The sequence below is a fragment of the Bradyrhizobium sp. USDA 4501 genome (assembly GCF_054062115.1).
The window spans coordinates 7,398,620-7,513,962 of the sequence record NZ_JBSSEX010000001.1; the positions used below are offsets into that span (position 1 = coordinate 7,398,620).

Genomic DNA, 115,343 nt, shown 5'->3' on the forward strand with positions numbered 1-115,343 from the left:
CGGAATGGGGCATCGAAAACGTGGTGCCGCGCCTGATCGGCATGTTCGCCATCGCGCTCTATGACAAGCAGACTGGCGATCTGACTCTTGTGCGCGACCGCCTTGGAATCAAGCCGCTTTACTGGAGCGTAATTGACGGGGTGCTGACCTTCGGCTCGGAATTGAAAGCGCTGCGCGCTGTTCCGGGCTGGGCGCCAGCCCTGGATCGCAACGCGATGGCTTCGTTCATGCGCCACAACTATATCCCGGCGCCTTTTACGATCTATAAGGATACCTACAAGCTTGAACCGGGCACCATGCTCAAGACCAAGCTTGGCGGCGAAGTTTCGACTGAGTGTTTCTGGAATCTCAGAGGCCTCGTTGAGACGTCGGTAGGCGGCAAATCGAAAATCGACGAGGGCGAGGCGATCAATCGCCTTGATGCTCTGCTGTCCGATGCGGTGAGGCGCCGGCTGGTTGCCGACGTGCCGATTGGTTCGCTGTTGTCGGGAGGGATAGACTCCTCGCTCGTGACTGCGCTGATGGCAGAGACCGCAGATCGAAAGATCAATACATTCTCGATCGGTTTTGCGGAGAAGGGATTTGACGAGGCGCCCTTTGCGCGCGAGGTCGCGCGCCACCTCGGAACTGACCACACCGAATTGTATGCTGATGCCTCGCATGCCTTGGATATGGTTGAGCATCTCCCGCAATGGTACGACGAACCGTTCGCCGACTCCTCTCAACTGCCGACCGCCTTGGTGTGCGAGCTGACGCGTCAGCATGTTAAGGTCGTGCTTTCGGGAGATGGTGGCGATGAATTGTTCGCGGGCTATTCCCGCTATGCCTACGCGCTGGATATGCGAAAGGTCGCCAGCCCCGCCCCAGGGGCTTTGCGCAATGTGCTGGCTCGAGGTCTCCGTGCTGTTCCGAGGCGTGCCTTGGATCAGATCGGCGAGGTGCTGCCGGGCCGCTGGCGGATAAACGGTCTTGGTTCGAAGGTTGAACGGTACGCCCCGGCCATTCTCGAGGGTGATCCCGACACGCTCTATCGCGGGATGCTGAGCCATTGGCACACACCGGACGATCTGGTGATCGGAGCTTCCGAGACCAAGGGGGTGCTTTGGGATACGCATCTCCCGACCAGCGTTCCGAATTTTCTCGACCGGATGATGCTTATCGACACTCTCACCTATCTGCCTGACGACATTCTGACGAAGGTCGATCGCGCCAGCATGGTCGTCGGCCTCGAAGCGCGGGTTCCGCTACTGGATCACCGGGTCGTGGAATTCTCCTGGACCCTTCCAAGGCATATGAAGTATCGCGATGGCGTTGCCAAATGGGCGTTGCGCGAGGTGCTCTATCGCCGTGTCCCGCGTGCACTGCTTGACCGTCCAAAGATGGGATTTGGCGTGCCGCTGGCGGAGTGGCTGAGGGGACCGCTGAGGGACTGGGCGGAAGAATTGTTGGCTGAGAAAAGATTGAAGGAGCAGGAATTGTTCACTCCCGCACCGATCCGAGAGCGATGGCAAGCGCATCTGGCTGGCGCGAACTGGGCCTATCCGCTGTGGAATGTCTTGATGGCGCAAGCGTGGCTGTCGGCTAATCCGGAGGTCTCGCTGTGATCGCGGCGCAGTCACTTCTTGGCTCGGTGTACGGACACCGCGAGCTCGTTGCTGAGCTCGTGAAGCGTGAGTTGCGTGATCGTCACACCGGACAGCTGCTGGGCGCGCTGTGGGCTTATGGTCATCCGCTGCTGCTCATGCTGATGTACTCGCTCCTGTTTGCCTACGTATTCCCGACCCGCGTCGGTAGCAGCGGCGGCCATCCCGATTTTGCCGTCAATGTCTTGATCGGAATAGTCTCGTGGCTGGCGTTTCAGGATTTGCTGGCGCGCTCCACCACGATATTGACCGCTCATGCAAGCCTCGTGAAGCAGATCATTTTTCCGGTCGTGGTATTGCCGATCAAGACTGCGATCGCTTCGGCGCTTCCATACTCAATCGCGCTTCTGTTCACGATCGGCTACGCTGCGGTCAGCGGAACCCTGACTTTCATGGTTCTGACCGTCCCGTTCCTGATTGCGATCCAACTCATTGCGATGACCGGCGTTGCTCTCATGCTATCGGCCCTCGGCATCTTCTTTCGCGATTTGCGCGACATCGTGACGATCTTCTGTGCGGTCAACCTGTTCGCACAGCCCATCTTGTTCAACCCGTATGTGACGCCGAGCTGGATGAATTGGGTTTTTCATTTCAATCCGTTCAGCTACCAGGTTTGGTGCTGGCAGGACGCGCTCTATTTCGGAGCCTTTCAACATCCGGCGGCTTGGATTGTTTTTCCCCCTTGGGGCGGTCTCCTGCCTGACAATCGGCTACGCGGCATTCTCTCGCCTGCAGCACGGCTTTGGTGACGCGCTATGACCGGATCCGAAATCGCCATCCGTGCGCGCGGGCTGCGAAAGGCGTACCGCGTCTATGAGCATGCAATCGATCCGCTGGTGGAAGTTATTCGCCGCGTTCCGCGCCACACCGAGCGCGTGGCCCTTCAGGCCGTCGATCTCGATCTCAAGCGTGGAGAGATCGTCGGAATTCTTGGGCGCAATGGGGCCGGAAAATCGACGCTGCTCAAGATCATCGCCGGAACACTCGAGCGCTCGTCGGGTGATTTGGACGTCAACGGCCGGATCACCGCCATCCTCGAACTGGGAACCGGCTTTCACCCGGACTACACCGGCCGAGAGAACATTTTCATGGGTGGGCTGTGCCTCGGCATGCCCAAAGCGGAAATCGAACGCAAGCTCGATTCGATCATCGAATTTAGCGAGTTGCGGGATGTCATCGACCAGCCATTCAAGACCTATTCGACCGGGATGCAGGCGCGTCTCACGTTCGCCACGGCGATCAGCGTCGAGCCTGATATCCTGATCGTTGACGAAGCTCTATCGGTTGGCGACGCGCGGTTTCAAATGAAGTGCTTCGGCTGGATCCAGCGGCTGAAGCAGAAGAACGCGACGATCTTGCTCGTGTCCCATGATACCAACACGATTACGACTTTCTGCGATCGCGCCCTGATTCTGGAAGGCGGACGAGTCTTCGCGGAAGGCGAGGCCGGGCCGATATCGGTGGTCTATCACAATCTGCTGTTTGGCAAATCGGAAGCGAGCACGGCGACCGCGGCCGAAGAGGCGTCGTCGCCGGGGCTGGAGAACGCGATCAGTCAAAGAACCGTCGAGAATGCCGACGATTCCGAGCTGCCGGCGGAGGAAATCGCGCCGAAGGTTCGATATGGATCGGGTGAGGGGCGTTTGCTCGATTGGGGGGTGTTCGATGAGCACGGACGGCGCGCAACGCTCCTTCAGAGTGGAAGCAACTATCGCTTTTCGATGCGGTTTCGGTGCGATGTGGACATTCCGGCACTGTCCTGTGGTTTTGCAATTAAGGACCGCAGGGGAACTGTCGTATGGGGGGCAACCAACCTCACCAGCCATGGCGTGGCGTGGCAAGCCCGTGCCGGTGATGTTCTGACGATAGCGTGCGATTGCACGATGTGGTTGGCTGCGGGCGACTTCTTTCTAACGCTCGGCGCGGCGCATCTCCACGATGGTGCAAAAATCGATTTCGTCGAGGATGCCATTCAATTCCGGGTTGTTGGCACAAAAGGGGCTTTCACGACAGCCTTGGTCAATCTGGAGAGTGAAATCGTGATCTCCTCTGAACAAGAGGATGTCGCCCGGGTAAGCGGAGCTGTCGGAGGATGTTGAAGCGAATAATGGCGCCGTTGCTGGGACCGCGCGCGAAGACCGAGAGCGCGGCCCCGGTGCAACCCGCTCCGGCCCCGGTCTACAGTTCTGATGCTGCGCGGCTGGCGGCGGAGATCGAGAGCCTTGCGCCGGACAAGGCTGTTCAGCTTCTTACGCTCTTGAAGCGTGGGCTGGAGTTTCAATCCTCCGAATTCGAACGCTATCTTTCGGCGGAGGCGCTGACGACAGCCATCTATCCGAAGTTCAAATTCTCCGAATTTGCTCGGATATTCCTCGAGGATGAAGCATTCCTTGCCTACTACATGAGGTTCATGGATGTAGGGAACTGGCATTCGCTTGATCGCAAATATGCGATGAACGAGTTGCTGAAGCTCGTGCTTCATCTCGAAGGCGATGCCGCCGAATGCGGCACGTACAGGGGCGCTACGGCCTACTTGCTGTGCCAGGCCTTCAGGAAGATACCGATGTCGATTCATCTCTTCGACAGTTTCGAGGGGTTGTCCGAGCCGGCTTCCGTCGATGGCACGTACTGGCGAAAGGGCTCTCTGACCGCGGCCGAAGATGAGTTGACGCAGAGCTTGCGAGAGTTCGACAACTATCGGATTTACAAGGGCTGGATTCCCACGCGATTTGCCGAAGCGGCCGACTGCAGGTTTCGCTTTGTGCACGTCGATGTCGATCTCTACCAGCCCACGCTCGACTCGCTTCAGTTCTTCTATCCTCGCATGGTTGCGGGTGGCATTATCCTGCTTGATGACCACGGGTTCAAATCATGCCCAGGTGCGAAACAAGCAGCTGACGAATTCTTCGAATCGAAGGCCGAGAATCTCGCGCTTTTGCCAACGGGGCAGGCCTTCACGATCAAGCAGTAGGATGGGGCTTAACTGCTTCGTACAATGGTGAGAAAGCTCTGACATGGCTGCGGAACGTTTGAAGTGGACCCCCGAACTGGTCAACCGGTTCTGGGACAATGTGGGGCAAACCCGGCTGACCGAACTCAGTTTCGCGAAGCTTGGCGGCCGTAGTGTCATTACGGCTATTGATCACATACTTCCAAAGCACGGACGCATTCTCGATTTCGGTGCCGGCGATGGCCACCTTCTTCGCTTCATGGCCCAGCGGGGCCTGACCGTGGCGGGATACGAGCCGTCGAAAGGACGCGCGGCAAATCTGCAGCGTGCACTGGAGAATTTCGATGGATTCCTGGGCGTCGTGGGCGAGGACTCGACGGAGACCTTTGATGTCGTAATCATGTCCGAGGTCATCGAGCATGTTCTGGACGAGGTCATGGACGTCACGCTCGATCGTCTGGCGCGCTTTGTGCGGCCCGGGGGCGTGTTGGTCATCACGACGCCCAACAACGAAGATCTCGATTTGGACATGGCGTACTGCCCGGTCAGCAATTTGCTGTTCCATCGCTGGCAGCACGTTCGCTCGCTCGATCAATCGTCACTGAAAGCGCTTCTCTCCCGGTTCGGCTTCGATGAGGTGGTGACGCATCAGGTGGGGTTCGACGACAACATCTTTGTCCCGAACGATGCCTTCTGGAGCGGAAAGCCGCTCGTTGATCCTCTGCCGGATTGGCTTGAGAACATGCGCCAGAACATGCCAACTCAGGCTGGGGCGGGGAATCGACTTCTGTACATTGGGCAGAAGGGGCGAGCGACCGACTATCAGGAGCAATTAACGGCCTTTCAGGCCCTTGCTGCGCAGGCGATGTCGAGCGCGTCGGCAAAGGCGTCGCCGCATCGCAGTGGAATCCTGATGATCATTGGTTCGTTGGGCCCGGGTGGCGCCGAACGGCAAATGGTCGCCTTGGTCGAACAGATCGTATCGAGAGGGATTGATTCAGTTACTGTGGCGCTCGTCCATCCGCCGGCGACGGAACGGGAGAATTTCTTCAGAGCCAGGCTGCAGAAGGCGGGCGTCAAAATCATCGACGGCTTCTCTGCCGCCAAATCTCCGACCGGATCCGGGAAGACGGCGGATCCCGATCCATTTGAAGTGTTGTCGCCGGAGCTCGCTGACGTAAGGGCCTACTACGACGTTCTCTCGGATGTAAATCCCGAGACGGTGTATCTCTGGATGGACGAAGTGTGCATCAAAGGAGGCATTGCAGCGACCGTACTGCAGATCCCCCGAACATTGCTCTGCTTTCGCAATATGCCATCCTACAATTTCCCTTACTATCACGGGTACCATCGTGATTGTTATCGGTTCTTGGCAGAGCAACCGAACCTGCAGATGCTAAATAACAGCCATGCTGGTGCGCGCGCGTATGCCGCGTGGCTGGAGCTCCCAGAGGGAGCGATCAAGGTCGTGCACAACGGAATTGACCTCGACAATGATGCTGCACCCAAGGTCCTGAGAAAACAATATCGAGCCGCGTTGGGCATCGATGAGAAGATGCTGATTGTTGGCGGTGTCTTCAGGATGATGACGGAGAAACGTCCGTTCCTCTGGCTCGATGTCGCTGCGATGATACGTGAGAAGATGCCGAATGTGCGCTTCCTGCTGGTGGGCAATGGCGCGCGGTTCGATGATGTTCGCGCTCGCGCCGAGCAGCTTGGGTTGACCGGCGCATTGATATTTGCCGATCTGGAACTGCGCCCGGCCGCGGCAATCGCAGCAATGGACCTGTTCTTTCTGGCGTCTCGTATCGAGGGTCTTCCAAACGTCATTCTCGAAGCTCAGGCCCTTGGGGTTCCCGTCGCTACGACCTCCGCTGGAGGCGCTCCCGAGGCTGTGCTGGATGGCAAGACGGGGCAGATATTCAAGCCCGATGCAACAGCGCGGGTTATGGCTGATACTATCGTTGACTTGCTAGGCAACTTGCGCTGGAGAGAAAAAGCTGCGCAACTGGCCCCGCGACAGGTCAAGACTTCTTTTAATATTGAGCTCATGGCCGACGGGATGCTGGCCGCCCGCGATGAAATTGCGGTCGGTTCGGCAGTTGATAGCGAGGTTGCTGAGGCGGGTCCGTCGGCTGATCCTGTTGTGGAGAAGGCAGATCGACCGCAACGACCTTGGGCGCTGCGGTGGTTTGCAGCCAAGCTCCCGTCCTGGATCTATCGATCGTGAGCGGGCGACCGGGCCGAAGGTAGCGCCGAACCCATCGTGCGTATTTAGCAGGATCGAGCAAACCCATGACCGCAAGATTTGAACGGGGGCCGGCCAGGCCATTTGTCTAGGGGGCGAAGAACGTGGGCAAGGAGGAACAAGCGACATCGAAGGGCAATGCTGCATGGCGGCCGCCGGCGCGGACCGTTTCTTCCATGTTTGCAATAGGTCCAAAATTCGTGGCGAGGGCATTCGCCGTGGCGGTCCGTCGCAATCTGCCGCACCGCACGATTGCATTTATTCGGCGGTACCGGCCGCGTCGACCTCCAACCGTCACGTTCAAAGATGCGTATTTGTTCGCCTGGTCGAAGATGGCTCGCTGTCGTCCCTTGTTGGCGCGCGATCCGGCAGAACTCAGCATGGTGGAGCGGGTCGAGCGTGGAATTCTCAAGCTCGTCCTGGCGATGCCTGATGGACGACATCGTCGCGCGCTCAGGCAGTTCGGTATCCAGCTGGAGAGGCAAGGTGTCTCGGCCGCGAGGAGATCGATTGCGCAGCAGCACGGTGTGACGATGATGATTGGCACGCTTGGCCCAGGCGGTGCAGAGCGCCAATTGGTGGTCACGGCGCGGGGGCTTCGCGAAGGCCGGAAGCCAAGCATCCGCGTGGCATGCGTCAATCTATCCTCCCCAGTCAGCAGGTTTTTTCTGCCGGAGCTTGAGTCCTGGGATATTGCAGCCAGCGTCATCGGCACTGAGGTGGACAGCAACCTCGAACCGGCGCGGCGGGCCATCGTCGATGCCTTGCCGCCGGAACTGCGGGACGACGTGGCCCTCTATGCCAAGACATTGGCGGCGCAGAACCCCGAGATTGCCCATCTGTGGCTCGACGAAGTCAACATCAAAGGGGGTATCGCGGCGGTGCTGACCGGCGTGCCAAAGATCATCATCTCGCAACGTAGTTTGCCGCCGATCAATTTCGTTTTTCATCAGCCATACATGCGTGAAAGCTACCGCTGGCTCGCGCGTCAGCCGGGTGTCAAGATGATCAACAACAGTGCGGCCGGCGCGAGGGCTTACGAGGCGTGGCTTGGATTGGCCAAGGACTCGATTGGCGTTGTCCGCAATGGTTATGCCTTTGATGAGTCCGAGCTGGCGGGGTACAAGGCGGATTGCGCCAAGCTCCGACAGCGCGTCGGGATTGAACCCGGCGCGCAGGTTGTGGGGACCGTGATGCGCTTCACCGAGGAAAAGTGCCCCATGCTGTGGCTGGAGATCGCAGCGCTCATCCGCCGGGAACTGCCTGATGTGCGTTTTCTGATCGTTGGAGATGGACCTTTGCGCGCGGTCATGGAGGCTCGCGCGGCTGCTGACGATTTGGCAGGAGCCGTGTTTTTCGCGGGCCATCTGAAGGAGTCGATGGCCGCTATTGCCAGCATGGACCTGATGCTTCTGACCTCCCGTGCGGAGGGGCTTCCGAACGTTTTGGTCGAAGCGCAGTTCCTGGGGGTGCCCGCCGTGACGACGCCCGCCGGCGGCGCGCCAGAGGCTGTCAATCACGGCAAGTCAGGGTGGGTTCTCCAAGGCTGGGACGCGGCATCGAGTGCTTGCCAAATCGTGCGCCTTTTGCGAGACGGCCACTGGCGAGAAGCCGCGGCGAAAGATGGTCCTGAGTTCGCGTTCAAGCGCTTCGGGGTTCAGCGTGCGATCGATGAAACGCTCGCGGTGTATGGTTAAACGGATTCCAGAGGACAATTTGATGGACCAGGTAGAAGAGAAGCGCTTCGAGTTCGGAAAGAATTGGCATGACTTCATTCAGAAGAATTTTGACGCGGAGAAGGTTCAGACTTCGAAGCGTCATATCCTTCAGTTCATGGGGCGTTCCGATCTCAATGGCCTGACGGTTATCGATATTGGCTGTGGCAGCGGGCTGCATTCGATTGCCATGCTGGATGCAGGCGCCGCCCGGGTGGACGGCTTCGACTATGATCCGGATTCGGTCCGGGCCAGCAAATTTGTCCAGTCGCAAGCTGGCAACCCTGCCAATTGGACCGCGGAGCAGGGGTCGGTTCTCGACGATGCCTACGTCGCCAAATTGCCGCTCTACGATCTGGTCTATTCGTGGGGTGTGCTGCATCACACGGGCGAGGTCTGGCATGCGATTCAAAATGCAGCCAGCCGAGTGAAGCCGGGAGGACTGTTCTACATCGCACTCTACTCGGCCGACGTGCAGAAAGACCCGACTCCGGAGTTCTGGCTTGATGTGAAGCGCCGATACGTTGCTTCCGGTTGGCTGCGGCGCAGGCTTATGGACGGTTGGTACGTCTGGCGTTTCGAGATGTACCGAGATCCGCGCAATTTGCCCGCGTTCCTGCGGCGGGTGCGGGAATACAAGAAAATGCGCGGCATGAACAAGTTTACCGACATCCGCGATTGGCTCGGCGGCTGGCCCATGGAGTTCGTCTACGACAAGGACGCCATCGATTTTGTCGAGAAGATGGGCTTCAAGCTCGAGAAGATCGCAACCGGCGAAGCAAATTCCGAATTCCTGTTTGTTCGGAATGCGTAGAGGAACGATGCTATGTGCCCTGCCGCATGGGATCGCGACAAGGCGTTCGCGGTCGCGGCGAGGATGTCATTGATTTTCAGACAATGAGCCCACTCCCGATCATATACGTGATCGGCTCCCTCGATGTCGGGGGAGCCGAGCGGCATCTGGCACAGATCATCCCGAGACTTGATCGCGGCCGATGGAAGCCGGTCGTTTGTTGCTTGACCGAAAGAGGCAAGCTCGCAGACGGTCTGGAGGCGGCCGGCTTCGAGGTGATAGCCCGTCCGGTCGCGCGGCGTTCCGGCGGCGCGTCTCGGATACGAAGCCTCGTGCGTCTCGCTGAGACGGTACTCTGGCTTTGCCGGGTCATGCGCCGATTTCGTCCGGCAATCGCTCATTTCTTTTTGCCTGGGGCATACATCCTGGGGGCTCCGGCGTCGATTCTGGCTCGCGTTCCCGTTCGGATCATGAGCCGACGAAGCCTCAATTACTATCAGCGCAACATTCGCTTTAGTCCTGCGATCGAAGGCTGGCTGCATCCCCATATGACGGCCATTCTCGGCAATTCAAACAGCGTGGTGCGCCAACTGCATGATGACGAAAACGTCCGGGCAGATCGGCTCGGCCTGATCTACAACGGCATCGATTTCGCAAAGTATCAAAAGTCTTCGATGGTGCGGCAGGGCGTGCGTGCCTCCCTCGAAATCGATCAAGACGCGCTTGTTTTCATTATGGTGGCAAACCTCATCCCTTACAAAGGACATCAGGATTTGCTCGTGGCCTTTTCGATGGCTTGCCCTCATTTGCCCGCCGGCTGGAGGCTCTTAGTGGTGGGGCGCGACGACGGAATCGGCGGGGCGCTGCGTGAGCAAGCGACGAATCTCAAAATAGCCGACAACGTGCTCTTTCTCGATTCAAGAAGCGACGTGCCTGATCTCCTGTGTGGCGCGGACATCGGTGTTCTGTCCTCGCACGAGGAGGGGTTCTCGAACGCGGTGCTCGAGAGCATGGCGGCCGGACTTCCGGTGATCGCAACCGACGTGGGAGGAAATCCCGAGGCGAATATCAACGGAGAAACCGGGTTCATCGTGCCGCCGCGTGATCCCAAAGCGATGAGCAAGGCAATACTTCTTCTCTCAGCGGACGGGGCATTGCGCGCCAGAATGGGCATGAAGGCGGCAGACCGGGCTAAAAAGACCTTCAGCCTGGATGCTTGTGTGTCGCGCTATGAGGATCTTTATCGCGGCTTGCTGGAGGGCAAGATTCCGAATGATATCCCGAGCATCCGGCTTTCGAAGTAATCTATCCCCACCGTTCACGCCAGGCTTCGAACATCAAGACGTCCCAGAGCGCGTATTGCCAGTTGCGCTTGCGCGACAGATGCTCGGTCCAGTGCCGGCGAATGAGCGCGACGTCGAAGAAATCCGTCTCCCGCAACCGCTTCTCGGAAAGCAGATTTTCCGCCCACTGCCGCAACGGCCCGCGCAGCCATTCGTCGAGTGGAACAGAAAAGCCCATCTTTGGACGCTCGACGAGATTTCTCGGGACGTGACGGTACAGAACCTGACGTAACAGCCATTTGCTGACGCCGCGCCGGATCTTGACGGAGTGCGGGAGCCGCCAGGCCATTTCGACAACGCGGTGATCGAGCAGCGGCACTCTCGCTTCAAGAGCGACCGCCATGCTCGCACGATCGACCTTCGTCAGGATATCGTCGGGAAGATAGGTCACCGAGTCGAGGAATTGCATTCGATCGAGCAAGTTCGGAAAGTCGGTCCGTACGGAATTGTCCCACAAGACCCCACGGGCTTCCGCCACGCCGGGCGCAATGCTATCCGGGTCCCAATGGCTGATCAGCTTTCTGTACAGCTCATCGGCATCGTTCAACCCGAGCACGTTCGCGAATTTATGGATCTTGTCGCCCGGCAGTCGTGGATAGCTGTGCTCCGGAAGGTAGTCGAAAATCGCGTTCCATCGCTCCGAGCTTACCGAAGTCAGGCCCGCTGCGAGTGCCTTTCGCGCGGGGGTCGGCACCAGCGAAAGCATCCTCCAGGAACGCCGGGTCAGCTGATATCGATTGTAGCCCGAGAAGAGTTCGTCGCCGCCATCGCCCGAAAGTGCGACGGTGACGTGCTTGCGTGTCATCGCCGAAACCAGGTAGGTCGGAATCTGTGACGAGTCAGCGAACGGCTCGTCGAAGATTTCGGAAAGCTTCGGTACGACCTCGAGCGCTTGCTGCGAGGTTGCGATGAGTTCGGTGTGCTCGGTTCCGAGATGCTTGGCGATCGCAGCGGCGTGAGGTGCCTCGTTAAAGGCCTTTTGCTCAAAGCCGATCGAGAACGTCTTTACCGGTCCGACGTTTGCGGCCTTCATCAACGCGACGACGGTCGATGAATCGATTCCGCCGGAAAGGAATGCGCCGAGCGGCACGTCCGCCATCGTTCGCTTGCGGATGGCATCGACAAGAAGCGTCTCGAGTTGTTCGACCAGCGACGCCTCGTCTCCGGAGAGCGGGTTGCTCAGGCCGTCGAGAGCCACCTGCCGGGCATCCCAGAACTTATCAATTTGTAGTTCGCGGCCGAATTCCAGGGTCAGAATAGTCCCCGGCTCGAGTTTGTAGACATCCCGATAGATGGTGTGCGGAGCCGGAATATAGTTGTGTCGCATGAACGAGGCGACCGCCGCCGGTTCGATCCGCGGCGTCCATCCCGGATGCCGGCGCAGCGCCTTGAGCTCCGAGCCGAACATGAACAGCCCGCCGATCTTGGCCCAATAGATCGGTTTGATGCCGAGTCGATCGCGAATGAGCTTCAGGGTTCGCTCTTGCCTGTCCCAGATCGCGATCGCAAACATGCCGATCAGTCGGTCAGCCGTGGCGCGGATTCCGTATCGCGCGAACGATTCGAGCAGGACCTCGGTGTCCGAGTGTCCGCGAAAACGGTGGCCGGTCGCTTCGATCTCGGCTCGGATTGGAAGGTGGCTGTAGACCTCGCCATTGTAGACCATCACGAAGCGGCCATCGGACGAGTGCATGGGCTGGTGTCCGGCGGGCGAAAGATCCACGATCGACAGGCGGCGGTGAACGAGGGCAACACCAGCTTCGGCATCGACCCATATGCCGTGGTCGTCGGGACCGCGATGTTCCAGGCTGACGTCCATGGCGTCGGCGATGGATTTAAGCTGGTCGACCGATGTCCGACTGCTGGGGTCCGCGAGAAATCCGGCGATTCCGCACATCGTGCCCTACCGGAAGGCTTGCAAATCGGTCAGCGGGCAGGGGCCGAGCCAGGGAGATTGCCCGTCCAGCAGAATTAGCTCATATCGCATCTAAACCACGACAATAAGACGGCATCCACGGTTGATGACCTGGCTCAGGCGCGAACCAATAGCCGCGAAGGTTATCCCGAGGGAACCGGATAAGGCAAAGTTGGCGACGCCGGTATTGGGTCGACGAAGCTCAGAGCCGACGCATTTTGGCCGTGTCGCAGGTGTCTCAAAGGACGCAAGAGGGGCCGAAGAGGTTAATACGCCTTCGTATTCTCTTTAGGTCGCCCTGGCAATAGCGCTCATTTTTTGCGGCAGAATCCTTGGTATCTTAAGGACTTTCGCTCTTGCGACGTCGGCTGTATGGCGGCTAAACAACCGGCCTCGATGGTACGCCTGAGCCGGAACTTCCTTTATGTCACATTTCCGAAAGATTGCAGTTATTGGGTTGGGCTATGTCGGCCTTCCCGTTGCGGTTGCCTTCGCCCGCAAAAGAATACCCGTCGTCGGTTTTGACGTGGACCGCAGCCGTGTTGCCGAGCTCAGCAAGGGATATGACCGTACGCGTGAAGTCGACGCCGAAGATCTTCGCCATCCGTCGCTGACGTTCTCCGTGGATTCGGTGGCGATCCGGGACTCGGATTTCTTCATCGTCACTGTGCCGACGCCAATCGACGATGCGCACCGGCCGGATCTGGGGGCAATGATTGCCGCATCGCGCACGGTCGGCGGTGCGCTCAAGAAGGGTGACATCGTCGTCTACGAATCGACGGTTTATCCGGGCGCGATCGAGGAGGAATGTATCCCCATCCTGGCCGAGGTCTCCCATTTGAAGCCGGGCGTGGACTTCACGGTCGGGTACTCTCCCGAGCGGATCAATCCCGGTGACAAACTGCACCGTTTCGAGACCATCATGAAGGTCGTCTCTGCTCAGGATCCGAAAACGCTCGACATCGTTGCTAATGTCTATGGGTCCGTCGTGACGGCCGGCATCCATCGCGCACCTTCCATCAAGGTGGCCGAGGCTGCCAAGGTCATCGAGAACACGCAGCGCGATCTGAACATCGCGTTCATGAACGAGCTATCGCTGATCTTTCAGGTGCTGAATATCGACACTGGCGACGTTTTGGCGGCCGCGGGCACAAAATGGAATTTTCTGCCGTTTCAGCCCGGCCTCGTTGGCGGCCACTGCATCGGCGTCGACCCCTACTACCTGACTTTTCGTGCCGAGCGAGCGGGCTACCATCCGGAGGTGATTCTGGCCGGTCGCCGGATCAATGACGGCATGGGTCAGCGCATTGCGCGTGAATGTGTTCGAATGCTGCTTCGCGGGAAGGGCAAGGGGGGCAAAAGCACCGTTACGGTACTTGGCCTGACCTTCAAGGAAAATGTCCCGGATACGCGCAACTCCCGTGTGGTCGACATCATTCGTGAGCTTGAGACATTTGGTATTCACGTTCAGGTGCACGATCCTCTCGCGAATGCGGAGGATGCAAGCCATGAATATGGGCTGACGCTGACTGATCTCGATGACCTGCGCCCGGCGGATGCGGTTATCCTGGCCGTCGCGCATGATAGCTATCTCGCCGGTGGCTGGCCGCTCTTTCAGCGCCTATTGGATGGCGGCACGGGCCTCATTCTGGATGTCAAAGCGAAGCTCGACCGTAGCGTAGCTCCCGCCGGCATCGAGCTCTGGCGGCTATAGAACAATGGCTGAGAAAGCGATGTCGCACGATACACCACTGGTCACTGGAGCTGCCGGGTTCATTGGCTTTCATGTTGCCCAGCGCCTCTTGGCGGCGGGCCGCAAGGTCGTCGGCCTGGACATCGTCAACGACTATTACGATCCTCAACTGAAGGAAGCACGTCTCGAGATCCTGAAGCGCGACCCGAACTTCACTTTTGTGAAGCTCGATTTGACTGATCGCGCGGGTATCAAGTCGCTCTTTGCCGCGTATCGTTTTCCTGTCGTTGTCCATCTCGCCGCCCAAGCCGGCGTGCGCTACTCGCTGGAGCATCCACATGCCTATGTGGATGCAAACCTAGAAGGCTTCATCAATATTCTTGAAGGATGTCGCCACAACGGGTGCGGACACTTGCTGTTTGCATCATCGTCATCGGTCTACGGCAGCAATACAAAACTGCCCTTCTCGGTGCATGACAATGTCGACCATCCGATCAGCCTGTACGCCGCGTCAAAGAAGGCCAATGAGTTGATGGCGCACTCGTACAGCCATCTGTACGGCATCCCTGCTACCGGCCTGCGGTTCTTCACGGTCTATGGTCCGTGGGGCCGCCCGGACATGGCCATGTTCATTTTCGCGAAAGCGATTTTGAGTGAAACGCCGATCAAATTGTTCAACAACGGTGATATGCGCCGTGACTTCACTTTTGTTGACGATATCGCCGAAGCGATCATCCGCCTCATGGCGCGGCCACCTCAGGGGCAATCAATCCCCCCCACAGCCGCGCCCGATCCTTCGAGCAGCAGGGCGCCCTGGAAGATCTACAATATCGGCAACAATAACCCCGAGGAGCTCTTGCACGTCGTCTCTCTGCTGGAGAAGGAGCTCGGCCGGAAAGCAATCAGGGAACTGCTTCCGATGCAGCCCGGCGATGTGCCGGCGACCTATGCAGACATTGAAGATCTGGCGCGGGACATCGGATTTCGGCCTGCGACCAGCATCGAGGATGGGATCGCGCGATTTATCAAGTGGTACCGCGAGTACCACAAGGTTTGACAGGGAGCTGACATTCGGGCGTCGGCGCGGATCGGGCTTGCTCCCCACTGCCCGGCGACGAACATGGCGGAATCGGCGTGCCGTCCGCCACCTGATCGGCGCATGGCCTTGCTTTATCCCGGGTTTTCTGGGTAATGGAACGCTACCGTGCGGCTCGCAAGGCCGCTTGTTCCCTCGGCTCTTCGGCTGGTTGCACTGGCCAGCCACGAGACAAGACAGGGCCTGTTGCATGATCAGATTTGGCCTGCTCGGGTGCGGGCGTATCGCCAAGCGTCACTCGGATCTCCTGGGTGGCAATCACATCGAAGGAGCGAGCCTGGTCGCGGTCTGCGATCCGATCCGCGCGCGCGCCGATGCGGTTGCCGGGAAGTTCGGCGTTGCGGCCCATTACGATATGGACGAATTCCTGGCGCGGAAGGACATCGATGCCATCGCCGTGCTGACGCCGAGCGGTCAGCACCCCGCGCATGTGATCGCCTGCGCGAGGGCCGGCAAGCACGTCGTGGTCGAGAAGCCGATGGCGCTGCGTCTGCAGGACGCCGACGACATGATCCGGGCCTGCGACCAGGCCGGCGTCAAGATGTTCATCGTCAAGCAGAACCGCTTCAACGTGCCGGTAGTCAAGGCGCGCGAGGCGCTCGACGCCGGCCGCTTCGGCAAGCTCATCCTGGGGACGGTCAGGGTGCGCTGGTGCCGCGACCAGGCCTATTACGACCAGGACGATTGGCGCGGCACCTGGGCCTATGACGGCGGCGTGCTGACCAATCAGGCGAGCCACCATGTCGACATGCTAGAGTGGTTCTTCGGCGACGTCGTGAGCGTGCATGCGCGCGCGGCAACGGCGCTGGCCAACATCGAAACCGAAGATACGGCGGTTGCAACGCTGAAGTTCCGCAATGGCGCGCTCGGGATCATCGAGGCGACCACCGCGGCGCGCCCGACCGATCTCGAGGGCTCGCTCTCGATCCTGGGCGAAAAGGGCACGGTCGAGATTTCGGGCTTTGCGGTCAACCAGATCCGGCACTGGCGCTTTGTCGACGAGCTGCCGTCCGACAAGGACGTCGTGGAGAAGTTCTCGGTCAACCCGCCCAACGTCTACGGCTTCGGCCATCAGGCCTATTATCACCATGTGGTCGATTGCCTCGAGAACCAGCGCGCCGCGCTGGTCGACGGGCTCGAGGGCCGCAAGAGCCTGGAGCTGATCTCGGCCCTCTATGAGTCGATCGAGACCGGCGAGGAAGTCGCGCTGCGCTTCACGCCACGGCTGAGCCGGCTGGGCGTCGCTTCGTGAACCGGCCGGACGTGCATCAGGCCAGCGTGCGCGATGTCGCGTTCGGCGAACGCGTCAAGATCGTCGAGCCCTGCAACCTCTATGGCTGCAAGCTCGGCGACGACTGCTTCGTTGGCCCCTTCACCGAAATCCAGAAGGGCGTGATCGTCGGGGCGCGCACCCGCGTGCAGTCGCATGCCTTCGTCTGCGAGCTCGTCACCATCGGCGAGGATTGTTTCATCGGGCACGGTGTGATGTTCGTCAACGACACGTTCTCCACCGGCGGCCCGGCGCGTGGACGCAAGGAGCTGTGGCGCGAGACGGTGATCGGCAACCGGGTGTCGATCGGCTCCAATGCGACGATCATGCCGGTCAGGATCGTCGACGACGTCGTCATCGGCGCCGGATCGGTGGTGACCAAGCATATCACGACGCCTGGCACCTATGCCGGCAATCCGGCGCGCCGGCTGCTGACAAGCCAATAGGGCAATAGGGGAATATCGATGGCGGTGCCGTATGCCGACCTGCAACTGCAATACCAGTCCATCAAGGGCGAGATCGACGCTGCGATCGCCGGCGTGATCCGTGACAACGCCTTCATTCGCGGCAGCTATGTCGACGCCTTCGAGCGCGAATTTGCGGCGGCGGCCGAGGTCGCTCATTGCGTGTCCTGCGCCAACGGCACCGACGCGCTTTACCTCGCCATGCGCGCGCTGAAGGTGAAGCCGGGCGACGAGGTCATCACGACGGCGCATTCCTGGATCTCGACCGCTGCGATGATCACCCACTCCGGTGCCACCGTCGTCTTCTGCGACACCGACGAGGCGACGTTCACGATCGATCCGGCGGCCATTGAGGCCGCCATCACGCCGCGCACGGTCGGCATCATCCCGGTGCATCTCTATGGCCAGCCCGCGGATATGGAAGCGATCATGGCGATCGCGCAGAAGCACAAGCTGTGGGTGATCGAGGATTGCGCCCAGGCCCATCTCGCGCGCTACAAGGGCCGCATGGTCGGCACCTTCGGCGAGGCCGCGACCTATTCCTTCTATCCCGGCAAGAATCTCGGCGCGATGGGCGATGCCGGCGCGGTCGTCACCAACGACGCGGCGCTCGCCGAGCAGATGGCCATGCTGGCGCGCCATGGTGGACTGGTGAAGCACCAGCACCACATCGAAGGCATCAACAGCCGGCTCGACGGCATGCAGGCCGCGATCCTCTCGGCCAAGCTGCCGCATCTTGCCGCCTGGACCGAGGCCCGGCAGGCCGCCGCCGAGATCTATGATGCCGGCCTCAATCAGATCGAGGATGTCGTGGTGCCCGAGGTCGCGCCGGCGCGCCGCCACGTCTATCACCTCTACACGATCAGGCATCCGCGCCGCGACGCGCTCGCCGCTCATCTCAACGCCAATGGCGTGCAGACCGCCATCAACTATCCCACCGCGCTGCCATTCCTGCCGGCCTATGCGCGGTTCGAGCATCGGCCGGAGCAGTTCCCCAACGCGCATCGCGATCAGGGCCGGATTCTCTCGCTGCCGATGTTCGCCGAGATCACGCGCCGGCAGCAGGACGAGGTGATCGAGCTGATCCGGAAGTTCTGATCGCGATCGGGGCCTCGCGCTTGACGCTGTGGTCTTCAGCTCTCGAGCAGCAGAGGCCTCAGGAACTTTTCCAGATTGGAGCCTGAGAACAGGTAGCCCTTCAGCCCGGCTGCGCGCGCAGCCTCGAGATCCGTCGGCTGATCGCCGACCAGAAAGCTGCGTTCGACGTCGACCGGAAAGCGTTCGAGCAGATAATTGATCATGCCCGGCGACGGTTTGCGGCGGTGGCTGACCTGCCGATATCGTTCAACCGTCCCTTCAGGATGGAACGGGCAGTATTCAAAGGCGTCGATATGCGCGCCGATCCTGCCGAGCTCATCGGCCATCCAGTCGTGAAGCTGCCGCACGTGTGTCTCCTCGTAGAGACCCCTTGCGACGCCTGACTGGTTGGTCACGACGAACGCAAAATACCCCATGTCGTTGACGGCCTTGACCGCCTCGCGCGCGCCGTCGATCCAGACCAGCCTGTGGCTCTCGAACAGGTAACCGATGTCCTGGTTCAGGACGCCGTCCCGATCGAAGAAGACGGCCGGCCTTCGCGGCTGATCTCCGGAAGCGCTGCTCATGAGGTGATGATCCGTCCGTCTCCACGAGGCACGAGCTAGCTCAATAGTTCACAACGCCTCGCGCGACAAATCTGGACCGATCAAACGCCGGGTGATCCCAAGGCCTAACGCTCGTCCGCAATCACCTTGCCGTCATTCGGCAGCGAGCCGGTGCCGACCAGCTCGACGGTGCCGCCGAGCTTTGTCACGGCACGCAGCGTTGCCGCGACGTCGCTCTGCAGGGCATCCGCCGCCGAGGCACATTCGGCCCGCAGCGTCATCGCGTCGGCCTCGCCGGCGCGCGTGACCACGAGGCGCAACCGTCCGAGCTCGGGATGGCGCCTGCCGATCTCCGCGATCTGCTCGGGGCGCACGAACATCCCCTTCACCTTGGTGGTCTGGTCGGCGCGGCCCATCCAGCCCTTGATGCGCATGTTGGTGCGTCCGCACCGGCTCGCGCCGGGCAGGGCGGCGGTCAGGTCGCCGAGCGCGAGGCGTATCCAGGGATGGTGCGGATCGAGCGAGGTCACCACGATCTCGCCGACGTCACCCGGCGCAACCGGATCGCCGGTGCCGGGCTTGACGATCTCCAGGATGAGATCCTCATTGACCGTCATCCCCTCGCGCGCCGCGGTCTCGAACGCGATCAGGCCGAGATCGGCAGTGCCGAAGACCTGGTAGGCCTCGACGCCGCGCAACTTCATCTCCTCCTGCAGCGATTTCGGAAATGCCGCGCCTGAGACCAGCGCGCGCTTGATCGAGGATACGTCGCGGCCGGCGGTGGCGGCGGCGTCGAGCAGGATCTTCAGGAAGTCCGGGGTGCCGCTATAGCCGACCGGGCGATAGGCCTCGATCAGCTCGAATTGCTGCTCGGTATTGCCGGGGCCCGCCGGGATCACCGCGCAGCCGAGCGCCCGCGCCGAGGCGTCGAAGATGAAGCCGCCGGGGGTGAGGTGATAGCTGAAGGTGTTCAGCACCACATCCCCCTCGCGAAAGCCCGCCGCAAACAGCGCCCGGGCGCCGCGCCAGGGATCCGCCTGGCGGCCCTCCGGCTCGAAGATCGGTCCGGGCGAGGAGAACAGCCGGGCGAACGAGCCAGGCGTGTCGGCCACGAAGCCGCCGAACGGTGGGGCGGCCTTGTGCAGGGCCGGCAGTTCCGACTTACGGAGCACCGGCAGCCCGGCCAGCGCCTCCCGGCTGGTGACGGAGGCGGGATCGGTGCCTCTCAGCAAATTGGCATAGGCGGGCGCTGCCATCGCCTTGCGCAGCACCTCGGGCAGCCGGGCGAACAACGCGGCCTCGCGCTCGGCCGGATCGCGCGTTTCAAGGGCGTCGTAATGGTCGGTCATGGCAGGTCCTTGAGAGGATGTGCGCGGGTTGCGTGCCGGTCCGCCCGTGCTATCAGACGCTGATCGCTGACATTGGGACGGTTCCAGGGAGCACGATGGCTGAGGCAGAAAGCGTTGCGGCGGACGGGGCCGCCGACGTCGTCGCGAGGCTGAAGCGCCGTATCATTGGCGAGGCCCTGCCGCTGTGGTCGACCGCAGGCTGGGACAGCAGCGCCGGCGGCTTTGTCGACCGGCTGCACCAGGATGGGACAGCCGATCGCGCCGCGCCGCGCCGGATCATGGTGCAGGCGCGCCAGATCTATTGCTACGCCAAGGCGGCCCAGCTGGGCTGGTATCCGGAGGGGCGCGCGGTCGCGCTGAAGGGGCTGGACTACCTGCTGGCCAAGGCCAGGGCGCCGGACGGCCGGCCTGGCTTCGTCTACAGCCTGACGGCCGAGGGCGGCGTGCACGACCCGCTGCGCGACACTTACGGCCACGCCTTCGTGCTGCTTGCGCTCGCGACCGCCTACGGCCTCGACCAGGACGCCCAGATCCGCGCCGAGATCGACGCGCTGCTGTCGTTCCTCGATACCCAGCTGCGCTCGCCCCATGGCGGCTTCCACGAGGGCCTGCCGCCCTCGATGCCGCGCCGGCAGAACCCGCAGATGCATCTGTTCGAGGCGATGATCGCCTGCTTCGACGCGACCCACGATTTGTCGTTCCAGAACCGCGCCGGCGATTTCTTCGCGCTGTTCCTCGCCAACCTCTACGACAAGCAGACGCGCACCCTCGGCGAATATTTCGAGGAGGACTGGTCGAAGATCCCGCCGGTCAGCGTCGAGCCTGGACACCTCGCGGAATGGGTCTGGCTGCTGAAGGGATTCGAGCGCATCACCGGCTGCCCGACCGGGCGCCCGCGCGGCGAGCTGCTGGCGTCGGCGCTGCGCTATTGCGATGCGGCCACCGGCTGCCTGGTCGACGAGGGCGACGCAGAGGGCAATATCCGCCGCCACACACGGCGGCTTTGGCCGCAGAGCGAGCTGGCGAAGGCGTGGATCGCGCAAGCCGAGTCGGGCGAAGCCGGCGCGGCGGACGAGGCGCGTGCGGCGCTGGTGCTGCTCGAGCGGCACTATCTCGGCCATGCCGTGGCCGGCGGCTGGTACGATCAGTTCGACCGCGACGGCAATTCGCTGGTCGCCACGATCCCGGCGTCGTCGTTCTATCATGTGCTTTGCGCGGTCACTGAAGCCGAGCAGGTGCTCGGATAGAACCGCCTTCCTGGTCTGACGCGTTTTCTGCACACGCAACTCCGCCCGAAAACGCTCGCTATCCTCACAGCCAGCGCTTGCGCCGCTTGAAGCTCTTCAGGTTCTTGAAGCTCTTGCGCTGGTCGCCGGCGCCGCCGAGGTAGAATTCCTTGACGTCCTCATTGTCGCGCAGCTCGTCGGCGGAGCCGTCGAGCACGACCTTGCCCTGTTCCATGATGTAGCCATGGCTCGCGACCGAGAGCGCGGCGCGCGCATTCTGCTCGACCAGGAGGATCGTGACGCCGAGGTCGCGGTTGATCTCCTTGATGATCGCGAACACTTCCTTGACGAGCAGAGGCGATAGCCCCATCGACGGCTCGTCCATCAGGATCATCTTCGGGCGCGCCATCAGCGCGCGGCCGATCGCGAGCATCTGCTGCTCGCCGCCGGAGAGATAGCCGGCGAGGCCGGTGCGCTCCTTCAGGCGCGGGAAATACTTGAACACCATGTCGATGTCATCGGAGACCTCGCCGTCGCGCCGGGTGAAGGCGCCGAGCCGCAGGTTCTCCAGCGACGTCATATCGGCGACGATGCGGCGGCCTTCCATCACCTGGAAGATGCCGCGGCGGACGATCTTGTCCGGATCGATGCCGTTGATGCGCTGGCCCTCGAACAGGATCTCGCCGCGGGTGACCTCGCCGTCCTCGGTCTTGAGCAGGCCGGAGATCGCCTTCAGCGTGGTCGACTTGCCGGCGCCGTTGGCGCCGAGCAGCGCCACGATCGCGCCCTTCGGCACTTCGAGGCTGAGGCCGCGCAGCACCAGGATGACGTCGTCATAGACGACCTCGATGTTGTTGACGCTGAGCAGCGGCGGCGGCGGGACGGCCGTCGGCATCGGGCGGGTGGCTTCGAGGGTTTCGTTCATGGTCTGTGTTACCCTTCGACGTCATTGCCGGGCATAGCCGTCCGAAGGACGGCGTCGCTTCCGCTCGCCTTTGACCCGGCAATCCATCGATCGGAATACGTCTTCGCTTGATGGATGCGCGGGTCGAGCCCGCGCATGACGATTTGTGGACGTGATCAGCCGTTGCCTTACCACCCAAACCATTCCGGCTTGCGCGGTAGGTCGACGGTCTTCACCTTCTCGAGCTTGATCGTGCCCTTGCCCATCAGGTCGTTGATGTCGCCATCGGTCGCGCCCGAGATCTTCGAGCGATACAGGTCGACCTTCGTGGTCGGGCGGTGATCCTTTTCGGTCCAGGTCGACGGATTGCAGACGCCGTCCATGCCGGCCGGCACCCAATCCTTCTTCTGGTAGAAGCCCTTGGCGACGTTCTCGCCGGTGGCGCCGCCGTTCTTGGCGGCCCAGTCGAGCGCCTCCTTCAGATAGAGCGCGCTGCAGACCGCGGCGATGTAGTGCACCGGCCGATAGACCTTGCCGGACGGGTCGGACATCTTGGAGATTTCCATCACGGTCTTCATGCCGGGCGCGTTGCCGCCCCAGCTCACCGCCGTGCGGAGCGGGAAGATCACGCCGTCGGCTGCATCGCCGGCGGTCTTCGCCGCGTTCTCGTCCATGCCCCAGACATTGCCGAGGAATTGGACATCGACGCCGGCGGTCTTGCAGGCCTTCAGCACCGAGATGTTCGAGGCCGCCGTGTTGCCGAGATAGGCATAATTTGCGCCCGAGCTCTTCAGGCTGAGACACTGCGCCGAGTAGTCGCCGGGCGACAGCGCGAACACCAGCGGCGGCAGCACCTCGAAGCCGAGCTCGGTCGCCAGCGCTTCACCAGCCGCCTTCGGTGCGTTCGGATACGGATGGTTGGCGCCCATGTGGACGAATTTCGGCTTGCCGGGCTTGCCCTTGGCCTTCCAGTCCTCCGCGGCCCAGGTCAGCATCGCGCGCATCGAGTCCGAATAGCTCGGGCCGTAGAAGAAATTGTAGGGTGCGGGCTTGGCCTTGCCGCTGGTGCCTTCCGGATCGGTCAGCGCGGCGGCGTAGGAGCCGGAGATGTCCGGGATCTTGTCCTGCGCCAGGAAGCCGGTGAGGGCTTCGGTATCCGCCGTGCCCCAGCCCATGATCGCCGCGACCTTGCCGTCGGGCGCCGACCACTTCTTGTACAGCGCGATGGCGCGCGGCACCTGGTAGCCATAGTCGTTGCTGTCGACATTGAGCTGCTTGCCGCCGATGCCGCCGTTCTTGTTCACCCAGGCGAAGGTGTCCGCGACGCCCTGGCCATAGGGGGTGCCGACGTCGGACGTGCCGCCCGAGAGGTCCTGCAGATGGCCGATGGCGATCTGCGCCTGCGCGGTGGTGGCCGCGCTGCTGATCAGCAGCGCAACGGAGACCGAGCTCAAAAGGGATCTAATCGTCATTTTTTCTTTCCTCCTGCCTATTCGTTGAACCGAATTTTGAGTTGCGTTCCGTGCCTTGCGTCAATGCGAGAACGGGTAGAGCTTCCAGTAGGCCTTGATCTGCCGCCAGCGATGCGCGAGGCCGTCGGGCTCGAACATCAAGAAGCCGATGATGATCAGGCCGATCGCGATCTCGCGCAGGAAGGTGATGTTGTTGTTGAGCTGCAGCGCCTTGTCGATGGCGCCGCCCTTCAGCCAGGCGCTCAGCCATTCCATCGATTCCGGCAGCAGCACCACGAAGGCCGTGCCCATCAGCGTGCCCATCACCGAGCCCGTGCCGCCGATGATGACCATGGCGAGGAACAGCACCGAGCGCTCGATGCCAAAGCCTTCCTGCGAGACCACGAGTTGATAGTGCGCGTAGAGCGCGCCGGCGATGCCGGCAAAGAAGGCGGCAAGCCCGAACGACAGCGTCCGGTACTTGGTGAGGTTGATGCCCATGATCTCGGCGGAGAGATAGTGATCGCGGATCGCGACCAGCGCGCGGCCGTCGCGGGTGCGCATCAGATTGGTGACGAGCAAATAGCTGACCACCATGTAGGCGAGCACGACGTAGAAATACTGGCGGTCGCCGCGCAGGGTGTAGCCGAAGATCGAGAACGGATTGGCGCTGGCCGGCACCGAGCCGCCCGAGAACCATTCGGCGCGCGAGAAGAAGTCGAGCAGGATATACTGCGCGGCGAGCGTCGCGATCACGAGATAGAGTCCCTTCAGCCGCGCCGCCGGCACGCCGAAGATCAGGCCGACCAGCGCCGTGACGACGCCGGCGAGGGGGATGGCGAAGAACACCGGGATCGGCGCGTTGTTGGAGATGTAGGCCGAGGTAAACGCGCCGAACAGGAAGAACGCGGCATGGCCGATCGAGATCTGGCCGGTGAAGCCGACCAGGACGTTGAGGCCGAGGGCTGCGATCGCGAAGATGCCGATCTGGATCGCGATCGAGAGCAGGTAGTTGGACAGCAGCATCGGCGCGAAGCAGGCGAGCACGATGCCGAGGATCGCGAAATTGCGGCTGGTTGCGGTCGGGAAGACCGTGGTGTCGGCCGCATAGCTGGTGCGGAAATCGCCCGAGGGGATGAGTGTGCTTGTCGCCATTGATCAGACCCGCTCAATATCCTTGGTGCCGAACAGGCCGTACGGCTTGATCATCAGGATGATGATCAGGACGTAGAACGGCGCGATCTCGTAGAGATTGCCCCAGTGCAGGTACTGGCTGTCGACATACTGGGCGACGTTTTCCAGCAGCCCGATGATGATGCCGCCGAGCACGGCGCCGCCGACCGAGTCGAGCCCGCCCAGGATCGCGGCCGGAAACACCTTGATGCCGTAGGCGGAGAGGCCGGACGACACGCCGTTGACCACGGCGACCACGACACCGGCGACCGCCGAGACGGTGGCCGAGATCGCCCACGCCATCGCGAACACGTTCTTGACGGAAATGCCGAGCGACTGCGCGACCTGCTGGTTGAAGGCGGTGGCGCGCATCGCAAGGCCGTATTTGGAGGCGCGGAAGAACCAGGCCATGCCGACCATCATGGCGAGCGAGACCACGAGGCTCATGACATAGACGGTCTGGATCTGCAGTCCGAACAGGCTGACCGACTGGCTCTGGAACACGCGCGGGAACGGCTGCGGGTTGACGCCGAAGATCCACTTCAGCGCGGCCTGGAACACCGTCGACAGGCCGATCGTCACCATGATCACGGAGATGATGGGCTCGCCGATCATCGGACGCAGGATCACGACCTGGATCGCGATCCCGAAGATGAACATGAAGACCAGCGTGATTGGCATGCCGACCCAGAACGGCACCTGATACTTCGTCAGCAGCGCCCAGCACACCCAGGCGCCGACCAGCAGCAATTCGCCCTGCGCGAAGTTCACGACCTGCGTCGCCTTGTAGATCAGCACGAACGACATCGCGACCACGCCGTAAAGCGTGCCGACCACGAGGCCGTTGACGATCAACTGGATCAGGAACTGGGCGTTCATGGGGTACGGTCGCTCCGGACTGCGGCGCCAGCACCCTCTCCCCTTGCGGGAGAGGGTGGCTTCGCAAAGCGAAGCCGGGTGAGGGGTTGTCTCCGCATCGGGATCGTGGAGAGGGTACCCCTCACCCAAGCGAGTTCGTGTCGACTAACGGTGTAGCCCTCTCCCACAAGGGGAGAGGGCACATTCATGAGCACCGCGTTCTGGTCGCGCAACACAGTCATTCCGCGGCCTCCGCGATCACGGCGCGGCCGAGGTCGACGACCTCGAGCGTGGTGCGGACGCGCTGGATCGAGCCGTCCTGGAAGCGGATCACGGTGTCGACGGGGATAGTGGCCTTGCCGCGGTAGATCGCATCGATGATGTCGGCGTATTTCTCGTTGATCACGCCGCGGCGGACTTTTCGGGTCCGGGTCAGCTCGCCGTCATCGGCATCGAGCTCCTTGTAGAGCAGCAAAAAGCGCGAGATGCGTTGCGCCGGCGGCAGGGTGGCATTGACGGTCTCGACCTCATTCTTGAGCAGCGCATAGACTTCGGGCCGCGAGGACAGGTCGGTGTAGGTCGTGAACGAGATCCGGTTCTTCTCCGCCCATTTCGAGATGATCGAGTAGCGGATGCAAATCATCGCCGCGAGCGCGTCGCGGCCGGCGCCGAGCACGACCGCCTCGGCGACATAGGGCGAAAACTTCAGCTTGTTCTCGATATATTGCGGCGAGAAGCGTTCGCCGCGCGAGGTCTTGGCGAGATCCTTGATGCGGTCGATCACGACAAGCTGCCGGTTGTCGTTGTAGTAGCCGGCATCGCCCGAATGCATCCAGCCGTCCTTGATGTCGGCGACCGATGCTTCGGGGTTCTTGTAATAGCCGTGGAACATGTTCGGATGCCGCACCACGATCTCGCCGACGCCGTTGACGTCGGCATTGTCGATGCGGATCTCGATGCTGTCGGCCATCGGCACGCCGGTGGTGTCGGGATCGACCTTGCCTTCGGGATGCAGCGTGTAGGCGCCGAGCAGCTCGGTCTGGCCGTATAGCGTGCGCAGCGGCACGCCCATCGCCTGGAAGAACTTGAAGGTATCCGGCCCGAGCGCCGCGCCGCCGGTCGCCGCCGAGCGCAGCCGCGTGAAGCCGAGCCGGTCGCGCAGCGCACGGAACAAGAGCTGGTCGGCGAACACAGAACGCTTGCCCTCGGCGAGCGCCGCAAGGCCGGTCCTCATACCGAGGTCATAGAGCCGCTGCTTGACCGGCGAGGCGTCCATCACCCCGGCGCGGACGTCCGCCGCGATCGATTCCCAGACCCGCGGCGCGAACAGCACGAAGGTCGGCGCGATCTCGCGGAAGTCGTGCATCATGGTGTCGGGCTCTTCGACGAAGTTGACCTTCATCCGGGAGAGCAACCCTTTGCCCAGCGCGTAGATCTGTTCCATGATCCAGGGCAGCGGCAGCACCGAAACATATTCGTCGTCCGGCCCCTTCGGATCGAAGGCGAGATAGGTCGCGCAGTGCCGCAGCACGCGTCCGGCCGAGAGCATCGCAAGCTTCGGATTGGCTGTCGTGCCCGAGGTGGTGCAGAGGATCGCGACGTCCTCGCCATCAGTGGCATCGACCAGCCGCTCGTAGAGCCCAGGCTCGCGCTCGGCGCGGTCGCGGCCCAGCGCCACGAGCTTGCTCGCCTCCATCAATCGCGGATCGTCGTATTTGCGCATGCCGCGCGGGTCGGAATAGACGATGTACTTGAGGTGGGGCACGCGATCGGCCAGGCCGAGCATCTTGTCGACCTGTTCCTCGTCCTCGGCGAAGACCAGCTTGGCCTCGCCATAGGTCAGGAGGTAGGCGGCTTCCTCGTCGAGCACGTCGCGGTAAAGGCCGAGGCTCATCGCGCCAATCGCGTGGGCCGCGATCTCGGCGGCGACCCAGTCCGGCCGGTTGTCGCCGATAATGCCGATCACGTCGCCGCGGCCAAGCCCGAGCTCGACCATGCCGAGCGCGAAATCATGGGTGCGGGTCTGGTAGTCGTTCCAGGTGAATTCGCGCCACAACCCGAAATCCTTCTCGCGCAGCGCGATCTCCTGGCCGTGTTCCTTCGCGTTCAGGCGCAGCATCTTGGGAAAGGTGTCGGCCTGCGCGGCGCGACCGGCATAGTCCATCATGCGGCGCTCTCCCGCACCGCCGGCTTGTCGTCGGGATCGACCAGCGCCTCGTCCTCTTCGCCGAGATAGGCGCGCTTGACATGGGGATCGGCGAGCACGGTGGCCGGATCGCCCTCGGCGATCTTGCGGCCGAAGTCGAGCACCATGACGCGGTGGGAGATGTCCATCACGACGCCCATGTCGTGCTCGATCATCATCACCGTCATGCCGAACTCTTCGTTGAGATCGACGATGTAGCGCGCCATGTCTTCCTTCTCTTCGAAGTTCATGCCGGCCATCGGCTCGTCGAGCAGGATCAGTTGCGGCTCGAGCGCCATCGCGCGGGCGAGCTCGACGCGCTTGCGCAGGCCGTAGGGCAGAGTGCCGGCGGTTGCCTTGCGCACCGATTGCAGATCGAGGAAGTCGATGATCTCCTCCACCTTGCGGCGGTGCTCCAGCTCCTCGCGGCGCGCGCCGGTCAGCCAGTACAGCGATCCCGTGATGAAGTTGTTCTTCAGGAGGTGATGGCGGCCGACCATAATGTTGTCGAGCACGCTCATGTGGTGGAACAGCGCGAGATTCTGGAAGGTCCGGCCGATGCCGAGCCGGGGCCGCGCGTTCGGGTTGAGGCCGGTAATGTCCTGGCCGCGATAGAACAGCTGGCCTTCGGTCGGCCGGTAGCGGCCGGAGATACAGTTGACGATCGAGGTCTTGCCGGCGCCGTTCGGGCCGATGATGGAGAACAGCTCGCCCTCGTTGACGCCGAAGCTCACTTCGGTCAGCGCGCGGACGCCGCCAAAGCGCAATGAGACTCCGCGCACCTCGAGACTATTAGCCACCCTGTTCCCTCCAGATACGGGCGCTTTGGCGCGCTCTTTATCTTCGCTTCGATCTTACTCTTCGATCTTACATGGGCCGCCGAAGGGAGACCATCCGACTAATGATGCCTGCGTTCGGGAGATCGCTTGACCCGATCGCCTGCGTCATGCGCGGTAACGCCGCACCCGCCTGCAAGCCCGTCTCTCGCGTCGTCCGCCTTCAGCGATCCATCAAGGAGCTGCGCGACGTTACGCGAGGTGGCTCTGAATACGAGAAAGCGATAGGTTGAATTGTCATGTGCCCGACATTTAGTCAGGAATTTTCGCTGGCATTCCAGGCCTCGGGTCCCTGGCTTCGCGCACGGCGTTGCTGCGGTGCAATATCGTTGCAGTATCTTGGGGAGGACGCCGTCGCTAGCATGATAGCTGCTGATTACCTGAGGCACATCGCGGCCTGGTCGCGCGAACTGAGCGAGCAAGAAATCGAAATCGCGCGCGCCGGCATTTCCGAAAAATCCTATCGCGCCAATGAATTCATCTTCATGCGCGGCGACAATTTTCAGTACTGGACCGGCATCGTCACCGGGCTGGCGCGCATGGGCATCGTCTCGCGCGGCGGCAAGGCGGCGAGTTTCGCGGGTCTCACCGCAGGCGCGTGGTTCGGCGAGGGGACCGTGCTCAAAAATGAGCCCAGGCGCTACGATGTGGTCGCACTGCGCGACACGCGACTGGCGATGATGGATCGCCGGACCTTCGTCTGGCTGTTCGAGAACAGTGTCGGCTTCAACCGGTTCCTGGTCGGCTCGCTCAATGAGCGGCTCGGCCAGTTCATTGCGCTGCTCGAATATGGCCGCACGCTGGATGCCACCGCGCGGCTGGCGCGCTCGATCGCCTCGCTGTTCAATCCGATTCTCTACCCCGACCTCACCCTGCACCTGGAGATCACCCAGGAGGAGATCGGGGCGCTGTCGGGGATCTCTCGGCAGAACGCCAACCAGTGCCTGAAGCGGCTGGAGCGCGAGGGGCTGTTGCGGCTCGACTATGGCGGGGTGACCATCCTCAACCTCGACCGGTTGCGCCACTACGGGGAATGATGGGATCCAGGCCGCATTTAACCATTTTCGGGGGCGCTGAAGCCCCGATTCAGCAATTGTGATGTTAGACTTGGAGCAGGCCGGATGCTACAGACCGGCCTCGTCGGCGCGCTGTTTGCGCGATCTCTGGAGATGACATGGCAGTTAAGGATTCGGCGGCTCAGGACTCGAAGCGGCGCGTTGCGTTGATCACCGGCGTCACCGGGCAGGACGGCGCGTATCTCGCCGAATATCTGCTCGGCCTCGGTTATACCGTGCACGGGCTCAAGCGTCGCTCGTCCTCACTCAACACCGCGCGTGTCGACCATCTCTACCAGGATCCGCATGTCGGCAACGTCCCGTTCCTGATGCACTATGGCGACATGACCGATTCGACCAATCTGATCCGCCTGGTGCAGCAGATCCGGCCGACCGAGATCTACAACCTCGCGGCGCAAAGCCACGTCCAGGTCAGTTTCGAGAGCCCGGAATACACCGCCAACGCCGACGCGATCGGCGTGCTGCGGCTGCTGGAGGCGATTCGCATCCTCGGCATGGAAAAGGAAACGCGGTTCTACCAGGCCTCGACCTCGGAGCTTTACGGGCTCGTGCAAGAGGTGCCGCAGAAGGAGACCACGCCATTCTATCCGCGCTCGCCCTATGGCGTCGCCAAGCTCTACGGCTACTGGATCACGGTGAACTACCGTGAGGCCTATGGCATGTTCGCCAGCAACGGCATCCTGTTCAACCATGAGAGCCCGATCCGCGGCGAGACTTTCGTGACGCGCAAGATCACCCGCGCCGTTGCCCGCATCGAGGTCGGCCTCGAGAACAAGCTCTATCTCGGCAATCTCGACGCCAAGCGCGACTGGGGCCACGCCCGCGACTATGTCGAGGGCATGCACAGGATCCTGCAAGTCGACGAGCCCGGCGACTTCGTGCTCGCGACCGGCGAGACGCGGTCGGTCCGCGAGTTCGTCGAGCTGGCGTTTGCCGAGGTCGGCCGCAGCATCGAATGGCGCGGCAAGGGCGTCGAGGAGGTCGGTATCGACAAGGCGTCCGGCAACACCCTGGTACAGATTGATCCGACCTATTTCCGCCCGACCGAGGTCGATCTTCTGATCGGCGACGCCAGCAAGGCGCGCGCCAAGCTCGGCTGGGCGCCGAAGACGCCGTTCGCGCAGCTGGTGAAGGAAATGGTCGCCAGCGATCTCGTCGAGGCCAGGCAGGACGCGGCCAATGGCAAGCACGGCGTTTGAGCTGAAGGACAAGACGGTCTTCGTTGCCGGCCATCGCGGCATGGTCGGCTCGGCGCTGATGCGCCGGCTGGCGCGCGAGGAGGCCGACCTTCTGACGGTGTCGCGCAGCGAGGTCGATCTGCGCGACCAAACCGCGGTCAACGCATGGTTTGCCGCGAAGCGGCCGCAGGCCGTATTCCTCGCCGCCGCAAAGGTCGGCGGCATCGTCGCCAACAACACGCTGCGGGCGGAATTCCTCTACGACAATCTGGCGATCTCGAGCAACGTGATCCAGGCGGCGCACGCCAATGGCTGCGAGAAGCTGATGTTCTTCGGCTCGTCCTGCATCTATCCGCGCCTGGCGCCACAGCCGCTGCGCGAGGATTCGATGTTGACCGGCCCGCTCGAGCCAACCAACGAGCCCTATGCCATCGCCAAGATCGCCGGCATCAAGATGGCCGAGGCCTATCGCAGCCAGTACGGCGCCGATTTCATCAGCGTGATGCCGACCAATCTCTACGGCCCCGGCGACAATTATCACCCCGAATACAGCCACGTCGTCGCCGCGCTGATCCGCCGCTTCCACGAGGCCAAGGTTTCGGGCGCCGGCAACGTCGCGGTGTGGGGCACCGGCACGCCGCGCCGCGAATTCCTCTATGTCGACGATCTCGCCGACGCCTGCATCCATCTGATGAAGACCTATTCATCGCCCGAACTGGTCAATATCGGCACCGGCGAGGACATCACCATCGCCGAGTTCGCGCGCGTCGTCGCGGCCGCTGTCGGCTATCGCGGCGAGATCAGCTTCGACACGTCGCGCCCGGACGGCACGCCGCGCAAGCTGCTCGACGTCGGCCGGCTGGCCAGGCTCGGCTGGCGCGCCACCACCTCGCTCGAGGATGGCATCGCCCTCGCGTACCAGGCCTATCTGCGCGAGACGAAGTGACGCGGTGAACCTCCCGCCCTCCGACTGAGAATATCTGTCGGCTTGGCGACGCCGCGCGGCTAGGATGCGCGTGCCCAAGCGTGCCGCAAGAGCCGCCAGTGCGTCGGAGGAGACATCATGAAGGTTCTACGCCGCCAGTTCCTGCAACTTGCAGCCGCTACGGCTGCGTTGCCGCTCACATTTGGGAAAGCGTTTGCCGAGGCCTATCCGGCGCGGCCGGTTCGTCTCGTGATCGGCTATACGCCCGGCGGTTCGGCGGACCTGACGGCGCGCCTGATGGGGCAGTGGCTGTCGGAAAAGCTCGGGCAATCCTTCATTGTCGAGAACCGGCCGGGCGGCGGGACCAACATCGCCACCGAGCAGGCGCTGCGCGCGGCGCCCGATGGCTACACGCTGCTGCTGGTCGCGCCGGCCAATGCGATCAATGCGACGCTCTACCAGAAGCTGCCGTTCGATTTCATGCGCGAGATGGAGCCAATCGCGGGCATCATTCGCTTTCCCAACGTCGTGGTGGTGCACCCCTCGCTGCCGATCAAGTCGATTCCCGAATTGATCGCCTATGCAAAGGCCAATCCCGGCAAGCTCAACATGGCGTCCTCAGGCAACGGTTCGACGATCCACATGTCGGGCGAACTGTTCAAGATGCTGACCGGCATCAACATGCAGCACGTGCCCTACCGGGGCGGCGCGCCGGCGCTCACCGATATGCTGTCCGGCGTGATGCAGGTGATGTTTGACAATCTTCCGACCTGCGCCGAGCACGTCAAATCCGGCAAGCTGCGCGGACTTGCGGTCACCAGCACGACCCGTTCGGACGTGCTTCCGGACCTGCCGCCGGTCGCCGACTTCCTGCCGGGCTACGAGGCCAGCGCCTGGTACGGCCTCGCGGCGCCGAAGAACACGCCGCCTGAAATCGTCGACAGGCTCAATAAGGCCGTCAATGAAATCCTCGCCGATCCCAAGGCCAAGGCGCGGTTTACCGAGATCGGCGCGATCATGCTGCCGGGCTCGGCTGCCGACTTCGGCAAACTAGTGGCCGACGAGACCGAGAAGTGGGGCAAGGTGGTCAAGTTCGCCGGTGCCAAAGTGGACTAAAGCGCGATGAGATTCGGTCGAATCGTCATCGCACTTTAACTTGTTGTTTAAGCATGGTCTTCCCGGAAAACCGCTTCCCACTTCTCCGGATCATGCTTTAGCTTCGCGCCGTCGCGCGCGGTGGATTTTTTGAAAGCGCCGCCGCCATCGCCGATATCAGCGGCCGCATGAAGAAGGCGTCTTCGGCCGGGTAGATGTCGGTGCGCAGGCCTTGGGACTTGAGTTCGTCCGATACCGCCGGTCCGACCGACGCGATCGGCGTACGCTCGAACCCCTCGCGTAACCTGTCCTCGCAACCGCGCGCCCGTGCCACCTCGATCAGGCGGCGGACCTGGCCGAGATTGGTCAGAGCGATCGCGTCGATGCGGCCCTGCGCCATCTCCTCGATCGCGGTGACGATGTTGGCGTCGGCGGCCTGCGCGTCATAGACATAGGGCAGCACCGTATCGACCTCGGCGCCCTGTGCCTTGATCGCGCCGATCAGGCTGGCGTGATCCTTGTCGGGATAGAGCTGCAGGCCGAGCCGATGGCCAGTCAGGTCGAGCTTCGACAGCATCTCGGCGACGCCTTCCGAGGTTGGCTTCTCGGTCGTCATTTGCGGTTCCAGGCCGATCTCGCGCAGTGCCCGGCCGGGTTTGGGGCCGCGAGCGAATTTGCGCGCCTTGGCGAGGCTATCGCCGAACTCCCGCTCGACGCCGATCCGGCCCACGACTTTCATCAGCCGGCGCAGGCCTTCGCCGGTCATCAGCACGAGGTCGTCGAGCGGCCGTTCGATGGCGCGGCGAATCCAGGCCACGATCGGCGCCGGATCAGGCGCATCGTGGATGGTGAACATCGGGCATTGCAGCACGTCGGCGCCCTGTTCGGTGAGCAGGCGGGAAAACTGCGCCTCCTCGCGCGTCTCGAGGATCAGGATGCGGTAGCCGTTCAGCCGTTCAGCCATGATGGACCCTAACAAACATTGTCGTCATTTGTTCGATTTGACCCCGGCGCCGGGATTGGCGCAAGGCCGCCTGCGGTGTAGACGAGGGCCGAAAATGACCGTTCCATCAATCTGCTCAAGCTTTGGTCAATTGGCATGCCCGACCATCAGTTCGTTTTGACCCTGTCCTGTCCGGACCGTCCAGGGATCGTCTCGGCGGTCTCGACGTTTCTCGCCCATAACGGCCAGAACATCCTGGACGCCCAGCAGTTCGATGACGTGGAGACCGGCAAGTTCTTCATGCGCGTGGTGTTTACCGCGGCCGACCTCGCGGTCGAGCTCGCGGCGCTGCAGACCGGCTTTGCCGCGATCGCCGAACGTTTCGGGATGGAATGGCAGATGCGCGATCGCGCCAGCCGCCGCCGGGTGATGCTATTGGTGTCGAAGTCCGATCACTGCCTGGTCGACATCCTCTACCGCTGGCGTACCGGCGAACTCGAAATGATCCCGACCGCGATCGTCTCCAACCATCCGCGCGAGACCTATGGCTCGCTCGATTTCGGCGATATCCCGTTCTATCATCTGCCGGTGACGAAGGGGACCAAGCGGCAGCAGGAAGACGCGGTGTGGAAGCTGGCCCAGGACACCAAGACCGATCTCGTGGTGCTGGCCCGCTACATGCAGATCCTGTCGGACGAGATGTCGGCGCGGCTGTCAGGCCGCTGCATCAACATCCATCATTCCTTCCTGCCGGGCTTCAAGGGCGCCAGGCCCTACCACCAGGCCCATGAGCGCGGCGTCAAGCTGATCGGCGCCACCGCGCATTACGTCACGTGCGACCTCGACGAAGGCCCGATCATCGATCAGGACGTCGAGCGCATCAGCCATCGCGACACGCCTGAGGATCTCGTGCGCAAGGGGCGCGACATCGAGCGCCGGGTGCTGGCGCGCGCGATCCGCTACCATCTCGCCGATCGCGTCATCCTCAACGGACGCAAGACCGTGGTGTTCGTGGACTGATCCGCGTTCACTCCGGTTGTCGCGCTTTGACGGCTAGGGTGTCGCCCTGCATCGAGGTGCTGCATGAAACTCATTCACATGAGCGACATCCATCTGACGACGCCGGGGAGCACGATCTTTGGCCGTGATCCCATGCAAGAACTTCGAGCGCGCTGGATCAGGTGCTTGCCGATCACCGCGACGCCGAGCTGATGGTGATCTCGGCGATCTTTCGGGTATCGGCGAGCTCGCTGACTATCACTTGCCGCGCGAACGCCTGAACGGGTTCTCAATCCCGGTGCGGCTCTGCATCGGCAATCATGATCATCGCGAGAGGTGTCTCAGCGTGTTTCCCGCGCCGACGCGGACGAGTTCGCGCAAGGCGTTCACGACACCTCGTTCGGCCGCTGCCTGCTGCTTGACACCTACGACCTGCAGACGGCCGCCGGCAGCTTTTGCCCGGCGCGGCAGGCCTGGCTGGAACACCAGCTATCGGAGCATGACGGCCCGTTCTTCCTGGTCATGCATCACAATCTATTCCCGACCCGCATCGCGCCGGCGGACCGGATCGGCCTGCTCGATGATGCAGGTTCCGATCAATCGTCACGAAGCACCGGAGCAAGATCAGGCACATCTTCTTCGGTCACCGCCACATCGTGCCGGGCGGTTCGGTGCGGGCGTTCCCATGACCCTCGCTGCGCCGAACCACGACGGCTATTCAGTATTCGCTGAGGTGCTGACCGTCGCCGATCTGCCGGATTCCTACGGGGTGCGTTCGTCGGCGACGACTACGTCACTGTCCACACGGTGGAGTTCGGCTACCGCGGCGAAATCATCCGCGAGGATGGCTCCAGCTAGTCTGTCGGGCTGTCGCTATCCCTGTGCACGGCACAACCCGGTGCCTGTCCTATCCGGCCGTACGCTCAGTGGGCAGCATCCTGCGGTGGCGTTGCCGGCTTGGGATCATCGCCGCGCTCGGCCGCAGGCATCAGGCGCTTGCGCTCCCGCTCCTGCATGTACTTGTCGTATTCGGGGGTACCTGCCCGCGGCGGCGCGTCGGCGGGCAGGCCGCCGGCCCAGGCCGGAATGTAGTCGGCCATGCCGGCCGAGAGCTTCCGGTTCACGGTGCCGCATCCTCCGAGCGTACAGGCCGCAAACGCGAGGGCAGTCAGGACAGAGATAGGGCGCGAGAAGATCGACATGTGAGGCAGGATACAGCCCTGGTCTTTATGGATGATGATCTTGGCGCGACCGTTCGGCTGCAATTGTGCTTGTTTGTTGACATCGCGGCGCTGTTTGTACGATCGTACAAATGATCGGGACCGCCAAGGTGCTCTGGTGCCGCGTGATCGGTTCTTGGGCATGAGTTTCGTGGCGTTCTTGGTATTTTAGTACCACTTTCTTAGTTGGATCCGATCGCGTCCCGCGCGACACACATCCATCGTCCGATTGACAGAGGGCACGGGGAGACGCCTTGTCGCGTTGCGGCTTGGCGGTGACATGGTTGGGTTAAGATAAGCCAACAACCGGAACTAATGCTCAGCGCCGAAGATCAGAAGGGGGAGGGGGATGTCGATGTTCAATCGTCGCAAAATGTTGCTGTGGGGCGCCGCTTCCGCCGTGCTTCCCGGGTTGTGCGCCAGCGTGCCGGCGTGGGCGGACGACGCCGTCAAGATCGGGCTGATCCTGCCGATGACCGGCGGTCAGGCGTCGACCGGCAAGCAGATCGATAACGCCATCAAGCTCTACATGCAGCAGAAGGGCGACACCGTCGCCGGCAAGAAGATCGAGATCATCCTGAAGGACGACACCGCGGTGCCGGACAACACCAAGCGGCTCGCGCAGGAACTGATCGTCAACGACAAGGTCAATTTCATCGCCGGCTTCGGCGTGACGCCCGCGGCGCTCGCCGCGGCGCCGCTGGCGACGCAGGCCAAGATCCCGGAAGTCGTGATGGCGGCCGGCACCTCCATCATCACCGAGCGTTCGCCCTATATCGTGCGTACCAGCTTCACGCTGGCGCAGTCCTCCACCATCATCGGCGACTGGGCGGTGAAGAACGGCATCAAGAAGGTCGCGACGCTGACCTCCGACTACGCGCCCGGCAACGATGCGCTGACCTTCTTCAAGCAGCACTTCACCGCCGGCGGCGGCGAGATCGTCGAAGAGGTCAAGGTCCCGCTCGCCAATCCGGACTTCGCGCCGTTCCTGCAGCGCATGAAGGATTCCAAGCCCGACGCGATGTTCGTATTCGTGCCGGCCGGGCAGGGCGGCAACTTCATGAAGCAATATGCCGAGCGCGGGCTTGACAAGAGCGGCATCAGGGTGATCGGACCGGGCGACGTCATGGACGACGATCTGCTCAACAACATGGGCGATGCCGCGCTCGGCGCGGTGACGGCGCATCTCTATTCGGCGGCGCATCCGTCCGCGATGAACAAGGAGTTCGTCGCCGCCTACAAGAAGGCGTTCGGCAACCGCCCGGGCTTCATGGCGGTCAGCGGCTATGACGGCATCCATCTGATCTACGAGGCGCTGAAGAAGACCAATGGTGCGACCGACGGCGACAAGCTGATCGAGGCGATGAAGGGCATGAAGTGGGAGAGCCCGCGCGGCCTGATTTCGATCGATCCGGAAACCCGCGACATCGTGCAGAACATCTATATCCGCAAGGTCGAGAAGGTCGACGGCGAGCTCTACAATGTCGAGTTCGCGACCTTCGAGGCCGTCAAGGATTCCGGCAAGACCAAGAAATAGCATCGTCATCGGCGGCGTGCGCTCACGGCCCTCACCACGTCATGCCCGGCCAAAAGCGCGAAGCGCGTCTTCGTGCAGGTGTGCCGGGGGATCCATGTCTTTTTTCCCGGCGAGCAGAAAGACGTGGATGGCCGGGACAGGCCCGGCCATGACGATGACCTTGACGTTCGAGCTGTTGTTCTTGTTGCATCCTCACGGCTAAGCTGACTCCATGGCCTCTATCCTCACCAACCTGTTCGACGGCGTCGCCTACGGCATGCTGCTGTTCGTGCTCGCCTGCGGGCTTGCGGTGACGCTCGGGTTGATGAATTTCGTCAACCTCGCGCATGGCGCCTTCGCGATGGCCGGCGGCTATATCTGCGCCGTGCTGGTGAATAATTCCGGCTGGCCGTTCTTCGCAGGCCTGCCGCTCGCCTTTGTCGGCAGCGCCGTCATCGGCATTGCGCTGGAGCGCACGCTGTACCGCCATCTCTACAGCCGCAGCCATCTCGATCAGGTGCTGTTCTCGGTCGGTCTGGTGTTCATGTCGGTCGCGGCGGTCGACTACATCATGGGATCGTCGCGGGTCTTCATCAAGCTGCCGGCGGCGCTGGAAGGCCAGATCGACCTGTTCGGCGTCGGCATCGGCCGTTACCGGCTGATGATCGTCGTGATCTGCGGCCTGCTCACGCTGGCGCTGCAATTGATCCTCGCCAAGACCCGGTTCGGCAGCCGGCTGCGCGCCGCGGTCGACGATCCGCGCGCTGCGATCGGGCTCGGCATCAACGTGCCGCAGGTGTTCGCCTTCACCTTTGCGTTCGGCTGCGGCCTCGCAGGTCTCGGCGGTGCGCTGAGCGCGGAGATCCTCGGGCTCGATCCGTATTTCCCGCTGAAATTCATGATCTACTTCCTGATCGTCGTCACCGTCGGGGGCTCGTCCTCGATCACCGGACCGTTCCTGGCGTCGCTGCTGCTTGGCATCGCCGATGTCGCCGGCAAGTATTACGTGCCGAAGCTCGGTCCCTTCGTGATCTACACTGTCATGATCGTGATCCTGCTCTGGCGTCCGAACGGCCTGTTCGGCCGTACCGCGGCACGGTGAGGCGGTCATGACGGCGCTATCAGACGTTTCCACTCACGCGATGGCCAGCGCGCGCTGGCGGGTCAGCGAGGTCGCGTTCTGGGCGCTGGCGCTCGCCTGCGCCTTCCTGTTCCCGTCGCGCTATTTGATCATGACCGATATCGTGCGGCTCGGCCTGTTCGCGCTGTCGCTCGACCTGATCCTCGGCTACGCCGGCATCGTCTCGCTCGGCCACGCGGCCTTCTTCGGCGTCGGCGCCTATTCGGCCGGCTTGCTGGCGCTGCACGGCATCATCAACGAGCCCGTGATCGCACTGGTCGCCGCCGGCCTGGTTGCGGCGGTGCTCGGCTTCCTGACCAGCTTTCTCGTCATCCGCGGCGTCGACCTGACGCGGCTGATGGTGACGCTCGGCATCGCCCTGCTGCTGGAAGCGCTCGCCGAACGCTTCTCCAACATCACCGGCGGCACCGACGGGCTGCAGGGCATCGAGATGCAGCCGATCCTCGGTCTGTTCACCTTCGACATGTTCGGCAAGACCGGGTTCTTCTACTCGCTGATCGTGCTGTTCATCCTGTTCCTGCTCGCGCGACGCGTGGTGCATTCGCCGTTCGGCCTGTCGCTGCGCGCGATCAAGAACAATCCGCTGCGCGCGGCCGCGATCGGCGTGCCGGTCAACCGTCGCCTGATCGCGGTCTATACGCTCGCCGCGTTCTATGCCGGGATCGCCGGCGCGCTGTTTACCCAGATCACGGCGCTCGCCTCGCTCGACGTGTTCTCCTTCGAGCGTTCCGCCGACCTGATGCTGGTGCTGGTGATCGGCGGCACCGGCTATCTCTATGGCGGCCTGATCGGCGCCGTCGTGTTCAAGATGCTGCAGGAGCTGTTTCAGAGCATCACCCCGCAATACTGGCTGTTCTGGATCGGCCTCGTGCTGGTCGTGATCGTGCTGGTCGGCCGCGCGCGCATCCATCGCTGGGTGCTGTTCGTGCCCAACCTGATCATCCGCCAGTTCGCCGGCCGCAAGGCCGCCGTTGCCGTGCCGGAGAACGACGCGTCATGACGATCGCGCTGGAAACACGTGGCCTCGAAAAATCCTTCGGCGCCCTTCGCGTCACCCGCGATCTCTCGCTCAAGGTGATGCAGGGGGCCCGCCACGCGCTGATCGGGCCGAACGGCGCGGGCAAGACCACCGTCATCAATCAGCTGACCGGCGTGCTGACGCCGAACAGCGGGCGCATCCTGCTCGAAGGCAGCGACATCACCGGCCTGTCCGTCCACAAGCGGGTGCTGCGCGGGCTGTCGCGCACGTTCCAGATCAACCAGCTCTATCCCGACCTGACCCCGCTCGAAACCATCGGGCTTGCGGTCTCCGAACGGATGGGCCGCGGCGGCGACTGGTGGCGGCGGATGGGAACGCGGAGCGACGTCAACACCGAGATCGCCGAGATCCTGTCGCGCTTCCATCTGCTCGACGTGATGACGGAGCTCACCTCGACCTTGCCCTATGGCAAGCAGCGCCTGCTCGAGATCGCGGTCGCGATCGCCGCCAAGCCGCGGGTGCTGCTGCTCGACGAGCCCGCGGCCGGCGTGCCCGAGAGCGAGCGCCACGATATCCTGGCGGCGGTGGCGGCATTGCCGCGCGACGTCACGGTGCTGCTGATCGAGCACGACATGGACCTCGTGTTTTCCTTCGCCGACCGCATCTCGGTGCTGGTCAATGGCGGCCTGCTCACCGAGGGTGCCCCCGATGAGGTCGCGCGCGATCCGCAGGTGAGGGCGGTCTATCTCGGCGAGGCCGCCGATGCCTGAGCTTCTTTCCATCCAGGGCCTGCGTGCCGGATACGGCGAGGCGGTGGTGCTGCCCGACATGTCGCTGGCGCTTGCGGAGGGTCAGGTGCTCGCGCTGCTCGGCCGCAACGGTACCGGCAAGACCACGCTGATCAATTCGATCGTCGGCATCGTCAGGCGCCTCAGTGGCAGCTTCGCGCTCGCAGGCCGCGACATCACGGCGATGCGGGCCGACCAGCGCGCCCGCGCCGGGATCGGCTGGGTGCCGCAAGAGCGCAACATCTTCCGCTCGCTGACGGTGGAAGAGAACATGACCGCGGTGGCGCAGCCCGGGCCGTGGACAGTCGAGCGGGTATACGAGATGTTTCCGCGGCTGCAGGAGCGGCGGCGCAATTTCGGCAACCAGCTGTCCGGTGGCGAGCAGCAGATGCTGGCGATCGGCCGCGCGCTGACCCTGAATCCGAAAGTGCTGCTGCTCGACGAGCCGACCGAAGGCCTCGCGCCGATCATCGTTGAGGAATTGTTAAAGGCGATCGGAACCATCACGCGCTCGGGTGGCATCTGCTCGATCATCGTCGAGCAGAACGCGCAAAAGATTCTGGGGCTGGCCGACCGCGTTGTGATATTGGAACGCGGCACGATCGTGCACGATGCCGCAAGCAGCGCGCTAAAAGCCGATCCCTCCGTCCTCGAGCGCCACCTCGGCGTCTCTGGGGCCAAGGCACATTAGAAACGTCCGGGAGTTGACCATGCAGCGAACCAAGCCTCCGTTCCGCGCCGACGAGGTCGGCAGTCTGTTGCGGCCGCCGAAGATCAAGGAGGCTCGCGCCAGATTGGAAAAGAGCGAGATTTCCGCCGACGAGCTGCGCAAGGTGGAGGACATGGAGATCGAGAAGGTCGTGCACAAGCAGGCCTCGGTCGGCCTGAAGCTTGCGACCGACGGCGAGTTCCGCCGCTCCTGGTGGCACTTCGATTTCCTCAGCCATCTGACCGGCTGCGAGCTGTTCCATCCCGACATCGGCATCCAGTTCGCGGGCGTGCAGACCCGGCACGACGCCATCAGGGTGACCGGCAAGCTGGATTTCTCCGATCACCACCCGATGCTCGATCACTTCCGCTTCCTGAAGAAGTACGCCGACCAAGCGCATGTCACGCCGAAGATGACGATCCCCTCGCCGGCGGTGCTGCATTTCCGCGGCGGCCGCAAGCTGATCTCGAAGGCGGTCTATCCGGACCTCGAGGAATTCTATCAGGACCTCGGCAAGACCTATCGCAAGGCGGTCAGGGCGTTCTACGATGCCGGTTGCCGCTATTTGCAATTCGACGACACGGTGTGGGCCTATCTGTGCTCGCAGGAGGAATTGCAGAAGTCGCGCGACCGCGGCGACAATCCCGAGGGCCTGCAGGAGATCTACGCCCGGGTCATCAACTACGCGATCGCCGACCGTCCGTCCGACATGGTGATCACGACCCATGTCTGCCGCGGCAATTTCCGTTCGACCTGGATCTCCTCCGGCGGCTACGAGCCGGTCGCCGAGACGCTGCTCGCCGGCACCAATTACGACGGCTATTTCCTCGAATATGATTCCGACCGCGCCGGCGGCTTCGAGCCGCTGCGCTTCCTGCCCAAGGGCAACAAGGTCGTGGTGGTCGGCGTCATCACCTCGAAGTTCGGCGAGCTCGAGAAGAAGGACGCCATCAAGCGGCGGCTGGAGGAAGCATCCAGATTCGCCCCGATCGAGCAGCTCGCGGTGTCGCCGCAGTGCGGCTTTGCCTCGACCGAGGAAGGCAACATCCTCTCCGAGGAAGAGCAGTGGGCCAAGCTGCGGCTCGCCGTCGAGGTCGCGAGCGAGGTCTGGGGCAAGTGACGCGTAAGCGCTGTCAGTGCTCGGCGAGATAGACCTCGCCGAGCAGCGAGGAGTTCGACCACGGCACCTGCTTGCCCTTGGTCGCAGCGACGACCTCGGCGCGGACCCGCGTCAGCATCTGTTGCACCTCGAGGCCGGGCGTGCCGACATGGCGGGACAGCGCCGCCGAGAACGGGCTATTGGCGCCTTCGCCATCGAGCGCCACCTGGCCCGGCGCGGTCGCGAACGCGATCAGCGTGCCGGCGCCGAGCGTCGAGCCTGATCCGAGCGAGGCGGGCGCGGCAAGGCCGGATCCGGCCTCGATGCCGCGGCTTGGGCCCGCGGATGCCACCTGCGGCGCCATCGGATTGTTGCGGCAGGCATCGAGGATCAGGATGTTGGTGCGGATCTGATCGTCGAGACCGGCCATGATCACATCCATATCGACCATCGCGTCGGTCACGCGTCCGCCGGCCCTGAACGCGATATCGACCGGCACGAGATAGTTGCGGCCATCGACCTGCACGCCGTGGCCGGCATAGTAGACCACGGCGATCTGCGACCGCGCCGCATCGCGCAGAAAATCGTTGATCGTCTTCTGCATAGTGTTGCGATCGAGATCGAGACCCTCCGAGACGGTGAAGCCGATGTCGCGCAGGCTCTTGGCGATGGCGCGCGCATCGTTGGGCGGATTGGGCAGCGCCTTCACATGCGCATAGGCGCCGTTCCCGATCACCAGCGCGACGCGCCGGCCGGTCGCCGCCGCCTGCGCCCGTGTGGCTGGCGGGGCCGGTGCCGTGACGGAAGCCGCAGGCGGCGCGGCTGGGCTGCTCTCGGCGACAGGCGCAGCCGCAGCCTTACGCGGCGCTGCGTCGGCCTGCCTCAGCAGCGCGAGCCGCACCTTGGCGGTGGCCTGGTTAGCCTTGCTGCCGGCGTCGGAGGCCACGCCCTCGAGCACCGAGGCGTAGTCGTCCTTGGCGTGGGTGGCGTCGCCCTTGGCCTCATAGGCGAGGCCGCGCTGAGTATAGGCCGAGATCAGTACGCTGCCCGGCGGCGTCATGATGTTGACGGGCGCTTTCGCCTTGGCGAGCCGGATCGCCTCCGACGTGTCCGCAATCGCACGCGCGATATCGCCCTGGGCGCGCCAGACTACGGCCCGGCTGATCAGCGGCTGCGGCAGCGACGGATCGATGCTGACGGCCTCGTTGATGTCGGCAAGCGCGCCGTCGAGATCGCCGAGCGCCTGCTTCGAGGAGCCACGGTTTTGGTAGGAGAAGGCCGATTTCGGAAGGGCCTTGATCGCGGCGTCGTAGTTGGCGATCGCCTTCGCATAGTCGCCCTTGCTGCGATAGGCGTTGCCGCGATTGTGGAAGATGATGCCGCTCGGCGGCCCCATGCGCAGCGCATCGTTGAAGTCGGCGATCGCGAGGTCGTACTCGCCCTTGTCGAAATAGGCCGAGCCGCGCAGATTGTAGACGGCGGTGCTGGGTTTGAGCCGCAGCGCCTCGGTGGCGTCCGATATGACCTGTGCGTAATTGCCCTTCTTGTTCCAGCCGACCGCGCGCCAGAAATAGATGGTCGCGAGCTTCTCGCCGGGAAATACCTTCAGCGCGATGATCTTGGTGCAGGCGTCGATCATCTGGTCGGCCGGCGTGGTCTCGGTCGTGCAGAGCGGGCCGAGCTGGGAGCGCGCCTGGGCGAAGCAGGGCGCCGACCACAGCATGGCGGCAAGCACGCAGGGGATCAGGAGCAGGCGGCGCATCGGTCATCCAGGGGATAGAGCCGTCACGGCGATCGGCGACGGCGCGGCGGTCCAGGCAGCGGTCATGACTGTTTGGTGATCGGGCAGCGAAGCGGGTTCAATGGGTGGGAACACGGACGTGGCAATCGATATCCGCGCCGCGCGGAAGCCTTCCGTTCCCAATGATGGGACGTTTGCGGCGGGTAAGCGCTGGAGCTACCTTACGCTGCGAACCGGCAAAATATTACCGCCTGGCTGCCGGCCACGGCTCCGCCTTCGTGACGTAGAGCCAATACGGCATCCCAAAGCCGGCATGTAGCTGGCCCCATTGTTTCACGTCGAGATGCCATACCTCAATGTCGCGACGTTCAACGACCTCCGCTGGCACGATATACAAGGGCTCGCCAATTACGTCCTTCTCCAGGCGCGGAGCAAACACGAAGCCAAAGGGTAAGGGGGGCATGATGGGGTGGATTAGATCCTGAAAGTGCTCGACCCCGCTTTGGGCGATGATGGCCGCGAAGTCCGAAAGATGAATGGACGGAATCTCGTTGCGAAGAGGTTGGCCGTCATCGACGACGAGGAAGCCAGACATCCGACGGCCGCCGAAGACAAAGGTCTCGTTCGGCAGTTGCGATAGGTTTGCGCCTTCCTGTTTGCCCGGGCGCAAGGCGATAGGCTGCCCAAGGGACGCAAACGAAAAGCATTGCCGCCGCAGCCAACCCGACCAATCCGTTCCGGGGCAATCGAGAGTGCGCCGCGGGCTCGGTCAATGACCCGACCCGGCTACTCATTCCCAGCGCAAAGAACAGCGCTATCATCGGCTGACTGGCAGCGAGAGCTCGTGCACCGTCATCGAAGTAAATGAATGCGGACGATGCCACGATGCTCGCCCAGAGAAGGGCCCAGAATGTGAGTTCGACAGCTTTCGTTCGTCGTATGGCGCCGTACAATAGGCCGGCGATACATATCGCCGTCAGCACGTTCTGAGCGAGCCAATCAGGCTGGACGACCCATCCGTAGCCTCTCCAGAGCAGGCCAGGAAACGTCGTGGCGAATTCCACGACGCTCTCGCCCAGTCGTCGGAAGAGAACACCAGGGTTCGCGCGGAAATGCGTCCAGGCGGCGGAGTAAAGTTGCCGGACCATGGCTTCTTCGGTGCCCACAATAGGCTTACCTTCCGCGGCGAGCTCCTTGAGGCAACCGTCCCAGGTCGTCCCCATCGAAAGGCCACAGAGTACGTAGGCAAAATTGCCAGTCGTCATTGAACCGGGGCCGGCCGCATAGACCCGTGGTAGCACCGAATTCAATCCGAGAACGCCGAGTAGAATGCAGAATGCTGCCAGGCCAATCCTGAGCTTTGCTTTGGCGTCCCGTCCGAATTGCCAGACCAGCCAGACCACCAGAGCAGGAAGCGTGAACATGCTCCCCATTCGCGTCATCAATGCTATGGCTGTCATCGCAAATGCGACCAGCGCGGCGCTGACAGAGCGATCGTGGAAGGCCTTGAGGAAGAACGGGATCGACAGCAGCGCCCAGAACAATCCGAGCGGCTCGGTGAGCGTCGTCGGCACGAAGTACCGGCTGTAGATATAGGCCAGCGCAAAGAAGGCTATTCCAGCCCAGACGCCGCGCCACTTCATGATCGCATGGGTCGCGAAACAAATCGCACCTGCCAGCAGGCAAGCTTGCAGGATCAGCATTTGCTGCAATGAAAGGTTGCCAAAAATCAGCAGAACCGACCTGAAAGCCGCAGCCAAGGGCCGCCGAAGGGCGAACCAACTCCACGTCCCATTGGTCACCTGACCGAAGGCGGACGCCAAGTAACCGTTTGCGTCTGAAAACGGAAGCAGGCCGCCAAGGCTCGTGGTGTTGGGATCGTTTGGCCTGACGATTCCCGCCCACATGGAGCTAATACAATAAATGTAGGCACATGCCACGATCGGAAGCCCGCACCAGGTGAGTAGCCGTCGCGAGAATTGTTCGTATGACCTGATGAGCGACTGTTGCAATGCGTTCGAGCCCATCGACCATGTCGTGGCGGCTCCGAGCCCAGCCAGCATCAAGAGCGGGTACGCGAGATATGGCTCGTTGTTGGCCGCCCACCCGGCGATTGGCGACCAACGAATGAGCGCGGTCGTTGGCAGCGCGTAGCCCATCATCAAGGCATAGAGACTGGTAAGCGCGAACACCGCCGAGGCAGCCAATGCGGTGCCGCACAGCCCAGCCAAGATCCAGTAAGGGGCTCTTAAGGCAACGGCCATCGACTGTTTTCCAAACCGCTTCGCGAACGATCCGAGCGGACCGGAGTACGCGTAACAGCCTAGCAGGGCTGTCAAAATCGCAAGGGCGGCGGTCAACCAGCTTCTCGGTCGAACACTGTACCGGAGTGTCACTGTCGCGGTCGCATCGTTCTTCACGTCAGGGGGAAGCGCGAAGATCACGCGATCCCCCCAATGGCTGAAGCCGGTCGTCGTGCCCGATCGAATGATTTCGTGAAGGGTGTGCGGGGGACCCATCCTGCGGCCGTCGATGCGCAGCTCGAGGAAGGACTGAAGGGGTTTCTCGCCGCTGTCGCCGAGCAGTGGTTGGCGCCACCATGGAGCGGGCGGTTCCTGCGGAACGCCCAGGATGAGGGAGGCCTGCGGCGGATTCGTCTCCGGTCCGAATGGGCCGGAAAATTCGAACTCCTTCTGCCTAATGCCGAGCTGGAGCGCGAGCGCTGCCAGCGTCAGGAGGGCGAGTAGCCAGAATACCGATCTCGCAGCGATCGACTTCCAGCCGCTGACATGGCGGGTAGAACCTGGCTCCACCGCAGCTCCGGTCCTCCCCAGAAGGTGCTGCATCCTATACGCGCTCCACCACGACGATCATTCGGAACGCGAGGTGCCTTCGAACAGGCGCTGGCACCATCCTTTCGAACCGTAGCGTCGGGCTGACCAGAGCCGCTGGAATCAATGACCACCTCTGAAATCCGCCGCTCATGGGATAGGCAAACAGGCTGTGCCAGTCCACGCTGCGCACACGCAGCGAGGGAACGGTCTGTTCCACGCGCCGACGCGCCGGCTCCGTGGCAAACAGCAGCGTTGGAATGGCCTGATTTGCGTCGAACGGGTCGCGATTGGGATCGATCGGCACCGGAGCGAATGGATCGGCCTTCATATCCACCGGCTCTTCGTGAAAGTGGTCGTAGAACCGGCGCGCCAGCGTCGTCATCGCGGGCTCGATCATCACCAGCCGTCCGCCTGGTTTCAGCACGCGTGACGCTTCGTTGAGGAATTCGATCGGGCGCTCCAGATGATGCAAGACGTCGAGCATCACCACGCCGCCAAATACGCTGTTCTGGAATGGCAGTCGGTGAGCGTCGGCCACGACATCGATGCCGGGAAAGCGCAGGATGTCGACGGAGACGACGTCCGGGCGAGTTTGCTTGATATGAGCGGTGCCTCCGCCGATATCGAGAATTGCACCCTCCGGACAGTTCTCAAAGAGCTGCCGATGGTAGTCCTGGTACAGAAGGCGTATCGCCTCCTTTGTTTCCCACACTTCGCGGTGGACGATCTGGCGCTGGTTCAAGCCGGCTGGATTGTCTGTCACGGCTCACCGATCATACAGCTTTGAGCTTGCGATAGGCGAATACGACCATCTTCAGTAGCAGCCAGCCGTCGCGAAAGCGCGAAATCTGAGTCTGGCCGAACGTGCGGGCCTTGTAGTGAATGGGCGTTTCGATCAGCTTCAGATTTTGCTTCACCGCACCGAAGATCAGGTCGAAGTCACCGAACGGATCGAAATTGCCAAAATAGGATCGCTCGCGCGCCAGCACCTCGTAGTCCTTTCGCAGCAGGACCTTGGTACCGCACAAGGTGTCGGTCAATCGCGTGTTAGTCAGATAGCTGAAGATGTAGGCGAAGCATCGATTGGCAATCAGGTTGAGCGGCCGCATCGCTTCGTTTTCCATCGGATAGATGAGGCGGCTGCCATTGACGAATTCAGCTTTGCCGCTTTCGATCACAGCATGGTACTTTGGTAACGCCTCGGGCGGCATGGTCAGGTCCGCATCGAGAATCATCAGGACGTCCTGCTTGGCTGCCGCAAAGCCTTTTCGTACGGCGTCACCTTTGCCCTTGCCGTCCTGCTTCAGCACCGTGATGTCCCAAACGCCCCGATAGGCGTCGCGAACCCGCTCGCACTCCTCGAAGGTGCCGTCACTTGAGTTGCCCTCGACGAAGATGATCTCTTGCGCGCTGCCGAACCTGGGCATGCGCTTGATGGCGCTCTCGATGTTGCCACGTTCGTTGCGGCAAGGAATGAGGATGCTCGCCGAGAGCTTCCGGTCGGCAAACTGCCGTATGGGGCGCCCAACAAAATATGTCCGCAAGCAAAGATTGCGGATGCCCGGCAGCGGCGCGATGAACCGGTTGATGAAAGGCCCCAGCCCGAGCCACCGCCGCGGCAGCAATTGCCTTTGCTCGTGCCTGATGACCTCAAGGTCGGCAAGATCCATCAGATTAAGGAAGTCCGAGGTGGCGATATAATTGATCTTCGGCTGCCGGCTCTTCAGTCTGAGCATTTCTCCGATCTTGAGGATCGGTTCCCAGAGGGGGGAATAATAGGAAATCACCAGTCGCGTCGATGGTGAGCAGATCCTCTGGATCAGCCCAAGCGTTCCATCGATGTCGTCGAACATCCCGATCGTGTCCGCGATGACAATGTAGTCGAACGGACCTTCGATCGCGTCGAACGTTTGCGGATCTTCCACGTCGCCTTCATGAAATTGCAGATTGGGGAATCGTTCGCGCGCCCGCGTGATCGCCGCCTGGCTGAAGTCGACGCCCACTCCATAAGAAGGCTCAAGCGCGGCGAGCAGCTCGCCGCGGCCGCAACCCAGTTCAAGCACACGCTTCCCAGGAGGAATTAGAAAGCGCATGTACTGAAGGTCTTCGGCATAGTAGGCCGAATTGATCTTCCGCCAGCGCTCCTGTTCCTCAAGCGTGGCCTCGATGCGCTCCAGGAATTCGCGCTTACGGTTGCTGAGCGGCCGCGGCTCGCTGGACAAAGTCGCCGCTGTGTTCGCCTGGGATGAATAAGAAGCCAATGCAATCTCCGACAGTCACGCTATTGCACACGGGCAATTGCATTGATGCAGGCACCGTCCGAAACCATTCGGCCTAGTTCGGCGGCCGAGGAAGGCAGCGCGTTGCCGTGCTTTTCATCGAAAAAACGGTACCCGTTTGGAATGAAATACGAAAAGAGTTCTTCTAGGGAGGTCCCTCGTTCCTCGAGCACGTAGGGCGCCAGTTCCATGACGAAAATCGGCTTCACGTCCTTCATGAGCTTTGGGGCTCCGCGGAGAACGTCGCACTCGTAGCCATCCACATCCAGCTTGACGAGCTGCACCCGCAGATCCGGGAACTGGGCCAGAACATCGTCGAGTCTGCGGGCTTGCGCGGCTTCCGTGCGCATCTCACGCCCAAGGTGCTTTGCGTGCAAGCCGCTTTCATTGGTGAGCGGCCAGCTCGAATAGATGGCTGACGGAACGGGTTCGGCGTCCTTGCCGGTCAGGAAGCAGTGCAGAGGGATCACGCGCTTCTGCAGCTCGGGATTCAGTTCGAGATTGCGATTGAGCTTGCGAAAGGCGAAGTCGGTCGGTTCGAAGGCGAGAACGCGTCCTTCCGGACCAACGAGGTGAGCCAGATGGAGCGTGTGGGCTCCTACATTGGCCCCAATATCGAGGACCAGTGATCCGGGCTTCACAAGCCCGCGCAGCGTGACCCTCGTTTGGCGCTCGTAGATATTGCCGAGATAGATCGCGAAATCGATGCCTTGCGCCAGGTCCAGATCGTAGTTGATGCCGTTTCTGACGGCGATCTGACGATCGGATCTTCCCAGCAGCGACCGTCCAGCGCGAACGGCGCGGTACATCAAGCGAGCGGCACCGATCTTGTGAGTGGTTTTCATTGGCGAATTTGGTGTCCCTAAAGCCGGCACTCTTAACGAACGTCGGCGCGGTTGTAAAACGTGCGGATTGGGTCGCTCGTCGAGCTCGGCTCCCCGATGCGAAGGGGGCTGTGGAACTTTTGTTTGAAAATCGGTGGTTGTGACAATTCGCGCCGCAAAAGCGCGGCGAGAGAGCGCATCCGATCGTGTGGACCAGGCGATGGCGGTCAAACAGGGGGCGGTCGTGCCTCGCGGTATGGTCCTTCGATAGCGCGTAGGCCTTCCATTGGTGGGAAGATGGTGATATGAACTCACCACGTGAAGCTTCTGCCCACTCTTGTCCCACTCGCCGCTGCCCACCCAAGGCGCCATGAAGAACGACGAAATCCTCAGCCAGATCACGGATTTCTGCCGTCGCTCCGACATGGCGGAGACGACGTTCGGCCGCCGCGCCGTCAATGACGGCAAGCTGGTGTACCGGCTGCGGGAGGGCAAGCGCATCACGATCGATACGCTCGACCGCATCAACGCCTTCATCGCGACCTCGACGCCGGGCGGCGTGGCGCCGCCGCGCGGCCTCGTGGTGCCGCCGGAAAAGCGCGATCCGCGGGGCAATTTCCGGTTCTTCGAGAACCGCCAGCGCTATTTGCTGTTCGTCCACACCTGCAGCGAGAAGCGGGTGATTGCCGACCGGGTTGCGCTGGAATTGGCCGCCATCCATCCGCGGCCGCCGGCACTGCGGGTGTTCGATGCCGGGATGGGCGACGGCACGGTGCTGGCGCGGGTCCTGCGCGCCATGCATGGCCGCTTCCCACATATGCCGTTCTATGTCGCCGGCAAGGAACTGAGCCTCGAGGACGTCCGCCTCACCCTCGACAAGGTCCCCGACCGCCTGTTCGAACACCCGGCCAGCGTCTTCGTGTTCACCAACATGTATTACGCCGAGGCGCCGTGGCTGACGCCCAAGAACTCCGCGGCGGCCGCCAGCATGATCTGGCACGAGGTGGCCCTGCGGGGCGCGTCCTCGGGTGAGTTCGAGGCCCAGATCGCCGAACTCGGTCCGTTCCTGGAGCAGAACTGGCGCGCCAATCTCAGCCCCGGCAATGCGATGCCGATCTATGAGCGGCCGGTGGCGCTGGTCCTGTACCGGGACGATCACCGGTTCCTGCTCGATTCCATCATTCCGCGGGCCGGCCGCACCGAAGCCAATTTCGATCTTGTGATCGCCTCGCAGCCCTACCGTGCCAAATCTTCGGTGAACTTCCGCGCCAAGCGGATCATCGCGCCGCTGGCCCGCGCGCTGCGCGGCGGCGGACGGCTGATAGGAATCCACTCCCACGGCGGCGATCCCGGGCTTGAAATGATTCAAGCCGTCTGGCCCGGAGAAAATCCTTTCGCCGTCAGCCGCCATGAGATACTGCGCGCGGTGAAATACGAGCTGGGCTCCGCCGGCCGCGAGCTGAACTTCAACGCCTACGCCGATAACCGTTCGATCTTCCGATATGATATGGAAGCGCTGCCCAATGAGGTAACCGGCTCGATCGGAACCTCGACGGCCTTTGCTGCGTGGAATGCGGCGGTGTATGTCGCGCAGATCGAAGATGAGCGGTTGACCGAAACGACCGAAAACGGACGAGCTCTCGAGGCCACGCGCGAAGTTCTCCGCAAACACAACGGGCTGTGGTTCTACGACGAATCCTACGTCATCTCGCGGCGACGAGACTGACATGCCTGGGACATATTCACCAACCAACGTCGGACTTCGACTTAACAAGGGGTTTGCTTGATGCGCGCGTCTTACCTGTTCACCAGCGAGTCGGTCTCGGAAGGCCATCCGGACAAGGTCTGTGATCGTATCTCGGATGAGATCGTCGATCTGTTCTATCGCGAGGGACCGAAAGCGGGCATCGACCCGTGGCAGATCCGCGCGGCATGCGAGACGCTCGCGACCACCAACAAGGTGGTGATCGCCGGCGAAACGCGCGGCCCGAGCTCGGTCACCAACGACCACATCGAGAGCGTGGTTCGCTCTGCAATCAAGGACATCGGTTACGAGCAGGACGGCTTCCACTGGAAGAACTGCGACATCGAGATCCTGCTGCATCCGCAGTCGGCCGACATCGCGCAGGGCGTCGACGCGCTGCAGCCGGGCGAGGTCAAGGAAGAGGGTGCCGGCGACCAGGGCATCATGTTCGGTTACGCCACCAACGAGACGCCGGACCTGATGCCGGCGCCGATCTTCTACGCCCACAAGATCCTGCGGCTGATCTCCGAAGCGCGCCACTCCGGCCGCGAGAAGGTGCTGGGTCCGGACTCCAAGAGCCAGGTCACGGTGCAGTACGAGAACGGCAAGCCGGTCGGCGTCCGCGAGATCGTGGTCTCGCACCAGCATCTGGTCGAGGACCTGTCGTCCAAGCAGATCCGCGACATCGTCGAGCCCTATGTCCGCGAGGCGCTGCCGAAGGAGTGGATCACCGACAAGACGATCTGGCACATCAATCCGACCGGCAAGTTCTTCATCGGCGGTCCCGACGGCGACTCCGGCCTGACCGGCCGCAAGATCATCGTCGACACCTATGGCGGCGCGGCTCCGCATGGCGGCGGCGCGTTCTCCGGCAAGGATCCGACCAAGGTCGACCGCTCGGCCGCCTATGCCGCGCGCTATGTCGCCAAGAACATCGTCGCGGCCGGTCTCGCCGACCGCTGCACGCTGCAACTCGCCTATGCGATCGGCGTGGCGCGTCCGCTGTCGATCTACATCGACACCCACAGCACCGGTAAGGTGTCGGAGGATCAGCTCGAGAAGGCGGTGGCCAAGGCGATGGATCTGACGCCGCGCGGCATCCGCAGCCATCTCGACCTCAACCGCCCGATCTACGCGCGCACCTCGGCCTACGGCCATTTCGGCCGCACGCCCGACAATGAGGGCGGCTTCTCCTGGGAGAAGACCGATCTCGTCGAGCAGCTGAAGCGCGCGCTCTGATACTTGCGTCATTCCGGGGCGCCCGCGGGAGCGAGCGAACCCGGAATCCCTAATCATCACCTCGAGATTCCGGGTTCGCCTCTTCGAGGCGCCCCGGAACGACCAGTTCAACGACAGGACGCTCAAATGAACGCCCCCACGAAGCCCGGCTTCACCGACTACATCGTCAAGGACATTGCGCTCGCCGATTTCGGCCGCAAGGAGATCTCGCTGGCCGAGACCGAGATGCCCGGCCTGATGGCCACCCGCGAGGAGTTCGGCCCCAAGCAGCCGCTGAAGGGCGCGCGCATCGCGGGCTCGCTGCACATGACGATCCAGACCGCGGTCCTGATCGAGACGCTGGCCGCGCTCGGCGCCGACATCCGCTGGGTCTCCTGCAACATCTATTCGACCCAGGATCACGCCGCCGCCGCGATCGCCGCGGCCGGCATTCCGGTGTTCGCAGTCAAGGGCGAGACGCTGACCGAGTACTGGGACTACACAGCCAAGCTGTTCGACTGGCACGGCGGCGGCACGCCCAACATGATCCTCGATGATGGCGGCGACGCCACCATGCTCGTGCATGCCGGCTACCGCGCCGAGCAGGGCGACACCGCCTTCCTCGACAAGCCGGGCTCCGAGGAAGAGGAAATCTTCTACGCGCTGGTCAAGCGCCTCTTGAAGGAGAAGCCGAAGGGCTGGTTCGCCGAGATCGCCAAGAACATCAAGGGCGTCTCGGAGGAGACCACCACGGGCGTGCATCGCCTCTACGAGATGGCGAACAAGGGCACGCTCCTGTTCCCGGCGATCAACGTCAACGACAGCGTCACCAAATCGAAGTTCGACAACCTCTATGGCTGCCGCGAGTCGCTGGTCGACGGCATCCGCCGCGGCACCGACGTGATGCTGTCGGGCAAGGTCGCGATGGTTGCCGGCTTCGGCGACGTCGGCAAGGGCTCGGCCGCCTCGCTGCGCCAGGCCGGCTGCCGCGTCATGGTCTCCGAGGTCGATCCGATCTGCGCGCTGCAGGCGGCGATGGAAGGCTATGAGGTCGTGACCATGGAAGACGCGGCGCCGCGCGCCGACATCTTCGTCACCGCCACCGGCAACAAGGACATCATCACCATCGAGCACATGCGCGCGATGAAGGATCGCGCCATCGTCTGCAACATCGGTCACTTCGACAACGAGATTCAGATCGCGAGCCTTCGCAATCTGAAGTGGACCAACATCAAGCCGCAGGTCGACGAGATCGAATTCCCCCGACAAGCACCGCATCATCATGCTGTCGGAAGGCCGCCTCGTGAACCTCGGCAATGCGATGGGCCATCCGTCCTTCGTGATGTCGGCGTCCTTCACCAACCAGACGCTGGCGCAGATCGAGCTGTTCGCCAACAACAAGGACGGCAAGTACGCCAAGAAGGTCTACGTGCTGCCGAAGACGCTCGACGAGAAGGTCGCCCGCTTGCACCTCGCCAAGATCGGCGTCAAGCTGACCGAGCTGCGCAAGGATCAGGCCGACTATATCGGCGTGAAGCAGGAAGGTCCGTACAAATCGGATCACTACCGCTACTGATCCGCGCCCGCAGCAATCGATCACGTGAAGAGCCCCGGCCTCGCCCGGGGCTTTTTGCTAGGCAGGCTCGTGCATCAAGCTGGGATGCCGCACGCAATTTGACTGGTCGCCCCCGTGCACCGGTCGAGGACCGGTCATACCAAAATGGGCCGTGCAATAAGGTCCTTTTCGGATTCGGGAAATCAGAGATGGCCTGCCAAGGCTCGGGTTGCTAGGGTCGGCTCTCTCGGGTTACAGAGCTACTTGCCCTGCGGCTCTTACCCCGCAATCGGCTAGTCAGTAGGGGAGGCAAATGCGCTGCCCCTCCAAAGTGAGGCATCATCATGGGTTTGGCGCTCAACGTTGCAGTCCTATTGCGCGGGTGGCTTTTGGCACACCATGCCAACGGGCCGGTCGCAACGCTTGGTGTGATGGACTGCGGCTTCTCAGAGAAAGCCTTTACTAAAGCCATAGAGAAGGTTTCGCTATGGGCATCCGCCGATCGCCCTATGAGCGCGGCTCGTTATTTTCAAATGTGCGGAGGGCTAAATGATCTGTCAAGCATCGACATCAGCAAATACGAGGGCGCCGATTTCGAGTTTGATCTAAACAATGAAAGTCTTCCACCTGAATTGATCGGCCGCTTCGGCGTGGTGCTTAACGGCGGGACGCTGGAGCACGTCTTTCACGTTCCGAACGCGCTCACCAACATCTCGCGCATGCTGCGTCCCGGCGGCCTTGCCGTCCATATCTTGCCGATGAGCAATTGCGTTGATCATGGCTTCTATCAATTCAGCCCTACGCTCATGCTTGACTATTATGCGGCGGCGAAATTCGACCTGCTCAACTCGATTTCGCTTCACTTCTCTCCGCAGTCGCCGCGCTGGCTCGTTAAACCAGCCCTGCTCGGCTCGTACGGCGAAGGCCTTATCGGCACCTTCGACCAAAGAATCGCCTTCCACATGCTCGTCGCCCGCAAGCGTCCCGATTCCCTCGATTGGGCAATCCCAATCCAAAGCCTGTACGGCCGGAAATTTACAGGTCAACGCCATCTATCCGACGCGATCGAGTGGTTCAGTCCCTTCGAGATTGAGAACGGTCGCCGGATCGAGTCCGGTAAACCGACCGAGTTTCGTATCGAGTCGTTTGCGAGCAACGGCGGCTTAATGTGGGGTGCGACACTGCCGGATTATCTTCCGCGGGGTGACGACAGTACGAGCCCCATAAGTTCTAGCCTCGCATTGTTCGAGGATGGTAAGCTCCTTGGACCACCCCACTCAGCTCATGACACGATCCAGAAAATTGGGCGAGGCGCATATTCGCATTGGGGTGGAGCGCTCTTCTTGTCGTCTAGCGACGGATCCGATCCAAATACGAATGGACGTCAATACCTCTGCAAGCTGTGAGCGAGTCGGCTATATATTGGTCACGCGGACGAGTTTACTGGAAGAACCTGATGAAGCACCGTCTCGAGCTGGCTGCGGACGTATCGATATTGCTTCCCGATCCGTTCGCAGTTCTAATAGCTTGAACAGAGCATGAGTGAACGGCACCACAGCTCGCTCATGAACCTGGTGATGGTCGCTGATTTCATCAATCGTGTCATTTCGTCACCGGTCGGTGTCGTGTTTCGCTGTTGGATGCAGCCGCGCAGTATCCCGGGAGGTCGTGGAGGCTGGAGTGCCGCGCGCCGATTCGGAGAGTGTTGCCGACAAGTCTTAAATCTGGTTCGATGTTAGCTTGATGCGCCGATCGGACGTACTTTCTTTCGCAAAGGCGCTGCGCGCTTTGAAGACACCAGCCACTACGTGCGCTCGGGCGTCAACCGCATCTCACCGTAACATCCGTGACGATGCGCAGCCCCCCTCGATCGGGTGAGACGGACACATCATACACTGAGTTGTGCTCCGGATAAGCACCGGAGGACTTGCCATGTAGGGCAACTCAGTGGCACTTGCGCGCGAGGAGGGAGCCGGACGAGCGTGCTTAGGTCACGGTCTTTCGGTCGCCGGCGCTGTGCCGTGCCCCAGTTGCCGTGAGATCTCGCCCGCACAATCGCGCAGCGCAGTTGCAATTGCGCTGTCCCAGCTGGCGTCGAAGGTGCCCTCCGGGCCCATCGCTGTGATGACCAGCGCGACGTGGCGGGCGTGATCGAACACCGGCGCGGCGAAGGCGTTGACGCCGGGCAAGGGATCGCCGATCGCCCGCGCCAGCCCGCGGCTGCGGACCTCGGCGAGGATATCGGCCGTCTTCGCGTCCGCCGGCGGACGCTTCGGATTGTAGCCGACGCCGAGGCGATCGAGGCCACTGTCGAGCGCGGTCCTGATTGCGTTCGGCGGCATGAAGGCGGCGAAGGCGCGGCCGGTCGCGGTCTCGAGCAGCGCCACCACCGATCCGACGCGCATCGCGATATGCACCGGATGGCTCGGCTCCTCGAGCCGCACCACGGTCGCACCGTGGGTGCCCCAGACCGACAGCGACACCGCGTGATTGATGCTGTCGGCGAGCGCTGCGATCCGCGGCGTTGCGATCCGTACCGCCGACTGCCGGCGCAGGCTGATCAGGCCGAGCTCGAGCGCCAGCGCCCCGATCTCGTAACGGCCAGTGGTCTCGTCCTGCTCGATCAGGCCGATGCGGGAAAAGCTGACGAGATAGGGATGCGCCTTGGCCGGCGGCATGCCGGCTTCGCGGGCGAGATCGCGCAGCATCATCGGTTCGCCGCTGCGGGCCAGCGCGCGGAGCAATTCTCCGCCGACCTCGATCGACTGTATGCCGCGGCTCTCTCTCGTCATGTGGCCCTGCCAGCTCCGACAATGTGCTTATACGGCGAGAAACCCTCCGTCGACCGGCATGGTCACGCCGTTCACATAAGATGCCAGCTCCGATGCGAGGAACACCACCGGGCCGACCAGCTCCTCCGGCTGCCCGACGCGGCCGAGCGGTGTGCGGCCCAGAAATCCGGCGAGCCGGTCCGGGTCGTTGCGGGTCGCTTCGGTCATCGCCGTTTCGATCATGCCGGGCGCGATCGCATTGACACGAATGCCGTCGGCGGCAAGCTCGCGGGCGAGCGCCTGGGTGAGGAGCTTGACGCCCCCCTTGGACGGCGCATAGCCCAGCGTATCGGCAACGCCGAGGAAGGACGCGATCGAGCCGAGATTGATGATCGTGCCGCGCGTCTCGCGCAATGCCGACAGGAAGGCGTGGGTGACGTTGAATGTGCCGGTCAGGTTGACGTCGAGCACCCGCCGCCAATTCTCGCGTGCACGGGGCGAGCCGATGCCCTCACGGATGATGATGCCGGCATTGTTGACCAGGATCGCGATCGGCCCGACCTCGCGCGCCGCACGCTGCGCCAGCGCGGAGCACGCCTCCGCATCGGTGACATCGAGCTCGAACGGCCATGCCGCGCGGCCGTGCTGGCGAATGTCGGCCGCGGTTTGCTCGGCGCCGGCGCGATCGATGTCGGTCACTACAACGTCCGCGCCATGCGCCGCGAGGCCAAGCGCGATGGCGCGACCGTTGCCGTGCGCAGCGCCGGTCACCAGCGCGCGCTTGCCTGCGAGCAGGGTCGCCATTGCGCTCATGGCGCGCTTCCTTCCGCCGCCACGCCGGCGATGTGCCTGCCCGCGATGTAGCCGAAGGTCAGCGCAGGCCCGAGTGTGATGCCGGCGCCGGGATAGTTGCCGCCCATGATGCTCGCCATGTCGTTGCCGGCGGCATAGAGGCCGGCGATCGGCCGGCCGTCGGCGTCGAGCGCGCGGGCATTGGCATCGGTCCTTATGCCGGCATAGGTGCCGAGATCGCCGATCACCATCTTGATGGCGTAGAACGGCCCGTGCTGGATCGGCGCGATGCAGGGATTGGGCCCGTGCAGCGCATCGCCCTGGTAGCGGTTATAGGCGCGCGAGCCCTTGCCGAAGGCGGGATCGCGTCCCTCCGCCGCGGTGGTGTTGAACTCCGCGACGGTCGCCTCGAGCGCCTTGGCGTCGATGCCGGCCTGCGCGGCGAGCTCCGCCAGCGTCGCGCCGCGCTTGAGATAGCCGGTCTTCAGATGATGGCCGAGCGGCATCGGGCGCGGCGGCACGCAGCCGAGGCCGTATTTGCGCAGCGTCTCGTGATCGCAGATGAGATGCGCCGCGATCTCCTCGCCGGGCTTCGCCGCCTTGATCATCGCCTGCACGAAGTCGTGGTAGGAATTGCCTTCATTGGCAAAGCGCCTGCCGTCGGCCATCACCGCGATCACGCCCGGCTTGGCGCGATCGATGAAATGCGGCATCACGCCTTTCGAGCCGTCCTTGCGCGTCGTGACTGAGACCGGCACCCAGGCCGCGGCATTCGGCAGCGAGTCGTCGACGCGGCCGCCGGCGGATTCCGCAAGGCGCAAGCCGTCGCCGGTGTTGCCGGTCGGGCCCGGCGAATAATGTTCTTTTCCGGTCGGCGCATGCGGAAACATCTTCTGCCGTCGCGCGACGTCATGCGGAAAACCGCCGCAGGCGAGCACCACGCCACGCTTGGCGTTGACGCGGATCGTGCGCCCTTCACGCACGACGACCGCGCCGCGGACCACGCCGTTCTCGACGATCAATTCGCGCACCGGCGAGTTGAGCCAAAGCGGGATCTTGAGGTCGAAGGCGGATTTCGCCAGCCGTCCGGCGAGCGCGTTGCCGTTGGTCAGCGTCATGCCGCGGCCGTTGCGCATCACGTCGATGGCGTGCTTCGACAGCCGTTTGGCGACATAGGCCGCCGAGGTCAGCGATCTCGTCGCGCGCATGAAATGCACAATCTCCTTGCCGGAGCCGAGCATCATGCCGAACACGGTGAGCTCGGGCAGGGGGCTGCCGAGATTCTTGAGGGCGTCGCCGAGCTCGCGGGCGTCGAACGGCCGCGTCACCATCGAGCGGCCGCCCTGCGCGCCGCCCGGCGCTTCCGCATGATAGTCCGGGAAGGTCAGCGGCATGTCGAAGCGCACCGCGGTGCTGGTGGTGAAGAAGTCGACCGCCTTCGGCCCTTCGGTCAGGAACGCATCGACGCGCGCGGCATCAAAGCTGTTGCCGGCCTCGTGGCGCAGATAGGTTTTGGCCTGATCGGGGCTCTCCTCGATGCCCCAGGCCTTGGCCAGCGAGGTGCCGGGGATCCACAGCCAGCCGCCGGAGCGCGCGGTGGTGCCGCCGAACCGCGGCTCCTTCTCGACCACCAGGACCTTGAGGCCGTGATGGCCGGCGGTGACCGCCGCCGACAGCCCGGCGCAGCCGGAGCCGACGACCAGCGCGTCGCAATGATACGTTTCCTGGGTTTGTTCGTTGGCCACGCGATCGATCCTATTTCTTGAGCAGCGGGCACTTCGACTCGGAGATCGGACGATAGGCATCCTCGCCCTTCACCGTCTTGACGATGTCGAGATAATCCCACGGCTCCTTGGACTCCGACGGCTTCTTCACCTTCGCCAGATACATGTCGCGGATCACGCGGCCGTCCTCGCGCAGCTTGCCGCCATGCACGAAGGTGTCCTCGATCGGCAGCTCGCGCATCTTGGCCATCGCCGCCTTCGGATCGTCGGTGCCGGCGGCCTGGATCGCCTTGAGATAATGCAGCACCGAGCCGTAGACGCCGGTCTGGATCATGGTCGGCATCACATTGGCGCGGGCGTGGAACTTCTTCGACCAGGCGCGCGTCTTCTCGTCCATGTTCCAGTACGATGCCGTCGTCATATAGGTGCCCTGCGCGGCGTTGAGGCCGATCGCATGCACGTCGGTGTCGAACATCAAGAGCCCGACCAGCTTCTGGCCGCCCTGCACGAGGCCGAACTCGCCGGACTGCTTGATCGAATTGTCGGTGTCCTGACCGGCATTGGCGAACGCCACCACGTCGGCCTTCGAGCTCTGCGCCTGCAGCGCAAAGGAGGAGAAGTCGGCGGTGTTGGTCGGATGCTTGACGCTGCCGAGCACCTTGCCGCCCATCTCGTTGATGAAGCGCGTCGCGTCCTTCTCGAGCTGCTGGCCGAAGGCGTAATCCGCGGTGACGAAGAACCAGGACTTGCCGCCTTCCTTGATCACGGCCGAGGCCGTCACCTTCGACAGTGCGTAGGTGTCGTAGGCGAAATGCACCGTGTTGGGGCTGCACAATTCGTCGGTCAGCGAGCTCGCGCCGGGACCTGACAAGAGCGCGATCTTGTTGCGCTCGCGCACCATGTTGTGCACGGCGATCGCGATGCCGGAATTCGGGATGTCGACGACGGCGTCGACCTTGCCGTTGTCGAACCAGCCACGCACGATCTGCACGCCGACATCGGTCTTCATCTGGTGGTCGGCGGAGATGATCTCGATCGGCTTGCCGAGCACGGTGGGGCCGAATTCCTCGACCGCCATCCTGGCCGCCTCGACCGAGCCCGGGCCCGAATTGTCGCGTCCCCAGCTCGACAGGTCGGTCAGCACACCGATGCGCACGACGTCGTCGGAAACCTGGGCGTGAGCGGCCGTGGTGATCACCGCGACAATGGCTGCCGCCAGAAACTGTCTCATCATTCCTCCCTTTGGATGTCCGCGTTCTTCGGCGGGTCATCTCAGGATTAGGAATTGTCTAATCAGTTTGTCAATGGCGAATTCGATGTGTGAATAGTGTCACAAGGTTGGCACCAGTGCGGTGCGATGCTTCACATTTGGTGAGCGAACGCTTACATTGGCTCGTCCGGGACGGCACCGCGGCAACGATTTCCGGCTCATTTGCCAGACCGCGCCGCAGTGCCAAGTCACTATGAAACAGGGGAGTTTTCGCGGACGGCGACGCGTCTCGCCGCCCGGACCGGGCCGCCCGTGAAGGGCAAGGCTCCTGCGGGGCGGGGCATGAAGGGCGTCGGCGGGCAGCGATCATAGACGGATCATGTTGAGACAGCTCTTCGCGCCGCAGCTCGTCATTCTTTACGTGCTGGTGGCCTCTACGCTCTACGTCCACTTCCGCGGCAAGCATCGGTTGCGCTTCGCTCGCCAGCTCGGCGATCACTCGACCTACCTCGCGCCCTACAATGTGCTGATGTATGCTGGCTCCGCCGTGCCCAACACGCCGGTGATTCCGGTTGAGCAGTTTCCCGAGCTCAAGAAGCTCTCCGACAATTGGGAGACGATCCGGGACGAGGCCACGCGCCTGTTCGACGAAGGCTTCATCCGTGCCGCGGCCAAGAACAACGACTGGGGCTTCTACTCCTTCTTCAAGAGCGGCTGGAAGCGCTTCTATCTGAAATGGTACGACGACTTCCTGCCGTCGGCGCGGACGCTGTGCCCGAAGACGGTGGAGCTGCTCAACTCGATTCCGAACGTGCATGGCGCGATGTTCGCGATGCTGCCGCCGGGCGGTAAGCTCGGGGCGCACCGCGATCCCTTCGCCGGCTCGCTGCGCTATCACCTCGGCCTCGTGACGCCGAACTCGAACCAGTGCCGCATCCTCGTCGACGGCGTCGAATGCGTCTGGCGCGACGGCGAGGCCTTCATGTTCGACGAAACCTTCATCCACAGCGCCGAGAACAAGACCGACGTCAACCGCATCATCCTGTTCTGCGACGTCGAGCGCCCGATGAAGTTCGGCTTCATGACGGCGATGAACCGCTGGGTCAGCCACAACATCGTCAAGGCGTCGGCGACCCAGAACGTTGACGGCGAGCACGTCGGCGCGCTGAACAAGGTGTTCGGCAAGCTCTACGAGATCCATCTCGCCAGCCGCAAGGTGAAGGAGTGGAATCGGAACGTGTATTACACGCTCAAATATTCCGCGACCGCGCTGATCCTCGGCCTGATCGTGATGTCGGCGCTGCACTGACCGCGGCGGCGTTGCCGCGTTGGAAGCAAAAGCCCCGAAGCATGCTCCGGGGCTTTTTGTCTGGGACGAGAGCTGTGAGGCGGAACAGCGTCAGTCGCGCTCGAAAACCTTGGCGCCAGGGTAGATTCGCCTGGCATAGGCGACGACCCACTCCCTGTCCTGGGTCTCCAGGAACGGAGTTCGGATCTTGCACGACCCGACGATCAGGTGCCACAGGCCGTTCAGCTTCTGAATGTTGACGATCATCTGAGTGGTCCTCGAAACCCGCGTTCCAGTCGACACCTGCCACGCGTGACAGTCTTGCGATTGACGGCTCGGAGCAGTGATCCTGATCACGTTGGAGTAGCCGCGAGTGTAAAAATCTCTCGCCATCGCTCAACTGTACGGGCGTAAGCACGGGCCATCACAAGGAATCAGGCGGGCTATACCAAGGTATGTTGGTGTCGATCAGGAGGTGCAGCCGCAGCGTCGGGGCCGTTCAACTTTGCGCGGCGGCGCGCCTTCGCGCTCCGATCCGTTACGTGGGCGTGATAACGTCCGATCTGGCGTTTCGCATTGAGGGGACCTTGCCATGTCGGAGTCATCAGGAGCTTTTGCGACCACTGCGCTGAGCGGCTACGAGCTGCTGGCCGATCCGCAGCTGAACAAGGGCACGGCGTTCTCCGAGGCCGAGCGCGAGGCGTTCGACCTGCATGGCCTGTTGCCGCCCAATATTTTGACGCTGGACGAGCAGGTCTCGCGCCGCCTCGAGGCGCTGCGCGGTTTTGAGACCGACATCGAGCGCTATGCCTTTCTGCGCGAGCTGCAGGACACCAACGAGACGCTGTTCTACGCGCTCCTGGTCGGCAACCTGGAAGAGCTGTTGCCGATCGTCTACACGCCGACCGTCGGCGAGGGCTGCCAAAAATTCAGTCGGCTGTTCCGCAAGCCTCGCGGGCTGTTCCTCAGCATCCCACATCAGCACCGGATCGACCGCATTTTCGCCCATCCGCGCTTCGATCACGTCGAGGCGATCGTGGTGACCGACGGCGAGCGCATCCTCGGCCTCGGCGACCAGGGCGCCGGCGGCATGGGCATCCCGATCGGCAAGCTCGCGCTCTATACCGGCTGCGGCGGCCTGCATCCGGCAACGACGCTGCCGATCATGCTCGACGTCGGCACCGACAATCCCGATTGCCTGGCCGATCCGCTCTATGTCGGCTGGCGCAACGAGCGCGTTCGCGGCCAGGCCTACGACGACTTCATCGAGGCTTTCGTCGCGGCGGTGGTGAAGCGCTGGCCGCGCGTCCTGCTGCAGTGGGAGGATTTCGCCAAGAACAACGCGACGCGCATGCTCGAGCGCTATCGCGACCGGCTCCTGACCTTCAACGACGACATTCAGGGCACCGCGGCGGTGGCGACCGGCACCTTGCTCTCCGCGATCAACGTCACCGGCGTGCCGCTCACCGAGCAGCGCGTCGCCGTGCTGGGCGCAGGCTCGGCCGGCTGCGGCATCGCCAGCCTGATCCGCGCCGCGATGGTCGATGCCGGCCTGTCGGAGAGCGAGGCGGCGAAGCGCTTCTTCATGGTCGACCGCGACGGGCTGCTGCTCCAGGGCATGGGCGGGCTCGCCCCGTTCCAGCTTCCGTTCGTGCAGGACAGGCAGGCGATCGCGGGCTGGCAGCTCAGCCATCCCGACAAGATCGCGCTGCTCGACGTCGTGCGCAATGCCAGGCCGACCGTGCTGATCGGCGTTTCCGGCCAGGCCGGCGCATTCTCCGAACCGATCGTCCGCGCGATGGCCGAGTGCAACAAGCGGCCGGTGATCTTCCCGCTGTCCAACCCGACCTCGCGCGAGGAGGCGACGCCGGTCGATATCGAGGCGTGGACCGAAGGGCGGGCGTTGATCGGCGTCGGCAGCCCGTTCCCGCCGATCATGCGCGACGGCGCGCGCTTCAAGGTCGACCAGACCAACAACTCCTACATCTTCCCGGGGGTCGGCGTCGGCGCGCTCGCGGTCGGTGCCAGCCGGGTCAGCGACGGCATGTTCATGGCCGCCGCCAAGGCGCTGGCCAGCGTCTCGCCGGCGCGCGACAACCCGAAGCACAATCTGCTGCCGCCGGTCAGCGCGTTGCGCGACGTCTCGCAGACCGTGGCGCTTGCGGTCGCGCTGCAGGCGCACAAGGAGGGATTGGCGAGCAACGTTCCGATCGACCAGGTCGAGGCGCGGATTCACGCCAAGGTCTGGACGCCGCGCTACGTGCCGTACCGCCGCAGCGATCGGGCTTAGAGCTCGGCGCGTCGGCGCGGGGCGATCCTCCGGGCCGCGCGCGGCCCCGCATCGATTTTATGACCATCATGATCGGGTCAGGATGGGCTCGACCTCGCTTACGCCTTCTCAACGGGCTTGACCGAAGTAAGAATTTTCTTCAATCTTGGTATGCCAAATGCCAGTGGCGGTCCTTCGGGGATTTGGACGTCGCGGTGTCCGCAGCCCGCGATCGCACAACATCGACACAACGAGGAAACGGGGAGGGAAGTCGAATGGCCAATCTTGGCATGTCGCGCAGGGAGTTGCTGGTCGGGTCCATGCTCACGGCGGTCGCCGCGGCGGCGCCGCGACCGCTCCGGGCCCTCGACAATACGGGCGCGCTGGCGCGATCGAAGACTGGCATGGTGACGAGCCCGCACGAACTTGCCACGCAGGCAGGGCTCGAGGTGCTGCGCAAGGGCGGCAATGCGATCGAGGCGGTCATCGCCATCGGTGCCACGCTGTGCGTGACCTATCCGCATTTCAGCGGCCTCGGCGGCGACAGCTTCATGGTGATCAGCGACCGCAAGGGAAATGTGCGGACGCTGTCCGGTGCAGGTCAGGCTGCGCTCAACCTGCCGAACTACAGCGGCTCGGTCCCGATCCGGGGGCCTGGGTCGGCGCTGACCGCGGCCACGACCGTCGACGTCTGGGACCAGGCGTTCGATTTCAGCCGCAAGTCCTGGGCCGGAAAGCAGAGCTGGGCGTCGCTGTTCGAGCGCCCGATCGAATACGCCGGCAAGGGCTTCCCGGTCACGCCGTCGCAGCGCTTCTGGCAGGACATGGAAGCGAAGAACCTGCGGGACTGGCCCGACATCCAGCGCATCTTCATGCCCGCCGGCCGGATGCCTGAAATCGGCGAGCCGCTGGTCCAGCCTGAACTCGCGAAATCGCTGGAGATGCTGGCGGCAAATGGCGGGCGTGATTTCTACGAAGGAAAGCTCGCCGCGCGCATTGCGGCCGGACTGAAGCAGATCGGCTCGCCGCTGACCGCCGACGATCTGGCACGCTGCCGCGCGCGCGACGAGACGCCGTTGCGCGTCGGCTATCGCGGCGGCGAGCTGCTCGGGCTGCGCCCGCCGACGCAGGGTCTCACGACACTCGAGATCATGGGTATCCTCGACCGCTTCGAGCTCGCGAAATATCCGGAAGGGAGCGCGGACTACTATTACCTGCTGGTCGAAGCGGTGAAGCAGGCCTTCATCGACCGCAGCCGCTACATCGGCGATCCGGAATTCGTCGACGTTCCGGTCAATCAGCTGCTCTCGGCGAGCTACCTCGACGCGCGCGCGAAGGCGATCAACCTCGAGAAGGCGATGCCGTGGCCGCACGTGTTCAAGAAGGGCGACACGGTTTATCTCGCCGCGACCGACCGGGACGGCAATTGCGTCAGCATGCTGCAAACCGTCTACTACGATTGGGGAAGCGGCATGGTGGCCGGCGACACCGGCATCATCTGGCACAACCGCGGTGCGTCGTTCAACCTCGACCCGGCGAGCCCCAACTGCCTCAAGCCAGGCAAGCGGCCGTTCCACACGCTCAATCCGGGAATCTACCTCAAGAGCGGACGGCCGCATCTGCTGTACGGCACGCAGGGAGCCGACGGCCAGCCGCAGACGCTCGCGGCGGTGCTGACCAGGCTGATTGACTACAACATGGATCCGCTCACCGCGCTGTCGCGACCGCGCTTCCTGCTCGGCAAGACGTTCTCCGATGCGCGCGACAGCTTGAAGCTGGAGAAGGATGCCGGTGAAGAGGTGTTCAAGGCGCTCGCCGGGCGCGGCCACGAAATCAGTCCGATACCAGCCCAGAGCCCGCTCGCAGGACATCCGGGTGCGATCCGGATCGACGCTGACGGAAGCATCACCGGGGCGCATGATCCACGCAGCGACGGGCGGGCGCTCGGGCTGTCATGAGACGAAGCGCGGTGGATTGACGAAGCCGCCCGGCGGCTGCCGGGCGCATCCGGCAGCCATATGCGAAGCATGGTCCGCCGGTGGGCGAGCGGTGGCGGACGACGCCCTCGACGCGTTGCGATCCGTCGCTCGCCGTGGCCGACTGAAGGCCGACTAAAGTTCAAGCCTCGACGGTCCGTTCCGGTGGAACTTTCCGGCGCGCCTTATCGTTTGTGCTCAAACAAACCACAGTCAATATCCGTCCGGGGGCCTGCGAGGGAGACACCTCCATGGCAAGATTTGGCCCAATGCTTGGTCCGACCCCCGGCCTCGACGCCAACCGGCTCACACCATCCGAGCATCAGCTGCAGATGCGCCGTGCGGTGATCGCCTCTACCGTCGGGACCGCGATCGAGTGGTATGACTTCTTTCTCTACAGCACCGTCACCGGCCTGGTTTTCGCAAAACTGTTCTTTCCGCATTCCGATCCCTGGGTCGGCACGCTCGAGGCCTTCGCCATCTATGCGGTCGGCTTCGTCGCGCGGCCGATCGGGGCTGCGATCTTCGGGCACTATGGCGACCGCATCGGCCGCAAGTCGACGCTGATCGCGACGCTGCTGTTGATGGGACTGGCGACCGCGGCGGTCGCATTGGTGCCGACCTATTCCAGCATCGGCATCTGGGGCGCGGTGATCCTGACCGTGTTGCGCTTCATCCAGGGCGTCGGCGTCGGCGGCGAATGGGGCGGCTCGGTGCTGATGTCGATGGAATGGGCGCGCAACGATCGCTCCCGCGGCCTGATCGCGTCATGGCCGCAATTCGGCGTGCCCTGCGGACTGTTCCTCGCCAATCTCGCGGTGCTGGCTTTCAGCCAGATGTCGGGCGACCAGTTCCTGGCGTGGGGCTGGCGCATTCCGTTCGCGCTCAGCATCGTCCTGGTCGGTGTCGGCCTCTACATCCGGCTCGGCATTCTGGAAACGCCTGTGTTCAGCAAGCTGCTGGCCGAGCGTCAGCTCGACCGCACGCCGATGCTGACGGTGATCCGCGATCATCCGAAGGAGATCCTGCTGTCCGCCTTCGCGCGGATGTCCGAGCAGGCGCCGTTCTACATCTTCACCGCCTTCGTGTTCTCCTACGGCGTCGGAACGCTGCATGTGTCGCGTGACTTCCTGCTGACCGCGGTGCTCGCGGCCTCGGTGCTGTCGTTCGTCTCGATCCCGCTGTGCGGGCACATCTCCGATCAGATCGGCCGCAAGAACATGTACATGATCGGCGCTGCCGTGACCGGCGTGTTCGGCTTCATCTATTTCGCGATGCTTAACACCGGATCGGAAACGATCATCTTCCTTGCGATCTTCCTGTCGCTGATTCCGCACGACATGCAGTACGGCCCGCAGGCGGCCCTGATCGCAGAGAGCTTTACTGGTCGCCTGCGCTACAGCGGCGCCTCGCTCGGCTATCAGCTTGCTTCCGTGATCGCCGGCGGTCCGGCACCGCTGATCGCGACCTGGCTGTTCGGCACGTTCCATTCGGCGACCGCGATCGCGGCCTATATCGCGGCTTGCGCAATCATCACGTTGGTCGCGACCGCGATGATGACCGACTACACGGGCAGGGACATCAATGCGCCCGAGGCGCATCAGCAGCGGGTTTGAGTAGCAAGGGAGCAATCGATGATGAAGTGGCGAAAAGAATCCGCGCTCGATCTCTATAACCTCATCGCAGCGATTTTCCTGCTCGCTGCGCCGTGGCTGTTCGTGCGGGCCAATCCGACCGCGGCGATCGATCTCAGGATCAGCGGCGCGGCGATCGCGATCATGTCGCTGGCGGCGATCGTCGCGTTCTCGATCTGGGAAGAATGGATCAACCTGGTCGTCGGATGCTGGCTGATCGTCTCGCCCTGGCTGCTCGGCTTCACGCATACCCGCGCGATGCATTTTGCCATCGCCGCCGGCGCGGTGGTGGCATTCATGGCGCTGCTCGAACTGTGGCTCGAATACGAGAAGACGCATCTCGGCCCGGCGGCGCCGCAGGCCGCCGAAAGGCAGTAGGATCCGCCGCTGGCGAGACCAGGTGTGGCTCCTTGTCTTTAAGCATGACCTGCTCGGAAAACCGCTTCGCACTTTTCCGGATCATGCTCTAGCAGCCGCGGCAAATGCCCTTGATCTTGCGGTCGACGATCGCGTCCTCCTGATCGATGACCTGCTGCGATGTCGATGTCGTCGCCGGAACATCGGCGGCGCGCGGCTGGCGATGGCCGACCGGCGCCGACCACGGCCTGCTCGCGGTTTCGTTTGACGCGTAGGCGCGGGGCTGCTGGACCGCTGCCTGTGCGAAGCAAGCGGTCGCCATCGCCGCGGACATAATCGCAGCCAAGCCAAGCCGTACGCCGGGTCGTCGAAGATCGATCATGAAAATCTCCATGCCGTCATCGCCGCGTTTGCGCGCGGCCTTGATGACATGGAGTGCCCCGGTCGTTCCGGTATTCCCCGCTCCATCTGAAGTGATCAGGCGCTCGCGGCGCGGTGATCGCGCGTGATGAAATAATTTCGGGGCGCTCGCGGTCCTTGATCACAGGAGCCGAGCTAGGTCGGCTTCACCCACCGTACGGAGAAATCCCATGACCAAATTGACCCTCCCGGCGCTTGCGCTGGTTGCCGCAGCCGCCTGTTCGGCGCAGGCGTCGGCCGCCGGCAACAACGTTGCGGTGCGGCGCGCCAATGCTTCGATGACGACAACGACGGTCAGCAGCAAGACCACCGATTGCGTGCGCGCGCCGAAGGTTGGATCGTTCGCGACCGCTCCCTTCACCGAGCCGCCCTGCATGCCCGGCACGATGCGCTGATGGCGCACAGCAAAAAGCCCCGGACCTGAGGTCCGGGGCTTTGGGCCTTGCCTCGTTCCTGAGGCGGTTATTCCGGCTTGCCGATCGTCACCGCGAGCTTGCCGACGCCGTCGACACCGCATTCGAGCTTGTCGCCCACTTGCAGCTGCGAGACGCCCGCGGGCGTGCCGGTCATGATGATGTCGCCGGCGGCGAGCTTCACCTGCTGCGAGAGCTGCCAGATGATCTCAGGCACGTTCCAGATCAGTTCGGTGAGGTCGCCCTTCTGGGCTTCCTTGCCGTTGACGGTGAGCCAGATCTTGCCCGCGGTCGGGTGGCCGATCTTCGCGGCCGGCTGGATCGCCGAGCAGGGCGCGGAATAGTCGAACGACTTGCCGATCTCCCAGGGCCGCTCCTTCTTGCGCGAGGCGATCTGCAGGTCGCGACGGGTCAGGTCGATGCCGACGGCATAGCCGTAGACATGCTCGAGCGCTTTGTCGGCGGGAATGTTCAGCCCGCCGCTCTTCATCGCCACCACTAGCTCGACCTCGTGATGCAGGTCCTTGGTCAGCGGCGGATAGGGGATGATCGCGCCATCGGGCACCAGCATGTCGGCATGCTTGCCGAAGAAGAACGGCGGCGCGCGCTCGTCATTGCCCATCTCCCTGATATGCTCGAGATAGTTGCGGCCAACGCACCAGATGCGGCGGACCGGATAGGTGCCGGATTCGCCGACGACGGGAAGCGAGGGCTGCGGGGGAAGCGGAATGACGGTGGATGCGGCGTTCATGAACGGGTCCCGGAGGGTTGAAGGAGGGAGCGCGGGCGGTATTTACGCGCTTACGCCGCTCAGGGCTAGTGGCCGCGGCTGCATCCGGCGCAGAGGTGAGGCCAGCTTTCCGCCGAGCGCAGCCGCCTTTGGTCGACAAAGGCGGTGGTGTCCATGAGGAAATGGCTTTCGATCGGCCTGGTGCTGATCGTTGTGGTCCTGATCGCCGCCGCCGTTCGCTTTTTCACGGTCGTCCCGGAGCGGATCGACCGGGCGCAGAACAGGGTCCAGCGCGTGGCGCTGGATATCACGCCCGCCGCTACGGCCCTGCAGGCGTCGCTCGACGTGGCGGACATGCATGCGGACAGCCTGCTGTGGAAGCGCGACCTGATCGCGCGATCCGATCGCGGCCATATCGACCTGCCGCGCCTGATCGAGGGACACTACGCGCTGCAGGTGTTCTCGTCGGTCACCAAGTCGCCCAAGGGCCAGAACTATGATGCCAACGGCGCCGACACCGACACCATCACGAACCTCGCCATCATCGATCTGCAGCCGCCACGGACGTGGTTCTCGTTGCTGCAGCGCTCGCTGTGGCATGCAGAGAAATTGCGGAGCTTCGCCGAACAATCCACCGGGCGGCTGCGCCTGATCGCAACGCCGGCCGACCTCGACCGCCTGCTCGCCGACCGCAAGAGCGGCGCGACGGTAGTCGGCGGCATGCTCTCGATCGAGGGTTTGCAGGACATCGAGGGCAACATCGCCAATCTCGACGTGCTCTATGCCGCCGGATTCAGAATGGCCGGTCTCGCTCACTTCTTCGACAATGATGTCGCGGGCTCGATGCACGGCGTCGCAAAGGGCGGACTGACGCCGCTCGGCCGGCAGGTGGTGCAGCGGATGGAGGCGATGGGCATGATCGTCGACCTCGCGCATGCGAGCCACGCGGCGGTCGCCGAGGTGCTGGCGATGGCGACGCGCCCGGTGGTCTCGAGCCATGGCGGCGTTCAGGCGACCTGCAAGGTCAACCGCAACCTCACCGACGACGAAGTCCGGGGTGTCGCGCGGACCGGCGGCGTGGTCGGCATCGGTTTCTGGCAAGGCGCGGTCTGCTCGCTCGATCCGAACAATGTCGCGCGGGCGATCGCCCATGTCCGCGACCTGGTCGGGATCGACCATGTCGGCCTCGGCTCGGATTTCGACGGCTCGACCACCACGGGCTTCGATGCCGGCGGGATCGTCGCCGTGACCCAGGCGCTGATGTCGCGCGGGTTCTCGGAGGACGACATCCGCAAGGTGATGGGTGGCAATGTCCTGCGCGTGCTGCGCGCAGGCATTGCCCGGAGGGGATGACAGGCTCTAGCCGGTGGCGCTGATCGGCGCCAGCGCCAGCGGCGACGGGTCGTGGTGGTGCTGCAGGCGGAAGAACGAGGCGTAGCGGCCGCCGCGGCGCAGCAGCTCCTCGTGCCGTCCGCGCTCGACGATCTCGCCGCCCTCGACCACCAGGATCGCATCGGCATGCATGATGGTGTGCAGGCGGTGCGCGATCACGATTGTGGTGCGGCCCTGGCAGAGATGCTCGATCGCTTCCTGCACCTGCTTCTCGGACTCCGAGTCGAGCGCGGCGGTGGCCTCGTCGAGCAGGATGATCGGCGCGTTCTTGATCAGCGCGCGGGCGACCGCGATGCGCTGGCGTTGCCCGCCGGACAGCTGGGTGCCGTGCTCGCCGACCGGCGTGTCGTAGCCGAGCGGGAAGCTCATGATGAAGTCGTGCGCGCAGGCGGCCTTGGCGGCGTCGACGATCTCTTGCTCGGTGGCGCCCTGCTTGCCGAAGGCGATGTTGGCGCGGATGGTATCGCGGAACAGATAGACGTCCTGTCCGACATAGGCGGTCTGCTGCCGCAGCGACTTGCGCGACACTGACGAGATCGGCTGTCCGTCGATCAGGATGTCGCCCTCGCGCGTCTCGTAGAAACGAAGCAGCAAGGCCAGCACGGTGGATTTGCCGCCGCCGGAGGGGCCGACCAGCGCGGTCACCTTGCCGGGCTCGGCCACGAAGCTCATGCGGTTCAGCACCGGCTCGCCCGGCCGATAGGCGAAGCTGACGTCGCGCAGTTCGATCTGCGCCTCGGAGAGTTTCAGCGCAGGCTTGCCGTCATCGGACTGTTCGCTCGCCGGGCTATCGACCACCTCGAGCAGCATCCGCGCGCCGACCAGCTGGCTGTTGAGGTCGATGTTGAGCCGCGCCAGCCGCTTGGCCGGCTCGGTCGCCATCAGGAAGGCGGTCAGGAACGTGAAGAACTGGCCCGGCGTGGAACCGAGCGCCACCACGCTGTAGCCGCCATACATCAGGCAGCCGGCGACCGCGAAGCCGCCGAGCATTTCCATCAGCGGATTGGAACGGTTGGCGACGCGTGCCATCTTGTTGGCATTGCTCTCGACGGTTGCGATGTGCTCGTCGATCCGCTGCTGCATGGTGCCTTCCAGCGTGAACGCCTTCACGGTGCGGATGCCCTGCAGCGATTCCTGCATCGTCTCCATGATGTCGGCGGTGCCGGTGAACTGGTTGTAGGCGAGCCCCTTGATCCGCTTCACCAGCCTGCGCAGCATCAGCATCGCCGGCGGCACTGCCACGAGCCCGATGAACGACATCAGCGGGTCCTGCCAGACCATGACGGCGACCATGCTGATCAGCATCAGGAAGTCGCGGCCGATCGCGTTGACCAGCATGTTGAGTACGTCGGTGATCGACTTGGCGCCGGCGGTCAGCCGCGCCAGGAATTCCGACGAGTGCCGTTGCGAGAAGAAGCCGATGCTCTCGCTCATCAGCTTGGCGAATAGCTGCCGCTGGTTGCTGGCGAGGATGGCGTTGGAGATCTTGTTCAGGATCACCATGTGGCCGTAGGTCGCCACGCCCTTGATGAACAGCAGCACCACCGTGATCCCGGCGAACATCGCGATGCCGGGGATGTTCTTGTCGACATAGGCCTGGTTGATCACCTGGCCGAGCACGTAGGTGGCGCCGGCCGTCGAGCCGGCAGCAACGGCCATCAGGGCGAACGCTGTCAGATAGCGCCGCCAATAGGTAATCCCTTGTTCCATGACCAGGCGGCGAATCAGGATCGCCGCGCCATAGGGATCGTCGGTGATTTTCTTTGGAAACTGGGCCATCCGCGTTCCATTGACGGCGGGCAGCGCCGGCCGTCAGGGTTGCGGGACCTCCTTGCCCGCTTGGCGGGGCTTTTTCAAGCACAATAACTGCTTGATAACGGTTTGTTTTTTAGGCCGATTCCGCGTGTCGCGCGGAGCCGGCGCGCTCCCGGAACAGCTTCTCCTCCCAGGCCAGTGCGTGGCTCGCGATGGTCTCGAGATCATCGTAGCGCGGCGCCCAGTCGAGCAGTGAGCGGATCCTTGTCGTGTCGGCCACCATGGTCATGATGTCGCCGGGCCGGCGCGCGGCGTAGGCGACCGCGAAATTGCGCATCGAGACCCGGCGCACCGCCTCGATGGTTTCGAGCACGGAATAGCCGCGGCCATAACCGCAATTCATCGTCACCGATTGCCCGCCGGCGCGCAGATAGGACAGCGCCGAGCGATGCGCCTCGACGAGGTCGCTGACATGGATGAAATCCCTGATACAGCTGCCGTCCTGGGTCGGATAGTCGGTGCCGAACACGTCGATCTTGGCGCGCTGGCCGGTCGCGGCCTCGACCGCGATCTTGAGCAGATGGGTGGCGCCGATGGTGGCAAGGCCGACGCGGCCCTTCGGGTCGGCGCCGGCGACGTTGAAGTAGCGCAGCACGACGTAGCTCATGCCATGAGCGGACGCGACGTCGTGCAGCATGATCTCGGTCATCAGCTTCGACGAGCCGTAGGGCGACAGCGGACGCGTCGATGCGATCTCCGGCACCGGCACCTGGTCCGGATTGCCGTAGACGGCCGCGGTCGAGGAGAAGATGAAGCGGCCGACGCCGCCCTTCACCGCCGCGTTGAGCAGGCTGCGGGTCGTCATGGTGTTGTTGCGGTAGTAGCCGAGCGGATCGCGCATCGAGTCCGGCACCACGACGGAGCCCGCGAAATGGATGATGCTGTCGATGCCGTGCTGGGCGATCACGCCCTCGACGAGATTTTCGTCGCCGGCATCGCCGATGAACAGCGGCACGCCTTCGGGCAGGAACGCGGAGAAGCCGGTGGAAAGGTTGTCGACCACGACGACGCTCTCGCCGGCATCGACCAGCGCATGAACCATGTGACTTCCGATATAGCCGGCGCCGCCGGTCACGAGCACGGTCATGGATAGAGCTCTCCCGATGTTCTTTAACCGGTGATGCTAGCGGGAGTGCGGTGAAGAGGGGGTTTCGCCGCGGCCGAACTGGCCACTATGCTTAATGTTGCGTATAGGAACAGGCACGAAACGGAGACTTGAGTGCCGATCGAGAACACACCTGCCGGCGAGCTCGAGCTCATCGTGCCCAATCTGCACCGACGCTATTCGGGTGTTACCGCGACCAACCGCATGGTCGCGCCGAAGCTCGCCAAAATGTTTCGCGCAGCCTGGCTCGGCCCGCATCGGCCCGACGGCATCGACGCGATCGGATTTGCCGATCTCCTGCACCTGTGGCGGCGCGCATCGCCGCTGATCTGGCATGCGCGGCGCAACGACGAGATGATCGTCGGGCTCGCGCTGCGCGCGCTCGGTTGGCCGCTGAAACTGATCTTCACCTCGGCCGCGCAGCGCCATCACACCTGGCTGACGCGCTGGCTGATCCGCAACATGGATGCGATCATCGCCACCAGTCCGCTGTCGGCCTCCTATCTGAAGCGTGACGCGACAGTGGTGATGCACGGCGTCGACACCGATCGTTATGCGCCGCCGGCCGATCGCGCGGCAGCCTTCGCCGAGAGCGGACTGCCGGGACGCTATGCGATCGGCTGCTTCGGGCGGGTGCGCGCGCAGAAGGGCAGCGACGTCTTCGTCGAGGCGATGTGCAGGCTGCTGCCGCGCTATCCCGATTTCACCGCCGTCATCGTCGGCGCCGTGGTGCCGGAGCAACTGGCCTTTGCCAACGAGTTGAAGCGCAAGATCGCGGCCGCCGGCCTGCAATCGCGCATCATCATCACGGGCGAACTGCCGATCGAGGATGTCGTGCGCTGGTACCAGCGGCTGACGATCTACGCCTTCACCTCGCGCAATGAAGGTTTCGGCCTGACCCTGATCGAGGCGATGTCGGCAGGCGCGGCGCTGGTGGCGGCGCGCGCCGGCGCGGCCGAGTTCGTCGTCGAGGACGGCGTCACCGGCGTGCTGACGCCGCCTGGCGATGCCGACGCGCTGGTGGCCGCGCTCGAGCCGTTGATGCGCGATCCGGCAGCGGCCGCGGCGATGGGGGCGCGGGCGCGGCAACGAGTTGTGGATAAGTTCAGCCTCGATGCCGAGGCGAACGCGATCGCCAAGGTCTACCGCGCGCTGACCTGAGCCAGCACGCGCTGTGCAATCTCCACGACCTCTTCGGGTGCGATATCGCGCATGCAGCGATGATCGTTCATGGTGCAGACCGTGCGCTGGCACGGCTGGCACGACAGCTTGCTCCTGGTCTGCAGCACGGTCGCGGCGAGGCCGTTGAGGGGCGCCCAGAGATAAGGATCGGTCGGGCCGAAGATGCCCATGGTCGGCGTGCCGATTGCGGCGGCGATGTGCATCAGCCCGGAGTCGTTGGTCACAGCGACGCTGGCCGCGGCCATCGCAACGATGCCGTTGCGCAGATCGGTGCCGGTGAGGTCGCGGACCCGCGCGCCGCCGGCTGCCGTGATCTCCTGCGCCAGCGCCTTCTCGCCGGGGCCGCCGACCACCCAGACGTCGAAGCCGCGTTCGGCGAACAGGCGCGCCGCCTCCGGATAATAGGTCCAGCGTTTCGAGGCGCCGACCGAGCCGGGGCCGAGCGCGATGGCGGGACCGCGGCCGAGGCCGTTAGCCTGCCGCCAGCGTTCGATTTCGTCCGCGGGAACCCGAAGCTGCGGCGCCGGCCACTCCGGCGGGCGGGCAGTGCCGTCAGGCAGCGCCAGGATCGCGTTCTTGTCGATGAAGCGCGGCTGCTGCTTTTCTCCCCATCGCATCGCGTTGATCAGGCCGAACCGCACCTCGCCAAAGAAGCCCACCCGTTCCGGGATGCCCGCCAGCGCCGGTGCGAGAGCGGCCTTCCAGGTCCGCGGCAGCACCAGCGCGGTGGCGTAGTTCCGTCGGCGAAGCTCGGCCGCGAGCGCCTGCTGCTGGGCCAGCGCCAGCCGGCTGCGCGGCAGGTCGGACACGATCCCGGCGCGAACATCGGGCATATAATCGACCAAAGGGGCGCAAAGCCTGGATGTCAGAAGGTCGATCGGCCGGTTCGGCCAGCGCTTGCGGAGCACCCTGACCACGGTGTGGCCGCGCACGAAATCGCCGATCCAAACATAGGGCACGACGAGGATAGGTCTGGTATCCCCGGTATCCTGTGTTTCGATATCAGATATTGAATCAATATTCATTTCTAAATAGGCCAGGACCGGTCGGGCGCGGCCAAGTCGGTAACCGGTTCGCGATGAGAGGTAAAGCCGTCGTTGCCTGCGACGCGGGAGTGGGGCAAAGCTGACGGGCCGCAAAGGAATCTGGCGGGATTTCATCATGTTTCTGGTAACCGGGGGCGCCGGTTTTATCGGATCGAACGTCGTGGCCGCGTTGAACGACGCCGGGCGCAGCGACGTCGCGGTCTGCGATCTGCTTGGGCAGGACGGCAAGTGGCGGAACCTGGCCAAGCGCCAGCTTGCCGATGTCGTTCCGCCGGCCGAGCTTGGCGACTGGCTGAAGGGGCGGCGGCTCACCGCCGTGATCCATCTCGGCGCCATCTCCGAGACCACGGCAACCGACGGCGACTTGGTGATCGAGACCAATTTCCGTCTCTCGATGCGGCTGCTCGACTGGTGCACGGCAAATGCCACGCCGTTCCTCTATGCCTCCTCGGCCGCGACCTATGGCGACGGCGAACAGGGGTTTGACGATGACGCATCGGTCGAGGCGCTGAAGCGGTTGCGGCCGATGAACCTGTACGGCTGGAGCAAGAACCTGTTCGACCTTGCGGTCGCCGAGCGCGCGGCGAAGGGCGAGCCTCTGCCGCCGCAATGGGCCGGGCTGAAATTCTTCAACGTGTTCGGCCCCAATGAATATCACAAGGGCCCGATGATGAGCGTGCTCGCGCGCCGCTTCGACGACATCAAGGCGGGTCGCGTCGTGCAGCTGTTCAAGTCGCATTGCGAGGGCATCGCCGACGGCGATCAGCGCCGCGACTTCATCTATGTCGACGACGTCGTGCGGGTGATGATGTGGCTGATCGCGACGCCGCGGGTCTCCGGGCTGTTCAATGTCGGTACCGGCAAGGCGCGCAGCTTCAAGGACCTGATCGTCTCGGCCTATGGCGCGCTCGGGCTGCAGCCGAACATCCAGTATGTCGACATGCCCGAGCAGATTCGCGGCAGCTACCAGTACTTCACCCAGAGCGTAGTCGATCGTCTCGGGCGCGCCGGATACAATGGCGGCTTCACTCGCCTGGAAGACGCAGTCGGGGCCTATGTGAAGGGCTTTCTCGATCGCGCGGATCGCTATCGCTAGAGCGGATGACGGTGACTGATGTTCGATTTTGAAGCGATCTCGCGTGCGATGTCCGGCCAGACCGTGCTGTGCGTCGGCGACCTCATGCTCGACGAGTTCGTCTACGGCGAGGTGTCGCGAATCTCGCCGGAGGCGCCGGCGCCGGTGATCGCGGTCAGGCGCAGCGAGACCAATATCGGCGGCGCCGGCAACGTCGCGCGCAACATCGCCGCGCTTGGCGGGCGCTGCATCTTCGTCGGCCTGATCGGCGAGGACGCCGCCGGCGCGGTGCTGGCCGAGGCGCTGGCGAAGGAGCCAGCTATCGAGACCGTGCTGGTGCGCGACGCCGCCCGTCCGACCACGCGCAAGGTGCGCTTCGTCTCCGAGCAATTCTCGACCCACATGCTGCGCTCCGACTGGGAGTTCGCCGCGCCGGCCGCGCCGGCCATCGAGCAGCAGCTGATCGATGCGATCCTGCCGCGGCTTGCGCGGGCCGACATCGTGCTGCTGTCGGATTACGCCAAGGGCGTGCTCACCGCGCGGGTGATCCGCAATGTGATCGACGCGGCGCGCCAGGCGCAAAAGCGCGTCATCGTCGACCCCAAGAGCGCCAATCTCGCGATCTATCGCGGGGCGACCGTGCTGACGCCGAACCGCAAGGAATTCGCCGAGGCGACCCGCAGCCGCGCCGACAGCCAGGACAGCATCGCGCAGGCCGCGCCCGATGCGATGTACCTCGCGGATTGCGAGGCGATGCTGGTGACGCAGGGCGAGCGCGGCATGACGCTGGTGACGCGGGGCGGCGGTTCGATCCATGTGCCGGCGCTGCCGGTCAAGGTACGCGACGTCTCCGGCGCCGGCGATACCGTTGCCGCGGCGCTGGCGCTGGCGCTGGCGGGCGGCGCCGACTGGGAAGGCGCGCTGCGGATCGCGAGCGCGGCGGCGGCGGTTGCGGTCGGCAAGACCGGTACCGCGATCGTCAAGTCCGCCGAATTGCGCCGAAGGATCCTGCCGCACGCTTCGCTGGCGGCCGAGGAGAAGATCGTCCCGGCCGGCGGCGACATCGATGCATGCCTCGAGGAGTGGCGCAGGCAGGATCTGCGCATCGGCTTCACCAATGGCTGCTTCGACATCCTGCATCCCGGCCACGTCAAGGTGCTGACCGCCGCGCGCGGCGCCTGTGATCGCCTCGTCGTCGGGCTGAACAGCGACGCCTCGGTGAAGCGGCTGAAGGGCGAGGGGCGTCCGGTGCAGAACGAGCGCGCCCGCGCCGAGGTGCTGGCGGCGCTGGAAGCCGTCGACCTCGTCGCGATCTTCGAGGAGGACACGCCGATCAATCTGATCACGCAGGTGCGGCCGAGCGTGCTGGTCAAGGGCGGCGACTATACCCGAGAGCAGGTGGTCGGCCACGAGATCGTCGAAGCCGCCGGCGGCGAGGTGATGCTGGTCGAGATCCTGCCCGGCCACAGCACGACGTCGCTGGTTGCGCGGGCCCGTGAGGGCAAGGCGTGAGCGCAAGCATGGCATCCCCGGCAGGCGCCGCGGCGTGTCCGGCCTGGCGCGATCCGGCGCGCTGGCAGACCGCGACCGATGTGGTCGCGGTCCTGATCGCGCTGTCGCTGCCGTGGTCGACCTCGCTGGTCGGCATCTTCGGCGTGGTGCTGCTGATCGCGATTGCGCCGACGGTCGATCTGAAGGCGTTCTGGGCGCTGCTGAAGCGGCCGATCTGCCTGGCGCCAGTCGCGTTGTTTTGCCTCGCGCTTGTCGGCACGCTCTGGTCGGACGCGGCCTGGGGCGCGCGATTCTACGCGGTCGGGCCGACCGCAAAGCTCCTCGTGCTGCCGGTCCTGCTCTATCATTTTCAGCGCTCGGCCCGCGGGACCTGGGTGTTCGTCGCTTTCCTGGTCTCCTGCACGCTGTTGATGCTGATGTCCTGGCTGGTGCTTGCCTATCCGCACCTCGCGCTGAGGGCGCCTGCGCCGGGTGAGCAGGGAGTTTTCGTCAAGAACTACATCGACCAGAGCCAGGAATTCACCTTGTGCGCGGTCGCGCTGGCCTATCCGGTCGTGATGCTGCTGCGGGCCAAACGCATCCTGCCGGCCATGTTGCTGATTGCGATTGCGCTCAGCCTGTTCGCCAACATGGCGATGGTGGTGGTGTCGCGGACTGCATTGGTGACGGTTCCGATTATGTTCGCGGTGTTTGCGCTGCTCCATCTGCGCTGGCGCAGCATCGTCCTGATCCTTTGCGCGGCCGCTGCGTTAGCCGTGGTGGCGTGGTATGGCTCGCCGCAATTGCGCTCGACGGCCGAGTCATTCCAGCGCGACTACAAGCTCTACATGCAGCGCAACGAGCCGACCTCGGTCGGTCTGCGGCTCGAATTCTGGCGAAAGTCGCTCGGCTTCTTCGCCGAGGCCCCGGTCATCGGCCATGGCACCGGAGCGACCCGGGGCCTATTCGAGCGCGTGGCAACGGGTGGTGTGACCCAGGCCTCCGGCGAGGTGATCGGCAACCCTCACAATCAAACGTTGAACGTCGCCGTGCAGTGGGGCATTGTGGGTGTGGCGATCCTGTATGCGATGTGGCTGCTGCACCTCTTGCTGTTCCGCGGCGACGGCCTCGTCAACTGGATCGGGCTTCTCGTCGTGGTACAGAATATTACGAGTTCGTTGTTTAATTCACACATCTTCGACTTTCACGAAGGCTGGATGTATGTACTGGGCGTCGGGGTCGCGGGCGGCATGGCGTTGAAGGGGCAATTGCGGGCCGATATGGAACCCGAACCTCCTGCTCATCCATGATCGCTGGCAAGGGCGCTGCAGATACGCTATCAGCCTGCCAAATGTCTCACCGCAAACTCCCAGTTGCCGGCAACCCGTCCGTTAGATGACGCGTCTTTCACAATTTACCCTGCGCAACTTCCTGATTTTGCTGCATGACGCGCTCGCGACGACGTTTGCGTTGCTGGCGAGCTTCTATCTGCGTTTTGAGGGCAGCCTCCTTACCGATCGACTGCCGCATCTGCTGCTGATTCTGCCCTGGTTCGTGCTGTTCAGCGTTTTCGTCAGCTATTTCTCCAATCTGACCACGGCGAAATGGCGCTTCACCTCGCTGCCGGACGCGGTGAATATCCTGCGGGTCGCAGCCGTGCTGACGCTGGCACTGGTCGTGCTGGACTACGTCTACTTCTTCACCGGAACGAATTCGCAAAGCCCGGTGTTCCTCGGCCGGGTCACGATCATCCTGTTCTTCTTCCTCGAGGTGTTCGCGCTGAGCGCGTTGCGCCTCGGCTACCGCTATTTCCGCTATTCGCGCACGCGGCTGCATGCTCGATCAGACAATGCCGCGTCGGCGCTGCTGGTCGGACGTACGGCCGATGCCGAAGTCGTGCTGCGCGGCATCGAGAATGGCGCCATCAAGCGGCTCTGGCCGGTCGGCGTGCTCTCGCCGTCGGACGCCGACCGCGGCCAGATGATCCGCAACATTCCCGTGGTCGGCGGCGTCGACGACATCGAGGCCGTGATTCGGGATTTCGAGACCCGCCAGCGGCCGATCAAGCGCGTGGTCATGACACCGTCGGCCTTCGAACCCGAAGCGCATCCGGAAAGCGTGCTGATGCGCGCCAGGCGGCTCGGCGTGATGGTCAGTCGCCTGCCGTCGCTGGAGGGCGGCGACGCGCCGCGACTGACCAACGTCGCGGTCGAGGACCTGCTGCTGCGCCCAAGCCAGAAGATCGACTACGCGCGGCTCGAGACGCTGGTGAGGGGCAAGTCCGTCATCGTCACCGGCGGCGGCGGCTCGATCGGTGCCGAAATCTGCGAACGGGTCGCGACCTTCGGCGCCGCGCGCCTCCTGGTCGTGGAGAATTCCGAGCCGGCGCTCTATGCGGTCACCGAGGCGCTGTCCGCGCGCGACTCCGGCCCCGAGATCGAGGGCCGGATCGCCGATATCCGAGATCGCGAGCGCATCACGCGGTTGATGAGCGAGTTCAAGCCCGACATCGTGTTCCATGCCGCGGCGCTCAAGCATGTGCCGATCCTGGAGCGCGACTGGAGCGAAGGGGTCAAGACCAACATCTTCGGGTCGGTGAACGTGGCCGACGCCGCGCATGCCGCGGGCGCGAGCGCGATGGTGATGATCTCGACCGACAAGGCGATCGAGCCGGTGTCGATGCTGGGCCTGACCAAGCGGTTCGCCGAGATGTATTGCCAGGCGCTGGACCATGACCTGATGACCGAGGCAAAGGGCAAGCCGCACATGCGGCTGATCTCGGTGCGGTTCGGCAATGTGCTGGCGTCCAACGGATCGGTGGTGCCGAAATTCAAGGCGCAGATCGAGGCCGGCGGACCGATCACGGTGACCCATCCGGACATGGTTCGCTACTTCATGACGATCCGCGAGGCCTGCGATCTCGTGATCACCGCGGCGACGCACGCCGTGACGCCGGCGCGGCCTGACGTCTCTGTCTATGTGCTGAACATGGGGCAACCGGTGAAGATCGTCGATCTCGCCGAGCGGATGATCCGTCTGTCGGGCCTGCAACCCGGCGTCGACGTCGAGATCGTATTCAGCGGCATCCGCCCCGGCGAGCGGCTGAACGAGATCCTGTTCGCAAGCCAGGAGCCGACGCTCGAGATCGGGGTCGCCGGCGTCATGGCGGCCAAGCCGAACCAGCCTCCGATGTCGACGCTGCGCAAGTGGCTCGCGGCGCTGGAGGATGCGATCGAGAGAGATGACCGTGTGACCATCCGCGCCGTCCTTCAGGACGCCGTGCCCGAGTTCGGATCGAATGCCGCCTGACCGCGCCGTTCTGCGGACGCCGAGACAGGACCGTTTCGAAAGCCATTGATGCGTAGTTCTCGAAAAGTCGTGGTCGTCAGCCAGCACTATCCGCCGGACCACAGCACGACCGCCGCGATCATGTCTGCGATCGCCGAACGGATCGCGCAGGAGTCGGAGGTGATGGTGGTCTCCGGGATGCCGGGCTCGGCGCGGGCGCCGGCGCCCGGGCGTCCCGCCGTCGTCGAGATCAGGAACTGGCTGCCGGGAAAGGCGGCGCTGATCAAGCGCGCGCTGGCTGAGGCGCTGTTCACCGGCCGGATCTTTTTTGCGCTGTTGTCGCGCCTGAAGCGGGGCGACGTTGCGCTGACGGTGACCGCTCCCTTCGCGCTGCCCTATGCGGTTGCCGCCGCGGCAAGGTTGAAGGGGGCCAAGTCGGCGCTGATCCTGCACGACCTGTTTCCCGATGTGCTGGTGATGGCCGGGCTGCTGCGGCCGTCCTCGCTGGTCGCGCGGGCGATGCGCGCGATCAACGCGCTGATGTTCCGCGCCCTGAACGCTGTCATCGTGATCGGCCGCGACGCCGAGAAGCTGCTGCTGCGCTATGGCGGAATGACACAGGACAAGATCAGGTTCATCCCGAACTGGGCCACGCTCGCGCCCGGCGACCGTCCCGTGAGCCCCGAAAATCCGTTTCGCAAGGCCATCGCCGCGCGCTTCGTCGTCGGGCTGTCCGGCAATCTCGGCTTCACCCACGATCCGGACATCGTGTTCGAGGCCGCGCGGCTGTTGCGTGACGAAGGCGAGATCCATTTTCTGCTCTCGGGATGGGGCATCGGCTTCGCGCGGCTCAAGGAGCTGCGGGCCACCGCGCGGCTTGCCAACGTTACGCTGGTCGACCGCGTCGCGGACAGCGAGCTGGATGCGCTGCTCTCCAGCGCAGACGTCTGGCTCATTCCCTATCGCAAGGACGTCGCCGGCGTGTCGGTGCCGAGCCGGTTCTACAATCTGCTCGCTGCCGGCCGGCCCGTCATTCTCGTCTCCGAGCCCGAGGCCGAGGCTGCGCTCACCGTCAGCGAAAACCGGCTCGGTTGGGTCGTCACGCCGGGAAGGCCCGATCAACTCGCCGAAGCCATCCGCCAGGCGTCGCGATCGCAGGACGCCGCGATGGCCGAGCGCGCCGTCGCGACCGCGCGGAACTTCAGTCCCGAGCGGGCGCTCGCGAGCTACGCTGCGCTGGTCCGGGAGCTGCTATCCAATCGCGATGTGGAGCGGACGGTATGAATAATGGTCACCGGACGGTTCTGGTCACGGGCGCCAGCGGCTTTGTCGGCCGCCATGTGGTGCCCGCGCTGGCGCGCAGCGGCTGGGTGGTGCGACGCGCGGTGCGAACTCCACCGCGCGATGCAAACGACGTGATGATCGGCTCGCTCAGTCCCGCCACCGATTGGCGCGCCGCGCTCGACGGGGTGGAGGCGGTTGTGCATCTTGCGGCCCGCGTTCATCAGCAGTCCGACGAACGCGCGATCGAGCTCTATCGCAACGTCAATATCGAGGGCACGCTGCATTTGGCGCGGTCCGCGGCCGCTGCGGGCATTCGCGATTTCATTTTCGTCAGCACGATCCTGGTGCATGGGCGCAGCAATTACGGGCGTCCTCCGTTTCGCGAGGACGATGTCCTGACGCCGCGCGGCCTCTACGGAAACTCGAAGGCGGCCGCCGAGGTCGGCTTGAAGGAAATTGTGCCGGGCAGCGGCATGAGGGTGACCGTCATCAGGCCGCCGCTAATCTACGGGGCCGGTGCGAAGGGAAATTTCGCCCTGCTCAAGCGCGCGGTGCTCAATGGCTTGCCGCTACCGCTCGCTTATGTGAAGAATCGCCGCGCGTTCGTGTCGGCGGAAAACCTCGCGTCGTTCATCTTGCACCGGTTGTCGCACCCGGGAGATGATTTCGACGTGTTCCTGGTGGCTGACCGCGAGCAAGTCTCGACGCGGGAATTCGTCGAGCGTCTGGCCCGGGCGGCGGACACCTCGCCGCGTCTGTTCTGGCTGCCGCCGCTGCTGTTGAAGATGGCGCTCGGGATCAGCGGCCGCAAGGAAGCCTATGACAGCCTGTTCGCCTCGCTCGAGCTCGATCTTTCCAAGATCGCGGGCACCGGATGGCAGCAGCCGATCAGCCTCGACGAGGGGCTGCGGCGCGCGCTGCGTCAAATGGACAGCTGAGGCGATCAGAGCGGTCGGGAGAACCGCCGCAGCTGCCAGGCGACGGCGAGCGCGCCGGCCAGCAGCAGCGCGATGTCCGCAGTGAGCGAATTGAGGGCGACCGAGGTGAATGCGAGCAGCGCCAGCACCGCGTTCAGCGCAAACACCTCGCCGACGACGCGCCACACCGTGAATCTATTGTCGGTCGCGCGCTGGTAGAAGTGCGAGCGATGCGCGGCCCAGAACGGCTCGCGCCGCGCCATGCGGCGAAACAGCGTGACTGTCGCATCCGTCAAATAATACAGCGGCAGCAGCAGCGCGGCGGCGAACTGCCGGTGCAGGGCGAGCTCGAGCAGGCACCAGCCGAGCAGCAGGCCGATCGGCAGGCTGCCGACATCGCCGAGGAATATCCTTGCGACCGGTCGGTTGAACGGCGCGAAGCCGAGCAGCGCGCCGCACAGCGCTGCCGCGACCAGCGCGGGAGCTGCGGGGAGATAGCCGAAGCTGCCGAGCAGGGCGATCGCCACGGTGATCGGCACGGCCTCGGCCGCGGTCATCAGGTCGAGCCCGTCCATGAAGTTGACGAGGTTCACGAACCAGAGGCCGGCGATCAGCAGCAGGCCGCGTTCGAGCCAGACCGGGCCGGCCGGAACCAGCCTGAGACCATCAGGCGCGGAAAACACCACGGCCGCAACGGCGGCGGCCTGCAGCAGCAGCCGCGGGACGACGGGCAGCGAGCGGATGTCGTCGGCAAAACCCACCACCGCGATGAACAGGCAGGCCGCGAACACGATGAAGGGAATCGTCAGGTTCTGCGATCCGGCCAGGACGATGACGATTCCGCCCGCCAGCAGCGTCGCCGCCGTGACCGCGATGCCGGCACCCTGCGGCGTTGGAATACGGTGCGACGAGCGCGCATTCGGCTTCGCCAGCGCCACACGCAGCAGCAGCGGCCGCGTCGCCTGGATCAGGACAGCCGAGATCGACGCAGCCAGAACCGCCGCGATCAATGACAGGAGGATTTCGAAAGCGCTCATTCTGGTCCGGCTATTGCGATCCCGGGACTCGCGATTGCGATCCCGGGACTTCGATCGGTTCTGTGCCCTTGGCGGCCTTTTCCGGGCTCAGGATCCAGACCAGGCCGCCAAACACGCCAACCACGAACGATACCGCGCCGAACAACAGCGAGATGTTGACGCCCTCATTGGCGATCAATCCGGCATAGCCGAAGGCCAGCGCCATCGTGGCCTCGCGTACGCCCCAGCCCGCGATCGAGATCGGCATCATCGTGATCAGCATCACCGGCGGCAACAACTGGAAGATCTGGCCGAAGGTGACGGGGGCCGTGATCGACTTCACTACGCACCAGGCGATCACGACGGTCACGACGTGAATGGCGATCGAGAGAATTGCGACCCTCAATCCGTGCTTGCGGCTGAACAACACCCGGTTCGCGATGACCGCGCAGGCGTGGATGTGATGCGTCGCCCACCATTGCTTCAGCCAGGCCCACGGCAACACGCCGATCAGCAGGAAGCCAAATCCGGCCGCGAGTGCGGCGAGGTCGAGAAGCAGCAACGCCATCCAGCCGTGGGAATCGGAAATCAGCCGATAGCTCCAGGGCAGGGTGGCGGCGATGACGACGGCGAGGGCGATCAGTCCGATCGCGCGATCGACGAAAATGGAATAGGTGGCTGCGCGCCAGCCCGCACCGGCGCGCGCGACGAGCCAAAGCCGGACCGCGTCGCCGCCGATCGAGGACGGCAGTGTCTGGTTGAAGAAGGTGCCGATCACGTTGAAGCGCATGGCCTGGCCTGTCTCCAGCGGGGCTCCGCACTCCACGCTGATCTCCCGCCAGCGCAACACCCCGAGGAAGATCTGCAGGAACGTGACCGCGATCGCGAGGCCGAGCCAGCCCAGGCTCTCGACCTGGATACGGGAGGCAAGGTCGTACAGATTGACCTTGCGCAGCGAGAAATAGAGCAGCGCTGCCGAGATCAGGATCTTGACGGTCGAAAGCAGGATTCGGCGCATTTCCGTTCGGCTGCCAGGTTTCAGAATGTGTCAAAAACAGCGCAAAACGCTTTCGCGCGCCCAAATTCGCCGCCTTGGTATGGTTTCCGCGCCGATCTGGCAATACCCGTACTGGTCCCTATTGCGGCAGGCGCGAAGGGGTGGCTAAAGAGGCCGGAACGGGGGACGGCCGGCCACTCACCGGGGGTTTACGTTACCGGTAAAATCCGACCAGACGCGCGGGGGGCGCGTGCTACTGCTTGGATAGTGCTTCCGAGGCGACAGGGCCGCCGGCCGCGACAGCCCGGGCCGATTTGGTGTGCCGTCCGCAGGCGGATACGACAGGACTTGCACGACAGGATTTGAGGCATCGATGGATCGACGAATTATTCCCCTGATCATGTGCGGCGGCGCAGGCACGCGATTGTGGCCGGCGTCACGCGAGGTGCATCCGAAACAGTTCCTGTCGCTGTTCGGGACCCGCTCGACCTTCCAGGAGACGCTGCTGCGAGTCTCCGACGCCGGCCTGTTCGAGCGTCCGATCGTGATCACCAACGAGGCCTATCGCTTCATGGTGCTGGAGCAGCTGGCCGAGATCGGCCGCGAGGCCGACGTGCTGCTGGAGCCGATGCGCCGCGACTCGGGGCCGGCGATTGCGGCCGGTGCGGCGTTCGCGCAGAGCCGCGACAGCGAAGCGATCGTGCTGGCGCTGGCCGCCGACCATCTTGTGCGGGACACCGCGGCCTTCGTCGCCGCGTGCCGCGGCGGGTTGGTGGCTGCGGACGCCGGCCGCATCGTGACGTTCGGCGTCAAGCCGGAGCGGCCGGCCACCGAATACGGCTACATCAACCCGGGTGAGGTGGTCGCCGGCGAGGTGCGCGCGGTGGCGAAATTCGTCGAGAAGCCGGATGCCGCGACGGCGGCGGGCTATATCGATGCGGGTTATCTCTGGAACAGCGGCAACTTCATGTTCCGCGCCGGCGTGCTGCTCGACGAGTACCGCAATGTCGATGCGGACAGCGTGGCCTCGGTGGAGCAGTCGGTTGCGTCGGCGGCGCGCGATCTCGGCTTCGTCAAGCTCGATGCGCAGGCCTTCGGCGCGGCAAAGGCGATCTCGATCGATTACGCGGTCATGGAGAAGACATCGCGTGCCGCGGTGGTGCCGGTGGCGTGCGGCTGGTCCGACATCGGCTCGTGGCGCCAGGTCTGGGAGCTGTCGGACAAGGACAGCCTCGGCAACGCTGCGCGCGGCACTGCGGTGTTCGAGGACTCCCGCAATTGTAACGTCTCGACCGACCGGGCGCTGGTTGCGCTCGAAGGCGTCGACGATCTCGTCGTGGTCGCGACCCAGGACGCCGTGCTGGTGTCACGCCAGAAGGACGCCAACGGGCTGAAGCGGCTGGTCGCGAAATTGAAAGTGGCGGCGCCAGAGGTGACCGAGAATCACATCAAGGTGCATCGCCCCTGGGGCTCCTATCAGTCGGTCGACAATGGCGATCGCCACCAGGTCAAGCGCATCGTCGTCAAGCCGGGCGGACGGCTATCCCTGCAGAAGCACCATCACCGCTCCGAGCACTGGATCGTGGTGCGCGGCACCGCGCAGGTCACCGTCAACGAGCTGATCAAGACGGTGCACGAGAACGAATCAATCTACATCCCGATCGGCGCGGTGCACCGGCTGGAGAACCCGGGCAAGATCCAGCTCGAGCTGATCGAGGTGCAGACCGGCAGCTATCTCGGCGAGGACGACATTATCCGCATCGAGGATGACTATCGGCGCACCTGAGGCGAGCGGGCCCCGCGCTCAAGACCGAGTCGCGGGCGATGTAACTCTTTGAATCAAAACGTGTCCGGATTTCGCCGTTGGCATTCGCCACATTTGTGACGCCGTGCTATAGCGGCTGCCAACGAAGCGGGTCGTGATTTGCGCCAAAGGCGCGGATCGGGCAGAGGGGCCTTGGTGCTGATTCCCTCGGAGCCGGGATGGCTCCCTGAGAAGCCGGGACAACCGCCAGAACGTTACTTGGGGTCTACGATATGAATGCAAAAGTGTCCGCAGCCGGCGCGAAGGCCGATATCGGCCGCGCATTGCGCGTCGGCGTGATCGGCGCCGGCGTGATGGGCAGCAACCATGCCCGCGTGCTGGCCGGACTGCCCGGGGTGCTGTTGATCGGCATCGTCGATCCGCTGCCGGAACATCGCACGCGCGCCATCGACCTGGTCGGCTGCCGCGCCTTCGAAAGCCTCGATCAGCTGTTCGCCGAGGGCATCGATGCGGTGACGATCGCAGCTCCCACCCATCTGCATCACGAGATCGCGCTCGCCTGCATCGCGCGCAACATTCACATCCTGGTCGAGAAGCCGGTCGCATCCACGGTCGAAGAGGGCCGCGAGATCGTCGCGGCCGCCGAACGAGCTGGCGTCACGCTGATGGTCGGCCATGTCGAGCGTTTCAATCCGGCGGTCGCCGCAATCAAGCAAGCAATCTCGGGCGAAGACATCCTGTCGATCGGCATCACCCGGGTCGGCCCGTTTCCGCCGCGAATGTCCAATGTTGGCGTCGTGATCGACCTTGCCGTGCACGACATCGACCTGATCCGCTGGTTCACGGAATCCGATATCGTCGAGGTGCAGCCGCAGCTCTCGAGCGCCGTCGCCGAGCGCGAGGACATCGCGCTGCTGCAGTTCCGCACCGCTTCCGGCGTGCTCGCCCACATCAACACCAACTGGCTGACGCCGTTCAAGGCGCGCAACGTGACGGTTGCAACCCGCGGCAAGTATGTGATGGGCGATCTGCTTACGCGTCAGGTCACCGAATGCTTCGGCTTCAAACCGGATGGCAGTTATTCGATGCGTCACCTGCCGGTCGGGCATGACGAGCCGCTGCGCGCCGAACTGATCGCCTTCCTCGACGCCGTACGCGGCGGCAAGCTGCCGGCGGTGTCCGGCGACGAGGGCGTGGCGAGCCTCGAGATCGCGATCCGCTGCCTGGAATCACCCGCCAGGCCCGCCGCCTCGACGGGCCGCAAAGGGCCGCGCCGCGTTGCCAGCTAATTGCAACTTGAAAACACGCGCGAAAGCTTCATGAACCAGCACATGCGTCCAGAGCCTGTTCCCTTCATAGACATTGCCGCGCAGCGCCAGCGGCTCGGCAAATCGGTCGATGATGCAGTCGCCCGCGTGCTCAACCATTGCCAATTCGTCAATGGCCCGGAAGTGACCGCGCTGGAGAAGGCGCTGGCGGACTATAGCGGCGCAAAGCATGTGGTGAGCTGTTCCAGCGGCACTGACGCGCTCTTGATGGTCCTGATGGCGAAGAATGTCGGGCCGGGTGACGCCGTGCTGTGCCCGTCTTTCACGTTCTGCGCGACCGGCGAAGCGGTGGCGCTCACCGGCGCGACACCCCTCTTCGTCGATGTGGACGAGACGACATTCAATATCGATATCAATTCGCTCAAGCGCGGGGTCGCCACCGCGATGTCGCGTGGCCTAAAGCCGGTTGGTGTCATTCCAGTGGATTTGTTCGGCCAGAGCGCCGATCATGACGCGGTGGCTGCGGTTGCCGAAGCCGAAGGCCTGTTCGTGCTCGACGACGCCGCCCAGGGCTTTGGCGCGAGTTACAAGGGCCGCAAGCTCGGCACCTTCGGGCTTGCGACCGCGACCAGTTTCTTCCCGGCAAAGCCGCTCGGCTGTTTCGGCGATGGCGGCGCGATCTTTACCAATGACGACGAACTTGCGAACGCGCTACGCAGCATCCGTGTGCACGGGCAAGGCTCGGACAAATATGACAATGTCCGCCTCGGCCTCACCGGGCGGCTCGATACCATGCAGGCCGCGATCCTGCTCGAGAAGCTGAAGATTTTTGACGACGAGATCGTGGCACGCAACCAAGTGGCGGAGCGCTACGCGCGCGGACTCGGCAATATCGTGACCGTGCCTCGCCTTGCGCCAGGTGGCACCTCGGTGTGGGCGCAATACACAATCCGCCTGCCGAAAGGGGCCGACCGCGATGCCTTTGCCTCGACGCTGAAGACCCAAGGCATTCCGACGGCGATCTACTACACGAAGTCGATGCACCAGCAGACCGCTTACCGTGATTTCCCGGTCGCCGACGGCGGCCTAGCGATCAGCGAAAGCCTCTCCGACGACGTCATCAGCCTGCCGATGCACGCCTATCTCGACGAGGCGGCCCAGGACCGCGTCATCGCGGCTGTGCGCAGCGCGCTTTCAGCCTGATAGGAAACTTTTTCAGACCGCAATCATGCGCTAGAAGCAGCGCATGCTTGGACGCATCTTCACCGTCGGCGGCTATACCCTGCTATCGCGGGTCACCGGGTTCGCGCGCGACATCATGCTCGCGGCGATCCTCGGTGCCGGGCCGGTTGCCGACGCCTTCTTTGTGGCGCTGCGGCTGCCCAACCATTTCCGCGCGATCTTCGCCGAAGGCGCCTTCAACGCCGCCTTCGTGCCGGCCTATGCCCATGTCCATGGCGAGAAGGGCGAAGCGTCGGCGCGGCTGTTCGCCGACCGCATCTTCACGCTGCTGTTCGCCTCGCAGGTGATCCTGCTGGCGGTGGCGATGGCGTTCATGCCGCAGGCGATGAGCATCCTCGCGCCGGGCTTCACCGAGGACGCGGCGCAGCGCAAGCTCGCGATCGAGCTGACGCGGATCACGTTTCCCTATCTGCTGCTGATCACGCTGGTGACGCTTTATGGCGGCATGCTCAACGTGATGCATCGCTTCGCCAGCGCCGCCGCGGCGCCGATCTTCCTCAACCTCGCCATGATGATGACGCTGGCGCTTGCGGCGTTCTTCCCGAGCGCGGGCCATGCCGCGGCCTGGGGCGTCCTGATCTCGGGCTTCCTGCAATTCTTCCTGCTCGCCGGCGACCTCGCGCGCCATGGCGGCCTGCCGCGGTTCGCGCCCTTGAGGCTCGACGAGGACGTCCGCGGCTTCTTTCGCGCGCTGGGACCGGCGACGCTGGGCTCGATGGGCACCCAGGTGGCGCTGTTCGCCGACACCATCATCGCGACCTTCCTGCCCGCCGGCGCGCTGTCGGCGCTGTATTATGCCGACCGCCTCAATCAATTGCCGATCGGCGTGATCGGGATCGCGATCGGCACCGTGCTGCTGCCGGAGATGTCGCGGCGCCTGAGCGCCGACGATCACGCCGGCGCGATGGCGGCGCAGCGCCGCGCCTTCGATTTCACGCTGCTGTTCTCGGTGCCGTTCGTGGCGGCGTTCCTGACGGTCGCCGATCCGATCATGCGCGCGATGTTCGCCCGCGGCGCGTTCTCCAAGGCCGATGCGGCAAGCGCCGGGGCCACGCTCGCGGCCTATGCGGTGGGGCTCATTCCCTTCGTGATGATCCGCAGCGCGATCGCGACCTTCTACGCTCGCAAGGACACCGCAACGCCGGTGAAAGCGGCGCTGACCGGGGTCGCGGTCAACATCGCGCTGAAGATCGCGCTGGTCGGCACGCTGGCGCAGGTCGGCCTCGCGCTCGCGACCGCGGTCGGGGCCTGGGTCAATCTGCTGCTGGTGCTGATGTTTGCCGTGCGCCGCGGCTACCTCGCGCTCGATCGCGCGCTGATCCGCTCGTTCGGCACCTTCGCGCTGTGCGGCGTGCTGCTCGCGGTCGCACTGTGGCTGACCTCGCATTTCGCTTATGTGTGGTTCGCGCCGATGCAGATCTTTCGCGACGAACTGATCCTGCTGCTGCTGATTGCGGTCGGCGTCTTCGTCTACGCCCTCCTGATCCTCATGCTGTTCGGCCGCGGCTGGCTGTTCGCGCTCCGCCGCGTATAGTTTTACCTGTCAAATCAAATGCATAGGAGGCCGCTGTGTGATAGCGCCGCGCGCGGCGGAAAGCGGTTTGCGCTTCGGCGACAACCACGCCAATATGCGCAAAACACACCAAGGCAATTGGAGAGACGATGGCAGCTCCCATCAAATTCGGCGTCGGACAAAGTGTGCGGCGCAAGGAGGACGACGCTCTGATTCGCGGCAAGGGCCGCTACACCGACGACGTTGCACCGTCTCCCGCATTGCACGCGCTGATGCTGCGCTCGCCGCACGCGCACGCGACCTACACGATCGATGCCGGCAAGGCCCGCGGCATGCCCGGCGTGGCGCTGATCCTGACCGCCGCCGACGTCGCCGAACTCGGCGGCCTGCCGTGCCTGTTCAATCTCGAAACCGATCCGTTCACCGCACCGCCTTATCCGATCCTCGCCAAGGACGAGGTGCGCCATGTCGGCGACGCGGTGGCCTTTGTGGTCGCCGACACCGTCGATCATGCCCGTGACGCGATCGAGGCGATCGACGTCAAATGGACGCCGCTGCCGGCGGCGGTCGGCCTCGTCAATGCGGTGAAGAAGGACGCGCCGCAGGTCTGGCCGGACAAGCCTGGCAATGTGCTGTTCGACGTCTCGATCGGCGACAAGAAGGCCGCCGAGGACGCGTTCGCCAAGGCGCATGCGGTGGCCGAGATCACCATCGTCAATCCGCGCGTCATCACAAATTTTATGGAGACGCGCGCCGCGGTCGCCGAATACGACGCCAAGAAGGATCATCTGACGCTGACGATCGGCAGCCAGGGCAGCCACCGCCTGCGCGAGATCCTCTGCGACATGGTCCTGAAGATGCCGAAGGAGAACATGCGGGTGATCTGCCCGGATGTCGGCGGCGGCTTCGGCACCAAGCTGTTTCCCTATCGCGAATATGCGCTGATCTCGGTGGCCGCGCGCAAGCTCAAGAAGAGCATCAAATGGACGGCCGAGCGCTCCGACCATTTCATGGGCGACGCGCAGGGCCGCGACAATCTCACCACCGCGAAGATGGCGCTCGCCGAGGACGGCAAATTCCTCGGCATGGATGTCGACCTGATGGGCGACATGGGCGCCTACCTCTCGACCTTCGCGCCCTACATCCCGCATGGCGGCGCCGGCATGCTGCCGGGCCTCTATGACATCCAGGCCTTCCACTGCCGGGTCCGCACCGTGTTCACCAACACGGTGCCGGTCGATGCCTATCGCGGCGCCGGCCGCCCGGAGGCCGCCTATGTCATCGAGCGCCTCGTCGATGCCGCTGCGCGCAAGCTCGGCATGACGCCGGACGCCATCCGGCGGAAGAACTTCATTCCGCCGAAGTCGCTGCCCTACACGACCGCGACCGGCAAGGTCTACGACTCCGGCGACTTCGTCGCGCATATGAAGCGCGCGATGGAGATTGCCAACTGGAAGGAATTTCCGAAGCGCGCCAAGGCCGCCAGGAAGGAGGGCCTGGTGCGGGGCATCGGCATGGCAAGCTATGTCGAGGTCTGCGGCACGATGGGCGAGGAGACCGCCAATGTGGCGCTCGATCCCAACGGCGACATCTCGATCCTGATCGGCACGCAGTCGAGCGGGCAGGGCCACCAGACCGCCTATGCGCAGATCGTCGCCGAGCAGTTCGGCGTGCCGCCCGAGCGCGTCCATGTGCTGCAGGGCGATACCGACAAGATCGCGACCGGCCTCGGCACCGGCGGCTCGGCATCGATTCCGTCCGGCGGCGTCAGCGTGCAGCGGGCGACGCATGATCTCGGCAACAAGCTGAAGGAGCTCGCGGCGCAGGCGCTGGAAGCCGGCGCCGGCGACCTCGAATTCGCCGACGGCCGCATCCGCATCGCCGGCACAGACCGCTCGATCAGCTTTGCCGATCTCGCCAAACGTCCGGGCGGCGATACGTCGAAGATGAATGCCAGCGCGACCTTCGCCAGCGCCGACGGCACCTATCCGAACGGCACCCATCTCGCCGAGGTCGAGATCGATCCCTCAACCGGCATCATCAAGATCGTCAGCTACGTCATCGTCGACGATTTCGGCGTCACGCTCAATCCGCTGATGCTGGCGGGCCAGGTTCACGGCGGCGCGATGCAGGGCATCGGGCAGGCGCTGATGGAGCAGGCGGTGTACAGCCCGACCGACGGCCAGCTCGTCACCGGCACGTTCATGGACTATGCGCTGCCGCGCGCCTCCGACGGGCCGTCCTTCGTGTTCGAGACCCATAACGTGCCCTGCACGACCAACCCAATGGGCGTGAAGGGCGCGGGCGAGGCCGGCGCGATCGGCTCGTGCCCGGCGGTCGTCAACGCGATCGTCGAGGGGCTGCATCGCGAGTACAAGATCGACCACATCGACATGCCTGCCACGCCGGAACGGGTCTGGATCGCGATCCGCGAGGCGCAGCGCCGCCATAATCTCTGATAAATTGTCGCAGGCGGAATGAAGATTCCGCCTGCGGTGTTTTGCAAACCAGGCCGGCCGCAGATCGCGGACCGGGACAGAGCGGAATTGAGGGGTTTTGCCGATGAAGCGGATTGTCGTCGTTGCTGCGGTGCTGGCGTTCGGTGCCGGTGCAGTCGTTGCACAGCAGGATCAAGTCAAGAAGACCCAGGCCATGATGAAGGACAATGGCAAGAATGCGGGTGCGCTGTCGGCGATCATCAAGGGCGAAAAGCCCTACGACCAGGCGACCGTCAATGCCGCGCTGGCCCAGTTCGAGGATACCGCCAAGCAGCTTCCGACGCTGTTTCCCGAGAGCATGAAAGGCGTCAAGCTGGAAGGCGATTACGCCCCTTCGCCGAAAATCTGGGAAGACAAGGCGGGCTTCGCGCAGCAGTCCGCGAGCTTCGCGAAGGTCGTCACCGATGCCAAGGGCAAGATCAAGGACGTCGATACGCTGAAGGCCGAGCTGGGCGTGATCGGCAAGCAGTGCGGCGGCTGCCACGAGACCTATCGCGTCAAGAAGGGCTGATCGCCATTCCATCAACGAAAAGGGCGGACGCTTTAGGGCGTCCGCCCTTTTTTGTGTCGGCCGTTTCTTGTTGGCGTTGCGTCGCGAACGACTACTTCGTCACTTGTTATTTGGTCACCTGGCCGCGGATCTCGCCGCCCGGATTGGCGGCAGTGTGAACGTTGACATAGTACTTGCCGGCGAGCAGATCGGCGGCCTGCGCGTCGGTCAGCGTGGCGCTGCCTTCGACCGGGCTCGACGTCGCGTTCGGGATCGCGACTGCGACACCGGAATTCTTGCCGGCCTCGGCGGGGCCGTGGAAATGCGCGGCGGTGGCCGGACCCGAGAGGCCGGAATAGGTCAGCTTCCAGCTCAGCTTCTTGCTGGCGGCATCGTAGTCGATGTCGGCGGTGCCGGTGGCGGTGCTGGTATTCGGCGGCACTTCGCTCTTGCTGTCCAGCTTCGCCGTGAACTTCTCGGCAAAGGCAGGACCGGCGAAGGCGATGGCGGCGCCGAGCGTCAGCGTGGCAAGCAAGGTCTTGTTCGACATGGTTCTCTCCCCTTTGACGTCACAGGATGGTTGCAATCTTCAAACAGCAGTTTTTCGGATTTATTCCCCAAATGGATCGTGGGTGCGGCAAATTTGATGCGAGCATGTCCGGCTGGTTGCCATCATACTGGTCCATGAATTGACGCGACCAATGACGGATCGGTGAATGCTGCGACGAATTTTCCTCCTGGCGATTCTGGCCGGCGCAATCGGCTTTGGCGTGTTCTGGTGGCTGACGATCCCCACGACCGTTGCCGCCGACGCGCTGCCTGCCTATCAGCCTGACCTGGCCAACGGCCTCACAACGTTCAATGCCGGGGGATGTTCCTCCTGCCATGCCGTGCCGAAGCAGGACGACCGCACGAAGCTCGGCGGCGGGCTCGCGATCCCCTCGCCATTTGGCACCTTCTACGCGCCGAACATCTCGTCCGACCCGAACGACGGCATCGGCCGCTGGAGCGAGGCCGATTTCGTCACCGCGGTCATGAAGGGCACCTCGCCATCGGGCGCGCACTATTTCCCGGCGTTTCCGTATCCGTCCTATCAGCACGCCAGGGTCAGCGATGTGCGCGACCTGTTCGCCTACCTGAAGACCTTGCCGCCGGTCGCCGGCAAGGTGCGCGACCATGATTTGCCGTTTCCGTTGAACATCAGGCGCAATGTCGGGGTCTGGAAATTCCTGTTCATGAACGGCAAGCCGTTCATCGCGGATGCAAGCCGCTCGGCGCATTGGTACCGCGGCGCCTATCTCGTCAACAGCTTCGGCCATTGCGCCGAGTGCCACAGCCCGCGCAACGTCCTCGGCGGCATCGTCACTGCGCAGCGCTTCGCCGGTGGTCCGAATCCGGAGGGCGAAGGCTGGGTGCCCAACATCACGCCGAGGGGGATCTCGGACTGGAGTGTGAAGGATATCGCCTATTTTCTCGAGAGCGGCCAGATGCCGGACGGCGATAGCGCCGGTGGGTCGATGGTGCGCGTGATCCGCAACACCTCGCAACTGTCGTCGTCCGACCGCGACGCGATCGCCGAGTACATCAAGTCGCTGCCGCCGGTCGAGGGACCGCCGAAGCCGGTCAAGAAGGAGAAGGAATCGTAAAGCGGGATGGGTTTGGTTGAATCGGCTCGCCGCAGTTTCGGTTCACCTCTCCCAAGGGAGAGGTGAACTTTCGACGCCGTTCAAGCTCGACCTAAATCTCATCATGCTCTCGCGGGCGCGTCCTACTTCGCGCCGAACGCCTTGAAGGTGATGATCGTGAGGGTGTCCTGGATGCCCGGGATCACCTGAACCTTTTCGTTGATGAAATGGCCGATGTCGGTGTCGTGGTCGACGTAGAACTTGACCAGGAGGTCGTAATTGCCCGCGGTGGAATAGATCTCGGACGCAATCTCGGCCTCCGCCAGTGCGTTGGCGACGGTGTAGGACTGGCCGAGCTTGCATTTGATCTGGACGAAGAAAGGAACCATCAAAGTCGTCTCCGGGGATTTCCGCGACTATAGGCCCAAAACGGGCGGCCAAGGCAAGGGGCGAGGCAGGGGGGCAAGGTGAGGCCAACTTGCGGTAAAGTCAGGCTAACTTGCTGCCGATCGGCGGCCGGGCTAGGACAGGCCATGGTCTTGTTCGTGATGGTCTCACTCGTATCAACCGCCGGTGCTGCAAGATGACGCCGGTCGCGCTCACCATTGCCGGCTCGGACTCCTCGGGCGGGGCGGGCATCCAGGCCGACCTCAAGAGCTTTGCCGCGCTCGGGGTCTATGGCGCCTCCGCGATCACGGCGCTGACCGCGCAGAACACCATGGGGGTCAGCGGCATCCATCCGGTGCCCGCGTCATTCGTCACCGCCCAGATCGATGCGGTGTTCTCCGACCTCGAGGTCGGCGCGGTCAAGATCGGCATGGTGGCGCAGGCCGACACGATCGCTGCGATCGCCGATGGGCTGAGGCGCTGGGCGCCGCGCCATGTCGTGCTCGATCCGGTGATGGTCGCTACCTCCGGTGATCGGCTGCTTGCCGCCGAGGCGGTCGATGCGCTGAAGGTCCTGCTGTTTCCGCTGGCCTCGCTGATCACGCCGAACCTGCCGGAAGTGGCGGCGCTCTTGAACGAGCCGGTTGCCTCAAGCGAGGCCGACGTCGAGCGACAAGGCAAGCGATTGCTGGCGATGGGATGTCGCGCGGTGCTGGTCAAGGGCGGCCATGGGCACGGCGCCGAGAGCATCGACTATCTGATCGACGCCGAGCACAGCATCGCGCTGGCTGCGCCGCGGATTGCGACCGCCAATACGCATGGCACCGGCTGCTCGCTGTCCTCGGCAATCGCAGCAGGGCTCGCGAAGGGCGAGAGCATGGAGACCTCCGTGCGCAACGCCAAGGCCTGGATCACGCAGGCGATCGCCGAAGCCGATCGCTTCGCCGTCGGCCACGGCCATGGGCCGGTGCATCACTTCCACGGATATTACTGACGCTCTTGTAGCCCGGATTGCGCTTCGCTCCATCCGGGCTACGCATTCGATCGCTTCGCTGTTCCATCGCGCTGTGCAGGCAACACAACGCCTCTTCCCCACAGCCGCGACCGCCGATGTCGCCAGATTGTCGCACGCTGCTGTTATCCGCAGAGAAGCGGCGTACTGCTGATTCTCGTCAACTGTTTGTGGGCCTTGGGTCGCGGGGATCGTCATCGCCTTGTCACAGGAATCCGTTAGGTGCACAGGCATGGGAAGTGACTCCTTGAGTGAAGAAAGTCCCGAGCGGCACTTTCGCACTTTGTTTATCTCCGATGTCCATCTCGGAGCCCGCGGTTCGCAAGCCGACCGCCTGCTCGACTTCCTCCGTTCTCACGATGCCGACACGATCTACCTCGTTGGTGATATCGTCGACGGCTGGGCGCTGAAGTCGAACTGGTACTGGCCGCAGACCCATAACGATTTCGTGCAGAAGATGCTGCGCAAGGCGCGCAAGGGCGCCAAGGTGATCTACGTCCCGGGCAACCACGACGAGTTCCTGCGCAAATATTACGGCACGCATTTCGGCGGCATCGACGTGGTGGAGAACACCGTTCACACCGGCGCCGACGGCAAGCGCTACCTCGTGATCCACGGCGACATCTTCGATCTCGTGGTGCAGAACGCGCGCTGGCTCGCCCATCTCGGCGACAAGGCCTACGACTTCGCGATCCAGATGAATCGCTTCGTCAACTTCTTCCGCAAGATGTTCGGCGTGCCGTACTGGTCGCTGTCGCAATGGGCCAAGCTGAAGGTCAAGAAGGCGGTGAACTATATCGGCGCGTTCGAGGCGACGCTCGCCGGCGAGGCGCGGCGCCACGGCTGCGACGGCGTGATCTGCGGCCACATCCACTACGCGACGATTCATGACGAGCACGGCATCCGCTACATGAATTGCGGCGACTGGGTGGAGAGCTGCACCGCGCTCGCCGAGCACGAGGACGGCCATTTCGAGATCATCACCTGGACCGACCCGGTGCGCCGGATCGCGCCGGTTCCGCGAGTGACGGCACGCGCTGCATGACGCATATCTTGGTCGCGACCGATGCGTGGCATCCCCAGGTCAACGGGGTTGTCCGCACGCTGACCATGATGGCACAGGCGGCGAAATCGCTCGGCGTCGAGGTGAGCTTCCTGACGCCGGACGAGTTCCGCACCTTCGCGATGCCGAGCTATCGCGATCTCCGGCTGGCGCTGCCCTACCGGGCCAAGGTCGCAAGTCTGATCGAGGCGGCGAGGCCCGACAGCATCCATATCGCGACCGAGGGCCCGATCGGGCTTGCGGTGCGCCGCTATTGCCGCAAGCGCGGCCTGCCGTTCACGACGAGCTTCCATACCCGCTTCCCCGAATACGTCTCGGCGCGGACGCCTGTCCCGGAAGCCTGGGTGTGGCGCGCATTGCGCTGGTTCCACCGGCCGAGCCGGGCGGTGATGGCGGCGACCCCGGCGCTGGCGGCCGAGTTGCGTCAGCGCGGCTTCCGCAACGTGGTGCTGTGGTCGCGCGGCGTCGATACCTCACTGTTCCATCCGCGCGACGTCGATCTCTGCCTGCCGCAGCCGGTCTATCTCAGCGTCGGCCGGGTGGCGGTGGAGAAGAATCTCGAGGCCTTCCTCGATCTCGATCTGCCGGGAACCAAGGTCGTGGTCGGCGACGGCCCGGCGCGGGCGGCGCTGGATCGGAAATATCCGGACGCCGTGTTCCTCGGTGCTCGTCATGGGGAAGAATTGGCTGAGATCTACGCCGCGGCCGATGTGTTCGTTTTCCCGAGCCGTACCGATACGTTTGGTCTGGTGCTGCTTGAAGCATTGGCGAGCGGCCTGCCGGTTGCCGCTTTTCCGGTCACCGGTCCCCGCGACGTGATCGGCGCGGCGCCGGTCGGCGTGCTCGACGAAGATCTGCGCCATGCCTGCCTGGAGGCGCTCAGCATCCCGCGGCAGGCCTGCGTCCACTTTGCCGCGCTCCACACCTGGCAGGCGTCGGCCCGGGTGTTCATCGATCGCTGCATGAACGTCCGCCCCGCGCCGCCGGACGGCGAGGGGGAGGCGCTCGAATTTGGTGCCGAAGAGCACCCTTTCGCCGTCCTGCCGACACCTCAGCCAAACTCGCACTAGTTGGGTCACGCTAAAGCGTCTTGCCCGCCAGCCCGGCGCCGCGATACAAATCGCGAATGACGGACACCGTTCTCAATCCACCCGTCGCTGCCGCGGACATCGATGCCGCCGCGAGGGTGGTCGCGCCGTTCGCGGTGCGCACGCCGCTCCTGACCTTCCCCGTTCTCAACGAACGCGTCGGCAGCAAGGTTTTCCTCAAGCCCGAAATGCTGCAGCGGACCGGATCGTTCAAGTTTCGCGGCGCCTTCAACAAGCTCGCCTCGATCCCGCAGGACAAGCGAAGCGGCGGCGTCGTCGCGTTCTCCTCGGGCAACCACGCCCAGGGCGTCGCCGCGGCGGCCAAGATCCTCAACATGCAGGCGACCATCGTGATGCCTGCGGACTCGCCGATCACCAAGCGTGAGCGCACCAAATCCTATGGCGCCGAAGTCGTGCTCTACGACCGCGATCGCGACGACCGCGAGGCGATCGCCAACGGCATTGCCGGCAAGCGCGGCGCGACCTTGGTGCGCCCCTACGACGATCCCTTCGTGATCGCGGGCCAGGGCACCGCCGGCCGCGAGATCGCCGAGGACATGGCTGCGCTCGGACTGACGCCCGACATCGTGGTCGCGCCGGCTTCGGGTGGCGGATTGATCGCGGGCGTTGCGACCGCGGTGAAGGCGAAATATCCGCAGGCCCAGGTGATCGTCGCCGAGCCCGCGGGCTATGACGATCACGCCCTTTCGCTCAAGGTCGGCCATCGCGAGGCGCATGCGGTTGCGCCGCGCACCATCTGCGATGCGCTGATGGCGATGATGCCGGGCGAGCTGACCTTCGCCATCAACAGCAAGCTGCTCGCGAATGGCGTCAGCGCCTCCGACGACGAGGTCGGCGCCGCCGTCGCCTTTGCCTACCGCGAGCTCAAGCTCGTGGTCGAGCCCGGCGGCGCGGTCGGACTCGCGGCGCTGCTCGCCGGGCGGATCGATGCCAAGGGCAAGAACGTCGTCATCGTGCTGTCGGGCGGCAATGTCGACGCCGACCTGTTCGCGAAACTGGTTGCCTGACACCGGGTTAGGCACAGATGCTGCCGCGGTACATGAGCTGGCTCACGTTGCGCGTGCGGTCCATGGGACATGAATGCTTCGCGCCAGTCGTCGTGCGCGGGTCAAGCCCGGCAATGACAGGATATGAACAGTCGAGGTTACGAGAAGAACGCCATCTTCTCGGCCTGGCTCATGCGACGGATTGGCGCGAGCGGGTCGTTGGCCGCAACAGTCGGCCTTTTCAGCAGGCCGCTGGCGATGATGGTCGAACCGAGTGAGATCTCTGCTGCGGGAGCAGGGGCAGGCTCAACGGCGGGCCGGAGAGGCGGCGGCATCACCAGAGTTTCGGCAATCGGCGCCACAGCCACCGGCGGCGGCTCGATCTTGACTTCTGCCCTGACCTCGACCTTCGGCGCCGGTGCAGGCTCGGGCTGAATGGCCGGCGCAACCATTTCGGGCTCGGCCGCCATCGCCTCAGCGACGTCCATCGCTTCGGCGACGCGCATCTCCTCGGCGGCGCGCATTTCCTCGGCGATCGCCTCTTCGTCGATCGGATCGGGCGCGCCCATCTCCATCGCAATCAGGTCGAGCACCGCCTCGTCATGGGCGTCGGCCGTCGCTTCGTCGGCGACGCGGGCGAGTTCCGCGGCTTCGGCTTCGGCCAGCGCGGCTTCAGCCTTGAGCCAGGCTTCGCTCGGCTGTGGCGTGACGGCCGTAGCGGCCTCAGTGCCGGGCGCAGCGGCGGGAATCGCGGCTTCGACGATCCGCGCCGCAGTGGCCTCCTGAGGCGGCGCGGGCGGCGTAGCGGCCATATCGAGGGCTGCACCGTCGGCCACCGGTGGCGGCGCGGAGGCCGCCGCCGGCGGCTCCGCAACCGGCGCCTCGGCCACGTCAGGCTTGGCCGCAGGCGTCGCCGCCTTGTCCGGATCGAACTCGCTGAGCCGGCGCGCCAGCGCCGCGAAGGCGGCATCCAGCACAGCCTTGGCGTCGTTCATCGAGACCTCGGCGGCGCCGGCCTCGATCGCGCTGACCTGCGAATCGATGATGTCGCAGATCCGGCCGTCATTGCCGATCTCGCGCAGCCGCCAGGAGATCTCCCTGATCACCCGCACGCCCTTGCGCACCGGTGCGAGGCTTTGCTCGAAGCTGATGCCGTCGAGCGCGGCGATGGCGGAGGCCTGGGTAGCTTCGATTGCGCCGCGCAGGGCGGCCAGCGCCTGCGCCAGTTGCTCGTCCCTGATCGCCGCGGCGGCGGCTTGCCGCTGCGCGCTGAGGCTTTCCTCGATCCGCGCCACGGCATCGAGCACCATGCGGGTATCGGCATTGCGGTTGCGCTTGGCGTATTCGCCGAGGAACCAGCGGCCCCGCGAGGTCTCCATGAAGGCCGCGCTGATCGCGGCATAGTCCTCCTCGCTCGGCAGGGCCGCGCGGGCGGATATCGGCGACAGGGCGAATGCTTCTTCGGCCATCACAATCTCTCCGCGCAAATCACTGCGCGTTACGCTAACGATCACCACGATATCGCGCGAATCGCAATTGAATTGATGTCTTCCGAATCACAAATCCCCATTGCAGCAAGGATTGCATCGCGGCGATTCGCGCGCAGCCTAGCGGCATTCTATGCCACGCTGTTCGGCATGACCGGGGTTCATCTGCCGTTTTTCACGGTGTGGCTGAAGGCGGTCGGCATCGACGCCACCTGGATCGGCATCATCACCGCGGTGCCGCCGGTGACGCGCTTCACCGTGCTGCCGCTGGTCACCGCGGCGGCGGAGCGGCGCCAGATGCTGCGCGGGGCGATCATCGCCACCGGATTCGCCACGGCGTTCGGTTTTTCCGTGATCGGCACCCAGCACCAGCCGTTCGTGCTGCTGGCGATCTATGCGCTGACCTGCTGCGTCTGGACGCCAATGGTGCCGCTCACAGACGCCTATGCGCTGCGCGGCGTCAGGCAATTCGGCCTCAGCTACGGACCGCTGCGGCTCTGGGGCTCGGCCGCCTTCGCGGTCTGCGCGCTGCTGAGCGGCTTCCTGCTCCGCTATGTCGCCGAGGTCGACCTGATCTGGATCATCACGGCCGTGACGGCGCTCGGCGCGCTGGTCGGGCTGACGCTGCGGCCGCTGGGCCGCCCAGGGGCAGCCGCCACACCTGCGGCCGGCGCGCCGAAACTGCTGCGTAATCCCACCTTCCTCGCCATCATCGTATCCTCGGCGCTGATCCAGGGCAGCCACGGCGCCTATTACATCTTCGCATCGATTGCCTGGCAGCAGGCCGGCTTCAGCGGCCTGACGATCGCTTGTCTCTGGGTGCTCGGCGTGATCGCCGAGATCGTGCTGTTTGCGGCCTCGCCGCGCTTCACGCTGCCGTCGGCTGTGCTGGTGATGATCGCGGCCGCCAGTGCCGCGGCGCGCTGGGCGATCACCGCGCAGGACCCGCCGCTTGCGGTGCTTGCAGTTGTGCAGCTCGGACATGGACTGAGCTTCGGCCTGACCCAGGTCGGCATCATGGGCCTGATGGTGCATCACGTGCCGGTTCACGTGATGGCGCGCGCGCAGGGCTATCTCACCGCCTGCGGCGGCATTGTCGCGAGCACCACGGCGATCGTCAGCGGCATGGTCTATGCGCGCTTCGGGCTCGGCGTCTACGACATGATGGCGGCAATGGCGGCCACGGGCGGGCTCGTGATGTGGCTGGCGCGTAAGCGTCTCACCGATTAGCCCCAGAGCGCCGCGTCGGGCGGATAGACCAGGCTGCCCTCGTAGCGCAGGCCGTGGTCGCGGTCCTTCGCCAGCAGCAGCGGACCGTCGAGATCGACGAAGCGCGCGGCTTGCGCGATCAGCATCGCCGGTGCCATCGCGAGCGAGGTCGCGACCATGCAGCCGATCATGATCTCGAAGCCGAGCGCGCGGGCGGCATCCGCCATCGCCAGCGCTTCGGTCAATCCGCCGGTCTTGTCGAGCTTGATGTTGACGGCGTCATAGCGGCCGCGCAGGCCGGCAAGCGAGCCGCGGTCGTGCACGCTCTCGTCGGCGCAGACCGCAACCGGCCGCCTGATCCGCGCCAGCGCCTCGTCCTTGCCCGCCGGCAGCGGCTGCTCGATCAGGGTGACGCGGGCATCGGCGCAGGCCGCGAGATTGGCGGCAAGGTTGTCCTCGGTCCATGCTTCATTGGCATCGACGATGAGTTCGGCTGCCCGCGCCGCCTTGCGTACGGCGGCGATCCGCGCGGCGTCGCCATCGCCACCGAGCTTGATCTTGAGCAGCGCGCGATGCGCGGCCTTCGCGGTGGCTTCCGCCATCGCCTCTGGCGTCCCGAGCGAGATCGTATAGGCGGTGGTGCGCGGTTCCGGTGCGGGCCGGCCGAGCAGGTTCCAGATCCGTTTGCCGGCGCGTTTGGCCTCCAGGTCCGCCAGCGCGCAATCCAGCGCATTGCGGGCGGCGCCGGCAGCCATCCCGGCCTGCAAGGCGATCCGGTCCATGCCATTGGCGAGTGGCGCCTGTAGGGCCTGGATCGCCTGCAGCGTCGCCTCGGGCGTTTCGCCATAGCGCGGGTAGGGTACGCATTCGCCGCGGCCGGTGAGGCCGCCCTGGCTCACCTCGGCCACCACGACGACAGCCTCGGTCTTGGTGCCGCGGCTGATCGTGAAGGTCCCCGCGATCGGCCAGCGCTCGATCCGACTGCTCAGGGAAATCGCTCCGGATGGGGTGGAAGTCATTTTAAAGTCTACTATTTCCTGAACCGTAGCTTGCGACGCGCAGCCAACTATGGCTGGTTAGCGGCAGATTCGACAAGCCGATCCGGCAGCGCCGGAGATCAGCGTTAGCGGCAGCCAGCCGGCTTGAGGGGTAGGCAAAAGGTGAGCGGCGACCCGACACTGGAGCGGATAGCCCAAGGCGAAGGACTGGCGTTGTGCGCGGCAGGCAACTGGACGGCCCGCTTTGCTCCTGCGCTTGAGCGGATCGTCTCCGACGCGGAGAGGCTGCGCGGCAGCCGGCCGCACATCTTCATCGACGTGTCGCAGGTCGCGAGCCTCGACACCTTCGGCGCCTGGCTGATCGAGCGGCTGCGCCGCAGCCTGAGCGACGCCACCGCCGAAGCCGAGATCGCGGGCCTGTCGGCCAATTATTCCAGCCTGGTCGACGAGGTCCGCCGCGTCGGCCCCGCGCCCGGGGTCGTCAGCGACCGGCTGTCGATATCGGGCATGCTCGAGCAGATCGGGCGCACCGTGGCCGGGATCGGCGGCACCATCATCGGTCTCGTCGACATGCTCGGCGCGGTGCTGGCGGCCGCCGGGAAGGTGCTGATCCATCCGCGCAGCTTCCGCCTGACCTCGACGGTGCATCACCTCGAGCAGGTGTGCTGGCGCGCGGTGCCGATCGTGGTGCTGATCACCTTCCTGATCGGCTGCATCATCTCGCAGCAGGGCATCTTCCATTTCCGCAGGTTCGGTGCCGACATCTTCGTCGTCGACATGCTGGGCGTCTTGGTGCTGCGCGAGATCGGCGTGCTGCTGGTCGCGATCATGGTCGCGGGCCGCTCCGGCTCGGCCTATACCGCCGAGCTCGGCTCGATGAAGATGCGCGAGGAGATCGACGCGCTGCGCACCATGGGCTTCGATCCGATCGAGGTCCTGATCCTGCCGCGCATGCTGGCGCTGGTGCTGGCGCTGCCGATCCTGGCCTTCCTCGGCGCGATGGCCGCGCTCTATGGCGGCGGCCTGGTGGCCTGGCTCTATGGCGGCGTCGATCCGGAGGCCTTCCTGCTCCGCCTTCGTGATGCCATATCGATCGACCATTTCATCGTCGGCATGGTCAAGGCGCCGGTCATGGCGGCGGTGATCGGTATCGTCGCCTGCGTCGAAGGCCTGGCGGTACAGGGTTCGGCGGAGTCGCTCGGACAGCACACCACCGCATCGGTGGTGAAAGGAATCTTCTTCGTGATCGTGATGGACGGCGTGTTCGCGATCTTCTTCGCCTCGATCGGGATGTGATCATGGCGGAAGAGGACAACGACGCCATCATCCGGGTCCGCGACATTACCGTCCAATTCGGCAACACGCGGGTGCTCGACGGCCTCAACCTCGACGTCAGGCGCGGCGAGATCCTCGGCTTCGTCGGGCCCTCGGGCGCCGGCAAGTCGGTGTTGACGCGCACCATCATCGGGCTCGTGCCGAAAGTCGCCGGCCGCATCGAAGTGTTCGGCGTCGATCTCGACGCCGCGAGCACCTCGCAGCGCCGCGCCGTCGAACGGCGCTGGGGTATCCTGTTCCAGCAGGGCGCGCTGTTCTCCTCGCTCACGGTGCGCCAGAACATCCAGTTTCCGGCGCGCGAATACCTGCGCGTCTCGCAGCGGCTGCTCGACGAGATCATGGTGGCGAAACTCGTAATGGTCGGCCTGAAGCCCGAGGTCGCCGATCGCTATCCGTCGGAATTGTCGGGCGGCATGATCAAGCGCGTCGCGCTGGCGCGCGCACTCGCGCTCGATCCAGAACTCGTGTTTCTCGACGAGCCGACCTCGGGTCTCGATCCGATCGGCGCCGGCGAGTTTGACGAGCTGGTGCGCACCCTGCAGCGCACTTTGGGGCTGACCGTTTTCATGGTAACCCACGATCTCGACAGTCTTTACACCGCGTGCGACCGTATCGCCGTTTTAGGGAACGGTAAGATCATTGCTGCAGGATCGATCGCCGACATGAAGGCGTCGCAGCATCCATGGCTGCAGCAATATTTCAACGGCAAGCGCGCCCGTGCCGTTGTGGCCTAGCCCATGATCCCGAAACCTGGAGCCGATTTTCGGACGAGATCATGCGCCAACAGGGAATTCGGCGGGCTCGAGCGCAGCCGGCTGCGCGAGGGCCCAAGAGTGATTAACGCGAGTAATTGATGGAAACGCGGGCGAACTACGTCTTGATCGGGGCTTTCACGCTGGCGGTGATCGCCGCCGCATTCGGCTTCGTGCTGTGGTTCCAGAGCCTGCACACCACCAAGCAGCGCAGCCCCCTGCGGGTGATCTTCGAAGGGCCAGCGTCAGGCCTGCGCAACGGCGGCAACGTCAATTTCAACGGTATTCGGATAGGGGAAGTGGTTTCGGTGAAGCTCGACAACCCGCGGCGCGTGGTTGCGCTGGCGATGATCGAGAACAACGCACCGCTCCGCAAGGACACCCTGGTCGGTCTCGAGTTCCAGGGCCTCACCGGCGTCGCCGCGATTTCGCTCAAGGGCGGCGAGGAGGCCGCCCCGCCGGTGCCGCTGGACGAGGACGGCATCCCGGTTCTGACCGCCGACCCGAATGCGCTGCAGGACGTCACCGAGGCGATCCGCGCCACCCTGCAAAACGTCAACCGCATCGTCGCCGACAATCAGCAGTCGGTGAAGAATTCGCTGAAGAATCTCGAGGTCTTCACCCAGGCCTTAGCGCGCAATTCCGAGAAAATCGACAACGTCATGCTCAAGGTCGACGGCGTGATGGGCAAGGCCGACAGCCTGATGCTGGGCCTCAATGCGATCGCGGGCGGCAACAATGGCAGCGAGCTGAACCTGATGGTGAAGTCGATCCGCGAACTCGCCGAGGATCTCGACAAGCGATCCAATCTCCTGATCAACGACGGCCGCCGGACGCTGTCCGACATCAGCCGCGCCGTGAACAATTTCGACCGCAACCCGAGCCGGGTGATCTTCGGCGGCAGCAACAACGCCGCACCCGAGCCCGCGCCGGCTCCGGCGACCGCGCCCGGGCCGCGGCGGCGGCAATAAAGGGCGAATGGCGAACAGGTTCGCTGCCCTCTGGTCGCACAGTCATTCCGGGGCGGTCCGTAGGACCGAACCCGGAATCTCGAGATTCGGGCTCGATGCTTCGCATCGCCCCGGAATGACGCTTTCGAGTCTTCGTCGACGCGAATTTTCCAATCCCACCCAAAACAAAACGGAGGCCGTGAGGCCTCCGTTTCCATTCGCTACTCGCTTACTTTGCCGGCTTACCCCAGCCGTCCCGCGGCGTGCGCGAGCAGGGTGTAGACCAGCCCGGTCTCCGAGGTCAGGTGGCTGCTCAGCTCCTGCTGGCCGCGGCCGTCGCGGGCGACTTCGTCGAGCAGGCGCTCGAACTCCGCGATGTAGCGGTCGACCGTCTGCTTGAAGCCGCGGTCGGCGCGATACTTGCGGGCCACCTCATCGAAAGCCTTCTGGCCGGCCGGCGTGTAGAGGCGCTTGGAGAACGCCTTGTTCTCGCCGCGCTGGTAGCGATCCCACATCTCGGCCGCAAGCGTGCGGTCCATCAGCCGGCCGATGTCGAGCGACAGCGACTCCAGCGGATTGACCGGCTGCTGCTGCGGACGCGGGCGCTGCTGGGCGTCGCGGCTCTGCGGGGCAGGCGGCGGTGCGTCGCTGCGGTTGAGCAGGTCGGACAGCCAGCCGTCGCCGTTGTTGTCGGAGCCTGCCGGGCTGACCGACGGGGCCTCGGTGCGGCGCGAGCTCGCCATGCCGAGATCCGGCGGCGGCAGCGTCGAGGCGCTGTTGCCGTTGTCCCGCATGCGCACATCGCCGCGGCCGCCGGCGGCAGCCACCGCCGGCTCCTCGTGGCGAACGCTGGCGCGGTTGGTCGAGACCACGTCGAGTCCGCGGCCGTGATGAGCGACGATGCGGTTCAGCTCGGCCAGCGCCTCGATCTGGTCGACGATCACCTTGCGCATCTGCGCGGTGTTCTCGGCGGCCTCCTGCGGCATCTCGAGCACGCCGCGGCGCAGCTCGTTGCGGGTGGCCTCGAGCTCGCTCTGCATCTCGCTCGCCATCTGCTTCATCGCCGTGACCATCGCGGAGAACTTCTCCGTCGATTCCTTGAACATCGCATCGGTCTCGGCGTTGCTCTGCTGGTAGAGGTCGTTCATGGCGTCGACGGTCTGCTGACGCTCGTTCTCTGCCGCCAGGCGCACCGCCTCGAACTGCCTGCTGATCGCAGCCGAACCGGCGCCTGCGGTCTCCGCCACCACACGGGCGATGTCGCGGGCGCGTTCCTCGGCCGCTCCGAGCGATTCATCGAGCAGCCCGGTGAAGCGCGACAGCCGCTGGTCGAGATCGGTGGTGCGCAGGTCGATGGTCGTGACCAGCGCTTCCAGCGCCGACTTGCGCTCGCTGACGGAGGCCGTCGTCGAGCGGTTGGCCTGCTCGACCACGGCAGCCGCATCGATCAGCGCCTTGCCATGGGTCTCGAACTGGCTCGACAGCGCGCCGAGATCTTCCAGCGCCTTGCCGGTCTTGCTGTTGAACACCGTCAGTTGGTCTTCCAGCGTCTGGGTTGCCACGCCGTTGCGCGAGGTGACGTCGTTCATGGCGGACACGAAGTCGGCCACGCGGGTCACCAGCGCGCGCTCCAGCGAGTTGAGGTTGTCGTGGGCGCCGGTCAACACTTCCTGCAAGAGGATGTTGCCTTCGCGCAGCCGCTCGAACAGCGCGACCGTATCGGTGCGCAGGATCTTGCTGGTCTCCTGCATCTCCGTGACGGCCGAGATCGAGACCTGGCGCGACTGGTCGATCGCCGCGCGCGAAGCCTGCTCGAGCTCCTTGAGCGACTTCGCCACCGCGCCGGTCGCCTGATCGCCGGCCGAGGTGATGTTGCGCGCGACATCGCTGCCGTGGGCCGACATCGACTGCGAGAAGGCGAGGCCGCGGGTTTCGATCGCCTTCAGCGCATCCGCGGTGGCGCGATCCATGTCGCTCGACAGCTGCGTGGTCTTGGCGGTCAGCGCCTCGACCAGCGAGCCGCGGCGGCCGTCGACCATCTGCGACAGACGCTCGGTCTGCTGCTGCACATAGGTGACGATCTCGTCGGTCTTGCCGGTCATCGCCGAGCCGAAGGCGCTGGAGGCCGACAGCACCGAACGTTCGATGTCGGCGGAGGTCGTCTTGACCTTGGTCGAGACCTCGTTGGACATGGTGATCAGCGCGGCCTGCGCGTTCTGCGCCGAGGTCTGGATGTTGTCGGTTGTCTTGGCCGTGACCGCACCCAGCGCGCGCTCGATATCGGTCGAGAGCGTGCGGATCTGGGCGGCGGCATCGGCGGAGGTCGCCGCAAACGAGCTCTGGGCCTCGCGGGCGCTGCCCAGGATGGTCTGCGCAGTCTCCGCGCTGGCCGTGGTCAGTGACCGCTCGATCTCGGCGGAGATCTCGCGGATCTGGCTTGCGGCCTCGCTGGAGGTCGCCGCAAACGAGCTCTGGGCCTCGCGGGCGCTGCCCAGGATGGTCTGCGCAGTCTCCGCGCTGGCCGTGGTCAGTGACCGCTCGATCTCGGCGGAGATCTCGCGGATCTGGCTTGCGGCCTCGCTGGAGGTCGCCACGAACGAGCTCTGGGCATCGCGGGCGCTGCCGAGGATCGCCTGCGCGGTGTTGGTGCCGACCGAGGTCAGGGTGCGCTCGACATCGACGGCCAGCGACTTGACATGGTTGGCTGCTTCCGTCGACGCGGTGACGAGGGTGTTCTGCGCCTCGCGGGCGCCGGCCGTCAGCATCTCGACGGTGCCGGAGCCGGCCATCGACAGTGCACGCTGGATGTCGGCGGCAAGCGCCGACACCTTGGTCGCGGCCTCGGTCGACGCGTTGACCAGGGTGCTCTGGGCCTCACGCGCGCCTGACGTGATCGATTCCGCGGTGGCGGAGCCGGCCATCGACAGCGAACGCTCCATATCGGCCGCCAGCGAGCGGACCAGATCGGCGGCCTCCGTGGATGCGCCTGCCAGCGTGCTCTGGGCCTCGCGAGCGGAGGCGACGACGGCTTCCGCGGTGGCGGAGCCCGCCATCGACAGCGAGCGCTCGATGTCGGCCGACAGCGTGCGGACCAGGTTGGTGGCTTCGGTCGACGCGCCTGCCAGCGTGCTCTGGGCCTCGCGGGCGGAGGCGACGACGGCTTCCGCGGTTGCGGTGCCGGCCATCGAGAGCGAGCGCTCGACGTCGCTGGCGAGCGACTTGACCTGGCCGGTGACGTCGGTCGACGTCGAGATCAGCGTGGTCTGGGCCTCGCGGGCGCCGGTCATGATTGCCTCGGCGGCGGCAGAGCCGGCGGTCGAGAGCGAGTGCTGCACGTCGGCCGCGAGCGTGCGGACCAGGTTGGCGGCTTCGGTGGAAGCACCGGCAAGCGTGCTCTGAGCTTCGCGAGCGGAGGTGACGACGGCTTCCGCGGTGGCGGAGCCGGCCATCGACAGCGAACGCTCGATGTCGCTGGCGAGCGACTTGACCTGGCCGGTGACGTCGGTCGACGTCGAGATCAGCGTGGTCTGGGCCTCGCGGGCACCGGTCATGATCGCCTCGGCGGCGGCAGAGCCGGCCATCGACAGCGACTGCTCGACATCGCTGGCGAGCGACTTGACCTGGCTTGCGGCTTCGACAGAGGCGCTGACCAGCGTGGTCTGCGCGTCACGGGCGCCCGACAGCACGGAGGCTGCGGTGGCGCTGCCGGCCGCCTGCAGCGTGCGTTCGACATCCTCGGACAGTGCCTTGATCTGCGAGGCAACGTCGCCGGAGGCCGAGACCAGCGACACCTGGGCGTCGCGGGCACTGGTGAGGATCGAGTTGGCGGCGCTGGTGCCGACGGCGGTCAGCACGCTCTCAACCTCGGCCGAGCTCAGCTTGAGCTGGTTGCCGACGTCCGCGGACACGGTGAGCAGCGCCTGCTGCGCCGTGCGCGCGCCGGTCTGGATGGTTTCGCTGGTGTTGACCACGAGGTTGGTCAGCGAACGCTCGGCGTCCTCGACATGGGACTTGATGCTCGACGACAACAGCTCGGCGCGGGACATCAGGTCCTCGCTCGCCTGGCGGCCGCTGCTCTCGATGCGGCCGGCGACGGCCTCGACGCGCGAGCCCAGCAGGTCCTCGAATTGCGCGACGCGGGTGTCGATGTCGCTGGCGATGACGCCGACGCGGCTCTCGATGCCCTGCTGGATGTCGGCGAAGCGCGCCGAAATGGTGTCGGTCAGGTTCGCGCTGTGACCATTGATGGTGTCGGCGAGGCGGGTGCTGTGGCCGTTGAGGGTGTCGACCAGGCGGACGCTGTGGCCGTCGATGGTCTCGGTGACGCCGTTGATGCGATGGTCGACCGCGGCGATCGCCTGCACGGTGCCTTCGGTCAGGGTGGTGGTGAGCAGGCCAAGCCGCGAGTCGATCGACTGGATCGCCTGGGAGGCGCCGTCGGTCAGCTGGGTCGCGAGCGTGCCGAGATGGCCGTCGATGGTCTCGGTGACCGACTTGGCGCGGCTCTCGAAGGTGACCTCGAGGGACTTCATGCGGCCGTCGATCGCGTCATCGAGCGATTGCAGACGGCCGTCGAACGAGCCGATCTTGCTGGCGAGCGAACTGTCGAACGACGACAGCTTGTCGGTCAGCGAGGCGTCGAGATTGGTGACGCGGCTGCCGAGCGTGGTCTCGAACTGCAGCAGGCGCTGGTCGAGCGAGGCGGTGATCTCGCCGCTGTTGCTGGTGACACGGTGGTCGAAGGTGTCGACATAGGTCTTCAGGCTGTCGGCGATGTCCTGGGTCCGCTGGCCCATGCGCTCGACGATGTCGCCGCCGAAGGTCTTCACCGTGCGGTCGAATTCCGAGATGTGGCGGGTGATCAGCGCGCCGAGCGTGCCGGAGTCGCGGGCGAATTTCTCGGCGAGCTCGCTGCCATGGTTCCTCACCAGGTCGTCGAACGCGCTCATCTGCAGCGACAGCGAGTCGTGCGCGGTCTCGGTTTGGCCCACCACCTTGGCGACCAGCGAATTGACGGTGACGTCGAGCGCCTCGCTTGCCTTGTCGCCCGACGTCAGGATCTGGCCGGCGAGGCGGTTGCCGGCATCGTCGATCTTGCTGACGAGGTCGTTGCTGCGCAGCTCGAGCTCGAGCAGCAGCGAGTCCGCAGAGTTCTTCAGGGAGTCGTGGACCTCTTCGGTGCGATCGGAGATGCCGTCGACGATGACAGACGAACGCTGCTCGAACTCGCCGGTGATGCGGTCGATGCGCTCGTTGAGCAACTGGTGGACGCGATCGGCCAGATCGACGAACTCGTCATGGACGTGGCCGGTCTTGAAGTTGAGGCTGGTGGTCAGCCGTTCTGAGGCGTCCATCACCGCGCGCGTGGTCTCGGCGCTGGCTTCCTCGAGACGGTCGAGCAGGTCGCCGCCGCGCTCGCCGAGCGCGAGGATCATGTTGTCGCCGGCATGGCTCAGCGCGGTCGTGATGTGCTGGCCGCGCTCTTCCAGCGCGCCGGTGATGCTCTTGGCGACCTCGTCGACGCGCGAGGCGATCGCGTCCGAGATCAGCGCGATGTCGTGGCGCAGGTCGATCTGCACGCCGGAGATCGCGCTGCGCACCTGCTCGGCCTGGCCGACCAGGTTGTCGCGCTGGTGGGCGATGTCCTGCAGCAGCGCGCGGATGCGCACCTCGTTGTCGGAATACGCGCGTTCCAGTGCCGCGACCTCGTTGGCGACGAGGGTCTCGAGTTCGCCGGCGCGCGCGATCGCGCGCTCGACGCCGTCGCCCATCGCCGCGACCTCGCGGCGGATCGCCTGGCCGACCGTCACCATGGAATCGGCGGCGGCGTTTTCCGGCTCGGAGAATCGCATCGCGACCTGCGCCATCGATTGCGCGATCATCTGCATGCGCTGACCGTGCGCGGCGAGGCTGGCGAGATAGTAGAACAGCAGGATCGGCACGGCGAACAGCGCGGCAAGGCCGGCGAGCACCAGGACGCCGGTGCCCTGGGCCATCGAGGCCTGCAGGGCCGGCCAGAATGCGATGGTGAGGATGACGCCGCCCAGCAGCCAGGCGCCGGAGCAGACAAAGAACAGCGTGAAGGCGTTGCGCGCGCGTCCTCCCTGCAGCGTCTGCAGCATCTGGCCGATGGTTTCGCGATCATCATTGGCGGCGCGGCGCGGCGCGCGCGGTTCTTCGATCGGCTCGAACGCCGAACGATCGGTATTACTCGGACGGGACTCGAACGATGAGGTTGAAAAATCGGCGGCGGGCGGCAGGTTCGGCGGCGCGGCGCCTTCGTTGATGGGGCTGCGATTCTCCGCGCCCTGTTCGCTGATGTTGAGGGCTTCCTGGATGGCAGAAAGCGCGACTTCGGTGGGGTCTTTGACCTTCTTGGGAGTGTTCGCCATGTTCAGTCTGAGCCCTCTCACTATTTTACGCGTCGGCGAGCCTGCGATCGTCCCCACGCAAGCTCGAAGCCGGTGCCCACAAGCGGAGCGCAAGCCGGCCCCCTCGGCGGCTTGTCCGCTACATCCGCAAACATCCTATTGGGAGAGCGATGCGAATGAAATGCTTGCGATTAATACTTTCTTAATCATCGTTAACAGCTTTGCGCCATAAGGCCTTATGGGCACTCGAAATTCCGGCTGTAGAGCGCCGATTGTGTCCGGAAATTGTCCAGAATCGGGCGGTTTTGCCGATCATCCCAACAACAATCCGTTAACCAGTTTCGTGATTGGCTGGGGCAACGATCCGCCGGCGAGGGCCGGCGGAGACGACAGGGACAGGCCATGCCGCTTCACCTCGAACGGGTCGAATGGACGCAATCGCCGCCGCTGGCGCCCGGCGCCAGGCCGATCGA

Annotated in this window: 92 protein-coding genes and 1 pseudogene (2 of these 93 running past the window's edge); 59 read left to right on the plus strand and 34 right to left on the minus strand. The window is 64.1% G+C overall.

All coding sequences use genetic code 11. The features are described 5' to 3' along the window. The 8 genes from asnB (ACVWZM_RS34140) to ACVWZM_RS34175 form a co-directional block, all read left to right on the plus strand. Positions 1 to 1,604, plus strand: the 3' portion of a protein-coding gene (gene asnB / locus ACVWZM_RS34140) for an asparagine synthase (glutamine-hydrolyzing) (RefSeq protein ID WP_301322304.1). 340 nt of this gene lie to the left of the window's left edge; only the last 1,604 of its 1,944 coding nucleotides appear in the window; the start codon falls outside the window, past its left edge; the stop codon is at positions 1,602 to 1,604. Then, positions 1,601 to 2,392, plus strand: a complete 792-nt coding sequence (locus ACVWZM_RS34145; protein ID WP_456855683.1) for an ABC transporter permease — start codon at positions 1,601 to 1,603, stop codon at positions 2,390 to 2,392. Before asnB (ACVWZM_RS34140) ends, ACVWZM_RS34145 begins: the two co-directional genes overlap by 4 nt. Positions 2,393 to 2,398: 6 nt before the next feature. After that, positions 2,399 to 3,742 (plus strand): ABC transporter ATP-binding protein, encoded by a 1,344-nt coding sequence (locus tag ACVWZM_RS34150; RefSeq protein WP_229158727.1) that lies wholly within the window; start codon positions 2,399 to 2,401, stop codon positions 3,740 to 3,742. A gap of 8 nt (positions 3,743 to 3,750) precedes the next feature. Continuing rightward, positions 3,751 to 4,614, plus strand: coding sequence for a TylF/MycF/NovP-related O-methyltransferase (locus ACVWZM_RS34155; protein WP_229158729.1), 864 nt, complete (start codon positions 3,751 to 3,753; stop codon positions 4,612 to 4,614). A 43-nt stretch (positions 4,615 to 4,657) separates the two neighbouring features. Beyond that, positions 4,658 to 6,823, plus strand: a complete 2,166-nt coding sequence (locus tag ACVWZM_RS34160; RefSeq protein ID WP_456855684.1) for a methyltransferase domain-containing protein — start codon at positions 4,658 to 4,660, stop codon at positions 6,821 to 6,823. 122 nt (positions 6,824 to 6,945) lie between these two features. Further along, on the plus strand, positions 6,946 to 8,538 hold the full coding sequence (locus ACVWZM_RS34165) for a glycosyltransferase (RefSeq protein ID WP_253589798.1): 1,593 nt from the start codon (positions 6,946 to 6,948) through the stop codon (positions 8,536 to 8,538). A 22-nt stretch (positions 8,539 to 8,560) separates the two neighbouring features. Further along, positions 8,561 to 9,370: a class I SAM-dependent methyltransferase gene (locus tag ACVWZM_RS34170; RefSeq protein ID WP_016847978.1), complete on the plus strand. Its 810-nt coding sequence runs from the start codon at positions 8,561 to 8,563 to the stop codon at positions 9,368 to 9,370. 107 nt (positions 9,371 to 9,477) lie between these two features. After that, a complete protein-coding gene (locus tag ACVWZM_RS34175; RefSeq protein ID WP_253589799.1) occupies positions 9,478 to 10,653 on the plus strand; it encodes a glycosyltransferase in 1,176 nt (391 codons plus the stop codon). Between the two features lies 1 nt (position 10,654). On the opposite strand, the gene asnB (ACVWZM_RS34180) is transcribed toward ACVWZM_RS34175, so the two are convergent. Further along, positions 10,655 to 12,589, minus strand: a complete 1,935-nt coding sequence (gene asnB / locus ACVWZM_RS34180) for an asparagine synthase (glutamine-hydrolyzing) (RefSeq protein WP_253589800.1) — start codon at positions 12,587 to 12,589, stop codon at positions 10,655 to 10,657. Positions 12,590 to 13,031: 442 nt separating this feature from the next. On the opposite strand from asnB (ACVWZM_RS34180), the gene ACVWZM_RS34185 reads away from it, so the two are divergent. The 5 genes from ACVWZM_RS34185 (at position 13,032) to ACVWZM_RS34205 (ending at position 18,228) form a co-directional block, all read left to right on the plus strand. Then, positions 13,032 to 14,321 (plus strand): nucleotide sugar dehydrogenase, encoded by a 1,290-nt coding sequence (locus ACVWZM_RS34185; protein ID WP_028338351.1) that lies wholly within the window; start codon positions 13,032 to 13,034, stop codon positions 14,319 to 14,321. A gap of 19 nt (positions 14,322 to 14,340) precedes the next feature. After that, the gene (locus ACVWZM_RS34190) at positions 14,341 to 15,357 is read left to right on the plus strand and encodes an NAD-dependent epimerase (RefSeq protein WP_028338350.1); all 1,017 of its coding nucleotides are present in this window, start codon (positions 14,341 to 14,343) and stop codon (positions 15,355 to 15,357) included. A 229-nt stretch (positions 15,358 to 15,586) separates the two neighbouring features. Further along, entirely contained in the window at positions 15,587 to 16,648 is a 1,062-nt protein-coding gene (locus ACVWZM_RS34195) for a Gfo/Idh/MocA family protein (RefSeq protein WP_229158739.1), read from the plus strand. After that, positions 16,645 to 17,112, plus strand: coding sequence for an acyltransferase (locus tag ACVWZM_RS34200; RefSeq protein ID WP_253589801.1), 468 nt, complete (start codon positions 16,645 to 16,647; stop codon positions 17,110 to 17,112). The genes ACVWZM_RS34195 and ACVWZM_RS34200 overlap by 4 nt, the downstream gene beginning before the upstream one ends. An 18-nt stretch (positions 17,113 to 17,130) precedes the next feature. Next, positions 17,131 to 18,228, plus strand: a complete 1,098-nt coding sequence (locus ACVWZM_RS34205) for a DegT/DnrJ/EryC1/StrS aminotransferase family protein (protein WP_253589802.1) — start codon at positions 17,131 to 17,133, stop codon at positions 18,226 to 18,228. Positions 18,229 to 18,263: 35 nt separating this feature from the next. On the opposite strand, the gene ACVWZM_RS34210 is transcribed toward ACVWZM_RS34205, so the two are convergent. Together ACVWZM_RS34210 and ACVWZM_RS34215 are read right to left on the minus strand one after the other, a co-directional pair. Then, entirely contained in the window at positions 18,264 to 18,794 is a 531-nt protein-coding gene (locus tag ACVWZM_RS34210) for an HAD family hydrolase (RefSeq protein WP_253589803.1), read from the minus strand. Positions 18,795 to 18,898: 104 nt separating this feature from the next. Continuing rightward, the gene (locus tag ACVWZM_RS34215) at positions 18,899 to 20,122 is read right to left on the minus strand and encodes an AMP-binding protein (protein ID WP_253589804.1); all 1,224 of its coding nucleotides are present in this window, start codon (positions 20,120 to 20,122) and stop codon (positions 18,899 to 18,901) included. Positions 20,123 to 20,217: 95 nt separating this feature from the next. Here ACVWZM_RS34215 and ACVWZM_RS34220 point away from each other — a divergent pair, with 95 nt between their 5' ends. After that, positions 20,218 to 21,369, plus strand: coding sequence for an AGE family epimerase/isomerase (locus tag ACVWZM_RS34220; protein WP_253589805.1), 1,152 nt, complete (start codon positions 20,218 to 20,220; stop codon positions 21,367 to 21,369). A gap of 64 nt (positions 21,370 to 21,433) precedes the next feature. Here the strand turns inward: ACVWZM_RS34220 and ACVWZM_RS34225 are convergent, their stop codons facing one another. From ACVWZM_RS34225 to ACVWZM_RS34250, 6 genes are all read right to left on the minus strand, one after another. Further along, positions 21,434 to 22,273, minus strand: coding sequence for an ABC transporter ATP-binding protein (locus tag ACVWZM_RS34225; RefSeq protein WP_028338343.1), 840 nt, complete (start codon positions 22,271 to 22,273; stop codon positions 21,434 to 21,436). Between the two features lie 167 nt (positions 22,274 to 22,440). Then, positions 22,441 to 23,724: an ABC transporter substrate-binding protein gene (locus ACVWZM_RS34230; RefSeq protein WP_028338342.1), complete on the minus strand. Its 1,284-nt coding sequence runs from the start codon at positions 23,722 to 23,724 to the stop codon at positions 22,441 to 22,443. A gap of 60 nt (positions 23,725 to 23,784) precedes the next feature. Continuing rightward, positions 23,785 to 24,858, minus strand: coding sequence for a branched-chain amino acid ABC transporter permease (locus ACVWZM_RS34235; RefSeq protein ID WP_253589806.1), 1,074 nt, complete (start codon positions 24,856 to 24,858; stop codon positions 23,785 to 23,787). A gap of 3 nt (positions 24,859 to 24,861) precedes the next feature. Continuing rightward, positions 24,862 to 25,755: a branched-chain amino acid ABC transporter permease gene (locus ACVWZM_RS34240; protein WP_456855685.1), complete on the minus strand. Its 894-nt coding sequence runs from the start codon at positions 25,753 to 25,755 to the stop codon at positions 24,862 to 24,864. A gap of 217 nt (positions 25,756 to 25,972) precedes the next feature. After that, positions 25,973 to 27,901, minus strand: coding sequence for an AMP-binding protein (locus ACVWZM_RS34245; protein WP_456855686.1), 1,929 nt, complete (start codon positions 27,899 to 27,901; stop codon positions 25,973 to 25,975). Then, positions 27,898 to 28,719, minus strand: a complete 822-nt coding sequence (locus tag ACVWZM_RS34250) for an ABC transporter ATP-binding protein (RefSeq protein WP_028338338.1) — start codon at positions 28,717 to 28,719, stop codon at positions 27,898 to 27,900. The genes ACVWZM_RS34245 and ACVWZM_RS34250 overlap by 4 nt, the downstream gene beginning before the upstream one ends. 398 nt (positions 28,720 to 29,117) lie before the next feature. Here ACVWZM_RS34250 and ACVWZM_RS34255 point away from each other — a divergent pair, with 398 nt between their 5' ends. The 4 genes from ACVWZM_RS34255 (at position 29,118) to ACVWZM_RS34270 (ending at position 33,050) form a co-directional block, all read left to right on the plus strand. Continuing rightward, positions 29,118 to 29,792, plus strand: coding sequence for a Crp/Fnr family transcriptional regulator (locus tag ACVWZM_RS34255; RefSeq protein ID WP_028338337.1), 675 nt, complete (start codon positions 29,118 to 29,120; stop codon positions 29,790 to 29,792). A 137-nt stretch (positions 29,793 to 29,929) separates the two neighbouring features. Then, on the plus strand, positions 29,930 to 31,030 hold the full coding sequence (gene gmd, locus ACVWZM_RS34260) for a GDP-mannose 4,6-dehydratase (protein ID WP_411782425.1): 1,101 nt from the start codon (positions 29,930 to 29,932) through the stop codon (positions 31,028 to 31,030). Beyond that, positions 31,011 to 31,955, plus strand: a complete 945-nt coding sequence (fcl, locus tag ACVWZM_RS34265) for a GDP-L-fucose synthase (RefSeq protein WP_301322305.1) — start codon at positions 31,011 to 31,013, stop codon at positions 31,953 to 31,955. The genes gmd and fcl overlap by 20 nt, the downstream gene beginning before the upstream one ends. Before the next feature lie 117 nt (positions 31,956 to 32,072). Next, positions 32,073 to 33,050 carry a tripartite tricarboxylate transporter substrate binding protein gene (locus tag ACVWZM_RS34270; RefSeq protein ID WP_456855687.1) on the plus strand — a complete coding sequence of 326 codons (978 nt, stop codon included), beginning with the start codon at positions 32,073 to 32,075 and terminating at the stop codon, positions 33,048 to 33,050. 97 nt (positions 33,051 to 33,147) lie between these two features. Here ACVWZM_RS34270 and ACVWZM_RS34275 read toward each other — a convergent pair whose 3' ends face one another. Continuing rightward, complete coding sequence (locus tag ACVWZM_RS34275; RefSeq protein WP_456855688.1) at positions 33,148 to 33,993, minus strand: uroporphyrinogen-III synthase; 846 nt, start codon at positions 33,991 to 33,993, stop codon at positions 33,148 to 33,150. A gap of 135 nt (positions 33,994 to 34,128) precedes the next feature. On the opposite strand from ACVWZM_RS34275, the gene purU reads away from it, so the two are divergent. Continuing rightward, positions 34,129 to 34,992 (plus strand): formyltetrahydrofolate deformylase, encoded by an 864-nt coding sequence (gene purU, locus ACVWZM_RS34280; RefSeq protein ID WP_456855689.1) that lies wholly within the window; start codon positions 34,129 to 34,131, stop codon positions 34,990 to 34,992. Positions 34,993 to 35,894: 902 nt separating this feature from the next. Here the strand turns inward: purU and ACVWZM_RS34285 are convergent. Continuing rightward, complete coding sequence (locus ACVWZM_RS34285; RefSeq protein ID WP_229161380.1) at positions 35,895 to 36,173, minus strand: hypothetical protein; 279 nt, start codon at positions 36,171 to 36,173, stop codon at positions 35,895 to 35,897. Positions 36,174 to 36,546: 373 nt separating this feature from the next. Here ACVWZM_RS34285 and ACVWZM_RS34290 point away from each other — a divergent pair, with 373 nt between their 5' ends. The 6 genes from ACVWZM_RS34290 to ACVWZM_RS34315 all read left to right on the plus strand — a co-directional run bounded on the left by ACVWZM_RS34290 (position 36,547) and on the right by ACVWZM_RS34315 (position 42,444). Then, positions 36,547 to 37,728, plus strand: coding sequence for an ABC transporter substrate-binding protein (locus tag ACVWZM_RS34290; RefSeq protein WP_456855690.1), 1,182 nt, complete (start codon positions 36,547 to 36,549; stop codon positions 37,726 to 37,728). Positions 37,729 to 37,939: 211 nt separating this feature from the next. Continuing rightward, entirely contained in the window at positions 37,940 to 38,809 is an 870-nt protein-coding gene (locus tag ACVWZM_RS34295; RefSeq protein WP_456855691.1) for a branched-chain amino acid ABC transporter permease, read from the plus strand. A gap of 7 nt (positions 38,810 to 38,816) precedes the next feature. Continuing rightward, positions 38,817 to 39,848 (plus strand): branched-chain amino acid ABC transporter permease, encoded by a 1,032-nt coding sequence (locus ACVWZM_RS34300; protein ID WP_456855692.1) that lies wholly within the window; start codon positions 38,817 to 38,819, stop codon positions 39,846 to 39,848. Beyond that, positions 39,845 to 40,597, plus strand: coding sequence for an ABC transporter ATP-binding protein (locus ACVWZM_RS34305; protein ID WP_050384609.1), 753 nt, complete (start codon positions 39,845 to 39,847; stop codon positions 40,595 to 40,597). The genes ACVWZM_RS34300 and ACVWZM_RS34305 overlap by 4 nt, the downstream gene beginning before the upstream one ends. After that, the gene (locus ACVWZM_RS34310) at positions 40,590 to 41,306 is read left to right on the plus strand and encodes an ABC transporter ATP-binding protein (RefSeq protein WP_057016729.1); all 717 of its coding nucleotides are present in this window, start codon (positions 40,590 to 40,592) and stop codon (positions 41,304 to 41,306) included. The genes ACVWZM_RS34305 and ACVWZM_RS34310 overlap by 8 nt, the downstream gene beginning before the upstream one ends. Before the next feature lie 19 nt (positions 41,307 to 41,325). After that, the gene (locus ACVWZM_RS34315; RefSeq protein WP_253589815.1) at positions 41,326 to 42,444 is read left to right on the plus strand and encodes a cobalamin-independent methionine synthase II family protein; all 1,119 of its coding nucleotides are present in this window, start codon (positions 41,326 to 41,328) and stop codon (positions 42,442 to 42,444) included. 13 nt (positions 42,445 to 42,457) lie between these two features. Here the strand turns inward: ACVWZM_RS34315 and ACVWZM_RS34320 are convergent, their stop codons facing one another. The 6 genes from ACVWZM_RS34320 to ACVWZM_RS34345 form a co-directional block, all read right to left on the minus strand. After that, positions 42,458 to 44,185, minus strand: coding sequence for a caspase family protein (locus ACVWZM_RS34320; RefSeq protein ID WP_456855693.1), 1,728 nt, complete (start codon positions 44,183 to 44,185; stop codon positions 42,458 to 42,460). A gap of 223 nt (positions 44,186 to 44,408) precedes the next feature. Next, positions 44,409 to 44,759 (minus strand): hypothetical protein, encoded by a 351-nt coding sequence (locus ACVWZM_RS34325; RefSeq protein ID WP_456855694.1) that lies wholly within the window; start codon positions 44,757 to 44,759, stop codon positions 44,409 to 44,411. After that, positions 44,734 to 47,010 carry a hypothetical protein gene (locus ACVWZM_RS34330; protein WP_456855695.1) on the minus strand — a complete coding sequence of 759 codons (2,277 nt, stop codon included), beginning with the start codon at positions 47,008 to 47,010 and terminating at the stop codon, positions 44,734 to 44,736. The genes ACVWZM_RS34325 and ACVWZM_RS34330 overlap by 26 nt, the downstream gene beginning before the upstream one ends. Position 47,011: 1 nt before the next feature. Beyond that, positions 47,012 to 47,761, minus strand: a complete 750-nt coding sequence (locus tag ACVWZM_RS34335; RefSeq protein ID WP_028338321.1) for a class I SAM-dependent methyltransferase — start codon at positions 47,759 to 47,761, stop codon at positions 47,012 to 47,014. Between the two features lie 10 nt (positions 47,762 to 47,771). Next, positions 47,772 to 49,259 (minus strand): glycosyltransferase, encoded by a 1,488-nt coding sequence (locus ACVWZM_RS34340; protein WP_249168185.1) that lies wholly within the window; start codon positions 49,257 to 49,259, stop codon positions 47,772 to 47,774. Positions 49,260 to 49,279: 20 nt separating this feature from the next. Then, entirely contained in the window at positions 49,280 to 50,122 is an 843-nt protein-coding gene (locus ACVWZM_RS34345; protein ID WP_253589818.1) for an FkbM family methyltransferase, read from the minus strand. Positions 50,123 to 50,471: 349 nt separating this feature from the next. Between ACVWZM_RS34345 and ACVWZM_RS34350 the strand changes: the two genes are divergently transcribed. The 4 genes and pseudogenes from ACVWZM_RS34350 (at position 50,472) to ACVWZM_RS34365 (ending at position 56,024) form a co-directional block, all read left to right on the plus strand. Continuing rightward, positions 50,472 to 51,827, plus strand: a complete 1,356-nt coding sequence (locus tag ACVWZM_RS34350; protein WP_016843649.1) for a hypothetical protein — start codon at positions 50,472 to 50,474, stop codon at positions 51,825 to 51,827. 60 nt (positions 51,828 to 51,887) lie between these two features. Next, entirely contained in the window at positions 51,888 to 53,084 is a 1,197-nt protein-coding gene (metK, locus tag ACVWZM_RS34355; RefSeq protein ID WP_253589819.1) for a methionine adenosyltransferase, read from the plus strand. Between the two features lie 126 nt (positions 53,085 to 53,210). Then, positions 53,211 to 54,639, plus strand: a pseudogene (gene ahcY / locus ACVWZM_RS34360) (adenosylhomocysteinase). Positions 54,640 to 54,962: 323 nt separating this feature from the next. Continuing rightward, entirely contained in the window at positions 54,963 to 56,024 is a 1,062-nt protein-coding gene (locus tag ACVWZM_RS34365) for a methyltransferase domain-containing protein (RefSeq protein WP_051376449.1), read from the plus strand. Between the two features lie 585 nt (positions 56,025 to 56,609). Here the strand turns inward: ACVWZM_RS34365 and ACVWZM_RS34370 are convergent. Genes ACVWZM_RS34370 through ACVWZM_RS34385 form a run of 4 tightly spaced genes read right to left on the minus strand, consistent with a single transcriptional unit; the run spans position 56,610 to position 61,139 of the window. After that, the gene (locus tag ACVWZM_RS34370) at positions 56,610 to 57,410 is read right to left on the minus strand and encodes an IclR family transcriptional regulator (RefSeq protein ID WP_225644480.1); all 801 of its coding nucleotides are present in this window, start codon (positions 57,408 to 57,410) and stop codon (positions 56,610 to 56,612) included. A 27-nt stretch (positions 57,411 to 57,437) separates the two neighbouring features. Then, positions 57,438 to 58,202 (minus strand): SDR family NAD(P)-dependent oxidoreductase, encoded by a 765-nt coding sequence (locus ACVWZM_RS34375; protein ID WP_456855696.1) that lies wholly within the window; start codon positions 58,200 to 58,202, stop codon positions 57,438 to 57,440. Continuing rightward, positions 58,199 to 59,926 (minus strand): FAD-dependent oxidoreductase, encoded by a 1,728-nt coding sequence (locus tag ACVWZM_RS34380; protein ID WP_456855697.1) that lies wholly within the window; start codon positions 59,924 to 59,926, stop codon positions 58,199 to 58,201. Before ACVWZM_RS34380 ends, ACVWZM_RS34375 begins: the two co-directional genes overlap by 4 nt. A gap of 10 nt (positions 59,927 to 59,936) precedes the next feature. Continuing rightward, the gene (locus ACVWZM_RS34385) at positions 59,937 to 61,139 is read right to left on the minus strand and encodes an ABC transporter substrate-binding protein (RefSeq protein ID WP_456855698.1); all 1,203 of its coding nucleotides are present in this window, start codon (positions 61,137 to 61,139) and stop codon (positions 59,937 to 59,939) included. Between the two features lie 355 nt (positions 61,140 to 61,494). Between ACVWZM_RS34385 and ACVWZM_RS34390 the strand changes: the two genes are divergently transcribed. Continuing rightward, positions 61,495 to 62,424: an aspartyl/asparaginyl beta-hydroxylase domain-containing protein gene (locus ACVWZM_RS34390; protein ID WP_141342913.1), complete on the plus strand. Its 930-nt coding sequence runs from the start codon at positions 61,495 to 61,497 to the stop codon at positions 62,422 to 62,424. 90 nt (positions 62,425 to 62,514) lie between these two features. Here the strand turns inward: ACVWZM_RS34390 and ACVWZM_RS34395 are convergent, their stop codons facing one another. Then, positions 62,515 to 62,670, minus strand: coding sequence for a hypothetical protein (locus ACVWZM_RS34395; RefSeq protein WP_016843659.1), 156 nt, complete (start codon positions 62,668 to 62,670; stop codon positions 62,515 to 62,517). A gap of 325 nt (positions 62,671 to 62,995) precedes the next feature. On the opposite strand from ACVWZM_RS34395, the gene ACVWZM_RS34400 reads away from it, so the two are divergent. From ACVWZM_RS34400 to ACVWZM_RS34415, 4 genes are all read left to right on the plus strand, one after another. After that, positions 62,996 to 64,693: an NAD-dependent malic enzyme gene (locus tag ACVWZM_RS34400; protein WP_456816313.1), complete on the plus strand. Its 1,698-nt coding sequence runs from the start codon at positions 62,996 to 62,998 to the stop codon at positions 64,691 to 64,693. 254 nt (positions 64,694 to 64,947) lie between these two features. After that, a complete protein-coding gene (ggt, locus tag ACVWZM_RS34405) occupies positions 64,948 to 66,630 on the plus strand; it encodes a gamma-glutamyltransferase (protein WP_456855699.1) in 1,683 nt (560 codons plus the stop codon). Between the two features lie 269 nt (positions 66,631 to 66,899). Beyond that, complete coding sequence (locus ACVWZM_RS34410; RefSeq protein WP_253589825.1) at positions 66,900 to 68,264, plus strand: MFS transporter; 1,365 nt, start codon at positions 66,900 to 66,902, stop codon at positions 68,262 to 68,264. An 18-nt stretch (positions 68,265 to 68,282) separates the two neighbouring features. Beyond that, positions 68,283 to 68,660: an SPW repeat protein gene (locus ACVWZM_RS34415; protein ID WP_456855700.1), complete on the plus strand. Its 378-nt coding sequence runs from the start codon at positions 68,283 to 68,285 to the stop codon at positions 68,658 to 68,660. Positions 68,661 to 68,748: 88 nt separating this feature from the next. Here ACVWZM_RS34415 and ACVWZM_RS34420 read toward each other — a convergent pair whose 3' ends face one another. Further along, positions 68,749 to 69,021, minus strand: a complete 273-nt coding sequence (locus ACVWZM_RS34420; RefSeq protein ID WP_143029774.1) for a hypothetical protein — start codon at positions 69,019 to 69,021, stop codon at positions 68,749 to 68,751. Positions 69,022 to 69,229: 208 nt separating this feature from the next. On the opposite strand from ACVWZM_RS34420, the gene ACVWZM_RS34425 reads away from it, so the two are divergent. Beyond that, positions 69,230 to 69,454 carry a hypothetical protein gene (locus ACVWZM_RS34425; protein ID WP_456855701.1) on the plus strand — a complete coding sequence of 75 codons (225 nt, stop codon included), beginning with the start codon at positions 69,230 to 69,232 and terminating at the stop codon, positions 69,452 to 69,454. Positions 69,455 to 69,521: 67 nt separating this feature from the next. Here ACVWZM_RS34425 and ACVWZM_RS34430 read toward each other — a convergent pair whose 3' ends face one another. Next, entirely contained in the window at positions 69,522 to 70,223 is a 702-nt protein-coding gene (locus tag ACVWZM_RS34430) for a fumarylacetoacetate hydrolase family protein (RefSeq protein ID WP_076825777.1), read from the minus strand. Positions 70,224 to 70,376: 153 nt separating this feature from the next. On the opposite strand from ACVWZM_RS34430, the gene ACVWZM_RS34435 reads away from it, so the two are divergent. Further along, on the plus strand, positions 70,377 to 71,555 hold the full coding sequence (locus ACVWZM_RS34435) for a dipeptidase (protein WP_456855702.1): 1,179 nt from the start codon (positions 70,377 to 70,379) through the stop codon (positions 71,553 to 71,555). 6 nt (positions 71,556 to 71,561) lie between these two features. Here the strand turns inward: ACVWZM_RS34435 and ACVWZM_RS34440 are convergent, their stop codons facing one another. Both ACVWZM_RS34440 and galE read right to left on the minus strand, forming a co-directional pair. Further along, a complete protein-coding gene (locus ACVWZM_RS34440; protein WP_057016717.1) occupies positions 71,562 to 73,373 on the minus strand; it encodes an ABC transporter ATP-binding protein in 1,812 nt (603 codons plus the stop codon). A gap of 109 nt (positions 73,374 to 73,482) precedes the next feature. Beyond that, positions 73,483 to 74,496 (minus strand): UDP-glucose 4-epimerase GalE, encoded by a 1,014-nt coding sequence (galE, locus tag ACVWZM_RS34445; protein ID WP_456855703.1) that lies wholly within the window; start codon positions 74,494 to 74,496, stop codon positions 73,483 to 73,485. Positions 74,497 to 74,634: 138 nt separating this feature from the next. On the opposite strand from galE, the gene ACVWZM_RS34450 reads away from it, so the two are divergent. Further along, on the plus strand, positions 74,635 to 75,675 hold the full coding sequence (locus tag ACVWZM_RS34450; protein ID WP_456856821.1) for a glycosyltransferase family 4 protein: 1,041 nt from the start codon (positions 74,635 to 74,637) through the stop codon (positions 75,673 to 75,675). Here the strand turns inward: ACVWZM_RS34450 and waaF are convergent. Continuing rightward, positions 75,657 to 76,721 carry a lipopolysaccharide heptosyltransferase II gene (gene waaF, locus ACVWZM_RS34455; RefSeq protein ID WP_456855704.1) on the minus strand — a complete coding sequence of 355 codons (1,065 nt, stop codon included), beginning with the start codon at positions 76,719 to 76,721 and terminating at the stop codon, positions 75,657 to 75,659. The genes ACVWZM_RS34450 and waaF overlap by 19 nt on opposite strands. A gap of 136 nt (positions 76,722 to 76,857) precedes the next feature. Here waaF and rfaD point away from each other — a divergent pair, with 136 nt between their 5' ends. From rfaD to ACVWZM_RS34485, 6 genes are all read left to right on the plus strand, one after another. Beyond that, entirely contained in the window at positions 76,858 to 77,838 is a 981-nt protein-coding gene (gene rfaD, locus ACVWZM_RS34460) for an ADP-glyceromanno-heptose 6-epimerase (protein ID WP_253589831.1), read from the plus strand. 18 nt (positions 77,839 to 77,856) lie between these two features. Next, on the plus strand, positions 77,857 to 79,329 hold the full coding sequence (rfaE1, locus tag ACVWZM_RS34465; RefSeq protein ID WP_456855705.1) for a D-glycero-beta-D-manno-heptose-7-phosphate kinase: 1,473 nt from the start codon (positions 77,857 to 77,859) through the stop codon (positions 79,327 to 79,329). A gap of 8 nt (positions 79,330 to 79,337) precedes the next feature. Then, positions 79,338 to 80,618 (plus strand): O-antigen ligase family protein, encoded by a 1,281-nt coding sequence (locus ACVWZM_RS34470; RefSeq protein ID WP_456855706.1) that lies wholly within the window; start codon positions 79,338 to 79,340, stop codon positions 80,616 to 80,618. An 85-nt stretch (positions 80,619 to 80,703) separates the two neighbouring features. Continuing rightward, a complete protein-coding gene (locus tag ACVWZM_RS34475) occupies positions 80,704 to 82,617 on the plus strand; it encodes a nucleoside-diphosphate sugar epimerase/dehydratase (RefSeq protein ID WP_141340692.1) in 1,914 nt (637 codons plus the stop codon). Positions 82,618 to 82,665: 48 nt separating this feature from the next. After that, positions 82,666 to 83,880, plus strand: coding sequence for a glycosyltransferase family 4 protein (locus tag ACVWZM_RS34480; protein WP_253589834.1), 1,215 nt, complete (start codon positions 82,666 to 82,668; stop codon positions 83,878 to 83,880). Further along, positions 83,877 to 84,818 carry an NAD-dependent epimerase/dehydratase family protein gene (locus tag ACVWZM_RS34485; RefSeq protein WP_225644518.1) on the plus strand — a complete coding sequence of 314 codons (942 nt, stop codon included), beginning with the start codon at positions 83,877 to 83,879 and terminating at the stop codon, positions 84,816 to 84,818. Before ACVWZM_RS34480 ends, ACVWZM_RS34485 begins: the two co-directional genes overlap by 4 nt. Before the next feature lie 5 nt (positions 84,819 to 84,823). Here the strand turns inward: ACVWZM_RS34485 and ACVWZM_RS34490 are convergent, their stop codons facing one another. Then, positions 84,824 to 85,834, minus strand: a complete 1,011-nt coding sequence (locus tag ACVWZM_RS34490; protein WP_225644519.1) for an MraY family glycosyltransferase — start codon at positions 85,832 to 85,834, stop codon at positions 84,824 to 84,826. Between the two features lie 10 nt (positions 85,835 to 85,844). After that, positions 85,845 to 86,831, minus strand: coding sequence for a lysylphosphatidylglycerol synthase transmembrane domain-containing protein (locus ACVWZM_RS34495; RefSeq protein ID WP_253589835.1), 987 nt, complete (start codon positions 86,829 to 86,831; stop codon positions 85,845 to 85,847). A 352-nt stretch (positions 86,832 to 87,183) separates the two neighbouring features. Here ACVWZM_RS34495 and ACVWZM_RS34500 point away from each other — a divergent pair, with 352 nt between their 5' ends. From ACVWZM_RS34500 to ACVWZM_RS34525, 6 genes are all read left to right on the plus strand, one after another. Further along, a complete protein-coding gene (locus ACVWZM_RS34500; RefSeq protein WP_253589836.1) occupies positions 87,184 to 88,596 on the plus strand; it encodes a mannose-1-phosphate guanylyltransferase/mannose-6-phosphate isomerase in 1,413 nt (470 codons plus the stop codon). Between the two features lie 251 nt (positions 88,597 to 88,847). Next, positions 88,848 to 89,864, plus strand: coding sequence for a Gfo/Idh/MocA family oxidoreductase (locus tag ACVWZM_RS34505; protein ID WP_456855707.1), 1,017 nt, complete (start codon positions 88,848 to 88,850; stop codon positions 89,862 to 89,864). Between the two features lie 30 nt (positions 89,865 to 89,894). Beyond that, complete coding sequence (locus ACVWZM_RS34510) at positions 89,895 to 91,046, plus strand: DegT/DnrJ/EryC1/StrS aminotransferase family protein (protein WP_253589838.1); 1,152 nt, start codon at positions 89,895 to 89,897, stop codon at positions 91,044 to 91,046. A gap of 43 nt (positions 91,047 to 91,089) precedes the next feature. Next, entirely contained in the window at positions 91,090 to 92,619 is a 1,530-nt protein-coding gene (gene murJ, locus ACVWZM_RS34515) for a murein biosynthesis integral membrane protein MurJ (RefSeq protein WP_456855708.1), read from the plus strand. 128 nt (positions 92,620 to 92,747) lie between these two features. Further along, on the plus strand, positions 92,748 to 95,057 hold the full coding sequence (locus ACVWZM_RS34520) for a xanthine dehydrogenase family protein molybdopterin-binding subunit (RefSeq protein ID WP_141340700.1): 2,310 nt from the start codon (positions 92,748 to 92,750) through the stop codon (positions 95,055 to 95,057). Positions 95,058 to 95,160: 103 nt separating this feature from the next. Further along, positions 95,161 to 95,607 (plus strand): c-type cytochrome, encoded by a 447-nt coding sequence (locus ACVWZM_RS34525; protein ID WP_141340701.1) that lies wholly within the window; start codon positions 95,161 to 95,163, stop codon positions 95,605 to 95,607. 106 nt (positions 95,608 to 95,713) lie between these two features. Here the strand turns inward: ACVWZM_RS34525 and ACVWZM_RS34530 are convergent, their stop codons facing one another. Beyond that, the gene (locus ACVWZM_RS34530) at positions 95,714 to 96,136 is read right to left on the minus strand and encodes a CHRD domain-containing protein (protein ID WP_057016700.1); all 423 of its coding nucleotides are present in this window, start codon (positions 96,134 to 96,136) and stop codon (positions 95,714 to 95,716) included. A 166-nt stretch (positions 96,137 to 96,302) separates the two neighbouring features. Here ACVWZM_RS34530 and ACVWZM_RS34535 point away from each other — a divergent pair, with 166 nt between their 5' ends. Further along, entirely contained in the window at positions 96,303 to 97,232 is a 930-nt protein-coding gene (locus ACVWZM_RS34535; RefSeq protein ID WP_456855709.1) for a c-type cytochrome, read from the plus strand. A gap of 122 nt (positions 97,233 to 97,354) precedes the next feature. On the opposite strand, the gene ACVWZM_RS34540 is transcribed toward ACVWZM_RS34535, so the two are convergent. Continuing rightward, complete coding sequence (locus ACVWZM_RS34540) at positions 97,355 to 97,600, minus strand: Lrp/AsnC ligand binding domain-containing protein (RefSeq protein ID WP_016845986.1); 246 nt, start codon at positions 97,598 to 97,600, stop codon at positions 97,355 to 97,357. Between the two features lie 194 nt (positions 97,601 to 97,794). On the opposite strand from ACVWZM_RS34540, the gene thiD reads away from it, so the two are divergent. From thiD to ACVWZM_RS34560, 4 genes are all read left to right on the plus strand, one after another. Then, the gene (gene thiD, locus ACVWZM_RS34545) at positions 97,795 to 98,592 is read left to right on the plus strand and encodes a bifunctional hydroxymethylpyrimidine kinase/phosphomethylpyrimidine kinase (RefSeq protein ID WP_168855027.1); all 798 of its coding nucleotides are present in this window, start codon (positions 97,795 to 97,797) and stop codon (positions 98,590 to 98,592) included. A gap of 250 nt (positions 98,593 to 98,842) precedes the next feature. After that, positions 98,843 to 99,655 (plus strand): UDP-2,3-diacylglucosamine diphosphatase, encoded by an 813-nt coding sequence (locus tag ACVWZM_RS34550; RefSeq protein WP_026193024.1) that lies wholly within the window; start codon positions 98,843 to 98,845, stop codon positions 99,653 to 99,655. After that, on the plus strand, positions 99,652 to 100,743 hold the full coding sequence (locus tag ACVWZM_RS34555) for a glycosyltransferase family 4 protein (RefSeq protein ID WP_456855710.1): 1,092 nt from the start codon (positions 99,652 to 99,654) through the stop codon (positions 100,741 to 100,743). The genes ACVWZM_RS34550 and ACVWZM_RS34555 overlap by 4 nt, the downstream gene beginning before the upstream one ends. A 56-nt stretch (positions 100,744 to 100,799) precedes the next feature. Continuing rightward, a complete protein-coding gene (locus tag ACVWZM_RS34560; RefSeq protein ID WP_057016696.1) occupies positions 100,800 to 101,789 on the plus strand; it encodes a threonine/serine dehydratase in 990 nt (329 codons plus the stop codon). Positions 101,790 to 101,926: 137 nt separating this feature from the next. Here the strand turns inward: ACVWZM_RS34560 and ACVWZM_RS34565 are convergent, their stop codons facing one another. After that, positions 101,927 to 103,237: a hypothetical protein gene (locus tag ACVWZM_RS34565; protein WP_456855711.1), complete on the minus strand. Its 1,311-nt coding sequence runs from the start codon at positions 103,235 to 103,237 to the stop codon at positions 101,927 to 101,929. Between the two features lie 75 nt (positions 103,238 to 103,312). Here ACVWZM_RS34565 and ACVWZM_RS34570 point away from each other — a divergent pair, with 75 nt between their 5' ends. Further along, positions 103,313 to 104,485 carry an MFS transporter gene (locus tag ACVWZM_RS34570; RefSeq protein WP_456855712.1) on the plus strand — a complete coding sequence of 391 codons (1,173 nt, stop codon included), beginning with the start codon at positions 103,313 to 103,315 and terminating at the stop codon, positions 104,483 to 104,485. Here the strand turns inward: ACVWZM_RS34570 and dgcA are convergent. Further along, positions 104,482 to 105,483 (minus strand): N-acetyl-D-Glu racemase DgcA, encoded by a 1,002-nt coding sequence (gene dgcA, locus ACVWZM_RS34575; RefSeq protein WP_456855713.1) that lies wholly within the window; start codon positions 105,481 to 105,483, stop codon positions 104,482 to 104,484. The genes ACVWZM_RS34570 and dgcA overlap by 4 nt on opposite strands. 141 nt (positions 105,484 to 105,624) lie before the next feature. Between dgcA and ACVWZM_RS34580 the strand changes: the two genes are divergently transcribed. The 3 genes from ACVWZM_RS34580 (at position 105,625) to ACVWZM_RS34590 (ending at position 108,520) form a co-directional block, all read left to right on the plus strand. Then, positions 105,625 to 106,758: an MlaE family ABC transporter permease gene (locus ACVWZM_RS34580; protein WP_456855714.1), complete on the plus strand. Its 1,134-nt coding sequence runs from the start codon at positions 105,625 to 105,627 to the stop codon at positions 106,756 to 106,758. Positions 106,759 to 106,760: 2 nt separating this feature from the next. Then, on the plus strand, positions 106,761 to 107,531 hold the full coding sequence (locus ACVWZM_RS34585; RefSeq protein ID WP_028338275.1) for an ABC transporter ATP-binding protein: 771 nt from the start codon (positions 106,761 to 106,763) through the stop codon (positions 107,529 to 107,531). A 119-nt stretch (positions 107,532 to 107,650) separates the two neighbouring features. After that, complete coding sequence (locus ACVWZM_RS34590) at positions 107,651 to 108,520, plus strand: MlaD family protein (RefSeq protein WP_028341638.1); 870 nt, start codon at positions 107,651 to 107,653, stop codon at positions 108,518 to 108,520. A gap of 221 nt (positions 108,521 to 108,741) precedes the next feature. On the opposite strand, the gene ACVWZM_RS34595 is transcribed toward ACVWZM_RS34590, so the two are convergent. Then, a complete protein-coding gene (locus ACVWZM_RS34595; protein ID WP_456855715.1) occupies positions 108,742 to 114,891 on the minus strand; it encodes an apolipoprotein A-IV repeat region-like domain-containing protein in 6,150 nt (2,049 codons plus the stop codon). A 381-nt stretch (positions 114,892 to 115,272) separates the two neighbouring features. Here ACVWZM_RS34595 and ACVWZM_RS34600 point away from each other — a divergent pair, with 381 nt between their 5' ends. After that, a protein-coding gene (locus ACVWZM_RS34600; protein WP_456855716.1) for an Hpt domain-containing protein crosses the window boundary here: on the plus strand, positions 115,273 to 115,343 show its start. 307 nt of this gene lie beyond the right edge of the window; only the first 71 of its 378 coding nucleotides appear in the window; the start codon lies at positions 115,273 to 115,275; the stop codon falls past the right edge of the window.

Coding starts and splice junctions, on each gene's coding strand:
- ACVWZM_RS34150 (WP_229158727.1), top strand. CDS start 2,399: ATGACCGGATCCGAAATCGCCATCCGTGCGCGCGGGCTGCGAAAGGCG.
- ACVWZM_RS34155 (WP_229158729.1), top strand. CDS start 3,751: ATGGCGCCGTTGCTGGGACCGCGCGCGAAGACCGAGAGCGCGGCCCCG.
- ACVWZM_RS34160 (WP_456855684.1), top strand. CDS start 4,658: ATGGCTGCGGAACGTTTGAAGTGGACCCCCGAACTGGTCAACCGGTTC.
- ACVWZM_RS34170 (WP_016847978.1), top strand. CDS start 8,561: ATGGACCAGGTAGAAGAGAAGCGCTTCGAGTTCGGAAAGAATTGGCAT.
- asnB (WP_253589800.1), bottom strand. CDS start 12,589: ATGTGCGGAATCGCCGGATTTCTCGCGGACCCCAGCAGTCGGACATCG.
- ACVWZM_RS34185 (WP_028338351.1), top strand. CDS start 13,032: ATGTCACATTTCCGAAAGATTGCAGTTATTGGGTTGGGCTATGTCGGC.
- ACVWZM_RS34190 (WP_028338350.1), top strand. CDS start 14,341: ATGTCGCACGATACACCACTGGTCACTGGAGCTGCCGGGTTCATTGGC.
- ACVWZM_RS34195 (WP_229158739.1), top strand. CDS start 15,587: ATGATCAGATTTGGCCTGCTCGGGTGCGGGCGTATCGCCAAGCGTCAC.
- ACVWZM_RS34205 (WP_253589802.1), top strand. CDS start 17,131: ATGGCGGTGCCGTATGCCGACCTGCAACTGCAATACCAGTCCATCAAG.
- ACVWZM_RS34210 (WP_253589803.1), bottom strand. CDS start 18,794: ATGAGCAGCGCTTCCGGAGATCAGCCGCGAAGGCCGGCCGTCTTCTTC.
- ACVWZM_RS34215 (WP_253589804.1), bottom strand. CDS start 20,122: ATGACCGACCATTACGACGCCCTTGAAACGCGCGATCCGGCCGAGCGC.
- ACVWZM_RS34220 (WP_253589805.1), top strand. CDS start 20,218: ATGGCTGAGGCAGAAAGCGTTGCGGCGGACGGGGCCGCCGACGTCGTC.
- ACVWZM_RS34225 (WP_028338343.1), bottom strand. CDS start 22,273: ATGAACGAAACCCTCGAAGCCACCCGCCCGATGCCGACGGCCGTCCCG.
- ACVWZM_RS34230 (WP_028338342.1), bottom strand. CDS start 23,724: ATGACGATTAGATCCCTTTTGAGCTCGGTCTCCGTTGCGCTGCTGATC.
- ACVWZM_RS34235 (WP_253589806.1), bottom strand. CDS start 24,858: ATGGCGACAAGCACACTCATCCCCTCGGGCGATTTCCGCACCAGCTAT.
- ACVWZM_RS34240 (WP_456855685.1), bottom strand. CDS start 25,755: ATGAACGCCCAGTTCCTGATCCAGTTGATCGTCAACGGCCTCGTGGTC.
- ACVWZM_RS34245 (WP_456855686.1), bottom strand. CDS start 27,901: ATGATGGACTATGCCGGTCGCGCCGCGCAGGCCGACACCTTTCCCAAG.
- ACVWZM_RS34255 (WP_028338337.1), top strand. CDS start 29,118: ATGATAGCTGCTGATTACCTGAGGCACATCGCGGCCTGGTCGCGCGAA.
- gmd (WP_411782425.1), top strand. CDS start 29,930: ATGGCAGTTAAGGATTCGGCGGCTCAGGACTCGAAGCGGCGCGTTGCG.
- fcl (WP_301322305.1), top strand. CDS start 31,011: ATGGCAAGCACGGCGTTTGAGCTGAAGGACAAGACGGTCTTCGTTGCC.
- ACVWZM_RS34270 (WP_456855687.1), top strand. CDS start 32,073: ATGAAGGTTCTACGCCGCCAGTTCCTGCAACTTGCAGCCGCTACGGCT.
- ACVWZM_RS34275 (WP_456855688.1), bottom strand. CDS start 33,993: ATGGCTGAACGGCTGAACGGCTACCGCATCCTGATCCTCGAGACGCGC.
- purU (WP_456855689.1), top strand. CDS start 34,129: ATGCCCGACCATCAGTTCGTTTTGACCCTGTCCTGTCCGGACCGTCCA.
- ACVWZM_RS34285 (WP_229161380.1), bottom strand. CDS start 36,173: ATGTCGATCTTCTCGCGCCCTATCTCTGTCCTGACTGCCCTCGCGTTT.
- ACVWZM_RS34290 (WP_456855690.1), top strand. CDS start 36,547: ATGTTCAATCGTCGCAAAATGTTGCTGTGGGGCGCCGCTTCCGCCGTG.
- ACVWZM_RS34295 (WP_456855691.1), top strand. CDS start 37,940: ATGGCCTCTATCCTCACCAACCTGTTCGACGGCGTCGCCTACGGCATG.
- ACVWZM_RS34300 (WP_456855692.1), top strand. CDS start 38,817: ATGACGGCGCTATCAGACGTTTCCACTCACGCGATGGCCAGCGCGCGC.
- ACVWZM_RS34305 (WP_050384609.1), top strand. CDS start 39,845: ATGACGATCGCGCTGGAAACACGTGGCCTCGAAAAATCCTTCGGCGCC.
- ACVWZM_RS34310 (WP_057016729.1), top strand. CDS start 40,590: ATGCCTGAGCTTCTTTCCATCCAGGGCCTGCGTGCCGGATACGGCGAG.
- ACVWZM_RS34315 (WP_253589815.1), top strand. CDS start 41,326: ATGCAGCGAACCAAGCCTCCGTTCCGCGCCGACGAGGTCGGCAGTCTG.
- ACVWZM_RS34320 (WP_456855693.1), bottom strand. CDS start 44,185: ATGCGCCGCCTGCTCCTGATCCCCTGCGTGCTTGCCGCCATGCTGTGG.
- ACVWZM_RS34325 (WP_456855694.1), bottom strand. CDS start 44,759: ATGTCTGGCTTCCTCGTCGTCGATGACGGCCAACCTCTTCGCAACGAG.
- ACVWZM_RS34330 (WP_456855695.1), bottom strand. CDS start 47,010: ATGCAGCACCTTCTGGGGAGGACCGGAGCTGCGGTGGAGCCAGGTTCT.
- ACVWZM_RS34345 (WP_253589818.1), bottom strand. CDS start 50,122: ATGAAAACCACTCACAAGATCGGTGCCGCTCGCTTGATGTACCGCGCC.
- ACVWZM_RS34350 (WP_016843649.1), top strand. CDS start 50,472: ATGAAGAACGACGAAATCCTCAGCCAGATCACGGATTTCTGCCGTCGC.
- metK (WP_253589819.1), top strand. CDS start 51,888: ATGCGCGCGTCTTACCTGTTCACCAGCGAGTCGGTCTCGGAAGGCCAT.
- ACVWZM_RS34365 (WP_051376449.1), top strand. CDS start 54,963: ATGGGTTTGGCGCTCAACGTTGCAGTCCTATTGCGCGGGTGGCTTTTG.
- ACVWZM_RS34370 (WP_225644480.1), bottom strand. CDS start 57,410: ATGACGAGAGAGAGCCGCGGCATACAGTCGATCGAGGTCGGCGGAGAA.
- ACVWZM_RS34375 (WP_456855696.1), bottom strand. CDS start 58,202: ATGAGCGCAATGGCGACCCTGCTCGCAGGCAAGCGCGCGCTGGTGACC.
- ACVWZM_RS34385 (WP_456855698.1), bottom strand. CDS start 61,139: ATGATGAGACAGTTTCTGGCGGCAGCCATTGTCGCGGTGATCACCACG.
- ACVWZM_RS34390 (WP_141342913.1), top strand. CDS start 61,495: ATGTTGAGACAGCTCTTCGCGCCGCAGCTCGTCATTCTTTACGTGCTG.
- ACVWZM_RS34395 (WP_016843659.1), bottom strand. CDS start 62,670: ATGATCGTCAACATTCAGAAGCTGAACGGCCTGTGGCACCTGATCGTC.
- ACVWZM_RS34400 (WP_456816313.1), top strand. CDS start 62,996: ATGTCGGAGTCATCAGGAGCTTTTGCGACCACTGCGCTGAGCGGCTAC.
- ggt (WP_456855699.1), top strand. CDS start 64,948: ATGGCCAATCTTGGCATGTCGCGCAGGGAGTTGCTGGTCGGGTCCATG.
- ACVWZM_RS34410 (WP_253589825.1), top strand. CDS start 66,900: ATGGCAAGATTTGGCCCAATGCTTGGTCCGACCCCCGGCCTCGACGCC.
- ACVWZM_RS34415 (WP_456855700.1), top strand. CDS start 68,283: ATGATGAAGTGGCGAAAAGAATCCGCGCTCGATCTCTATAACCTCATC.
- ACVWZM_RS34420 (WP_143029774.1), bottom strand. CDS start 69,021: ATGATCGATCTTCGACGACCCGGCGTACGGCTTGGCTTGGCTGCGATT.
- ACVWZM_RS34425 (WP_456855701.1), top strand. CDS start 69,230: ATGACCAAATTGACCCTCCCGGCGCTTGCGCTGGTTGCCGCAGCCGCC.
- ACVWZM_RS34430 (WP_076825777.1), bottom strand. CDS start 70,223: ATGAACGCCGCATCCACCGTCATTCCGCTTCCCCCGCAGCCCTCGCTT.
- ACVWZM_RS34435 (WP_456855702.1), top strand. CDS start 70,377: ATGAGGAAATGGCTTTCGATCGGCCTGGTGCTGATCGTTGTGGTCCTG.
- ACVWZM_RS34440 (WP_057016717.1), bottom strand. CDS start 73,373: ATGGCCCAGTTTCCAAAGAAAATCACCGACGATCCCTATGGCGCGGCG.
- galE (WP_456855703.1), bottom strand. CDS start 74,496: ATGACCGTGCTCGTGACCGGCGGCGCCGGCTATATCGGAAGTCACATG.
- waaF (WP_456855704.1), bottom strand. CDS start 76,721: ATGAATATTGATTCAATATCTGATATCGAAACACAGGATACCGGGGAT.
- rfaD (WP_253589831.1), top strand. CDS start 76,858: ATGTTTCTGGTAACCGGGGGCGCCGGTTTTATCGGATCGAACGTCGTG.
- rfaE1 (WP_456855705.1), top strand. CDS start 77,857: ATGTTCGATTTTGAAGCGATCTCGCGTGCGATGTCCGGCCAGACCGTG.
- ACVWZM_RS34470 (WP_456855706.1), top strand. CDS start 79,338: ATGGCATCCCCGGCAGGCGCCGCGGCGTGTCCGGCCTGGCGCGATCCG.
- ACVWZM_RS34475 (WP_141340692.1), top strand. CDS start 80,704: ATGACGCGTCTTTCACAATTTACCCTGCGCAACTTCCTGATTTTGCTG.
- ACVWZM_RS34480 (WP_253589834.1), top strand. CDS start 82,666: ATGCGTAGTTCTCGAAAAGTCGTGGTCGTCAGCCAGCACTATCCGCCG.
- ACVWZM_RS34485 (WP_225644518.1), top strand. CDS start 83,877: ATGAATAATGGTCACCGGACGGTTCTGGTCACGGGCGCCAGCGGCTTT.
- ACVWZM_RS34490 (WP_225644519.1), bottom strand. CDS start 85,834: ATGAGCGCTTTCGAAATCCTCCTGTCATTGATCGCGGCGGTTCTGGCT.
- ACVWZM_RS34495 (WP_253589835.1), bottom strand. CDS start 86,831: ATGCGCCGAATCCTGCTTTCGACCGTCAAGATCCTGATCTCGGCAGCG.
- ACVWZM_RS34500 (WP_253589836.1), top strand. CDS start 87,184: ATGGATCGACGAATTATTCCCCTGATCATGTGCGGCGGCGCAGGCACG.
- ACVWZM_RS34505 (WP_456855707.1), top strand. CDS start 88,848: ATGAATGCAAAAGTGTCCGCAGCCGGCGCGAAGGCCGATATCGGCCGC.
- ACVWZM_RS34510 (WP_253589838.1), top strand. CDS start 89,895: ATGAACCAGCACATGCGTCCAGAGCCTGTTCCCTTCATAGACATTGCC.
- murJ (WP_456855708.1), top strand. CDS start 91,090: ATGCTTGGACGCATCTTCACCGTCGGCGGCTATACCCTGCTATCGCGG.
- ACVWZM_RS34520 (WP_141340700.1), top strand. CDS start 92,748: ATGGCAGCTCCCATCAAATTCGGCGTCGGACAAAGTGTGCGGCGCAAG.
- ACVWZM_RS34525 (WP_141340701.1), top strand. CDS start 95,161: ATGAAGCGGATTGTCGTCGTTGCTGCGGTGCTGGCGTTCGGTGCCGGT.
- ACVWZM_RS34530 (WP_057016700.1), bottom strand. CDS start 96,136: ATGTCGAACAAGACCTTGCTTGCCACGCTGACGCTCGGCGCCGCCATC.
- ACVWZM_RS34535 (WP_456855709.1), top strand. CDS start 96,303: ATGCTGCGACGAATTTTCCTCCTGGCGATTCTGGCCGGCGCAATCGGC.
- ACVWZM_RS34540 (WP_016845986.1), bottom strand. CDS start 97,600: ATGGTTCCTTTCTTCGTCCAGATCAAATGCAAGCTCGGCCAGTCCTAC.
- thiD (WP_168855027.1), top strand. CDS start 97,795: ATGACGCCGGTCGCGCTCACCATTGCCGGCTCGGACTCCTCGGGCGGG.
- ACVWZM_RS34550 (WP_026193024.1), top strand. CDS start 98,843: ATGGGAAGTGACTCCTTGAGTGAAGAAAGTCCCGAGCGGCACTTTCGC.
- ACVWZM_RS34555 (WP_456855710.1), top strand. CDS start 99,652: ATGACGCATATCTTGGTCGCGACCGATGCGTGGCATCCCCAGGTCAAC.
- ACVWZM_RS34560 (WP_057016696.1), top strand. CDS start 100,800: ATGACGGACACCGTTCTCAATCCACCCGTCGCTGCCGCGGACATCGAT.
- ACVWZM_RS34565 (WP_456855711.1), bottom strand. CDS start 103,237: ATGGCCGAAGAAGCATTCGCCCTGTCGCCGATATCCGCCCGCGCGGCC.
- ACVWZM_RS34570 (WP_456855712.1), top strand. CDS start 103,313: ATGTCTTCCGAATCACAAATCCCCATTGCAGCAAGGATTGCATCGCGG.
- dgcA (WP_456855713.1), bottom strand. CDS start 105,483: ATGACTTCCACCCCATCCGGAGCGATTTCCCTGAGCAGTCGGATCGAG.
- ACVWZM_RS34585 (WP_028338275.1), top strand. CDS start 106,761: ATGGCGGAAGAGGACAACGACGCCATCATCCGGGTCCGCGACATTACC.
- ACVWZM_RS34590 (WP_028341638.1), top strand. CDS start 107,651: ATGGAAACGCGGGCGAACTACGTCTTGATCGGGGCTTTCACGCTGGCG.
- ACVWZM_RS34595 (WP_456855715.1), bottom strand. CDS start 114,891: ATGGCGAACACTCCCAAGAAGGTCAAAGACCCCACCGAAGTCGCGCTT.